119 protein-coding genes and 1 pseudogene (2 of these 120 only partly in view) are annotated in these 113,882 nt (G+C 32.7%); 47 read left to right on the forward strand and 73 right to left on the reverse strand.

The annotated features are described in order from the left end of the window. The 3 genes in view from SAR11G3_RS06080 to SAR11G3_RS06090 are tightly spaced (at most 6 nt apart) and all read right to left on the reverse strand, a layout consistent with a single transcriptional unit that may run on beyond the window. A protein-coding gene (locus SAR11G3_RS06080) for a class I SAM-dependent methyltransferase (RefSeq protein ID WP_013695923.1) crosses the window boundary here: on the reverse strand, positions 1–221 show its 5' portion. 421 nt of this gene lie to the left of the window's left edge; 221 of the gene's 642 nt are visible here — the first part of the coding sequence; the start codon lies at positions 219–221; its stop codon lies beyond the left edge, outside the window. A gap of 6 nt (positions 222–227) precedes the next feature. After that, positions 228–1,265 carry a ribonucleotide-diphosphate reductase subunit beta gene (locus SAR11G3_RS06085; protein ID WP_013695924.1) on the reverse strand — a complete coding sequence of 346 codons (1,038 nt, stop codon included), beginning with the start codon at positions 1,263–1,265 and terminating at the stop codon, positions 228–230. Further along, the gene (locus SAR11G3_RS06090; RefSeq protein WP_013695925.1) at positions 1,256–3,202 is read right to left on the reverse strand and encodes a ribonucleoside-diphosphate reductase subunit alpha; all 1,947 of its coding nucleotides are present in this window, start codon (positions 3,200–3,202) and stop codon (positions 1,256–1,258) included. Before SAR11G3_RS06090 ends, SAR11G3_RS06085 begins: the two co-directional genes overlap by 10 nt. A 171-nt stretch (positions 3,203–3,373) precedes the next feature. Between SAR11G3_RS06090 and SAR11G3_RS07940 the strand changes: the two are divergent. Next, positions 3,374–4,824 (forward strand): annotated as a pseudogene (locus SAR11G3_RS07940) (phosphomannomutase/phosphoglucomutase). Here SAR11G3_RS07940 and SAR11G3_RS06100 read toward each other — a convergent pair. The 3 genes from SAR11G3_RS06100 to SAR11G3_RS06110 are packed head-to-tail and all read right to left on the reverse strand — an operon-like array spanning position 4,821 to position 6,528. Then, entirely contained in the window at positions 4,821–5,306 is a 486-nt protein-coding gene (locus SAR11G3_RS06100; RefSeq protein WP_013695928.1) for a hypothetical protein, read from the reverse strand. The pseudogene SAR11G3_RS07940 and the gene SAR11G3_RS06100 sit on opposite strands and share 4 nt — an antisense overlap. Next, on the reverse strand, positions 5,296–6,132 hold the full coding sequence (locus SAR11G3_RS06105; RefSeq protein ID WP_013695929.1) for a 23S rRNA (adenine(2030)-N(6))-methyltransferase RlmJ: 837 nt from the start codon (positions 6,130–6,132) through the stop codon (positions 5,296–5,298). Before SAR11G3_RS06105 ends, SAR11G3_RS06100 begins: the two co-directional genes overlap by 11 nt. Further along, entirely contained in the window at positions 6,133–6,528 is a 396-nt protein-coding gene (locus SAR11G3_RS06110) for an HIT family protein (RefSeq protein WP_041862402.1), read from the reverse strand. Positions 6,529–6,805: 277 nt separating this feature from the next. On the opposite strand from SAR11G3_RS06110, the gene SAR11G3_RS06115 reads away from it, so the two are divergent. Beyond that, complete coding sequence (locus SAR11G3_RS06115) at positions 6,806–7,324, forward strand: glycosyltransferase (protein ID WP_013695931.1); 519 nt, start codon at positions 6,806–6,808, stop codon at positions 7,322–7,324. Here the strand turns inward: SAR11G3_RS06115 and SAR11G3_RS06120 are convergent. After that, positions 7,321–8,436 (reverse strand): hypothetical protein, encoded by a 1,116-nt coding sequence (locus SAR11G3_RS06120; protein ID WP_013695932.1) that lies wholly within the window; start codon positions 8,434–8,436, stop codon positions 7,321–7,323. The genes SAR11G3_RS06115 and SAR11G3_RS06120 overlap by 4 nt on opposite strands. A 178-nt stretch (positions 8,437–8,614) precedes the next feature. Between SAR11G3_RS06120 and SAR11G3_RS06125 the strand changes: the two genes are divergently transcribed. Further along, on the forward strand, positions 8,615–8,944 hold the full coding sequence (locus tag SAR11G3_RS06125) for a nucleotide pyrophosphohydrolase (protein WP_013695933.1): 330 nt from the start codon (positions 8,615–8,617) through the stop codon (positions 8,942–8,944). On the opposite strand, the gene SAR11G3_RS06130 is transcribed toward SAR11G3_RS06125, so the two are convergent. From SAR11G3_RS06130 to SAR11G3_RS06155, 6 genes are all read right to left on the reverse strand, one after another. Next, positions 8,941–10,134 (reverse strand): CaiB/BaiF CoA transferase family protein, encoded by a 1,194-nt coding sequence (locus tag SAR11G3_RS06130; RefSeq protein WP_013695934.1) that lies wholly within the window; start codon positions 10,132–10,134, stop codon positions 8,941–8,943. The two genes, SAR11G3_RS06125 and SAR11G3_RS06130, sit on opposite strands and share 4 nt — an antisense overlap. Before the next feature lies 1 nt (position 10,135). Further along, positions 10,136–10,924, reverse strand: coding sequence for an enoyl-CoA hydratase/isomerase family protein (locus SAR11G3_RS06135; RefSeq protein ID WP_013695935.1), 789 nt, complete (start codon positions 10,922–10,924; stop codon positions 10,136–10,138). Positions 10,925–10,926: 2 nt separating this feature from the next. Further along, positions 10,927–12,207 (reverse strand): TRAP transporter large permease, encoded by a 1,281-nt coding sequence (locus tag SAR11G3_RS06140; protein ID WP_013695936.1) that lies wholly within the window; start codon positions 12,205–12,207, stop codon positions 10,927–10,929. Between the two features lies 1 nt (position 12,208). Then, entirely contained in the window at positions 12,209–12,730 is a 522-nt protein-coding gene (locus tag SAR11G3_RS06145) for a TRAP transporter small permease (protein WP_013695937.1), read from the reverse strand. A 113-nt stretch (positions 12,731–12,843) separates the two neighbouring features. Further along, a complete protein-coding gene (locus tag SAR11G3_RS06150; protein ID WP_013695938.1) occupies positions 12,844–13,818 on the reverse strand; it encodes a TRAP transporter substrate-binding protein in 975 nt (324 codons plus the stop codon). Between the two features lie 107 nt (positions 13,819–13,925). Next, a complete protein-coding gene (locus SAR11G3_RS06155; protein WP_013695939.1) occupies positions 13,926–15,101 on the reverse strand; it encodes a pyridoxal-phosphate-dependent aminotransferase family protein in 1,176 nt (391 codons plus the stop codon). A 58-nt stretch (positions 15,102–15,159) separates the two neighbouring features. Here SAR11G3_RS06155 and SAR11G3_RS06160 point away from each other — a divergent pair, with 58 nt between their 5' ends. The 4 genes from SAR11G3_RS06160 to SAR11G3_RS06175 all read left to right on the forward strand — a co-directional run bounded on the left by SAR11G3_RS06160 (position 15,160) and on the right by SAR11G3_RS06175 (position 21,298). After that, complete coding sequence (locus SAR11G3_RS06160; protein WP_013695940.1) at positions 15,160–16,308, forward strand: mandelate racemase/muconate lactonizing enzyme family protein; 1,149 nt, start codon at positions 15,160–15,162, stop codon at positions 16,306–16,308. Between the two features lie 24 nt (positions 16,309–16,332). Further along, a complete protein-coding gene (locus SAR11G3_RS06165; protein WP_013695941.1) occupies positions 16,333–19,227 on the forward strand; it encodes an FAD-binding and (Fe-S)-binding domain-containing protein in 2,895 nt (964 codons plus the stop codon). A gap of 150 nt (positions 19,228–19,377) precedes the next feature. Further along, a complete protein-coding gene (locus SAR11G3_RS06170) occupies positions 19,378–20,160 on the forward strand; it encodes a histone deacetylase family protein (protein ID WP_013695943.1) in 783 nt (260 codons plus the stop codon). Beyond that, positions 20,150–21,298 carry an FAD-binding domain-containing protein gene (locus SAR11G3_RS06175; RefSeq protein ID WP_013695944.1) on the forward strand — a complete coding sequence of 383 codons (1,149 nt, stop codon included), beginning with the start codon at positions 20,150–20,152 and terminating at the stop codon, positions 21,296–21,298. The genes SAR11G3_RS06170 and SAR11G3_RS06175 overlap by 11 nt, the downstream gene beginning before the upstream one ends. Before the next feature lie 48 nt (positions 21,299–21,346). Here the strand turns inward: SAR11G3_RS06175 and SAR11G3_RS06180 are convergent, their stop codons facing one another. The 6 genes from SAR11G3_RS06180 to SAR11G3_RS06200 all read right to left on the reverse strand — a co-directional run bounded on the left by SAR11G3_RS06180 (position 21,347) and on the right by SAR11G3_RS06200 (position 25,049). Next, the gene (locus SAR11G3_RS06180) at positions 21,347–21,886 is read right to left on the reverse strand and encodes an RICIN domain-containing protein (protein WP_013695945.1); all 540 of its coding nucleotides are present in this window, start codon (positions 21,884–21,886) and stop codon (positions 21,347–21,349) included. 10 nt (positions 21,887–21,896) lie between these two features. Next, positions 21,897–22,466 carry an SOUL family heme-binding protein gene (locus SAR11G3_RS06185; protein WP_013695946.1) on the reverse strand — a complete coding sequence of 190 codons (570 nt, stop codon included), beginning with the start codon at positions 22,464–22,466 and terminating at the stop codon, positions 21,897–21,899. A 52-nt stretch (positions 22,467–22,518) separates the two neighbouring features. Further along, entirely contained in the window at positions 22,519–24,132 is a 1,614-nt protein-coding gene (locus SAR11G3_RS06190; RefSeq protein ID WP_013695947.1) for a SulP family inorganic anion transporter, read from the reverse strand. Between the two features lie 110 nt (positions 24,133–24,242). Continuing rightward, positions 24,243–24,368: a hypothetical protein gene (locus tag SAR11G3_RS07755; RefSeq protein ID WP_255346860.1), complete on the reverse strand. Its 126-nt coding sequence runs from the start codon at positions 24,366–24,368 to the stop codon at positions 24,243–24,245. A gap of 4 nt (positions 24,369–24,372) precedes the next feature. Then, positions 24,373–24,750: a cupredoxin domain-containing protein gene (locus tag SAR11G3_RS06195; RefSeq protein ID WP_013695949.1), complete on the reverse strand. Its 378-nt coding sequence runs from the start codon at positions 24,748–24,750 to the stop codon at positions 24,373–24,375. A 5-nt stretch (positions 24,751–24,755) separates the two neighbouring features. Continuing rightward, complete coding sequence (locus SAR11G3_RS06200) at positions 24,756–25,049, reverse strand: hypothetical protein (RefSeq protein WP_013695950.1); 294 nt, start codon at positions 25,047–25,049, stop codon at positions 24,756–24,758. 93 nt (positions 25,050–25,142) lie between these two features. Between SAR11G3_RS06200 and SAR11G3_RS06205 the strand changes: the two genes are divergently transcribed. Continuing rightward, positions 25,143–26,111: a nucleoside recognition domain-containing protein gene (locus SAR11G3_RS06205; RefSeq protein ID WP_013695951.1), complete on the forward strand. Its 969-nt coding sequence runs from the start codon at positions 25,143–25,145 to the stop codon at positions 26,109–26,111. Between the two features lie 29 nt (positions 26,112–26,140). Continuing rightward, positions 26,141–27,115 (forward strand): quinone oxidoreductase family protein, encoded by a 975-nt coding sequence (locus SAR11G3_RS06210; RefSeq protein WP_013695952.1) that lies wholly within the window; start codon positions 26,141–26,143, stop codon positions 27,113–27,115. A 30-nt stretch (positions 27,116–27,145) separates the two neighbouring features. Here SAR11G3_RS06210 and SAR11G3_RS06215 read toward each other — a convergent pair whose 3' ends face one another. Then, on the reverse strand, positions 27,146–28,465 hold the full coding sequence (locus tag SAR11G3_RS06215; protein ID WP_013695953.1) for a dihydroorotase: 1,320 nt from the start codon (positions 28,463–28,465) through the stop codon (positions 27,146–27,148). A 35-nt stretch (positions 28,466–28,500) separates the two neighbouring features. Here SAR11G3_RS06215 and ygfZ point away from each other — a divergent pair, with 35 nt between their 5' ends. Next, on the forward strand, positions 28,501–29,397 hold the full coding sequence (gene ygfZ / locus SAR11G3_RS06220) for a CAF17-like 4Fe-4S cluster assembly/insertion protein YgfZ (RefSeq protein WP_013695954.1): 897 nt from the start codon (positions 28,501–28,503) through the stop codon (positions 29,395–29,397). Between the two features lie 10 nt (positions 29,398–29,407). Here ygfZ and SAR11G3_RS06225 read toward each other — a convergent pair whose 3' ends face one another. Continuing rightward, entirely contained in the window at positions 29,408–29,785 is a 378-nt protein-coding gene (locus SAR11G3_RS06225; RefSeq protein ID WP_013695955.1) for a carboxymuconolactone decarboxylase family protein, read from the reverse strand. An 18-nt stretch (positions 29,786–29,803) separates the two neighbouring features. Further along, complete coding sequence (locus SAR11G3_RS06230) at positions 29,804–31,246, reverse strand: aldehyde dehydrogenase family protein (protein ID WP_049775436.1); 1,443 nt, start codon at positions 31,244–31,246, stop codon at positions 29,804–29,806. A 70-nt stretch (positions 31,247–31,316) separates the two neighbouring features. Here SAR11G3_RS06230 and SAR11G3_RS06235 point away from each other — a divergent pair, with 70 nt between their 5' ends. Both SAR11G3_RS06235 and SAR11G3_RS06240 read left to right on the forward strand, forming a co-directional pair. Beyond that, positions 31,317–31,718, forward strand: coding sequence for a DUF2721 domain-containing protein (locus tag SAR11G3_RS06235; RefSeq protein WP_041862406.1), 402 nt, complete (start codon positions 31,317–31,319; stop codon positions 31,716–31,718). A gap of 68 nt (positions 31,719–31,786) precedes the next feature. Beyond that, on the forward strand, positions 31,787–33,556 hold the full coding sequence (locus tag SAR11G3_RS06240) for an ABCB family ABC transporter ATP-binding protein/permease (protein ID WP_013695958.1): 1,770 nt from the start codon (positions 31,787–31,789) through the stop codon (positions 33,554–33,556). Between the two features lie 36 nt (positions 33,557–33,592). Here the strand turns inward: SAR11G3_RS06240 and zapE (SAR11G3_RS07760) are convergent, their stop codons facing one another. Both zapE (SAR11G3_RS07760) and zapE (SAR11G3_RS07765) read right to left on the reverse strand, forming a co-directional pair. Beyond that, positions 33,593–34,321 carry a cell division protein ZapE gene (zapE, locus tag SAR11G3_RS07760; protein WP_315861718.1) on the reverse strand — a complete coding sequence of 243 codons (729 nt, stop codon included), beginning with the start codon at positions 34,319–34,321 and terminating at the stop codon, positions 33,593–33,595. Beyond that, positions 34,285–34,662 carry an AFG1/ZapE family ATPase gene (gene zapE / locus SAR11G3_RS07765; RefSeq protein ID WP_013695960.1) on the reverse strand — a complete coding sequence of 126 codons (378 nt, stop codon included), beginning with the start codon at positions 34,660–34,662 and terminating at the stop codon, positions 34,285–34,287. The genes zapE (SAR11G3_RS07760) and zapE (SAR11G3_RS07765) overlap by 37 nt, the downstream gene beginning before the upstream one ends. Positions 34,663–34,699: 37 nt before the next feature. Here zapE (SAR11G3_RS07765) and SAR11G3_RS06250 point away from each other — a divergent pair, with 37 nt between their 5' ends. Further along, positions 34,700–35,467, forward strand: a complete 768-nt coding sequence (locus SAR11G3_RS06250; RefSeq protein ID WP_013695961.1) for an NAD kinase — start codon at positions 34,700–34,702, stop codon at positions 35,465–35,467. Here the strand turns inward: SAR11G3_RS06250 and SAR11G3_RS06255 are convergent. From SAR11G3_RS06255 to sufB, 7 genes are read right to left on the reverse strand one after another with little or no spacing between them, the layout of a single operon-like run. Further along, entirely contained in the window at positions 35,457–35,795 is a 339-nt protein-coding gene (locus tag SAR11G3_RS06255) for a HesB/IscA family protein (RefSeq protein WP_013695962.1), read from the reverse strand. The two genes, SAR11G3_RS06250 and SAR11G3_RS06255, sit on opposite strands and share 11 nt — an antisense overlap. 2 nt (positions 35,796–35,797) lie before the next feature. Then, on the reverse strand, positions 35,798–36,109 hold the full coding sequence (locus SAR11G3_RS06260) for an iron-sulfur cluster assembly protein (protein WP_013695963.1): 312 nt from the start codon (positions 36,107–36,109) through the stop codon (positions 35,798–35,800). 10 nt (positions 36,110–36,119) lie between these two features. Continuing rightward, complete coding sequence (sufU, locus tag SAR11G3_RS06265; RefSeq protein ID WP_013695964.1) at positions 36,120–36,578, reverse strand: Fe-S cluster assembly sulfur transfer protein SufU; 459 nt, start codon at positions 36,576–36,578, stop codon at positions 36,120–36,122. Positions 36,579–36,581: 3 nt separating this feature from the next. Then, a complete protein-coding gene (locus SAR11G3_RS06270; RefSeq protein WP_013695965.1) occupies positions 36,582–37,799 on the reverse strand; it encodes an aminotransferase class V-fold PLP-dependent enzyme in 1,218 nt (405 codons plus the stop codon). Next, entirely contained in the window at positions 37,792–39,042 is a 1,251-nt protein-coding gene (gene sufD / locus SAR11G3_RS06275; protein WP_013695966.1) for a Fe-S cluster assembly protein SufD, read from the reverse strand. The genes SAR11G3_RS06270 and sufD overlap by 8 nt, the downstream gene beginning before the upstream one ends. Beyond that, on the reverse strand, positions 39,043–39,780 hold the full coding sequence (sufC, locus tag SAR11G3_RS06280) for a Fe-S cluster assembly ATPase SufC (RefSeq protein ID WP_013695967.1): 738 nt from the start codon (positions 39,778–39,780) through the stop codon (positions 39,043–39,045). Then, positions 39,780–41,231 carry a Fe-S cluster assembly protein SufB gene (sufB, locus tag SAR11G3_RS06285; protein ID WP_013695968.1) on the reverse strand — a complete coding sequence of 484 codons (1,452 nt, stop codon included), beginning with the start codon at positions 41,229–41,231 and terminating at the stop codon, positions 39,780–39,782. The genes sufC and sufB overlap by 1 nt, the downstream gene beginning before the upstream one ends. Positions 41,232–41,349: 118 nt before the next feature. Here sufB and SAR11G3_RS06290 point away from each other — a divergent pair, with 118 nt between their 5' ends. Continuing rightward, positions 41,350–42,006 carry an alpha/beta hydrolase gene (locus SAR11G3_RS06290; RefSeq protein WP_013695969.1) on the forward strand — a complete coding sequence of 219 codons (657 nt, stop codon included), beginning with the start codon at positions 41,350–41,352 and terminating at the stop codon, positions 42,004–42,006. Here SAR11G3_RS06290 and SAR11G3_RS06295 read toward each other — a convergent pair. Continuing rightward, positions 41,992–43,098, reverse strand: a complete 1,107-nt coding sequence (locus tag SAR11G3_RS06295) for an anhydro-N-acetylmuramic acid kinase (RefSeq protein ID WP_013695970.1) — start codon at positions 43,096–43,098, stop codon at positions 41,992–41,994. The two genes, SAR11G3_RS06290 and SAR11G3_RS06295, sit on opposite strands and share 15 nt — an antisense overlap. Before the next feature lie 61 nt (positions 43,099–43,159). Between SAR11G3_RS06295 and tyrS the strand changes: the two genes are divergently transcribed. Further along, positions 43,160–44,398 carry a tyrosine--tRNA ligase gene (gene tyrS, locus SAR11G3_RS06300; RefSeq protein ID WP_013695971.1) on the forward strand — a complete coding sequence of 413 codons (1,239 nt, stop codon included), beginning with the start codon at positions 43,160–43,162 and terminating at the stop codon, positions 44,396–44,398. Here tyrS and SAR11G3_RS06305 read toward each other — a convergent pair. The 3 genes from SAR11G3_RS06305 to SAR11G3_RS06315 are packed head-to-tail and all read right to left on the reverse strand — an operon-like array spanning position 44,395 to position 50,115. Beyond that, positions 44,395–46,668 carry a hypothetical protein gene (locus tag SAR11G3_RS06305; protein WP_013695972.1) on the reverse strand — a complete coding sequence of 758 codons (2,274 nt, stop codon included), beginning with the start codon at positions 46,666–46,668 and terminating at the stop codon, positions 44,395–44,397. The genes tyrS and SAR11G3_RS06305 overlap by 4 nt on opposite strands. 3 nt (positions 46,669–46,671) lie before the next feature. Then, entirely contained in the window at positions 46,672–47,727 is a 1,056-nt protein-coding gene (gene prfB, locus SAR11G3_RS06310; protein WP_081456298.1) for a peptide chain release factor 2, read from the reverse strand. Positions 47,728–47,766: 39 nt separating this feature from the next. Continuing rightward, the gene (locus SAR11G3_RS06315) at positions 47,767–50,115 is read right to left on the reverse strand and encodes a penicillin-binding protein 1A (protein WP_237697287.1); all 2,349 of its coding nucleotides are present in this window, start codon (positions 50,113–50,115) and stop codon (positions 47,767–47,769) included. 171 nt (positions 50,116–50,286) lie between these two features. Between SAR11G3_RS06315 and SAR11G3_RS06320 the strand changes: the two genes are divergently transcribed. Further along, a complete protein-coding gene (locus tag SAR11G3_RS06320; RefSeq protein ID WP_013695975.1) occupies positions 50,287–52,212 on the forward strand; it encodes an Rne/Rng family ribonuclease in 1,926 nt (641 codons plus the stop codon). Between the two features lie 4 nt (positions 52,213–52,216). Here SAR11G3_RS06320 and SAR11G3_RS06325 read toward each other — a convergent pair whose 3' ends face one another. Both SAR11G3_RS06325 and SAR11G3_RS06330 read right to left on the reverse strand, forming a co-directional pair. Then, the gene (locus SAR11G3_RS06325) at positions 52,217–53,395 is read right to left on the reverse strand and encodes an NAD(P)/FAD-dependent oxidoreductase (protein ID WP_013695976.1); all 1,179 of its coding nucleotides are present in this window, start codon (positions 53,393–53,395) and stop codon (positions 52,217–52,219) included. Positions 53,396–53,397: 2 nt separating this feature from the next. Next, positions 53,398–54,105, reverse strand: a complete 708-nt coding sequence (locus tag SAR11G3_RS06330) for a class I SAM-dependent methyltransferase (protein WP_013695977.1) — start codon at positions 54,103–54,105, stop codon at positions 53,398–53,400. Positions 54,106–54,185: 80 nt separating this feature from the next. Between SAR11G3_RS06330 and SAR11G3_RS06335 the strand changes: the two genes are divergently transcribed. The 4 genes from SAR11G3_RS06335 (at position 54,186) to SAR11G3_RS06350 (ending at position 57,657) form a co-directional block, all read left to right on the forward strand. Then, positions 54,186–55,130, forward strand: a complete 945-nt coding sequence (locus SAR11G3_RS06335; protein ID WP_013695978.1) for an ADP-ribosylglycohydrolase family protein — start codon at positions 54,186–54,188, stop codon at positions 55,128–55,130. Positions 55,131–55,135: 5 nt separating this feature from the next. Continuing rightward, a complete protein-coding gene (locus SAR11G3_RS06340) occupies positions 55,136–56,158 on the forward strand; it encodes a YeiH family protein (RefSeq protein WP_013695979.1) in 1,023 nt (340 codons plus the stop codon). A 55-nt stretch (positions 56,159–56,213) separates the two neighbouring features. Then, entirely contained in the window at positions 56,214–56,585 is a 372-nt protein-coding gene (locus SAR11G3_RS06345; protein ID WP_013695980.1) for a hypothetical protein, read from the forward strand. A gap of 142 nt (positions 56,586–56,727) precedes the next feature. After that, on the forward strand, positions 56,728–57,657 hold the full coding sequence (locus SAR11G3_RS06350) for a calcium/sodium antiporter (protein WP_013695981.1): 930 nt from the start codon (positions 56,728–56,730) through the stop codon (positions 57,655–57,657). A 42-nt stretch (positions 57,658–57,699) separates the two neighbouring features. Here the strand turns inward: SAR11G3_RS06350 and SAR11G3_RS06355 are convergent, their stop codons facing one another. Both SAR11G3_RS06355 and SAR11G3_RS06360 read right to left on the reverse strand, forming a co-directional pair. Further along, complete coding sequence (locus SAR11G3_RS06355) at positions 57,700–58,620, reverse strand: UBX domain (RefSeq protein WP_013695983.1); 921 nt, start codon at positions 58,618–58,620, stop codon at positions 57,700–57,702. Between the two features lie 37 nt (positions 58,621–58,657). Further along, positions 58,658–59,278: an arylesterase gene (locus tag SAR11G3_RS06360; RefSeq protein ID WP_041862409.1), complete on the reverse strand. Its 621-nt coding sequence runs from the start codon at positions 59,276–59,278 to the stop codon at positions 58,658–58,660. Between SAR11G3_RS06360 and SAR11G3_RS06365 the strand changes: the two genes are divergently transcribed. Together SAR11G3_RS06365 and SAR11G3_RS06370 are read left to right on the forward strand one after the other, a co-directional pair. Further along, on the forward strand, positions 59,277–59,942 hold the full coding sequence (locus tag SAR11G3_RS06365) for an ABC transporter ATP-binding protein (RefSeq protein WP_013695985.1): 666 nt from the start codon (positions 59,277–59,279) through the stop codon (positions 59,940–59,942). The genes SAR11G3_RS06360 and SAR11G3_RS06365 overlap by 2 nt on opposite strands. Then, positions 59,878–62,463 carry an ABC transporter permease gene (locus SAR11G3_RS06370; protein ID WP_081456299.1) on the forward strand — a complete coding sequence of 862 codons (2,586 nt, stop codon included), beginning with the start codon at positions 59,878–59,880 and terminating at the stop codon, positions 62,461–62,463. Before SAR11G3_RS06365 ends, SAR11G3_RS06370 begins: the two co-directional genes overlap by 65 nt. Before the next feature lie 8 nt (positions 62,464–62,471). Here the strand turns inward: SAR11G3_RS06370 and SAR11G3_RS06375 are convergent, their stop codons facing one another. After that, on the reverse strand, positions 62,472–62,897 hold the full coding sequence (locus SAR11G3_RS06375; protein ID WP_013695987.1) for a hypothetical protein: 426 nt from the start codon (positions 62,895–62,897) through the stop codon (positions 62,472–62,474). A gap of 133 nt (positions 62,898–63,030) precedes the next feature. Here SAR11G3_RS06375 and tcuA point away from each other — a divergent pair, with 133 nt between their 5' ends. Then, on the forward strand, positions 63,031–64,512 hold the full coding sequence (gene tcuA / locus SAR11G3_RS06380; RefSeq protein ID WP_013695988.1) for an FAD-dependent tricarballylate dehydrogenase TcuA: 1,482 nt from the start codon (positions 63,031–63,033) through the stop codon (positions 64,510–64,512). A gap of 25 nt (positions 64,513–64,537) precedes the next feature. Here tcuA and SAR11G3_RS06385 read toward each other — a convergent pair whose 3' ends face one another. Then, the gene (locus SAR11G3_RS06385) at positions 64,538–65,062 is read right to left on the reverse strand and encodes a gamma carbonic anhydrase family protein (RefSeq protein ID WP_013695989.1); all 525 of its coding nucleotides are present in this window, start codon (positions 65,060–65,062) and stop codon (positions 64,538–64,540) included. A gap of 54 nt (positions 65,063–65,116) precedes the next feature. Between SAR11G3_RS06385 and SAR11G3_RS06390 the strand changes: the two genes are divergently transcribed. From SAR11G3_RS06390 to SAR11G3_RS06400, 3 genes are read left to right on the forward strand one after another with little or no spacing between them, the layout of a single operon-like run. Beyond that, on the forward strand, positions 65,117–65,668 hold the full coding sequence (locus tag SAR11G3_RS06390) for a thioredoxin family protein (protein WP_013695990.1): 552 nt from the start codon (positions 65,117–65,119) through the stop codon (positions 65,666–65,668). A gap of 1 nt (position 65,669) precedes the next feature. Beyond that, entirely contained in the window at positions 65,670–66,764 is a 1,095-nt protein-coding gene (locus SAR11G3_RS06395; RefSeq protein ID WP_013695991.1) for a glycosyltransferase family 4 protein, read from the forward strand. Positions 66,765–66,780: 16 nt separating this feature from the next. Beyond that, entirely contained in the window at positions 66,781–67,005 is a 225-nt protein-coding gene (locus SAR11G3_RS06400; protein ID WP_013695992.1) for a DUF6552 family protein, read from the forward strand. On the opposite strand, the gene SAR11G3_RS06405 is transcribed toward SAR11G3_RS06400, so the two are convergent. Beyond that, positions 66,994–67,917 (reverse strand): glycosyltransferase family 9 protein, encoded by a 924-nt coding sequence (locus SAR11G3_RS06405; protein ID WP_013695993.1) that lies wholly within the window; start codon positions 67,915–67,917, stop codon positions 66,994–66,996. The two genes, SAR11G3_RS06400 and SAR11G3_RS06405, sit on opposite strands and share 12 nt — an antisense overlap. A 29-nt stretch (positions 67,918–67,946) precedes the next feature. Here SAR11G3_RS06405 and SAR11G3_RS06410 point away from each other — a divergent pair, with 29 nt between their 5' ends. Beyond that, entirely contained in the window at positions 67,947–68,345 is a 399-nt protein-coding gene (locus SAR11G3_RS06410; protein WP_041862411.1) for a DUF6165 family protein, read from the forward strand. Here SAR11G3_RS06410 and SAR11G3_RS06415 read toward each other — a convergent pair. The 3 genes from SAR11G3_RS06415 to SAR11G3_RS06425 are packed head-to-tail and all read right to left on the reverse strand — an operon-like array spanning position 68,342 to position 70,780. Beyond that, entirely contained in the window at positions 68,342–69,142 is an 801-nt protein-coding gene (locus tag SAR11G3_RS06415; RefSeq protein WP_013695995.1) for a carbon-nitrogen hydrolase family protein, read from the reverse strand. The genes SAR11G3_RS06410 and SAR11G3_RS06415 overlap by 4 nt on opposite strands. Before the next feature lie 6 nt (positions 69,143–69,148). Continuing rightward, positions 69,149–70,189 (reverse strand): adenosylmethionine decarboxylase, encoded by a 1,041-nt coding sequence (gene speD / locus SAR11G3_RS06420; protein WP_013695996.1) that lies wholly within the window; start codon positions 70,187–70,189, stop codon positions 69,149–69,151. A 54-nt stretch (positions 70,190–70,243) separates the two neighbouring features. Beyond that, positions 70,244–70,780 (reverse strand): phosphorylase family protein, encoded by a 537-nt coding sequence (locus SAR11G3_RS06425; RefSeq protein WP_013695997.1) that lies wholly within the window; start codon positions 70,778–70,780, stop codon positions 70,244–70,246. A 32-nt stretch (positions 70,781–70,812) separates the two neighbouring features. Here SAR11G3_RS06425 and SAR11G3_RS06430 point away from each other — a divergent pair, with 32 nt between their 5' ends. Then, on the forward strand, positions 70,813–71,340 hold the full coding sequence (locus SAR11G3_RS06430) for an adenine phosphoribosyltransferase (protein WP_013695998.1): 528 nt from the start codon (positions 70,813–70,815) through the stop codon (positions 71,338–71,340). Here SAR11G3_RS06430 and SAR11G3_RS06435 read toward each other — a convergent pair. After that, positions 71,337–72,236, reverse strand: coding sequence for a DMT family transporter (locus SAR11G3_RS06435; protein WP_013695999.1), 900 nt, complete (start codon positions 72,234–72,236; stop codon positions 71,337–71,339). The genes SAR11G3_RS06430 and SAR11G3_RS06435 overlap by 4 nt on opposite strands. Before the next feature lie 67 nt (positions 72,237–72,303). On the opposite strand from SAR11G3_RS06435, the gene SAR11G3_RS06440 reads away from it, so the two are divergent. The 3 genes from SAR11G3_RS06440 to SAR11G3_RS06450 all read left to right on the forward strand — a co-directional run bounded on the left by SAR11G3_RS06440 (position 72,304) and on the right by SAR11G3_RS06450 (position 73,731). Continuing rightward, entirely contained in the window at positions 72,304–72,762 is a 459-nt protein-coding gene (locus tag SAR11G3_RS06440; RefSeq protein ID WP_237697288.1) for a c-type cytochrome, read from the forward strand. Between the two features lie 74 nt (positions 72,763–72,836). Beyond that, entirely contained in the window at positions 72,837–73,211 is a 375-nt protein-coding gene (locus SAR11G3_RS06445; protein ID WP_041862546.1) for a DUF4396 domain-containing protein, read from the forward strand. Between the two features lie 52 nt (positions 73,212–73,263). Beyond that, the gene (locus tag SAR11G3_RS06450) at positions 73,264–73,731 is read left to right on the forward strand and encodes a thermonuclease family protein (protein ID WP_013696002.1); all 468 of its coding nucleotides are present in this window, start codon (positions 73,264–73,266) and stop codon (positions 73,729–73,731) included. Here the strand turns inward: SAR11G3_RS06450 and SAR11G3_RS06455 are convergent. From SAR11G3_RS06455 to SAR11G3_RS06530, 16 genes are all read right to left on the reverse strand, one after another. After that, positions 73,724–74,560: an ABC transporter permease gene (locus SAR11G3_RS06455; protein ID WP_013696003.1), complete on the reverse strand. Its 837-nt coding sequence runs from the start codon at positions 74,558–74,560 to the stop codon at positions 73,724–73,726. The genes SAR11G3_RS06450 and SAR11G3_RS06455 overlap by 8 nt on opposite strands. A gap of 4 nt (positions 74,561–74,564) precedes the next feature. Next, on the reverse strand, positions 74,565–75,518 hold the full coding sequence (gene proX, locus SAR11G3_RS06460; protein ID WP_013696004.1) for a glycine betaine/L-proline ABC transporter substrate-binding protein ProX: 954 nt from the start codon (positions 75,516–75,518) through the stop codon (positions 74,565–74,567). Positions 75,519–75,762: 244 nt separating this feature from the next. Continuing rightward, the gene (locus SAR11G3_RS07200) at positions 75,763–75,921 is read right to left on the reverse strand and encodes a DUF2798 domain-containing protein (protein WP_158304713.1); all 159 of its coding nucleotides are present in this window, start codon (positions 75,919–75,921) and stop codon (positions 75,763–75,765) included. 158 nt (positions 75,922–76,079) lie between these two features. Beyond that, positions 76,080–76,865: a metal ABC transporter permease gene (locus tag SAR11G3_RS06470; RefSeq protein ID WP_013696006.1), complete on the reverse strand. Its 786-nt coding sequence runs from the start codon at positions 76,863–76,865 to the stop codon at positions 76,080–76,082. A 6-nt stretch (positions 76,866–76,871) separates the two neighbouring features. Then, positions 76,872–77,630: an ATP-binding cassette domain-containing protein gene (locus SAR11G3_RS06475; RefSeq protein WP_013696007.1), complete on the reverse strand. Its 759-nt coding sequence runs from the start codon at positions 77,628–77,630 to the stop codon at positions 76,872–76,874. A 47-nt stretch (positions 77,631–77,677) separates the two neighbouring features. Next, entirely contained in the window at positions 77,678–78,838 is a 1,161-nt protein-coding gene (locus SAR11G3_RS06480; RefSeq protein WP_013696008.1) for a metal ABC transporter solute-binding protein, Zn/Mn family, read from the reverse strand. Between the two features lie 18 nt (positions 78,839–78,856). Further along, positions 78,857–79,222, reverse strand: a complete 366-nt coding sequence (locus SAR11G3_RS06485; RefSeq protein ID WP_013696009.1) for a Fur family transcriptional regulator — start codon at positions 79,220–79,222, stop codon at positions 78,857–78,859. Positions 79,223–79,295: 73 nt separating this feature from the next. Beyond that, entirely contained in the window at positions 79,296–80,360 is a 1,065-nt protein-coding gene (locus SAR11G3_RS06490; RefSeq protein WP_013696010.1) for a PQQ-dependent sugar dehydrogenase, read from the reverse strand. Positions 80,361–80,421: 61 nt separating this feature from the next. Then, entirely contained in the window at positions 80,422–82,587 is a 2,166-nt protein-coding gene (gene katG, locus SAR11G3_RS06495) for a catalase/peroxidase HPI (RefSeq protein ID WP_013696011.1), read from the reverse strand. Between the two features lie 85 nt (positions 82,588–82,672). Next, a complete protein-coding gene (locus SAR11G3_RS06500; protein ID WP_013696012.1) occupies positions 82,673–83,746 on the reverse strand; it encodes an ABC transporter ATP-binding protein in 1,074 nt (357 codons plus the stop codon). Positions 83,747–83,804: 58 nt separating this feature from the next. Beyond that, positions 83,805–85,439: an ABC transporter permease gene (locus SAR11G3_RS06505; RefSeq protein ID WP_013696013.1), complete on the reverse strand. Its 1,635-nt coding sequence runs from the start codon at positions 85,437–85,439 to the stop codon at positions 83,805–83,807. Continuing rightward, on the reverse strand, positions 85,390–85,740 hold the full coding sequence (locus SAR11G3_RS07295) for a hypothetical protein (RefSeq protein ID WP_041862415.1): 351 nt from the start codon (positions 85,738–85,740) through the stop codon (positions 85,390–85,392). The genes SAR11G3_RS06505 and SAR11G3_RS07295 overlap by 50 nt, the downstream gene beginning before the upstream one ends. 136 nt (positions 85,741–85,876) lie before the next feature. Beyond that, positions 85,877–86,893 carry a Fe(3+) ABC transporter substrate-binding protein gene (locus tag SAR11G3_RS06515; RefSeq protein WP_013696016.1) on the reverse strand — a complete coding sequence of 339 codons (1,017 nt, stop codon included), beginning with the start codon at positions 86,891–86,893 and terminating at the stop codon, positions 85,877–85,879. A gap of 116 nt (positions 86,894–87,009) precedes the next feature. Continuing rightward, positions 87,010–88,506 carry a cryptochrome/photolyase family protein gene (locus tag SAR11G3_RS06520; protein ID WP_041862416.1) on the reverse strand — a complete coding sequence of 499 codons (1,497 nt, stop codon included), beginning with the start codon at positions 88,504–88,506 and terminating at the stop codon, positions 87,010–87,012. Positions 88,507–88,528: 22 nt separating this feature from the next. Next, positions 88,529–88,912 carry a phosphate-starvation-inducible PsiE family protein gene (locus SAR11G3_RS06525; RefSeq protein ID WP_013696018.1) on the reverse strand — a complete coding sequence of 128 codons (384 nt, stop codon included), beginning with the start codon at positions 88,910–88,912 and terminating at the stop codon, positions 88,529–88,531. A gap of 43 nt (positions 88,913–88,955) precedes the next feature. Further along, on the reverse strand, positions 88,956–89,801 hold the full coding sequence (locus tag SAR11G3_RS06530; protein WP_013696019.1) for a DMT family transporter: 846 nt from the start codon (positions 89,799–89,801) through the stop codon (positions 88,956–88,958). A 29-nt stretch (positions 89,802–89,830) separates the two neighbouring features. Here SAR11G3_RS06530 and SAR11G3_RS07205 point away from each other — a divergent pair, with 29 nt between their 5' ends. The 8 genes from SAR11G3_RS07205 (at position 89,831) to SAR11G3_RS06565 (ending at position 95,851) form a co-directional block, all read left to right on the forward strand. Beyond that, positions 89,831–89,977, forward strand: a complete 147-nt coding sequence (locus SAR11G3_RS07205) for an NAD(P)-binding domain-containing protein (protein ID WP_013696020.1) — start codon at positions 89,831–89,833, stop codon at positions 89,975–89,977. A gap of 143 nt (positions 89,978–90,120) precedes the next feature. Then, positions 90,121–90,603: a pyrroline-5-carboxylate reductase dimerization domain-containing protein gene (locus SAR11G3_RS07045; protein ID WP_013696021.1), complete on the forward strand. Its 483-nt coding sequence runs from the start codon at positions 90,121–90,123 to the stop codon at positions 90,601–90,603. Next, positions 90,596–91,105 carry a lactoylglutathione lyase gene (gene gloA, locus SAR11G3_RS06540; protein WP_013696022.1) on the forward strand — a complete coding sequence of 170 codons (510 nt, stop codon included), beginning with the start codon at positions 90,596–90,598 and terminating at the stop codon, positions 91,103–91,105. Before SAR11G3_RS07045 ends, gloA (SAR11G3_RS06540) begins: the two co-directional genes overlap by 8 nt. A 48-nt stretch (positions 91,106–91,153) precedes the next feature. Continuing rightward, positions 91,154–91,474: a c-type cytochrome gene (locus SAR11G3_RS06545; protein ID WP_013696023.1), complete on the forward strand. Its 321-nt coding sequence runs from the start codon at positions 91,154–91,156 to the stop codon at positions 91,472–91,474. A 99-nt stretch (positions 91,475–91,573) separates the two neighbouring features. Continuing rightward, positions 91,574–92,128, forward strand: coding sequence for a lactoylglutathione lyase (gene gloA / locus SAR11G3_RS06550; protein WP_013696024.1), 555 nt, complete (start codon positions 91,574–91,576; stop codon positions 92,126–92,128). A gap of 174 nt (positions 92,129–92,302) precedes the next feature. Further along, positions 92,303–92,848: a twin-arginine translocation signal domain-containing protein gene (locus tag SAR11G3_RS06555; protein WP_013696025.1), complete on the forward strand. Its 546-nt coding sequence runs from the start codon at positions 92,303–92,305 to the stop codon at positions 92,846–92,848. Positions 92,849–92,857: 9 nt separating this feature from the next. Further along, positions 92,858–94,423, forward strand: a complete 1,566-nt coding sequence (locus SAR11G3_RS06560) for a GMC family oxidoreductase (protein WP_013696026.1) — start codon at positions 92,858–92,860, stop codon at positions 94,421–94,423. A gap of 225 nt (positions 94,424–94,648) precedes the next feature. Continuing rightward, entirely contained in the window at positions 94,649–95,851 is a 1,203-nt protein-coding gene (locus SAR11G3_RS06565) for a rhodanese-like domain-containing protein (protein WP_148225703.1), read from the forward strand. On the opposite strand, the gene pdxH is transcribed toward SAR11G3_RS06565, so the two are convergent. Beyond that, entirely contained in the window at positions 95,848–96,465 is a 618-nt protein-coding gene (pdxH, locus tag SAR11G3_RS06570; protein WP_013696028.1) for a pyridoxamine 5'-phosphate oxidase, read from the reverse strand. The two genes, SAR11G3_RS06565 and pdxH, sit on opposite strands and share 4 nt — an antisense overlap. 32 nt (positions 96,466–96,497) lie before the next feature. Between pdxH and aroC the strand changes: the two genes are divergently transcribed. From aroC to SAR11G3_RS06585, 3 genes are read left to right on the forward strand one after another with little or no spacing between them, the layout of a single operon-like run. Beyond that, the gene (gene aroC, locus SAR11G3_RS06575; RefSeq protein WP_013696029.1) at positions 96,498–97,580 is read left to right on the forward strand and encodes a chorismate synthase; all 1,083 of its coding nucleotides are present in this window, start codon (positions 96,498–96,500) and stop codon (positions 97,578–97,580) included. Positions 97,581–97,591: 11 nt separating this feature from the next. Beyond that, positions 97,592–98,317: a rhomboid family intramembrane serine protease gene (locus SAR11G3_RS06580; protein ID WP_041862417.1), complete on the forward strand. Its 726-nt coding sequence runs from the start codon at positions 97,592–97,594 to the stop codon at positions 98,315–98,317. Next, on the forward strand, positions 98,317–99,063 hold the full coding sequence (locus tag SAR11G3_RS06585; protein ID WP_013696031.1) for a sulfite exporter TauE/SafE family protein: 747 nt from the start codon (positions 98,317–98,319) through the stop codon (positions 99,061–99,063). The genes SAR11G3_RS06580 and SAR11G3_RS06585 overlap by 1 nt, the downstream gene beginning before the upstream one ends. Positions 99,064–99,170: 107 nt before the next feature. Here SAR11G3_RS06585 and SAR11G3_RS06590 read toward each other — a convergent pair whose 3' ends face one another. After that, positions 99,171–100,862: a GMC family oxidoreductase gene (locus SAR11G3_RS06590; RefSeq protein WP_013696032.1), complete on the reverse strand. Its 1,692-nt coding sequence runs from the start codon at positions 100,860–100,862 to the stop codon at positions 99,171–99,173. Positions 100,863–100,977: 115 nt separating this feature from the next. On the opposite strand from SAR11G3_RS06590, the gene SAR11G3_RS06595 reads away from it, so the two are divergent. Both SAR11G3_RS06595 and SAR11G3_RS06600 read left to right on the forward strand, forming a co-directional pair. Continuing rightward, complete coding sequence (locus SAR11G3_RS06595; protein WP_013696033.1) at positions 100,978–101,511, forward strand: hypothetical protein; 534 nt, start codon at positions 100,978–100,980, stop codon at positions 101,509–101,511. A gap of 74 nt (positions 101,512–101,585) precedes the next feature. After that, the gene (locus tag SAR11G3_RS06600) at positions 101,586–102,026 is read left to right on the forward strand and encodes a hypothetical protein (RefSeq protein WP_013696034.1); all 441 of its coding nucleotides are present in this window, start codon (positions 101,586–101,588) and stop codon (positions 102,024–102,026) included. A 134-nt stretch (positions 102,027–102,160) separates the two neighbouring features. Here the strand turns inward: SAR11G3_RS06600 and SAR11G3_RS06605 are convergent, their stop codons facing one another. The 5 genes from SAR11G3_RS06605 to SAR11G3_RS07050 form a co-directional block, all read right to left on the reverse strand. After that, the gene (locus tag SAR11G3_RS06605) at positions 102,161–103,396 is read right to left on the reverse strand and encodes an MFS transporter (RefSeq protein WP_081456300.1); all 1,236 of its coding nucleotides are present in this window, start codon (positions 103,394–103,396) and stop codon (positions 102,161–102,163) included. Beyond that, complete coding sequence (locus tag SAR11G3_RS06610; protein ID WP_013696036.1) at positions 103,393–103,740, reverse strand: hypothetical protein; 348 nt, start codon at positions 103,738–103,740, stop codon at positions 103,393–103,395. Before SAR11G3_RS06610 ends, SAR11G3_RS06605 begins: the two co-directional genes overlap by 4 nt. 7 nt (positions 103,741–103,747) lie before the next feature. After that, on the reverse strand, positions 103,748–103,969 hold the full coding sequence (locus SAR11G3_RS06615) for a hypothetical protein (protein ID WP_013696037.1): 222 nt from the start codon (positions 103,967–103,969) through the stop codon (positions 103,748–103,750). 147 nt (positions 103,970–104,116) lie between these two features. Next, on the reverse strand, positions 104,117–104,848 hold the full coding sequence (locus SAR11G3_RS06620; protein ID WP_013696038.1) for a hypothetical protein: 732 nt from the start codon (positions 104,846–104,848) through the stop codon (positions 104,117–104,119). 184 nt (positions 104,849–105,032) lie between these two features. Further along, positions 105,033–108,170, reverse strand: a complete 3,138-nt coding sequence (locus SAR11G3_RS07050) for a BspA family leucine-rich repeat surface protein (protein ID WP_013696039.1) — start codon at positions 108,168–108,170, stop codon at positions 105,033–105,035. 195 nt (positions 108,171–108,365) lie between these two features. On the opposite strand from SAR11G3_RS07050, the gene SAR11G3_RS06630 reads away from it, so the two are divergent. Then, positions 108,366–108,995, forward strand: a complete 630-nt coding sequence (locus SAR11G3_RS06630; protein ID WP_013696040.1) for a TetR/AcrR family transcriptional regulator — start codon at positions 108,366–108,368, stop codon at positions 108,993–108,995. Here the strand turns inward: SAR11G3_RS06630 and SAR11G3_RS06635 are convergent. The 4 genes from SAR11G3_RS06635 to SAR11G3_RS06650 form a co-directional block, all read right to left on the reverse strand. Further along, positions 108,976–109,440: a DUF2127 domain-containing protein gene (locus SAR11G3_RS06635; protein WP_013696041.1), complete on the reverse strand. Its 465-nt coding sequence runs from the start codon at positions 109,438–109,440 to the stop codon at positions 108,976–108,978. The two genes, SAR11G3_RS06630 and SAR11G3_RS06635, sit on opposite strands and share 20 nt — an antisense overlap. Positions 109,441–109,506: 66 nt before the next feature. Continuing rightward, a complete protein-coding gene (gene dxs / locus SAR11G3_RS06640) occupies positions 109,507–111,417 on the reverse strand; it encodes a 1-deoxy-D-xylulose-5-phosphate synthase (RefSeq protein WP_013696042.1) in 1,911 nt (636 codons plus the stop codon). Beyond that, positions 111,417–112,298 (reverse strand): polyprenyl synthetase family protein, encoded by an 882-nt coding sequence (locus SAR11G3_RS06645; RefSeq protein WP_013696043.1) that lies wholly within the window; start codon positions 112,296–112,298, stop codon positions 111,417–111,419. The genes dxs and SAR11G3_RS06645 overlap by 1 nt, the downstream gene beginning before the upstream one ends. A gap of 5 nt (positions 112,299–112,303) precedes the next feature. Further along, on the reverse strand, positions 112,304–112,555 hold the full coding sequence (locus SAR11G3_RS06650) for an exodeoxyribonuclease VII small subunit (protein WP_013696044.1): 252 nt from the start codon (positions 112,553–112,555) through the stop codon (positions 112,304–112,306). Positions 112,556–112,579: 24 nt separating this feature from the next. Here SAR11G3_RS06650 and SAR11G3_RS06655 point away from each other — a divergent pair, with 24 nt between their 5' ends. Both SAR11G3_RS06655 and SAR11G3_RS06660 read left to right on the forward strand, forming a co-directional pair. Next, a complete protein-coding gene (locus tag SAR11G3_RS06655) occupies positions 112,580–113,527 on the forward strand; it encodes an L-threonylcarbamoyladenylate synthase (RefSeq protein WP_013696045.1) in 948 nt (315 codons plus the stop codon). After that, positions 113,524–113,882, forward strand: partial view of an ABC transporter ATP-binding protein gene (locus tag SAR11G3_RS06660; RefSeq protein ID WP_013696046.1) — the 5' end (the start) only. 367 nt of this gene lie beyond the right edge of the window; the window shows 359 of its 726 coding nt (coding positions 1–359); it begins with the start codon at positions 113,524–113,526; the stop codon falls past the right edge of the window. Before SAR11G3_RS06655 ends, SAR11G3_RS06660 begins: the two co-directional genes overlap by 4 nt.

The raw sequence follows: 113,882 nt of genomic DNA on the forward strand, positions 1-113,882 counted from the left end.
TGGCTTTTTTTTTCAGAGCCAAACAAATCAATTCCAAAATATTTAAAATTTCCACTATTTTTTCTATTTAAAAACTCACAAACATTTCTAGCGGTCACTCCGCAAAAAACTCCTACTTCTAGAAAATTCTGGACTTCAAATTGACCGATGTGGTTTAAAACAAAATCTCCAAATGGTTTTTTAAGTCCAGTTTTTCTCCAATAATTCTTATATGTGATCAAAAAAAATTACTTGGTAAAGTCGAATGCCTCAACCCAAGAACCTTTAGTAGAAGCTTTAGAGTATTCTGTAGCTCTACCTTCAAAGAAGTTCATGTGTTCTACTCCATTCAACATATCATCTAACCAAGTTAGTGGATTTTCCTTCACTTCATAAAGATCATTCAATCTAAGCTGTGCTAATCTTCGGTTTGCAATCCATCTGATATATTTTTTAACTTCTTCAGCTTTAAGACCTTCAATGTCTCCCATTTCAAAAGCTAAATCAATGAAAGCATCTTCGTGCTCGATGATCGTGGAGCATGCTTCATAGATTTCTTTTTTCAAGCTGTCATCCAACAATCCAGGATTTTCATCACAGAATGTATTGAAAATTTTGATCATGGAATTACAATGAAGTGTTTCATCTCTAACTGACCAAGTAACAATTTGGCCCATTCCCTTCATTTTGTTAAATCTTGGGAAGTTAAGTAGGATTGCAAAACTAGCAAACAACTGAAGTCCTTCAGTAAATGCACTGAATACAGCAACTGTTTTAGCGATTTCTCTTTTATCACCCATGTTAAAGTTTTGCATGTAATCATACTTATCTTTCATTTCTTTGTACTTTAAGAATGCAGAATATTCTGTCTCTGGCATTCCGATCGTATCAAGTAAGTGAGAGTACGCAGCAACGTGAACTGTTTCCATAGAAGCAAATGCCGTCATCATCATTAGAACTTCTGTTGGTTTAAATACAGTTGTGTAGTGTCTTAAGTAACAGTTATTTACTTCCACATCGGCTTGGGTAAAAAATCTGAAAATTTGAGTAAGAAGATTTTTTTCATGTGGTAATAATTTTTTTTGCCAATCCCTAACATCTTCTGCTAAAGGAACTTCTTCTGGCAACCAGTGAATTCTTTGTTGAGTTAACCATGCATCGTAACACCAAGGATATCTAAATGGTTTGTAAACAATCTTTTCTTTTAACAATCCTTCTTCTTCGCAATAATTTGCTCCGATGATTGTTTTTGCTTGAACTTCTGGTACTTTTGGGGCTACTGACATGATAAACACTCCTCATAATTTGCTGCTTCGCCATTAGAGGCTTCTGCTGGTTGATTTTTAGCGGCATTTGCCACGGTTTGGTTGATTACTTCTGCACGTTGAATAGATTTAGATCTACAATAATACATGCTTTTCAAACCCTTTTTCCAAGCTTGAAAATGGATTTGGTGAAGATCTTTCTTATGAACATCTGCTGGCAAAAACACATTTAATGATTGTGCTTGAGATACATAAGGAGTTCTGTCTGCTGAGTGATCGATCAACCAACGTTGATCAATTTCAAAAGCAGTTTTAAACACATCTTTTTCTAAATCAGATAAGAAATTTAGATGTGAAATAGAACCTTGGTTAGTTGTAATAGAAGACCACACTTCATCTGTATCTTTCTCATACTTTGCAAGAATTTGTTTTAAATACTTGTTTCGTACGTTGAATGATCCAGAAAGAGTTTTGTGGGTATAACTGTTTGCAGCTACTGGCTCAATTCCAGGTGATGCTCCACCACAGATAATAGAAATGGAAGCGGTTGGTGCTATGGCCGTTTTATTAGAAAAACGCTCCATAATTCCATAGTCCGCCGCGTCAGGACAGGGGCCTCTTTCTTCTGCAAGTTTTACAGAAGCGGCATTCACTTCCTTATCAATTTGTTTGAACATTTTATTATTCCAAACTTTTGCCATCACCGATTCAATCGGAATAGAATTTTTTTGTAAGAAGGAATGAAAACCCATCACACCAAGACCCACACTTCGTTCTCTCATTGCTGCATACGTTGCATCAGAGAACGATTCTGGAGCTCTTGTAATAAAATCAGTCAACACATTGTCTAAAAATTTCATGATATCTTCGAGCATGATTTTTTCATCTTTCCACTCGTCATAAGTTTCTAGATTCAAAGAAGATAAACAACAAACCGCTGTTCTATCTCTACCCGATTTATCAATTCCTGTAGGAAGAGTAATTTCACTACATAAGTTTGAAGTTTTTACAGTAAGACCTGCAAGCTTATGATGTTGTGGGATCATTCTATTCACCGTGTCGATAAACACAATGTAAGGCTCTCCCGTTTCTACTCTTGCAGTAAGAAGTCTAATCCATAAATTTCTTGCAGACATAGAAGACTGAACTGTTCCGTCGTGGGGGCTTTTTAAAGGCCACTGCTCATCAAGCTCCACTGCTCTCATGAAAGCATCAGTCACTAAAACTCCATGATGTAAATTTAAAGCTCTACGGTTTGGATCTCCACCGGTTGGTCTTCTCATTTCAATAAATTCTTCGATCTCAGGATGATCAATAGGTAAATAACAAGCAGCAGATCCTCTTCTTAATGAACCTTGACTAATTGCAAGAGTTAAAGAGTCCATCACTTTAATGAAAGGCATAATCCCAGAAGTTTTTCCTACTCTTCCAACTTGTTCGCCAATCGAACGTAGGTTTCCCCAGTAACTTCCAATTCCACCACCTTTAGCAGCAAGCCATACATTCTCGCTCCAAAGATCTACGATTCCATTTAATGAATCAGATGCTTCGTTTAAGAAACAAGAAATAGGAAGACCTCTTTCTGTTCCAGCATTAGAAAGAACAGGAGTAGATGGCATAAACCATAAGTTACTCATGTAATTATAAATTCTTTGTCCATGAAGATTATCGTCCGCATAGGTACTTGCCACTCTTGCAAATAAATCTTGGTACGATTCTCCTTCGTTTAAATATCTATCTACTAAGGTAGCTTTACCGAAATCTGTTAATTTCGAATCTCTACTTCTATCGATTCGAATGGTGATTCCTTTTTCATTTTGAAAAAGTTCTGTATCATTGGATAACGAGAATAAATCAGGTCTTTTTAGATCTTGAAGGTTCTCATTTGACTTCTTAATGATGTTTGAAGTATCGTTTTCAACAGCATTTTGTATTGCCAGAGCTAAATTTTCTTGCATAATCTCCCAATTATTACGTTTATTAATTAAAACAACTACATGTTGTGGTTATAAAACATTGATATACCATTAATTATAGCTGATCAAGAGAACATATAATGAACAAAGTAAAAAATCTACAAGAAAATTACCCTACTTAAATAAATTACTATAAACATTGAAAATTATCTTATGAACAATTTCAACCTTATTGTGAATCAAAATGGCTTTCGAGAATACGATGCTAGATGGCTTTATCCAGATGACATCAATTTGGAGGGAATCAAACACCTGGGTATGGGTCTTGGAACTCAAATTGTAAGTCGAACCAAAAAAAATCCAAGAGTGGTCGTTGGACATGACTACCGATCGTACAGTGAGGACATTAAAAAATCTCTTATTGAAGGATTGATTCAAGCAGGATGCGCTGTGGAAGATGTGGGTCTCTCACTCTCCCCAATGGTTTATTTTGCACAGTTTGAATTAGATGCAGACGCAGTTGCGATGGTTACTGCAAGTCATAATGAAAATGGTTGGACTGGTGTTAAAATGGGAATTGAAAAAGCATTAACTCACGCGCCAGAAGAGATGGCAGAATTAAAAGATATTGTTCTAAATCAAAAATTTAAATTAGATCAAGGAAGCTACAAAGAAATAAAAGGGTTTAAAGAAATTTATACCAACGATTTAGTTTCTAAAAATAAAATTAAAAAAAAATTAAAGCAGTAGTTGCCTGTGGAAATGGGACTGCAGGAATATTTGCACCGGATATTTTAAGAGGTATTGGTTGTGAAGTAGTAGAGCTGGATTGTAACTTAGATTTTACTTTTCCAAAATACAATCCTAACCCAGAAGATTTAGAAATGCTGCATGCGATAGCAAAAGCGGTGAAAGAAAATAATGCAGACGTAGGATTTGGTTTTGATGGGGATGGAGACCGTGTAGGTGTTATTGATAATTTAGGTGAAGAAATATTCTCAGATAAAATTGGACTTCTGATTGCAAGAAACCTCGCTCCCAAACATAAAGGATCAAAATTTATAGTCGATGTTAAGTCAACAGGACTATTTGCCCATGATAAAGTGTTACAAGAACATAATTGTGAAACTGTTTATTGGAAAACTGGGCACTCTCATATTAAAAGAAAAGTGAATAAAGAAAAAGCATTAGCGGGATTTGAAAAAAGTGGTCACTTCTTTTTTAATCAGCCGTTAGGTTTTGGTTATGATGATGGAATTAATTCTGCTATTCAAGTTTGTCACTTACTGGATCATCAAGATAAAAAGATGAATGATCTTATAAATGAATTGCCAAAAACCTATCAAACTCCAACCATGGCACCTTTTTGCAAAGATGAAGAAAAATATAAAGTAGTTGAAGACTTGGTAAAACAAGTAGAAGATTTAAAAAAAACTACTAAGATAGATGGTCAAGCTATCACGGATGTATTAACAGTTAATGGTGTTAGATTTTCACTAGAAGATGGTTCTTGGGGGCTTATTAGAGCATCATCAAACAAGCCTTCTTTAGTGGTGGTAACGGAGAGCCCAACTTCGGATGAGAGAAAGAAAAAGATTTTTGATTTTATCGATGATCTATTACAAAAGACCGGCAAAATTGGTGAATACGACCAAAAAATTTAATACCCTTTCGTCCAGTATCCATAAACACAACGAGTTCCATTTCTAGAGCAGTCATAAGTGTCATGAAGCACTCCATCTTTCACAACAGTAATATGCTTTGAGCAAGAAACAATCAAAGTTCCCATGGGTAACTCTTCTTTTTTTAAATGAACTTTACAACCCTGGCCTATAAACATGGTGGGGGTCCAGTTCCAACCCAATTTTTGTAAATATTTTTTTAATACTACTCTATGTGTTCCCGATCTAGGGCTATCATTCTTTTGTTTTAAGCTTTTGGCAAGTTTAGTTCTGGAAGTATTTCGAAACTCTTCATTTTCTTTATACAAATCCTCATACACTTCGGAGTAAGCAATGCCGGTTGCAATCGCAATGGATCTAACCACACAATCCCCTGCTTTTCCTTTGTATCCTGCCGCAGCTCTACCGCCATCATTCACTTGAAGTTCTAAATTGCTGCTAGAAAACAATCGTTTAAAAAACATTATAATTTATTTTGGCTGCTTGAATGGGATCTTTAAGAATTTCTAACAAAATATCAAGTCCATTTGAAACATCTCTTTTCATGTTGATTGGAGCATTAATAATAAAAAAACCTGTGCCCTGCATACGTAAGAAAGAATTATTCAATTCAATATGAATATGAGTGGTGTTGTTAATCTTTGCATTCAAAAGTTGATTAACAAAACGATCTGTCTTCTCCGATTCTAACACTGGATACCAAACCATATAACAGACATTCGGAAACTGTTTAGAATTATGTCTAATTAATTTGGCTACTTTTTCATATTCATTTTTAACTTCATAAGAAGGATCAATTAGAACTAATCTAGTTCCTTGATAAGAAGTAATCATTTGATCTAGAGAAGCGTAGGCATCTTTCTTTTCAATGGTTACTCTTTTATCTTGACTAAAATTGTTCTTTAAAATCTCAAATTCATTATTGTGTAGTTCTGATAGATAAATTTTATCTTCACTATCCAAGGCCAAAAGGGACAAAAAACACGATCCTGGATAAATGGATAGCTTATTTCCATGCTTATTTGGGTTCGTTTGACTCACGAGGTCTAAATAATCCTGAATAAAAGGGTCGTTAATTTTAGAAGACAGCACTTTATAAATTCCATTTAAATATTCTTTATTTTTTTCCATAAACGGATCTTTTAATGAATATTTTCCTGCTGCTGCAAAAGGATCAATAAAAGAAAAGGGCTTATTCTGTTTTAGTTGTTTTAAAAGATAGGTCAGAAGAAAATGCTTAAACACATCTGCAAAGTTTCCAGCATGAAAGCCGTGCCTATAACTAAGCATTTAGATAATTTTTTTTAACTTATCTAGCATGCTAGCTAGGGCTAGTTTGGTATAAGGTTTCCCTTTAATAACCCAAATCGACAAAGGCCAGGTAGGATCTTTTTTATGTCTTGGCACAATGTGAATGTGCAATTGAGGTACGATGTTACCAACTTTTTCTACATTTAGATTGGCACATTTGAAATTCTTTTTCATAATCTTGCTACAATATTGAATTTCATCCATTAATTGAATTTGATCTTTTCTATTTAAATCTAAAATCTGCCCTACACCTTTTCTTTTGGGTATCAGCATAATCCAGGGAAACTTTCTATTATCTTGAAGTCTTACTTGGCACAATTTTAGATCAGTAATGTAATGAGTGGTCTTCTCAAATTTTTTATGTATTTTAAACATTAGTATAAATTTATTATATAATTTTAAATTAACTTAAAGAAAATAAATATATTGCAACATTACAATACACCAGGCCTTAGTATTATCATTCCTGTTTACAATGAGAACAAGAACATTCTTACTCTTGCTAAAAAATTAAATAATATAAAAAAAAAATAAAAACTGAAATTATTTTCATTGATGACAATTCTAACGATGGATCTATTCATTCATTAAAATTTGTTAAAAAAAATACAATACGCAATTTTTAATAAGAAGAAAAAAAAATAGAGATTTAATGAATTCTTGCTTTATGGGAATTGAAAAATCTAAATACAACACATGTTTAATAATGGATGGAGATTTGCAGCATAACCCAAAATATATACCAGGCTTATATAAAAAGCTTAACTCATATAATTATGATATTGGCATATGCTGTAGAAAATTTAATAAGTTAAAAAATAAAGATTTTAATTTTTTAAGAAAATACTCTTCATTAATAATTATTTTTTTGATTAATATCTTTCTCGAAAAAAAAACAGCTGATCCTTTGAGTGGTTTTTTTATATTCAGAAAAACAATATTTAATAATTTTAAGTTTTTTTATTATCCCAGTGGGTACAAAATACTTTTAAACATATTGTACTGCACTAATATAAAATTAAAATCATTTGATAAAATCATCAAATTTGACAGAAGAATAAGTAATAAAAGCAAAATGAACAAGAAAGTTTTGCTTAACTTGGTTGTCCAATTTTTTTACTTGTTGTATATAAAATTATTTAAGAAAATTATTATCGACAAAAACAATTAAAAATATTTTGTGAAAAAATGATTTGGTTGTTTAAAATCAGGTAAAAACTTATAAGCTTTAGCAATCATTCTGTATGCAGGAAAAGTTCCAAAACTTTCGTGATATACAGCTTTTGGACTCCAGCCAAAGCATAAAAAAAATATTACAAGATATAATAATTTATTTTTAAATTTATCAAAAATAAAATATTTGGATTTAAAATTTTGGCTGATTTCTATCTCTTTTAGTTTAATCAATCCGAAATATGTTATCGCAATCATGTGATAAAGCATGCTTGTCCACCGACCACTATCAACGGCTATCAAAAAAAGAAGCATAGGTGGTAATGAGCAAAAAATTATAGGAATGAATGTATTTTTTTTTACAAATAGATTGTTTGTTACTAGTTTGCTTTTATATATTAATAAAAATATTGCTGTGAATCCAAAAATAAAAATGAAAAAATAGTTTTTAAAATCTACCAATTTCCAGTGAACTTCACCAATATGACGAGAAATACTAGCTGTGGTAAAGTTTGCACCAAGACCACAATGTTCATTTGAAATATTTAGCAGTCTCTTGCACATTTCTGCGTTGTCGAAGCTTGAGTGGGGATTTAAATAAATAGCCAATGATAGAAAAATAACTATGGATATTAATATGCCGCTTAGTAAGTAAAATCTCCAATTTTTTTTTTTATCCAAGACAGCAAAGAAAAAAAGATAAAATAAAAAATAAAATACAACAGATTCGTGCGTTAACATTAAGATGAATAGTGACAAGTAAGTATAAATATAATTCAAATTGATATTCTTATATTTGTAAAAAAGATAAAAATTATAAGAAAAAAAAACGTACATTAGTATTTCTTTTCGACCCAAGGCTTCTAATTCATAAAGACCGAATGAAAAAAAAACAGGAGAGAATACAGCTAAGATAATTAGAAAATTTTTCTTTAAATCTTTAAACAACCAGTAAATTAAAGTGTAATAAAAAAAATATGATAAAATTTGAAATATTAGAAAACAATCTCTCAGATTTAGATTGGAAACAGAAGAAAGTTGAAAAATAAACTCTCCAATTAAACCTCTTCTTACAAAACCACCTCCATAGTTAATAACCCACTCTGACATTGCGTTATTCACGCTAGATAAATAAACGGCTGATAAATAGTATGAACTTAATAAGAAAAGAAATATTATATAAATTTTGAATATATTAATATTTTTTTGCTGGAACATAGAAAATAACATATAACAAAATAGATTGTATTATCAATTATACTGCATTTTATTCTACTAACTACTTTCAATGGATTTAAAGAAAATTAACCAAAAGATCAAAAGCTTCGTGAAAGCTAGAGATTGGGAACAATTTCACTCTCCCAAAAACTTATCTATGGCTTTATCCGTTGAAGCTTCTGAGTTAGTCGAAATTTTTCAGTGGCTAAAAGAAAGTGATTTGAAAAAAGTAGATAAAGAAAAAGTAGCAGATGAAATTGCTGATATCTTTTTCTATCTAATAAGAATTTCTCAAAAAATGAACATTGATATTGAAAAAAGTTTTCATAAAAAAATGATCAAAAATATTAAAAAATACCCCGTCAAACTCTCTAAAGGAAAATCAGATAAAAGATATTAACTGACGACCCCTTGCTTCATCAGAGAATCTATTTCTTCACTTTTAAAACCGTGGTCTAGCAATATTTGTTTGGTGTGCTGACCAAACGTTGGAGACTCTTTAGTGTCTTCTACTTTCGTCTCTGAAAATTTAATAGGCATTCCTATCGCTTTAAAGGATCCTGCCTTTTTATTTTTAACATCTACAATCATTTTTCTCTCTTTAGTTTGAGGATCTTCAAACATTTCTGTGACAGTATTAATCGGTCCACAAGGTAAGCCCTTTTCATCAAACAACTTTAGCCATTCTGCGGATGTTTTTTTTTCTAGTTCTTTTTTTAATAATTCCGTTAACTCTGTAACATTTTGCATTCTATTGGCATTGCTATTAAACTTTTCATTCTCTTGAAGTTCTTTTACTTCTAATGCATCAATCAGTTTTAACCATGTGTTTTGATTGGATGCTCCTACCGTAATCCATTTGTCTTTGGTTTGAAAAGCTTGGTACGGTGCGGTCAAAGGATGTGCAGATCCTAATGGTCCTGGCGCTACTCCTGTAGCTGAAGCAATAGCAGATTGCCAATAGGTATGAACAATTCCTGCTTCATACAAAGAGGTATCTACTCGTTGCCCTACTCCTGTAGTCGCTCTTGAAACCAATGCGGCCAACACTCCTGTGGCTGCTAAAATTCCTGCTGTAATATCTGTAACCGGAGCACCCACTTTCATGGGAGGCTTTCCTTTGCTTTCCCCGGTAATACTCATTAAACCACTCATACCTTGAGCGATTAAATCAAAGCCACCTTTATCTGCGTAAGGTCCTGTTCTTCCATAGCCTGATATTTCACAAAGTATAATTTTTGGATTTATTTTTTTTAATTCCTCGTACCCCACTCCCAATTTTTCTAGCGTTCCTTTTCTAAAATTTTCAACGACTACATCTGCTTGTTTGACCAGTCGTTTAAAAACTTCAACTCCTTCTTTTGTTTTTAAATCTAAAGCCATGCCTCTTTTGTTACGATTCATCATCATAAACGCTGCAGCTTCTCCATTTACATCGGGAGGTAAAAATCTTCTCGTATCATCTCCTCCTGGAATTTTTTCTATTTTAATAACCTCCGCACCAAGATCAGCTAGCATCAATCCGCAAGTTGGACCTGCCATAATTTGTGCAAGTTCCAATACTTTCACTCCATGTATTGGGCCTGGCATTTTATTTATTTTTAAATTTGGGTTTAGTTTTGGTTAAGAAGGACTTGTAACCAATTTGAAAATCTTTGGTGTCATAACATTTATAACCAAGATCATTTAGCTTATTAGATATTTTTCCTTTGTATAACAATTCCTCAGCGAAAGCCTTGTGCCATCTAGCAACCATAGGTGCACCATCACAAATTCTTTCTGCTGTTGCGTAAGCTTCTTTTTCTACATCTTGATCTGGCATGACTCTGTTGACCATTCCTTTTTCGTAAGCTTCATTAGAATTAAAGATTTTACCTTCTAACAATATCTCCATAGTAACAGATCTTCCTACCAGTTGGAGAAGTGCCTGAATTTCTCTTGGAGCCATCGTAAGTCCTAATCGTTTAATAGGAACACCAAAACGAGAAGAGGTTCCACAAATTCTCAGGTCACAGCAGGCTGCAATTTCAAAACCACCACCAACACAAATTCCTTCGATCAAAGCAACTGTCGGGATGGGACACTCTTGTATAGCGGCCAAAGTTCCATGTAAGTGCTTACCATACTCTTTTGCAAGTTTGCTGTTCGATCTAGTTTTTGCAAACTCGCCAATATCATTTCCTGGAGAAAAAGACTTTCCACCCTTTCCTCTAATCACCACACATCGAATATCTTTATTTTTTTTCTTTGCTAGGTCTCTAAAGATAGAGCCAAGCTTTTTCCACATAGGCTTGGTTAATGCGTTTAGCTTTTCAGGTCTATTTAATGAAACTTCAAGAATGTATTCGTTTATTTGTTTCGTCTGAACTAAGTCAGTCATGACTACCTATAAAAATGTTCTACTAATCCCATCGGGACAAATGGAACGTAGGTCACTAAAAGCAATACAGCAAATAATACAGCAACAAACATAACGTTAATTTTAGAAACTTCCCAAATGTCTGCTTTTGCTACTGAGCAGGCGGTAACTAACACGCTGGCTACAGGTGGAGTTTGCTGACCTATGGCTAAGTTTAATGTTACAATAATTCCAAAATGAACTGGATCAATTCCAGCTGTAGCGACTAAAGGCATAACAATGGGAACAACTACAATAATAGCTGCTGCTGAGTGAAGAAAAAGTCCAATAATTAATAAGAAAACATTTAAAATTGCCAAAATAACAAATTTATTGTCTGTAAATCCTGTAATGGAAGTTGCTACTGTTTGAGGCACTTGTTCAATAGTTAAAAATTCTCCAATTAAAACAGATGCTGCAACCAATAACATCACAATTGCTGTTGATGAGGCACCCTCAATTGTTGCATCAAAAAATTGTTTGAAATTGAGCTCTCTATAAACTGCTCCAATTATACAAGCAGCAACAACCGCTAAACCGGCTCCTTCTGTTGCAGTCACAAAGCCTCCAAAAATACCTCCCAATATAATTACAGGAAGCACAAATGCCAAAGATGCTTCTTTTCCAGTTCTCCTTAAATTTGATAAATTAAAAGTCTCCTCAATTGGAAGTTTTTTTCTTATTGCATAAATATAGGAAACAAACATTAATCCAAAACCACCAATGATACCTGGAATTATACCAGCGACAAATAATTGAACTACGGATGTTTGTGCCATTACAGCATACAAAATCATTGGAATCGAAGGCGGTATAATAACCGCTAATGAAGCGGATGAAGATGTAACAGCAGCCGCAAATGCTCCTGTGTAACCCTTTTTCTTCATAGCAGGAATTAAAATAGATCCAAGTGCAGCAACGTCAGCAACTGCAGAACCAGAAATTTCAGCAAAAAACATTGAAGTTGCAATATTAACCATGCTCAATCCACCTCTGACAAACCCAACTAAAGCAGAAGCAAAATTAATTAAACGTCTAGAAATTCCTGAGGTATTCATAATTGCACCTGCCAAAATAAATAAAGGAATAGCAATTAATGGGAAATTCATAGACCCATCAAACATAACAATGGCTGCATCAATTAAAAAATTAGTTCCATTGGCCGAGACCATGGCAATGATAGTAGTAACCGCAAGGGCTATGGCAATAGGAACGTTAATTGCTAATAACGTTAAGAGAACTAGAAACATAACCAAAACAACCATATTAGTTTTGCTCCTCTACAATAATTGCTTCCGGGTCTCTTTTTTTGCCAGACATTACATCTTCGTAATCTTCTCTTAATCTCAAAGTTTCCGAGAGCATAAAAAGCAAAGAACCGATTGGAATTACCGATTGCACAAGTATTTGCGGAACCCACTCTAAAGTTACCAGTGTTTCTCCTCGAATGAGCGTTAATACTTTAAAGCCGTAATAAGCTAATAAGATGAAAAACCCGTAAATAATAATCTTGGAAACAACCCATAAAATTTTTCTAAGACCTAAAGGAAATGATTTAATTATATTAGGAACTCCAATATGAGCGCCTTTTAAAGCTGCATAAGCAGATCCATAATAGGTAAGCCAAGCAAGTTGTACCGATGCCACTTCATCATACCAAACTAAAGCGTGGCCAGACCAGCGAAAAATGACGCCAACAACGACCGTAACAGCCATAGCTATCATCATGACAAACATTACATATTGAAGAAATGTATCATATGAATTTTTAAAATTAGAGGAGAACATTTTTTTTAAATAAATTTTTTTAAGATTTGTAGAGTAGTTTTGTATTTTTTAAAAGTTTTAAATTTGAAAAAAATTGGCCCTTAATCACTTAAGGGCCAAAATTTATAATTAATTTATTTTGCTAAAGATGAAACTGCTTTAATTAAAGCTCCACCAGAAGGAACGTCTTTTGTAAACTCTTCATAGATACCTTTACTACCTTTAATAAATGCATCTTTGTTTGCAGTGTTTACTTTTACGCCAGCTTTTTTGATAATGCCTAACATAGACTTTTCATATGAAGCAGCCGTTTTATAAACGAACTTTTGGTTTTCTTTTGCAGCAGATTCTAAAATCTTTCTTACATCCGCAGGTAGCTTGTTGTAGCTGTTTTTGTGAACTGCTACGTACGCTGGTGTGTATACGTGACCTGTGATTGAAAGATATTTTTGAACTTCCTGAAATTTAGCACTAGTAATTTGTGCATAAGGATTTTCTTGTCCATCCATAGTTCCAGTTTGTAATGCTGTAAACACTTCAGAAAAAGACATTGGAGTAGGGTTTGCTCCGTACGATTGGAACATTTTTACTCTCCACTTAGACTTAGGAGTTCTCAACTTAATTCCTTTTAGATCGCTAGGAACGTTGATTGCTCTTACATTGTTAGTAATGTGTCTAAAACCATTTTCCCAAACACCGATAATTTTATAACCAGTCTTTGCTTCTAGGTTTTTAAAGATACCAGGCAAAACATTTTTCTCTACTTTTGCCATATGCTTTCTATCTTTAATGATGAAAGGCATATCAAATACACCGAACTCATCATGAATAGAAGCCATTACTGAAGAAGGCAACCACATGTCAACTGTTCCCAGTTTAAGTTTTTGCATTCCTTGTTTATCTTTTCCAAGTTGTGAAGATCCAAAGACAGTTATCTTGCCTTTGCTACCTAATTTCTTGTTAGCTATTTTTGCAAAATTCTCAACTGATGCAGTAAATAAAGAACCTGGTTTTCCTACGTGACCAAACTTTAACTCTACTGAATGCGCAGCTGAAGAAATAAAAATAACTGAAGTGATTAAAGCGAATAGTTTGCTTAAGTTTTTCATTATATTCTCCCCTTATTAGTTATTAAAGAAAACAACTTAATAAAAAACTTGAAAAGAAGCGAGTCTTTAAACTTTTATTTTAAAGGGAAAATGTGAGTAAATTTATTTTATTTAGCTAAAAAATCTAATGCAGCCATGATTCCACCTGCTTTATATGGAATTCCAGCTTTCTTTAAACCCATCTCTACACCAGAAAGAGTTCCTGCTAACATTAGGTCGTTAAAGTCACCTAAGTGACCAATTCTGAAAACTTTTCCTTTAACTTTATTTAATCCCATTCCAAGAGACATATCAAATTCTTCTAGAACAATTTTTCTAAAGTTATCTGCATCATGTCCATCTGGTAAAAGTACAGCTGTTAACGAGTTAGAATATTCATCTTCATTCTTACATAAGATTTCTAAACCCCATGCCCTCACAGCAATTCTTGTAGCTTCAGCGTGTCTTGTATGTCTTGCAAAAACATTCTCCAAACCCTCTTCAAGTAACATGTTAATTGCTTCATCTAATCCGTAAACCAAATTAGTTGCAGGAGTAAAAGGAAAGAATCCGTTTTTATTATTTTCTATCATCGGTAACCAATCCCAATAATGTTTTGGCATGGTTGCTTGCTTATGCGCCTCAAGAGCTTTTGGACTTAATGCATTAAAAGAAAGTCCGGGTGGTAATAACAGCCCTTTTTGAGATCCACCTACTGTTACATCCACTTTCCATTCATCGTGCTTATAATCAATAGAGGCAAGGGAAGAAATAGTATCCACCATATATAAAGCTGGATGATTAACACTATCAATAGCTTTTCTAATTTCACCAATTTTACTTGCTACACCAGTTGATGTTTCATTGTGCACTACAAATACTGCTTTAATTTTATGATCTTTATCGTCCCCTAATTTTTGAGCAACAACTTTTGGATCAACACCTGTTCTCCAGTCACCTGGAACAAAATCTACATCTAATTTAAATTTTTCTGCAATTTCCCACCATAAAGATGAAAATTGCCCTGTTTCAAACATTAACACTCTATCGCCAGGATTTAGCGTGTTTACAATCGCTGCTTCCCAAGCGCCTGTTCCAGATCCTGGATACATAATTACCGGGTTTTTTGTTTTGAAAACTTGCTTAACTCTATCTAAAACTCTTTTTGCTATTTCTGAGAATTCAGGTCCTCTATGATCGATGATAGCTCTATCCATCGCTCGTAAAACACGATCTGGTAAATTGGTTGGTCCTGGAATTTGTAAAAAATGTCTGCCCGCTTTGAAAGAATTTGATTTTGCCATACGCGTATATATGATGTTTTGAATAATTAATCAAATCGAAATATAATAAATAAAAATTATGGATTTAATTGATCATATTGAAATCTACAAGCTGCAAGGCCCTGAGCAAAAGAAACCTTTTTGGGTCAGTCACTTCATTGTTCCTAATGCTAATGAACTTTTAATTAAAATAAAAACAAAAGATGGAGTTGAAGGATTCGGTATGGCTACTAGCTACACAGATATTACTCCTATTATAAGACCATTTACTAATGGTCTTGCGGATCAAATCATGGGCATGAATCCATATCAGCCTGAAGAAATTTATAATAAACTTTTTAATTTAACTGACACAAGAATTTCTAATGAAAAAAAGTGGAGTAGAGAAGCTTTAATTAGAATCTCTTCTGCAGTGGATATTGCGTGTTGGGATATTATTGGAAAAAAAGCAGGTCTTCCCCTGTATCAAATTTTTGGTGGCTTTAGAGATAAAGTACCTTGTTATGTTACTTGTGCCTACTACCAAGATGGAAAAGACAATGTCCGATTAAAAGATGAGATTCAAAAATTAGTTGCAGAGGGTCATCAAGGATTTAAGGGTAAGGTAGGAGGATTGTCTTTGGAGGAGGATATAAAGAGAATGCAAATTATTAGAGATGTGATTGGCCCAGATAAAGATCTTATGATTGATGTCAATCGTGCATGGGATTTAAAAACAGCTATTCAAGCTTGCAAACTGTTAGAGCCGTTAAAGCCTACTTGGTTAGAGGAGCCTGTAAGATGGGCAGATGATAGAAGGCAAACTACTTTACTAGCTAAACAAACATCCATACCTATCTCAGGAGGAGAAAGTGAAATCACTAGCTTTGGTTGCCGTTCTTTTATTGAAGAAGGTGCTATCCAAATTTTACAATTTGATGTGACAATGTTTGGTGGTTTTACCCATGGAAAAAAATTAACAGCGCTTTGTGAATTAAACCATATAGATGTAGCTCCTCATCATGACTGTTATATTCATGCACAATTAGTTGCCTCCTCTCCTGCTGGAAGAATTGTCGAATCTTTTCCAGATCCTGAAAGAGACCCTTTGCAGGCAGAACTGTTTTCTAACCCACCTGAAATTAAAAATGGATGGCTAACATTGAATAAAGAGCCTGGATTAGGATTAACCTTATCTTCAAGTGCGATGAAAAAGTTCGGGACTTTAATTTATCAAAGCAAAAAATAATGCTACTAGTCTAAGATATTAACTATGAATCAAAATCAAATAGCAAAAATCGCAAAAGAAATTCAAGGTCAGGTCAAAGGCAAAGTGTTGTTTGATGACTTTTCTAGAGGACGGTACAGCACCGATGCTTCTCTTTATCAAATCAAGCCCTTGGGTGCTGTTTTACCCAAAGACAAGAATGATGTTCTTAGAATCATGGAGTATTCCCAAAAACAAGGGATATCTTTGCTTGCAAGAGGTGGTGGAAGCTCTCAGTCAGGTCAAACGGTAGGTGAATCCATTGTCTTAGATTACTCGAGACATCAAAATAAAATTTTAGATTTTAACAAGGAAGAAAAAACTGTTTGGGTTGAACCTGGGATAGTTCTTGATCAGCTTAATGCATATTTAAAACCTTATGGTCTTTGGTATCCCATCGATGTCTCAACTAGCAGCAGAGCTACTATTGGAGGAATGACTGCAAATAACAGTTGTGGGTCGAGGTCTCTTCATTACGGTAACATGGTGAATAATGTTTTGGCTGTTGAAGCAATCTTGGACGACGGAACTGTACACACTTTTGATGACATTGATAAAAATTATTTAGAAGTGACTAATGAAAGAAATAGAAAATACGAAATTATTAAAAAATTCTTAGATGTTAAGAATAATACAAAAGAAGAAATAGATTTGCACTTTCCCATAACTCAGAGAAGAGTTGGTGGATATAATATTGACCTTATCAATCCTAATGGTTTTAACACATCCAATATACTAGTTGGATCTGAAGGAACCTTATCTTTATTTAATAAAATCAAATTAAAATTATGGGAGATCCCTACCAGAAAAGTATTGGGAGTTTGTTACTTTGCTAATTTCAGAGAAGCGATGAACTTAGCTCAAGAAATCGTTAAATTAAAACCTACCACTGTAGAGCTATTGGATCACAACTTAATTAGCCTAGCCAAAGACATCCCTCTTTATGCAGGAGAAATTAAAAAATACATTAAAGGAAATCCTGAGGCCGTTTTAATGGTTGAGTTTATTGATGATGATTTAGATGTTGCAAGAAAAAAATTAAAAGATTTAGAGTCGTTAATAAAATTAGATAATCAAAACAATGATTTTACCGCTTATGAAAATCTAAATGATCAAAAGGCAGTATTTGAAATAAGAAAAGCTGGATTAAACATTTTAATGTCCATGAAAGGTGACAAAAAAGGAGTAGCCTTCATTGAAGATTGTGCTGTCACATTAGAAAATTTAGCAGACTATACGGAACGATTGAGAGATGTGTTTAGAAAATATAATACCGAAGGATTATTTTATGCCCATGCTTCGGTCGGAACCCTTCATGTAAGACCTATCCTCAATGCAAAATCTGAACAAGATATCAAAAATATGAAAGCTATTGCTCAAGAAGCTTTTGCCATGGTGAAAGAATATAAAGGGTCTCACTCAGGTGAGCATGGAGATGGGATTGTAAGATCTGAGTTTCATGAGATGATGTTTGGTAAGAAAATTGTTGGTGCTTTTGAGGAAATTAAAGACACCTTTGATCCAAAAGGGCTTTTAAATCCAGGAAAAATTGTACGAGCATTCAAATCAGATGACCGAACATTAATGCGCTACAAACCTGGCTACAAAGCAGAAAATATTTCTACTCATTATGATTGGTCTGCTTGGGGTCAGCTTTCAGATGCAGTGGAGATGTGTAATAATAATGGAGCTTGTAGAAAGCTAGATTCAGGAGTGATGTGCCCTTCTTACCGTGTAACGATGGAAGAAAAAGATTTGGTTAGAGGAAGAGCTAACACTTTACGATTAGCTCTATCCAATCAATTACCAAAAGGATCTTTTGCATCAAAAGAAATGTTTGAAACTATGGAACTTTGTGTAAGTTGCAAAGCTTGTCAGCGAGAATGTCCGATGAGTGTAGATATGGCAAAGATGAAAAGTGAATTTTTATCTCATTACTATAAAAAATTTACCATGGGTATCAAAGACAGAATTATATCTGATATGCCAAGACTTATCTGGTTAATTAAAATAACCGCTCCTATTTTTAACAAAGTAAAAAACATTCCTATCTTAGATAAAGTTATTGAGGCATTTGGTTTTTCTACCAAAAGAGAAATGCCAGAAGTGCAAAGCATTACCCCCTTAAAAGAAATTTACAAAACTCAGCCAACATTTGAGAAGAAGGTCATTTTACTTGCGGACACATTTAATATTAATTTTGAAGTTAAGAATATTATGTACGCTATCAAAGTATTAAACAAATTTGGCTTTCAAGCAATTATTCCAAGTTTTGATGATAATAATTTATCCAGACCTCTTTGTTGTGGAAGAACATACATCTCATATGGTCAGATGGATAAAGCAAAATTTGAAATGAATAGAGTTACTAATTATCTATATAATAATGGGTATGCAGAAATGCCTGTGGTTGGAATTGAGCCATCATGTCTTCTTACTTTTAATGATGAATTTACGGCCCTTAAAGGAATTGAAAATAGAGATAAGTTAAAGAATAAATTTTATTTGATTGAAGAATTTATTTTAGAACAAATTAAAGAAGGAAATAAAGTAAGCGCACATGCTTATAATAAGAATGTTTTAGTTCATGGTCATTGTCATCAGAAATCTCAAGATCGTTTTAAAGGTTTGTTAGAATTGTTAAAAACTCTAGAGATCAAGCATAAGCCCATTGATAGTAGCTGTTGTGGTATGGCAGGATCATTTGGATATAGCTCTAAAAATTATGAAATTTCTAAAAAAATGGCTAACCTATCTTTGATACCAGCTATTAATGACAGTCCTGATGATGTGGTGATTGCCAATGGAACTAGCTGTAGGCAACAAATATTTGATTTTTCCAAAAGAGATGCCAAGCACGTTTCGGAATTATTGTTTAATATTTTTGAAAGAGTTAATTGATATTTTTATTTATTAAAAACATTGAATGCTTCCAATAGTTAATCATCCTGATTATGTAGCCCAAATTGGTGATGATCATCGCTTTCCCATAAAAAAGTTTGGTGCATTATTTGATCTTTTAAAAAAAGATAACATTTTAAATAAAAAAATTTGCATATTCCAGAGCCAGTTCAATATCTCGACCTAGCCAAAGCGCACCAGCCAGAATATATTCAAAAAATCGATAACCTCTCTTTGTCTAAAGAAGAAGAAAGAAAACTTGGTTTTCCAATGGTTCCGAGTGTCAAAAGAAGATCTTATATGGCAACTGGGGGGACTGTTTTGTCTGCAAAATTAGCTTTGAGTTACAAGTTAGCTTGCAATACTGCAGGAGGGTCTCATCATGCATTTTCCGATTCAGGCAATGGTTACTGTGTCTTTAATGATGTAGCTGTTGCTGCCTACAATTTGCTAAACAAACATTCAGTAAAAAAAATTCTAATCTATGATCTGGATGTACATCAAGGTGATGGTACTGCTAAAATTTTTGAAAACAATGATCAAGTCTATACTTTCAGTGCTCATTCCAAAAAAAACTATCCCCTTGTAAAGCAACAAAGCAACCAAGATTTAGAACTGGCAGATGACATCACTGATGAGGAGTATTTAAATACTGTATCAAAAAGTTTAGAGCTTGTTAATAAAATGAATTTTGATTTTGTGTTTTATGTAGCAGGCGTGGATATCCATAAAGATGATAAGCTTGGTAAATTAAATATTACGACAGAAGGAATTGAAAAAAGAGAAAAAATGGTAATTAACAATTTTTATAAAAACAAAATTCCTTTGTGTGGAGTTTTGGGAGGAGGATACAATAAAGATTTTAATCATCTAGTGTATTTGCATTCAATTCTTCATCGAACTTGCCATGAAATATTAAGCAATGAACATTAGAGATGAGGCATTAAGCCGGTTAGAAAATTTTTCTAATAACAACTTAGGAAAATATGCTGCAGAAAGAAATTTTGATCCTGGCCCAGTAAACAGAAACAATACAAGCTTATTATCACAATATATAAGTCACCGGATTATAGATGAGCAGGAAACTATTCGGTCTGCTTACAGTAAACTTCCCTTTAAAAAAATTGAAAAATTTGTTCAGGAAGTTTTTTGGAGAACTTACTGGAAAGGCTGGCTAGAAATGAGACCACAGGTCTGGGATGATTATAACCACGACCTAAAGAATTTACATAATGAATTGACCAGCTCTAATTATAAAGAGGCCATAGAAGGAAATACTAAAATATCATGCCTTAACGATTGGGTTTTAGAATTAAAGGAATTTGGCTACTTACATAATCACGCACGTATGTGGTTTGCTAGTATTTGGATTTTTACACTAGGATTGCCCTGGCAGCTTGGCGCGAATTTTTTTCTTAAACATTTACTAGATGGAGATCCAGCATCAAACACACTAGGCTGGAGATGGGTTGCGGGGCTTCATACTAAGGGTAAGCATTATCTAGCTGCAGAATGGAATATTAATAAATTCTCCTCTAAAACGTATGAGCATTTAAATTTAAATGAACAAGCGCAAGCTAAGCATGAGGATAGAAGTTACGACATTCAGCCCATCTTATTTGATGAGATCAATAGTGAAGATTCTTTATTTGTTTTTCACAATCTAGACTGCTCTCTTCATCTTGCGGAAAAAGAAATAAATTTTAATCACTACGCGGTTATAGACTTCACTTCCATTTTAAAAAAAGAAAGGTATTCACAAAAAGTGTTGGATTTTAAGATTAGATCTAATCAGTATCTAACAACAGTTCTTAAAGAACGGTTTAACTCCCAAACGGTCATCCAAAACAAAGATGATTTTCAAACTATAACAAAAGAAAAAAGCATTAAAAATATCATATTTCCTTATCTTGCTGTTGGATATGAAAATGATTTTATAAAAGAGATTAAGAAAGAGTTTAATATTTATTATCTAGCAAGAGACTATGACAAACATTGCTGGCAATATTCGACCAAAGGTTTTTTTAAGTTTAAGGAACAGATACCTAAAATTTTAACAAAAATTTTATAAGAAAAAATACTCAAATTACTAAAAGATAGCTCAACAATAAATGCCTCTTCATGCTCTTCGCATACCCCAAATTTGAAAAGGTTTGAGTGAGTTAGTACAAAGTTCAAGCGATATATTTCTCATTAGGTGAACTGGCGTTCCACCCCCACCTTGCTTGGATTGTCCTTGATTAACAGTAAGACATAATTTTTTATTACTGATCGGATGAATCTTGCCTTTATTGCTCCATTCAAATTTCTGAAGTTTACTATAATCACACTTTCCAAGTTGCAGATTAGATGACGGAATAACGGATGAAGCTGTCATGCAAACATTAAATGAAGGCATGAAGAATTGATTTTTAGTCAATTTAGTAGAATCAAAGCCTTGGTCTACAGATATTTCTCCTTGGTAAGAATAACAAGTGTGAGCCTGAAGTGCTTTGTTAATTTTTGCTTTTAATTTATGGCCCCTTATATCGATACAATAACCTCTAGGCTCATCCAATTGATTTACTAAATAAATTTCAACACTATCATTAGTAATTTTACTCAACGTAATATTTGGTAGAAATAAGAATAGATAAATTAAAAAAATTAGTTGTTTCATATCGCTGTACTTATTTTTTCCAATCAATTCTAAACATAACCTCATTGCGACGAAAAGGTGGAGGTGTAAAAGGAGCATTGTAAGTTGCTTTAATAGCAAATCCTTTCACTGAAACTTTATCTTCGATAAGTTTTTGACGAAGAATGTCGCTATGTTTTGTAAAATTTTTTTTAGAAGCCCATCCAGAGTATTCAATTACTGCAAAGTAGCCCTCCTTAATCGTTTCGATTGTTACCTCTGAATTGGTCGGGTTAGGAACTGTTTTTTTACTAAATTTGGAAGGAAGATAAAATTGCATAACACTGGTATTATTTTTATTCATTTGAGTAACTGGAATGGTCATTTTTATCTTTTCAGAAGTGTTATTGGCTCCATTAATATATTTAAAAAGTTTTCTAAAAGCTCCGCTCTCTTCTTCCATAACAGCCTGAACTATTAACCTATCCTGATACAACCTTATTTCGTAACCATTTTGTTTTTTAACAACGTTATATTTCGCCTCTTCATTTGCCATGCTTACAGAGTATGAAAAAAATACTGAAAAAAAAAGAGCAAAAAAAAATATTAGATTATTTTTCATAAATAGATTAGCAATTTATATAAAATTTCTAATATAGAACAATAAATAGAGTTTACTCTTTTCCAAAAATTCCGAGTTTAACGTCATAATCAACAGCTAAATCGTAATCTGGATCATCATCACTATCGACCATTAACTGCCCCGTTCTACTCAATAAGCGGTGACAATCTTTAGTTAAGTGTCTGAGTTTAACTTTTTTACCTATGTTGGAATATCGATCTGCAATATCTTCAATAGCTTTTAATGCAGATTGATCAATTACTTTAGATTTAGCAAAGTCTATAATTACAACATCAGGATCTTGTTCTGGTTTAAAAATTTCTAAAAAACTATTCGTAGAACTAAAAAATAAAGGTCCTTCAATTTCGTAAACTTTTGCACCACTTTCGTGAACAGAAGGTCGTTCCGTTGCCCTAATTCTTGATGCAGATTTCCATGCAAACACTAAAGCGGATACAATTACACCTACTACTACAGCTAATGCCAAATCTTTGTAAACGGTGACTATTGTGACTAACACAATCACTAAAGCATCTGACCTTGGTACTACTGATAACAATTTTATAGAATTCCAAGCAAATGTTCCAATCACCACCATAAACATAACACCCACTAATGCAGCAATTGGTATCAGCTCAATTAAAGAGGAGGTATATAAAATAAATATAAGAAGAAAAAGAGCGGCAGCCACTGCTGCAATACGAGTTCTTCCTCCCGACTTTACATTAATCATAGATTGCCCGATCATCGCACAACCACCCATACCTCCAAAAAATCCTGTAACGGTATTAGCCAATCCTTGAGCTAAACATTCTTTACTTGCTCCACCTCTTTTATTAGTAATTTCACTCACCAAGTTTAAAGTTAACAAACTCTCTATTAAGCCAATGGCAGCTAAAATAATTGAATAAGGTAAAATAATTTTTAATGTTTCAAAATTAAAAGGAACATTGGGAATAGAAAAATCAGGAAGTCCTCCTTTAACGCTAGCTAAATCACCTACTCTAGGAATGGGGATGTCAAAACCTATAACTATTCCCGTAACTACAAGAATAGAAACTAAAGTTGCTGGTATTGCTTTAGTAATTTTTGGCAATAACCAAATAACAAGCATCGTTACTAAAACAAATCCAAGAGAATACAAAAGAGGTTCACCAGACATCCAAACGGATTCTCCATTAGCATTAGTTACTTTAAACTGACTAAGTTGAGATAATCCAATCACAATAGCTAACCCATTAACAAAACCTAACATTACAGGTTGAGGCACCATTCTTATAAATTTTCCTAACTTAAATATCCCAGCAATTAATTGAATAATTCCCATCAGTACAACAGTCGCAAACAAATATTGGGCACCATGAATCATTACCAAAGAAACCATCACTACTGCCAAAGCTCCGGTAGCACCCGAAATCATTCCAGGACGACCTCCCAACAAAGCGGTAATTAGGCCAACAATAAAAGCTGCATACAATCCAGACAATGGAGTAACCCCCGCAACAAAAGCAAAAGCAATTGCCTCTGGAACTAAAGCCAACGCCACTGTCAGACCTGATAAAATTTCAGTTTTAAATAGAAAAAAAGAAGCTCCTTCTTTGGGGATATAATCATTATCTCCATATCCAATTGACTGGGCAAATGACTTCAGCGTTGTTTTGATCATTGAAATATAATTATTTTAAAAATTAACTTTACTCTACATTTCAAAGGAATCTTTAAAAAGCAACTAATTAGTTGCATTTTTTGATGTACCTCTACTTCGTTTTATTAAAATTAATTTATAGAAACTGCAGAAACCATGCCTGCCTGATAATGACCGGGTACATTACATGCAATTTCCAATTCTTTATTAGTAGAAAATTTCCAAATAATTTCACCTCTTTTATTCGGTTCAAGCAATAGGCTATTTGAGTGAGAATGAGACATGGAATGGTTTGTCTTTGAAGCTTCTTTCATTTTTTTCATATCCAGCTTGGTAGGAAGTAATATTCCCATCTGCATCATCATCATCATTTCTGGTTGATGCTTTAAATGCATTTTTTTTAGTAGCAATATTGTATTCATGGACTAACTTACCTTTATTTTCGACTACAAATTTAATTGTTTCTCCACTTTTTACTTTGATTGATTTTGGTTCAAAATAATTATCATACATCTTTACATTAATAGTTCTCGAAACCTCACTAGACTTTCCTTTCATTCCAATCATTTTCATAGATTCTGCGAATACAAAATTAGAAAATAATATGAAATAAACTGTTAGTAATATTTTTTTAATCATTTTTTTTACTTTTCTAAAACTATAGGGCCAGATGTTGGTTCGGTAACTCCCAAACCTGATGATAACTCTTCCAATGTGTACCTTAGTGTATCCAAAAATTCAATCATTTGAGGTCTTGCTTTTACAATGGCATCCTCCGAATGCCATATGGCGATCATATGAAATCGATAGGAACCTGTTTCAGCAAGATAGCTTGAGACTTGGCCATCAAATGCTGGTCTAGCATTCATTAATTTTAAATACTCTTCTTTTAAAGATGGTTTAACCTTAATTCTTACAATATTTATAAATTTTGTCATTTGTTTTATTTTCTTTCAGTGTTAAATAAAAAATTAATTTATAAAAAAAATAAAAAATAAGTAAATAAATTATTAGTTGTATTTAAAAATTTGATGTTTTTTAGAAATCTATTCTTTGAGATAAAAGAAGTTGCCGTCCCTCTTTTTAAAATACTTATACCATTTGTTTTTATTATTAAGATTTTAGAAATAATTGGTGCGATTGAGCTTATCTCAAAAGTATTTGCACCTCTTATGGGGCTTATTGGACTTCCCCCGGAACTTGGTATTGTGTGGGTTACGGCTTTTGCAGTAAATATTTATGCTTCCCTAGTTTTATTTGTAAATTTAATTCCTGGGTTAGAAGTAACAGTTTCTCAAATCACTGTATTAGCAACTGGTATTTTAATTTGTCACAACCTTCCTGTTGAATCTGCAATATCCAAAGCTGCGGGTGTGTCTTTTATTTATACAGTTCTATTTAGATTGGTTTCTGCTTTCATTATTTGTTTTATACTAGGTTTAATTTACGATTTTTTTAATTTTTTAAATGAACCATATTCTACTTACTTTAAAATAGAACCTCCTCGACCAGAATGGCAGTTTTGGATGCAAGACCAGTTACTAAATTTACTATATGTGTTTTGTATAGTCGTTGTGATGGTTACCATCCTTCAGTTATTAAAAGTATTAGGCATTGAAAGTTTTTTGAAAAAAATTTTAGTCTATCCCTTGAAGCTTTTTGGAATTAGCAAAGAAGCTACTAATATTATTATTGTCGGTATCACGATTGGTCTTCAGTTTGGAGGAGGTATTTTAATAAAAGAAGTTAAGACTGGAAAGATAGACAAGCAAAGTGTTTTTCTCGCTGTATCGATGCTGAATCTAGTTCATGCTGCAATTGAAGATACTCTTTTAATGATTGCTATAGGAGGTCATTATTCAGGAGTTTTTTTTGCGAGAATAATTTTTGGTTTGGTTATATCGCTTCTAATGTTTAAAATTTATTTAAAATTTTCTTCTTTTTATGAAAAGTATGTTTTTGATGATAGTATAAAAAATCTTCCTACATTTAAACATTGAGTTTTAAAAAAAAGTAACTAAAAAGTAATATGGTTAAAGTAATTAAAATTCAAAAATTTGGTGGTCCTGAAGAACTTCAGTCAGTAGATGTAGAGCTACCTAAGCTAAATGCGAATGAAGTTTTAATAAAAAATTTATCTATCGGTCTTAACTATATTGATGTCTATCACCGTACAGGTCTGTACCCTATTCCATTACCTAGTGGTATTGGCTTGGAAGCGTGTGGAATGGTGGAAGAAATTGGATCAGATGTTACATTATTTAAAGTAGGAGATCGTGTTGCTCACTCTTCTATGCCCATCGGTTCTTATTCAGAAAAACAAATATTTCCTCAAGAAAAATTAGTTTTAGTTCCAGAGGGGATTTCCAATGAGGTTGCTTCTGTCATTATGTTAAAGGGAATTACTGCCGAATATTTATTGCATCGGGCTTATCCTGCTAAAAAAGGTGATAAGGTTTTATTTCATGCAGCAGCTGGTGGTGTGGGGCAAATACTTTGCCAATGGGCAAATGCAATTGGTTGCACGGTAATTGGAACTGTTGGCTCCAAAGAAAAAGAGGCGATAGCAAAGCAAAATGGGTGTCATCATGTAATCAACTACACAGATCACAATTTCGTTGAAGAAGTTGAAAAAATAGTAGGAAAAAATGGAATTGATGTCGTTTATGATGGTGTAGGTGCTTCTACTTTTGAAGGATCGATTGAATGTTTAAAAGTCAGAGGAATGATGGTTGCTTTTGGAAATGCCTCTGGATACGTCAAAACATTAGATATTAAGAAACATATTAATACAAAAGGTTTGTTTTTTACCCGACCTTCTATTGCTCACTATACAGTTACTAGAAAAGAATTGGAGGATGCGGCAGCAACAGTGTTTGATGCTATCTTAACTAAAAAATTTAAAGTTGATATTTTTAAAACTTACCCTTTATCTGAAGCAAAAAAAGCACACGAAGACCTAGAGGCAAGAAAGCTTAAAGGACCAGCTGTTATACTTCCGTAAGCGCACACTCTCAAAATATAAAAATAAATATTAACTAAACTTTAATGGTTTACCGTATTTAGTTTCGGCTAGTTTTCCATCCCACACAGAAACATTTCCATTCACAATAGTACCTGATGGCGTGGCAGGTAATTTCCAACCATCGTATGGGGTCCATTTACAATTACTTGCAATCCAATCATTGGTAATTACAAATTCTTTTTTCATATCAACTACTGTAAGATCCGCGTAGAAACCCTCTTGAATAAAACCTCTTTTTTCTATTCCAAATAATTTACAAGGATTTTCAGATAATAAACTAATTACTTTTGATAACTTAATTTTTCCCTCGAAGAAATGCTTTAACATTAAAAGAAAAATAGTTTGCACACCTGGCATTCCCGATGGACTTGCTGGATAAGTTTGTAATTTTTCTTCTATCGTATGAGGTGCATGATCCGAACCAATAACATCCACCGTTCCATCTAAAACACCTTTCCATATTCCGTCCATATGCTCTTTTTCACGAACAGGAGGATTCATTTGTACAAAAGTTCCTTTTTTATCGTAACAATCTGGGGCAAATAAACTTAAATGATTAGGAATAACTTCAACGCTAACAATATCTTTATAATCTCGTAAAAATTCCATTTCGTCCTTAGTCGATATGTGAAGGATATGAACTCTTTTGTTATGATTTTTTGCGTAGTTAGCTAATTTTTTTGTAGAAGACATCGCGGTCTCCACACTTCTCCAAACATAATGTGTTTTAACATCTCCTTCGATAATTTTATCTTTATTAGCTTCAAGCATGTTTTCATCTTCTGAATGAACAGAAACGATTCTTGGAGAATTTTTAATCACTTGCTCGATATATTTATCTTCTTTAACTAATAAATTTCCAGTAGAAGAACCAACAAACATTTTAACTCCGCAACATCCCTCTAAGTTTTTAGTTACATCTAAGGCAACTGAGTTATTCTCTGTCGCTCCATAATAAAAGGCATAATTACAGTGCATTCTATTTTTTGCTAAATCTAATTTTTGCTGAAAACGTTCAGGGCTATCCGTCGGGGGTGAAGTATTAGGCATTTCAAACACAGAAGTCACTCCTCCCAGCACAGCAGATTTACTACCACTTTCTAAATTTTCTTTTTTTGTATTGCCTGGTTCCCTAAAATGTACTTGCGTATCTACAATGCCAGGAAAGACAGATAAGCCTTTTGCATCAAGAACAAGGTCTGCAGAATCATCTATTTTTTCTGAGATTTTGGAAATAATGTTATCTTTTATTGCGATGTCGGTAAGAATAAGCTTCTTATCTATATAGCACTCTGCATTTTTTATAATTAAAGTATATTTATTAGACATTATTAAACACAAACTAATATACAAAAAAGATATATATGAATAGTAATTTTGCAATCCATTTAGAACAAAAGACAGTTATTTCCATTAACGGGTCTGATGTAGTTCCTTTTTTGCAAAGTATAATCTCTAACGATATACAATTAGTGGATGAAAAAACTTCCATATATTCATGCTTATTAACTCCACAAGGAAAATTTTTATACGATTTTATTATAACTAAGAAATCTAGTGATCATTATTTACTTCAATGTAATAAATTAATTGTAGATGACTTTATTGCCAAGCTTACTGTCTACAAGCTTAGATCTCAAATTCAAATAAGCAAAGTAGATCAGGAGTATGTCTCGCTTTTTTTTAATATGGCAAATGAGATCATAGCTAGCAAATTTAATACTATCCAAGGATTTACCATTCAAAATCAATATGGTTTTTTTTTTAATGATCCAAGATTAGCTGACCTGGGTGTTCACGGAATTATTCTCAAAGATAAATTTGATGATCTAGTAAAGGAGTTGAATGTAAATTTATTACCCCTAGATACCTATGTTAAAATTTGTCACCAAGTCGGATTGGTAGACTTGGTTCCAGAATTGGCATTATCCAATTATTTTTCTCTAGAGTTAAACCTAAAGGAACTGAATGGGGTAAGTTTTAAGAAAGGATGTTTTGTAGGTCAGGAAAATACCGCAAGAATGAATTTGAAAAATAAAATAAGAAAAAGAGTTTTTCCTATTCAAATCATTCAAGGTTCGGTTGAAATTGGACAGCCTATAAAAGATAATGAAAAGACAATTGGAAAAATAATTTCTTTAGATCCTGCCTGCTTTGGTATTTTAGATGCAGAAGAGAGCAAGCATTTACTTGACCAAACTATTTCTTTGGAGCAATCTAGTATTAAAATTTTAAAACCGTATTGGCTAAACTTAAATTAAAACTATCTTATTAAGACTTTTGCTCATCTAAAACTTTTTTAGCTACTCTAAAACATTCCATTGCCTGAGGTACACCACAATAAATACCGATCACATGCAAAATAGCTCTTAACTGCTCTTCAGTAACTCCGTTTTTTATTGCACCCTTGCAATGAATTTCCCATTCATGCATTTTTCCTAAAGCTGCAATCATAGTTAAATTCATCATAGATCTCGTTTTCATATCAATAGACTCATCACCCCAACCAAAGCCCCAACACCATTCTGTCATAGCCTTTTGAAATGTATCGTTTAAGTCAGTGGTATTAGCCATGACCGTTTCGACATACTCTTTTCCAAGAACTTTTTTTCTTTTTTCCAATCCTACTTTAAATAGTTTTTCGTCCATGCCATTCCTTTCATTTGGTTAAAGCCATTTCATATTAATATTCTTTACTCTGCTATAACTTTTTAATTCATCGTAACATTCTTCAACACCAATTCCACTTAACTTCCACCCCCCATAAGGAGCACCTGCATATCTACCTGCCGCATTAATCCATACATACCCACATTCAATTTCTTCTGCAGTTTTCATCGCATTGCTTAATGAATTCGTTACAATTCCTGCAGTTAATCCGTAATCTGTTGAATTGGCTATGTTCATCATCTCTTCATAATTACCCCAACTCATGACCGATATTACAGGACCAAAAATTTCCTGGTTTGCAATGGTCATAGTAGGGGTGACTTTTGAAAAAATAGTGGGATTGATGAAAAAACCATCTTTCAAATCTTCTGTTTTGGGTGAATCTCCACCCAATTCTAATTTTGCACCCTCTTTAATTCCTGATTGAATAAAACGATGAACACTATCAAATTGCTTTTTGGAAACTACCGGCCCTACCACATTAGTATCAATCCATGGCAAGCCTACTGGTATTTTTTTTACTTCAGTAATTAATGTTTCTAAGTATTTATCGTGTAATTTTTTATGGACTAAAATTCTAGAAGGAGAGCTGCAAGACTCGCCCTTAGTGTCAAAACGCATTCCTTTAATAGTTAGATCGACTGCAAAATCAATATCCACATCATCAAAAACAATAAGAGGATTTTTTCCACCCAATTCTAATGATATATTCTTTAATAAAGGAGCTGCATCTTTGGCTATAGCAATTCCTGTTTGAACTGATGAAATTACTGCTATTCGTTTGACTAAAGGATGTTTAACTAAAAAAGATCCTACATCCGCACCTCCGGTTACTACATTAATAAGTCCATTTGGAAACAAGCCATCCAACAATTCACAAAATTTTAAAGATGAAATAGGTGCTTGTTCTGAGTTTTTAATGATGACGGCATTTCCCATTAAGATAGGAGCAGCCAATTTTTCAGCACACCATCTAAAAGGGCGATTAAAAGAATTGATTTTCAAAACTACCCCATACGGTTGTTGTCTCGAAAAATTTAAATGTTTTGGCTCCATGGAGAAGGTCTCCCCTTTTACTTCACGGACTAGTCCTGCAAAGTATTTCATATTAGCGACTGCCTGTAAGACATCTTTTCTAGCAAAAGTAATTGCGTTACCTGCATTGTAGGTATCCATCAAGGCGAATTCTTCTACTCGATCTTCAATTCTTGAGCATAATTTTAAAATTAAATCTGCTCTTTTAGAAATGCTTACTTTGGCCCATTCTTTTTGTGCTTTTGTTGCAGATTGGACTGCAAGTTCTAACTCCTCATTAGAAGAGACGGGTATCTTTGCTAATACAGAATTGTTGGATGGGTTAATGACTTCATATGTTTTGGGTTCATTAAACCACATTCCATTCACATATGTTCCTTTAACTTTAAATAAATTCTGATTCATGGAAAAATTACACTCAATATTAAAAAAATCTAATCTATGAAATAAGTTTATGATACAATAAAATTCATATATGAATATAAATTATACAGTTACTGCCCTCATGTTTCCAGCAATACCTCTATTAATGACAGTCTATAACAATAGATTTCACAGCTTAAGTGTCTTAATTAGAAAAATTCATGATGATTATATTTTTGATAAACATGTGCCCGCTCATTGGGAGAAGCAACTAGAAAATTTAGAAGGTAGAATAAAGATTGCCAAATACACGATGCTTTTTGCTGCGTTAGGATTTTTTTTTAATATGCTGACAGTCTTTGCGCTTTATCTAAATAAGATATTTATTGCTAAAATTATTTTTGTATCTTGCTGCACTTCTATGTTGATATCTATAGTCTTTTTTATTGTAGAAGTTCAAATTTCAACAAGGGCTCTTAAACTTCATATGTCAGACATGAAAGACAAAAGATAAAACTATTACTAAACCACCCCTGCTTTTTTGCCCATAATAAATTATGAATAATCAGGTATATTAAGATTATGAAACAAGGAAAATATATCAAGACTTTCAAACTGTTGCTTCCTTATTTATGGCCAAAAAAAAGAAGGGACCTAAAGACAAGAGTTAGCTTTGCAGTTATTGCTTTAGTATTGGCAAAAATAGCCAACGTTACGACTCCTTTAATATTGGGAGCGTCAGTTAACTCCCTCACAGAACTGAGTTCAGGTATTAATTTATTTATGCTTGTGCCTGTTGCTTTAATTGTCGGCTACGGCATTGCGAGAATAATTACTTTTGCATTTGTTGAAATTAGGGATGCTTTGTTTTCAAAGGTTTCTCAACACTCTATCAGACAAATATCCTTAACCATGTTTCAGCACGTACATAATTTGTCATTGCAATTTCATTTAAATAGACAAACGGGAGCACTTGCAAAATTTATAGATAGGGGAACCAAAGGAATAGATTTTCTTTTAAGATATGTATTGTTTAATATTGTTCCTACTTTTTTTGAAATTTTTTTAGTTTCAGGAATTTTATTTTATCTTTATGGACCATGGTATGCAGTTATAACTCTTATAACTGTGGGTTTTTATTCTTACTTAACATTTCAGATCACGGAATGGAGAAATGAATTTAGAAGAAAAATGAATCAAGCTGACAACGATGTCAGTACAAAAATGATTGATAGCTTGTTAAATTTTGAAACAGTTAAATATTTTAATAATGAAAAATTTGAATTTAATAGGCTTGATAAATCCTTAGAGGAATACGAATTAGCTGCTAATCAAACTCGTCATGCTCTATCGTTATTAAATGTAGCCCAAACATTAATCATAACGACTGGAATTACTATCATGCTAGTAATGTCTGCTTACGGCATTAAAAGTGGGGACATCGATGTCGGAGGCTTTGTAGTAATTAATGCTTATATGCTTCAATTATACCAACCTTTAAGTTGGCTAGGTTCAGTCTATAGAGAAATTAGGCAAGCTTTAACTGACATGGAAAACATGTTTAGCTTATTAGAAATATCACCCACAACACAAAATGTTTTTGATACTATGCCACAAAGTGATGTTGCTGAAATTAAATTTTCTAATGTTAGTTTTGATTATGACATTCGAAGAACTATCATCAAAAATATCTCATTTGTAGTTCCCAATGGAAAAAAAGTTGCGATTGTAGGACCTACCGGAGCTGGTAAATCAACAATTAGCAGGTTACTTTTTAAATTTTACGATCCTAAAGTAGGGGGGATTTATATCAATAATATTAACATAAACAAAATCTCTCAAGAATCTTTACGAGAAATAATTGGCGTGGTTCCACAGGATACTGTCTTATTTAACGATACAATCTATTACAACATTGCTTATGGAAGAACTGGAGCTACTAAAGAAGAGGTGGTTAGTGCTGCTAAAAATGCAGATATACATGATTTCATATCAATTTTACCGGATGGCTATGAAACAATTGTAGGAGAGAGAGGCTTAAAGCTATCTGGTGGAGAAAAACAAAGAGTAGCTATTGCAAGAACTATTCTAAAAAATCCTAAAATATTCTTCTTTGACGAGGCAACCTCTGCCCTAGACACAAGCACTGAAAAAGAAATTCAAAAAAACTTAGAAAATGTCTCTAAAAACAAGACAACTCTAATAATTGCGCATCGACTTTCTACTGCTGCAAATGCTGATAATATAATTGTTCTTGATGAGGGCGTTATTATTGAGCATGGAACACATGAAAGTCTATTAGCGCAAAAAGGGAAATACTTTGAAATGTGGGGAAAGCAAAAACCTAGCTAAAGGTTTTGCAAAAAGAGATTTTTTATTTTTAATAAGTTAAATTGCAAAATCAGGAGAAGTTAGTTCGTGCAATCTGCTAACTGTTCTCTTGAAGGGTGCAGCTAGTTTAAGAGATGAAGTCATATCGTCAATGGAAACTTCGCATGAGACTAGAATGGGGATTTTTTTTTCATATAAAATATCTATTAAAGTAATAAATCTTTGTTGCTCATTCATATTGTCATTATTGAAATTAGGAATGTTTTCTAGGATAATAAATTTAGATTTTTCAGCAATAGCAATATAATCCTCTGCCCCCAAATTTTTAGAACACAGATCATTAAAATGAAACATTGCTGTTCCTTCGTAATATTGCTCAATACAAAAAGATCTACCTTTGACCAAAATCTCTGGGGTGGTTAAGGCTTTTCCTTTGGTGATTTCTCTAGTTAGTTGATTGATGTTAAATTTAGTTTTTTCATTAATAGGATGAAAAAAACGTTCTAAAGTTTTAAAACCAGATGTTCTATAGTCACTTTTAATGACCAGCCCTCGCTCTATGCAAAATTTTTTAATAGTTTTGATAAATGGCACGAACTGCTCTCTTTGCAATCCATCTTGATAGAGATTGTCAATTTGAATGTTGGAAGTAAATATAGCTTTGATGTTGTGGTTAAAGATGGTTTGAAATAGTTTTCCTAAAATCATAGCATCTACAATGTTGGTTACTTGGAATTCATCAAAATAAATTAATTCAGTTTTTTTTTTAAATTTTTGACAAACAATTCTAACAAATTCTCACTTTTGGATTTTTCTTTGTTTTGATGAATAAAATCATGAACATTGATCATAAACTCATTGAAGTGCAATCTTTGTTTCGGAATAGTTAGGGAATCGTAAAAAAAATTTAATACCATCGTCTTTCCCACCCCCACGTCACCGTACAAATAGAAGCCAAGTTTGTTTTCTCTGGGAGAGAATAGTCTAGAAAAAAAATTATTTTCTTTCTCGCTGTCTTTGTAAAATTTTATTAAAAGTTCAATAATTTCTATCTGTTCGTGATTTTTTTTTAATTTTAAATCAGAGCAATGTATTAAAAAAGATTTTTTTAAGGATGTAATATTCATTTTTTTTAACTATTTTTATGATATCAGTTTATTAGCTATGGATGATCTAAAAATTTGCCTAATCACTGACAATACAAATAAAGCTCTTTCGGCAAAAAAACAAATACTAAAAAGTTATAAGAATTATACACCTAGTAAATGCGATACGATTATTGTGGTTGGTGGCGACGGCTTTATGCTGCAATCCTTAAAAAAATATTATCAATTCAAAAAACCTTTTTATGGAATGAATCAAGGAAATCATGGATTCTTACTGAACCCATTTTCTATCGGTAAATTAAAAGCCAATATAAAAAAAAGCAATCAGATTATTCTTAACCCTTTGCAAATGACTGTAACTACCCGAACCAAAACTATTAAAAAAATAATAGCTATTAATGAAGTTTCTATATTTAGACAAAGTAGACAAACAACAAAGTTGGAAGTTTACATAGATGGCAAATTGCAGATTAAACAATTAACTGGTGATGGTTTACTAATTGCTACGCCTGCAGGTAGCACTGCTTACAATCTTTCAGCGGGAGGACAAATACTCCATTTAGATAGTAAAAAAATTGCAATGACTCCAATAAGTCCATTTAGACCTAGGGGGTTAAAAGGAAAAGCCATATCGAACAAATCAAAAATTTTAATCAAAAATTTGGATTCTAAGAAAAGACCAGTCAGTGCAGTAGCAGACAATAATGAAATCAGGGATGCAAGAATAGTTAAAATAAGTATCAATAATAAAATTAAATTTAAATTACTATATAATAAAAAATTTGGTCTTAAAGAAAGAAATTTAGTAGAACAGTCTAAATCTTAAAAGACTCTCCACAGCCGCAACGTTCCGTCTCGTTAGGATTGTTAAAAACAAAAGAAGATGAGAATTTATCTTTTTTATAATCCATGACTGTTCCCAAAAGATACATAATTGCCTTAGGGTCAATATAAACTTTGACACCCTTGTCTTCGATAACTTCATCCCCTGGACTTTTTTCATTTATATAATTCATTTCATAAGACATGCCAGCGCAACCACCTGTAACCACATTCACTCGAACTCCTTCGATAGTATTATCTTTAGCGTTGGACATTATTTCGTTTATACGTTCTGCTGCAGCATCGGTAATGCTAATAACTTGTGAGCTCATCGTTATAAATTCAACTCCAGTTTAGCCGATTCTGACATTTTAGTTTTGTCCCAAGGTGGCTCCCAAACAATTTTTACTTCCACCTCTTCTACTTCAGCAATATCTTCTACTGCTCTTCGGACTTCCATAGGTAACGATTCTGCAACAGGGCAATGAGGGCTAGTAAGCGTCATGTCCATAGATACCTTCTTATCTTCAATACGGACATCATAAATTAGTCCCAGCTCATAAATATCCACTGGTATTTCTGGATCATAAACCGATTTAAGTTTTTCAACTATTTTGTCCATCAGTGCTGAATGATTTGCGTCCATTGTATATTTCTTATGCGTTAATTTTTTTAGTTTTATTGTGTAATGCCGACTCTGCAGCAATCCATGCTAGTGTAGCACATTTCACTCTCATTGGAAATTTAGCTACAGAAATAAAAGAGCTTAATTTTGCTGCTTCAGATTCATTTATGCCAGATAAGGCCGTCTCATCTGCCTTCTCAATAAATTTCATAAAAGAATGAATTAGTAAAAAAGCGCTTTTTTCTGATTTATATTTCAAAATTTCAGTCATAATTGAGCTTGAGGCAATGCATATAGCGCACCCCTCTCCCATAAAGCTTATTTCTTCAATGGTTGAGTTGTCATTTAATTTCATAAATATGTGTGTTCTGTCTCCACACATAGGGTTAAAAATCTCTTTATTTCTATTAAAATAATCTAACTTTTTATTATTTCTAGGGTTGTTACCATGATCAAGAACAAGGTCTTGATAGAGGTTTTTTACAGACATTATTTATTTTTTTTCAAAAATTTTTTGACACTTTTTTATTCCTTCACACAAAGCATCAATATCATTTTCATCATTATAAACTCCAAAAGAAACTCTAACTGAAGAATTAACATTAAGAACATCATGTAAAATTTGACAACAATGATGTCCTCCTCTTACTGCAATACCTTCCTGATCAAGTATGGTAGATACGTCATGAGAATGAATTTTATCTATATTAAAAGAAAAAACGCCACCTTGATTTTTAGGAGAGGTTAAAACTTTTACCGAATTATTTGTTTTTAATTTTTCTAAAGCTAATTGAGTTAGATCCAATTCATGTTTAATGATATTTTTCTTTTCAAGCTTATTAATAAAATTAATAGATTCATTTAAAGCAACAACTTCTGCAGTTGGCATGGTGCCTGCTTCCATTTTCCAAACACCTCTTGCATAAGCAATATCTTTTTTAGATACATAATCAATCATACCGCCGCCTCCGATAAATGGATCAAAATCATTTAGCCATTTATATTTAATCGCCAACAAACCAACGCCAGTAGGGCCATACATTTTATGTCCTGAAAAACTATAAAAATCACAATCTATTTTTTTAATATCAAGATCTAAATGAGCAGCTCCTTGTGTTCCATCCACTGAAACGGGAATATTATGTTTTTTGGCTATAGCTACTATCTCCTCCAAAGGAGTAATCGAGCCAGTAACATTAGACATGTGCGTAACACTAATAATCTTTGTTTTAGGTGTAATTAATTTCTCTAATTCTTCTACTTTTAAATCACCCTGTTCATTAATCGGCAAAAACTTAATAACAACATTTTTTCTTTTTCTAAGAAAGTGCCAAGGAACATAATTGGCATGATGCTCGAGTTCAGTTAAAATAATTTCATCTCCATCTTTGATGAATTTTTCTGCAAAACAGGTAGCAACTAAATTCAAGGACTCTGTAGCATTTTTGGTAAATACTATTTCATAGTCATCACTAGCACCCACAAAAGATTTTAAATTGGTTCTTGTTAATTCATATTTTTCAGATGCATTAACTGCAAGCGAATAAATTCCCCTACCGACATTTGCAAATTCATTGCTATAAAAATTACTAACTGCATCAATTACAGATTGTGGTTTTTGAGAGGAATTGGCACTATCTAAATAAACCAGGTCTTTACCATTAGTTTTGTTTTTAAAAATGGGAAATTGATTTTTAATATCTTTAAACATTTTCTGCATCGTGTCCTAATTTTGTAAAAAAGATTTTTTTAAAACGATCGTCTTTAAGTTTGTCAATTACTTCGGCCAAAAAACCTTTAATCATCATTTCTTTTGCATCTGTTTCATCAATACCTCTTGATCTTAAATAAAAAATAGATTCACTATCAATACTTCCAGAAGATGAGCCATGAGAACATTTTACATCATCTGCATAAATTTCTAATTCTGGCTTAGAAAAAAATCTTGCTTTATCGGACAATAAAAGAGCTCTAGATAGTTGATATCCATCTGTTTTTTGAGCTTGAGAATCTACAAATATCTTTCCTTGAAATGCTGCTGTGGAAGAATCGTGCAAAGCAGACTTTATGAACTGCGAGCTTTCTGTGAATTCTTCATTGTGGTTAATGATTAATTTAATTTCATGGTTGTTGTTATCTAACAATGACTGAATTCCACTTACAGAAGCAAAGGAGTTTTTTCCATTTAAATTTACAATAGTTTCATCTCGACATGAATTGATATTTTTGGAAAAAGTGAAATGCTCTAACTCAGAACCTTCGTCTAGATTTGCTTTAGTGAAATTAAAAATCGTAGAATGTTTATTCTCTTCATTAACATTGTATTTTTTTAATTTAGAGTTTTTTGCTAAAAACACTTCTGTATTTGATGTGATCAAGTATTCTTGATCAGAATTATAAATATTTTTTTCAAAAATTGTAATTTCACTACTCTCATTAATAAGAATAAAATTTTTTGCACTAACAAAGCTGGAGGAAAAATTGTTAGAATAAAAATTATAGACAACAATCGGCTTTGATATTGCAGTATTTGGCTCAACTTCTATTAAGTATCCCTCGTCTGCGAAGGCATTGGTAAAATTTAAAACAGGATTTGTACCTTCTTTTTTTACTGATTTTAAAAATTTTTCATTTTTTACAATTTTAAGTCCGTTTTCTTGAACGTTATCTAGCTGCAAATTTCCATCTATAAAAATAATGGGATAGTGATCGTAATTTTCTTTTAATTCTTCAGGGAAATTTTGTTCTGCAGATTTACCAAATTCCACACTAAGAAATTTATTTAAATCTTTTGTTAAAGGAGAGTACTTCCATTGTTCATCTTTAGCTTTTGGAAAGCCATTGGTTAAAAAATGATTAAATGATTTTTTTCTAAACTCAATATCATCTGGATTGCTTTCTAGGGACTGGATGAAAGAATCGAAATTTACTTTAATGTTTTCGTAGTTTTCCATTTAATTGATAAACTGCCCATAACCCTCTTTTTCAAGATCCAATGCTAGCTTCCAATCTCCAGTTTTAACTATTTTTCCATCAGACAAAACATGAACAAAGTCAGGTTTAATATAATTTAAAAGTCTTTGGTAATGAGTAATAATTAAAAAAGATCTATCAGGATCTCTTAATGTATTTACTCCGTTTGATACAATTTTTAATGCATCGATATCTAGCCCTGAATCTGTCTCGTCCATAATAATAAAGCTTGGTTCTAACAACGACATTTGTAATATTTCGTTTCTTTTTTTCTCTCCTCCAGAGAAACCGACATTCAAAGGTCGAGCGAGCATTTCATCGTCTATCTTTAGCTCTGTAGATTTTTCTTTAAGAATCTTCAAAAATTCTATTGCATTAAGCTCTGATTTTCCGTTAGCTTTTCTAATGGAGTTTAGGGAGGTTCTTAAAAAATTTTTAGTAAACACCCCAGGTATTTCTGTTGGATATTGCAAGGCTAAAAAGACACCTTCTTGGGCTCTTTCCTCTGTATTCAGCTCTAATAAATTTTTTTTATTAAACTTGATTTCTCCTGAAACATTGTAGCCTTCCTTGCCAGAAAGAGCATAAGATAGGGTGCTTTTGCCAGAACCATTAGGTCCCATGATTGCATGCACTTCTCCTTTTCCAATACTAAGATTTAGGCCTTTAAGTATCTCTTTTTCATCTACACCAGCTTTTAAATTTGTTATTTCAATCATTAACCAACACTTCCCTCCAAACTTATGCCAACCAATTTCTGAGCTTCCACTGCAAATTCCATAGGTAATTGTTGCAAAACTTCTTTGCAGAAACCATTAACAATCAAACTAACAGCTTCCTCTTGGTTTAGTCCTCTTTGTCTGCAATAAAATAATTGGTCCTCACTAATTTTTGAGGTAGTTGCCTCATGTTCAATTTCTGAAGAAGCATTTTTATTTTCAATGTAGGGAATAGTATGAGCTCCACATTTGTTACCAACTAATAATGAATCACACTGTGTAAAGTTTTTTGCGCCGGTAGCCTTTGGATGAATACTAACCATTCCTCGGTACGTATTGTCAGCATGACCTGCGGATATACCTTTAGAAATTATTTTACTTCTAGTATTTTTTCCTAAATGAATCATTTTGGTTCCAGTATCTGCTTTTTGATAATTATTAGTAATGGCAACTGAATAAAATTCTCCTTGGGAGTTATCCCCTTGCAAAATACAACTTGGGTATTTCCATGTGATTGCAGAACCAGTTTCTACTTGAGTCCAAGAAATTTTAGAGTTCTTTCCTCGGCAAGCACCTCTTTTAGTTACAAAATTATAGATTCCACCTTTTCCATCTTTGTCACCTGGATACCAATTTTGTACTGTTGAATATTTTATTTCTGCATCATCTAAGGCAACCAACTCTACGTTAGCAGCATGAAGTTGATTTTCATCTCTCATGGGGGCGGTACAGCCTTCTAAATAACTTACATAACTACCCTTATCAGCAATAATTAAAGTTCTTTCAAACTGTCCTGTATTGGAAGCATTAATTCTAAAATAAGTAGATAGTTCCATGGGACAACGAACTCCTGGTGGTATGTAAACAAACGATCCATCTGTAAATACAGCCGAATTTAAAGTTGCAAAGAAATGATCTGACATAGGGATAACTGAACCTAGATATTTTTTTACAAGCTCTGGATGCTCCCTAGTAGCTTCTGAAATGGAACAGAAAATAACTCCGATTTCTCCTAGCTTTTCTTTAAAAGTAGTTGCTACAGAAACTGAATCAAATACAGCATCAACGGCAATACCTGATAATTTTTTTTGTTCTAACAAAGGTATTCCCAACTTGTCATACGTTTTTCTAATTTCTGGATCAATCTCATCTAGGGATTTGGGTTGATCTTGCAGACTTTTAGGGGCTGAATAATAATAAAGATCTTGATAATCAATTTTTGGGTATTTTGGTTTTTGCCAATCTGGCTCTTTCATGGATTGAAGTCTTTCGAATGCTTTCAGTCTCCAATCAAGCATCCACTTTGGTTCTTTTTTTTGTTTAGAAATAAATTTAACTACTTCTTCAGATAGTCCCTTAGGAACATCTATCGTTTCAACATCAGTTACAAAACCTTGGGCATACTCAGTGCCCTGATTGTAATTATTTATAAACTCTTGACCGTTACTCATTAATTTAACATTTCCTGTTAGCTAAGGCTTAATTGCCTATGAATTATAAGATATTTTTTACCTTATTAATACTATAGTTATGATATAAGCATTTTTCTAATTTATTCAATTACATCTAATGAAGTATAATAACGCAGAGATATTTATAAATGGCCCTGATGGCAAATTAGAGGCAAAATATATTCAAAGTAAAAAAGATAGTGCTCCTATAGCTTTAATTTTGCACCCACATCCTGAGTATGGAGGTACAATGAACAATCGAGTGACTTACAACGCTTACCATGCCTTTTTACAAAACAATTTTTCAGTGTGTCGATTTAACTCTAGAGGAGTTGGAAAAAGTGAGGGAAAATTTGATAATGGCCTGGGAGAACTATCGGATGCAGCTGCAGCTTTAGATTTTTTACAAAGAAATAATCAAAGTTCTAATGAAAGTTGGGTGGTAGGTTTTTCTTTTGGTGCTTTGATTTGTATGCAACTATTAATGAGAAGACCTGAAATTTTTAGATTTGTATCCATCTCTCCTCAACCAAATATATTTGATTTTAATTTCTTGGCTCCCTGCCCAACTTCTGGTTTAGTTATTCACGGAGACCAAGATCAACTGGTTACTGATGAATCAATGAAAGGCTTGAAAGAAAAACTAACAAGTCAAAAAAAAATTGCTGTAGATTTTGCTGAAATTAAAAATGCAGATCATTTTTTCTTAAATAAAGATAAAGAATTTATTAAAATTCTCGACACTTACATTAAAAAAGAATCAAGATTTTTTTAATAAACGATAAACAACTCCACCCGAAACTGATTTCTTAGATCCTGTAGTATCCTTAAAAGTAATTGGAAGTTTTAAAAGAGATCTAATTGCAAGATAGGCAAAGGCTTGCGATTCAATAAAATCACCATCTATGCCTATTTTATCCAAGTCCACAATATTTGTTTTGGTAAGCTTTTTAATTACTTTCATGAGACATAAATTTTTTCTACCCCCTCCTCCAAAATAAACATTTTTAACTTTTGGGTAGCTGTTAATCAAATCTGCAATTAGCTGAGCAGTCAAATAAGATAAAGTTGCAGCGCCGTCCTCCACACTTAACCCTCGCAATTCTGAAATACTAAAATCTGAAGTATCGTAGGAGACGTTCTTTTTTTTCGAGTGCTCAAGTCTATCTGTAAAATTACTTATAAAATGAAAATCTACAATTCCACTTGAAGACATTTTTCCATTTTTGTCATACGGCATACCAGTATGTGAGGAAATCCATTCATCTAAAAGACAATTTCCTGGTCCGATATCACTTGCAAACATTTTATTTTTATTGATATAGGTAAAATTAGAAATGCCTCCTACGTTTATAAATAGAGTTGGTTTTTTTTCTTTGATTTTTTTTGCAAGAGCTCGGTGATATACTGGTATCAAAGGAGCACCTTCACCTCCATTTTTAAGGTCATTCTGTCGAAAGTTAAAAACAATAGGCAAGTTAATTATTTGTTTTAATAAAAGAGGATCGCCAAGCTGAATTGTTATCTTTTTACTAGGATTGTGATCAATGGTAATTCCATGAAATCCTACTAAGTGAACTTTTTTTTTATATACTCGTAAAATACTATGTGCAGCTTTGGCATGCAGCATAGTTATAACCCGAGAACTTTCTTTAAATAAGCTTGATTTCAATATGGTCTTAGAATCTTTATTGCTAAGTTTTTTTTTACAATTGTATAAAAGCTTTTTTATCTTGGAGTCATAAGGATAATAAAAATTTTTCTTTAATCTTAAATAATCTTTGCCGTCAGTTTCAATAATAGAAAGATCAATACCATCAAAAGAAGTCCCACTCATCATGCCTAATGCGGTATAAATTGTATTCATAATAAATATTTCAAATTAGTAGAATATTGTATAATAAACTTATTAGAGATCATCATATTAAATGAATAAAAAACTTTTAACAGAATTTAAAAATCGTGGGTATTTTTTTCAATGTACCAATGAAAACTATTTGGAAAAACTACTTGAGAGTAAAAAAATCTCTTTCTACATAGGCTTCGACTGCACAGCATCTAGTCTTCATGTTGGTAGCTTGATACAAATCATGTGCCTTCGCCTCTTTCAAAAATTTGGACATAAACCCATCGTTTTATTGGGTGGTGGAACTACTATGGTGGGTGATCCCTCTGGAAAAGAAGAAAGCAGAAAGATTTTAACAGAAGAGCAAATAGAAAAAAATATCCAACAAATCAAAGGAATTTTTTCCAAATTTCTTGATCGAGAAAATATGGAAAAAGTTGTTTATGTAAATAATAAAAAATGGCTCACTAAGCTTAACTATATTGATTTTTTAAGAACGTATGGAAAGCATTTTACACTCAATAGAATGTTAACTTTTGACAGCGTTAAAACTAGACTGGAACGTGAACAATCTTTAAGTTTTTTAGAATTTAATTACATGATTTTACAGGCTTATGATTATCTAGAATTATTTAAAAATAATGATTGCCTCTTACAAATTGGTGGATCAGACCAATGGGGTAACATTGTAAATGGTGTGGATCTTATAAGAAAAGAAATTCAAGGTGAGGCGATGGGTTTAACCACTCCACTGATTACAACAGCTCAAGGTAAAAAAATGGGTAAGACAGAAGATGGTGCTGTTTGGCTTAACGAAGATTTGGTCAGTACTTATGACTATTGGCAGTTCTGGAGAAATACTGATGACAGGGATGTTATTAGATACCTATATCTTTTTACAGAACTTGAGGTGGAGACTATTAAATCTTACGAACAATACACTGGCAACCAATTAAATGGACTAAAAATATTATTGGCAAATGAAGCCACCACTTTACTTCATGGAAAAAAAGCTGCTCAAGAGGCTGAGGAAACATCACGTTCTACTTTTGAGGAACGCTCTACTGGAAAAGATCTTCCCAGTAAAAAAATAAAAAAAAGTGAAATTGAAAAAGGCATTGCTTTAAAAGATGTGTTGTTAGAAATTCAATTTTCTAGTTCTGGGGGAGACTTCAAAAGAAATATGGTGAATGGTGCGTACAGAATTAATAATATTATTGAAACTAATGAAGAGAAAAAAATAACCTTAACAGATGTGGTTAATAAACAAATTAAGATATCTTTTGGCAAAAAAAAACATTTCGTAATAAATGTTATTTAATTTTTATTTTTAAAAAGACCAATAAATCTTTGAATAAACCTAGGTGTTAATGTTTTAATAGGATTGACTGTTGTTTTCAAAGATCCGGGCTGACCTTTAATTTTAAAACTAGCACCAAACACGCCGTCGCCTTGCTTACCTGTGATTATTTTTCCAATAATAGGAATGCCTCTTACTAGTCTATTCAGCACGTAAGCTGGAGCCAAACTTCCTGCAAAACTTACAAATCCATCGGCATTAATTTTACCTTCTAAGATATATCCTAAAGAATCTCCGGTTCCATAAGCATCTACAATTGTCAAAACTCCATTTTTCTTTTCAAACTCCAAGTAAGACTTGTCAAAAAAAACGCCCTTTCCTTGTAAAGTATCCACCAAACCAGTGAAGGAAGTTAAGGACAAAAGATTTGCAAGAACAGGCATTTTTTTTACATAAAATTTATTTAAAATAACTTTAGAAGTGGAATGATCTTTGCTCAGTCGTTCTGAAGAGAAATTAAGTGCTCCGTTAGAAAAACTATTGGCAAAACTTAATCCTGACAAAAAAGGTCTAGAGCGATCTGAAATTAATACAGTTTCTAAATTATTTCTCTTATTTCTAGAGATTTGAATTGATGCTGTTTCTGCATTAGAAAATGAACCAAATGCATTTAAGGATTGATAACTACCATTTTTAATAATGCCAGAAAAAACTGCGTTATTTAATTTGTCATCTCCTATCAATATATTTTTAATTTTAGCATTAACACTTGCATTAAATTTAGGAGATAAAGCTTTTCTTTTCTTTTTTGTTTTGACAAGAGATTTTATAAATTTCCTGAGATCCAAGGAACTTCCTTTAGTAGTAATATTTTTTTTATTCTTAGTTGCAGTAAATGAGTTATTTTCAGTACTCACTTTCATTGATTTAAAATTATAAATTTTATAATCCTTATCGAGGATTAGGTTAAGAATTTTCACATCCGTATCTTTGCTCGAGTATGTCAAATTAGGAATGCTAATGTTATTTTTTGATTTGTGAACTATTTGAAAATTAAGATTGCCTTTAATATCTGGTTTTTTTGTATAATTAATTATATCCAATTGAACCAATGATTTTTCCAAATCCAATGCAATATCAGTATTTTTTTTATTTAAAGCTTGGCGCACATCTATTTTAAATCCTACCACTCCTTGTATGGCTTTGATTTGTATATAGTTCTTAAAATCATTAGTATCAATCTCACCTGAAAAACTAGCTTTAAAATCTTTTGAATTTAACTGGTTGGCTAAAGAAAAAGAGATAGGTTTATTGTTTGCTAAAAATTTTCCTTTTGTATTCAGATTTTTATTTTTTAATTCAGTGATAAAATTAATTTGCGAAACGATTATTCTATTAGCATCGTTCTTTTTTTTTACATAAAAATCAAAACCAGCATCACTTACCTTAATTGTGCTTTGGCTTTTAATATCACGAATTACAAAGCTACTATCGGTCTTTAGATCTATCGACAAAGATATATCAAGATCTCCTTTTAGCTTTTCTATTCCTGCTGGAAACACTTCGCTGCTAATTTTTTTGAATTCTTTCAAGTTAGCTAAATAATCAACATTTCCTGTGATGGAAATATTTGTATTAATTAAAATATTATTTAAATCTTTGTGATTTAAGGAAATCTTTGATTTTACAATATTTAAATCAGATAATTTTCCTTTTTCGACCTTAATATTCAAATCTGAATTATTATATTCAAATTCAGCATTTATATTGGTTGCATAAAGAACGTTTTCATACACCTGAACTGCAAGATCGCTGATAGTTCCCTGAAACAGATTGTTAGATTTTGTTTCAAAATCTATACTTGCACTTCCCTCTAAAGTACCAGAAAGAATTCTTTCTGAAAGTGTTTGATAAACATTAGGGTTAAAGCCTCTTAGCAAAGGAAGTAAAGTTAACATATCTGTTTTTCCTATTTCTAAAAAAGAAGATTTAAATCTCTTTTCATCTTGAAAAATAGACACCAAGCCTAATTGAGTGCTTACATTTATTACTTCAATTTTTTTGTTTTTAAAAGAAAACTCTGGGTCATTCAGTTTTGCATTAATTGCAAAAGTACTGGGGTCTAAAGAAATTTTTATATTATAAAAATTTATGACACTACCAGGAAGTCTCTCTTCTATTTTTCCTTTAACAGTTGTATTGAGTGACGATGTGCTAAATCCATTAATTGAAATTAAAAATAAAATAAAAATAAAGACTAATAGAAAAGATAAAAATTTTATTAATTTCATAATTTAGTTTAATTTATACAAAGACTCTTCTAAAAAAGGGTTTAAATGTCCATCTAAAACTTTGTCGGGGTCGGTTCTTTCCAATCCTGTGCGGCTATCTTTTACCATTTGATAAGGTTGTAGTACATAAGATCTTATTTGGTGGCCCCATCCAATATCAGTTTTGCTTGATTCTACGGACTTGCTTTCTTCTTTTTTCTTTTGAAGTTCTAGCTCATACAATCTAGCTTTTAACATATTCATAGCAGTGTCTTTATTTTTGTGTTGCGATCTTTCGTTTTGACATTGCACAACAATATTAGTTGGTTGATGAGTTATTCTCACAGCACTATCAGTCGTATTTACGTGCTGGCCTCCCGCACCACTAGACCTGTAGGTATCTATTCTCAAATCTTTGTCGTTTATATCCACCACTACACTTTCATTAACAACAGGATACACCCAGACACTTGCAAAGCTAGTGTGACGTCTTTTGTCAGAATCGAAAGGAGAAATTCTAACTAATCGGTGAACTCCCGATTCATGTCTAAGAAATCCATAGGCATATTTTCCTTCGATTTTAATGGTGGAAGATTTAAATCCTACTTCCTCACCTTTTGTTTCACTGATTAAACTAAAAGAAAAAGATTTTTTTTCAGCCCATTTTATATACATGGTCCTCAGCATTTCAGCCCAATCTTGACTTTCTGTTCCACCAGCTCCTGCGTGAATTTCCACATATACATCCAGCTCGTCATTTTTTTTAGAGAGAAAGCAAAAGAGCTCTATCTCTCTTATTTTTAATTCAAGTTTTTTTAGACTCATCTCTAGTTCTTTGGTTAAATTTTCATCATTGTCTTTTGTATTTAATTCTACCAACTCCTTAATATTAGTGAGCTCTTCTTTGTAAGACTTGTAATCATTTAAGATTCTTTCAAGGTGGTTTTTCTCTTTAATAACCAATTGAGCGTTCTGATTATCATTCCAAAAATCAGGCTTACTTATTTCAATTTCAATTTCTTCTATTTTCTTAATACAGTGAATTTTGTCAAAGATAACTCCATATCTTAGATAAAGAATCTTCTAAACTCAAAATAATTTTTTTTTGCTCGAACATAATTAATAAACTGTACTTAGTTTTTTATTTAAATCTATATGTTTGTCTTTAGGAAATTCATTTAATTTAAACGCCTCTAAAAAAGTATTGTTTTTTTGTTTTTTATCGCTCAATCCAGACTTTATATTAATAGGAGCTAAGTTCACAGATGGTGGAATTTTAAAAAAAGAGGAAATATTTTTTTTGGGTAAATTTTGCACAATATCTTGAAATATAGGCAAGGCGGCCTTAGCACCCGTTTCAAACTTTCCTAATGTTTTGGGATTATCAAAACCAACGTACGTACCAATCACCAAATCTGGTGTAAACCCAATAAACCAGGCATCCATATTTTCATTAGTTGTACCTGTCTTCCCAGCGAGTGGAATTTGCAAAGCTCTCATTCTTTTTCCGGTACCTCTGTCCACAACCCCTTCTAAGATTGAAACTGACTGATAAGAAGATGCTTCGCTTAAAATTCTACTTTCTGTATTTTCTACTCTTGGATATTCTTCCTTATTAATAGAAATTTGGTCACATCCATTGCATTGATAGCTTTCTTTTTTATAGATCGTTTTTCCATTTTGATCTTGTATTAAATCAACCAAAGATGGACGTGGCATAGTTCCACCATTCACAAATGCTCCGTAGGCATTAGTGAGATTTAACAAAGTAGTTTCACCAGCTCCTAATGAAAAAGAAAGTAAATTATCTGGATTTTCATAAATTTTTAATTTTTTAGTTAGGTCCAAAATTTTTTTATTTCCAACCGATTGCGCTAAACGAATAGTCATAAGATTTCGTGACTTTTCTACTCCAGATCTAAGAGTGCCCATCCCATAAAATCTGTTTCCATAGTTAGATGGTTTCCATTTTGCTTGGCTTTTGGTTTGTTGCGAAATGTAAGGAGCATCTAAAAGAAAACTATTGGGTTGATATCCATTTTCAAGGGCTGCTGCATAAACAAAAGGTTTAAGAGCTGATCCAGGCTGTCTTTTTGCCTGTGTTGCTCTATTAAATTGACTTAAATCAAAACTATACCCTCCAACCATTGCATAAATTCGTCCGTTCCAAGGATTTAAAATAATTACCGATCCATTTACTTCTGGAATTTGTCTCAAGTACCAATCGTTATTTTTCTTATTTTTCTCAACCCATATCAAATCATTAATTTTCAAAACTTGATTTACATTTGCAATAGCTGGTCCAAGAGCTGTAGTATTAATATGTTGTCGTGCCCATTTGAGATTCTGTAGATTAATTTTTGCTAGAGTCTTGTCTGAAGTTTCTATTTCGGCAAAGGATTCCTGGACATCGGTAACTATAGCTACCCTCCAATCGCTTAATTTATCATATTTTTTTAAATTAATACTTTTCTTCCAGTTATCGGCTGTCTTTACATTTCTTATAGGTCCTCTCCAACCGTGTCTTCTGTCGTAAAGCCGGACATGCTTTCTCAATGCTGCAGTTGCTATCGATTGAAGGTTATTATCCAATGAAGTTTTGACGTATAGTCCTTGTTTATAAAGAACATCTTCACCATATTTTTCAAACAAAAAACGCCTCACTTCTTCTGTAAAAAAAAGGGACTCATTGTAAAAATTCAACTTTCTTTTTTTTAAAACAATTTTCTTTTTAATTTCTTTTTCATAACCGTTTTTGCTTAAAAAATTATTTTCTAGCATTCTTGCTAATACCCAGTCTTTTCTTTTTAAAGTGGTGTTTAGATTTCGATAGGGATTGTAGGTACTTGGAGCCTTTGGAAGGGTGGCTAACAATGCTGCTTCAGATACGCTCAGTTCTTTTAATGACTTGTCAAAATAAACCATACTTGCAGAAGCTATTCCATAAGCTCTTTCGCCAAGATAAATTTCATTAAGATAAAGCTCTAAAATTCTTTTTTTACTTAAATATTTTTCAATTCTAAATGCTAAAATTGCTTCTTTTACTTTTCGTGAGAGCGAGACATCTGAAGTGAGTAAAAAATTTTTTGCTACTTGTTGGGTAATGGTAGAAGCACCCTCCAATCTTTTTCCACTAATAATATTTTGAAGATTATTAAAGACAGCTCTAGTTATGCCTCTAGCGTCGATTCCAGGGTGATTAAAAAAGTTTTTATCTTCTGCGGATAAGAAAGCATTAATTACAAAATTTGGAATTTCATCAATACTAACAAAGGTTCTTTTTTGAACTGCAAAGTCAGCAGCTATGTCGCCATTATTATTATAAATTTTACTAGATACTGCAGGTTTGTAAGTTTCTAAAAAACGATAATTCGGTAAATCGTTGGAAAAATACCACAAGATCAAAAAGGCTGTTAAAAAACCTAAAAAAGCAATTGATAAAATACTTAATATTAAAGTTTTAATCATTTGACCCATGGTTTTCTTAAATCATTAAAAATTGTCATTTTTTTGATCTATTTATATCTTTTAACTATTACTTCTTTCAAAAGTGAGCAAATACAATATTATCTAAAGATTGAATATTAAAAAGTTTTTTATGAAAATTATTTTAAACAACACAAACTGGAAATTAATAACATGGAAAAAGAGATTCTTATTGATGCTTCTCAAGAGAAACAAACGAGAGTTGCTATCAAATCTGATAACGGAGTTGAAGAGTATGAGTATGAAAATGAGCAAAAGAAACAGCTTAAGGGAAATATATTCCTAGGCCGAATAAGTAGAATAGAGCCTTCTTTACAGGCAGCTTTTGTTGATTTTGGAAATGAGCGTCATGGCTTTTTAGCATTTAATGACATTCAAACTCAGTATTATCAAATACCTCTAGCTGACAAAGAGCTAATTCTTAAAGAAGAAGAAGAATTAAGGAAAGAACTAGAAGAAGAAACTAATGAACTTAGTCCCGAAGATTCTAATTCGTCCAACGAATCTGAAAGTGATGATTCTGAAGACAATTCTATTGAAAGTACACCAGATGAGGATTTAAAAAATTCTGAAGACAGGGAAGACAGCTCTGAAATAGAGAGTCCTGAGTTAGAAAAGAATTCTTACGAAAAAAAAATCAGCGATATTAGAGCTAAGAAGAAATTTAAAAGATATAGAATCCAAGAAGTAATCAAACCTGGGCAAATAATACTTCTTCAAATTGTAAAAGAAGAGCGTGGAAAAAAAGGAGCTGCTCTTACTACTTTCTTATCTCTGGCTGGAAAATATATAGTACTTATGCCAAACACTGCCAAAGGCGGGGGTATTTCTAGAAAAATTTTTAATTCTCAAGATAGAAAAAATATCAGAGGCATTATTAAAGAATTAACCATACCGGAAACAATGGGTTTGATTGTGCGAACTGCTGGTGCCAAAAAAACTCAAAATGAAATTAAAAATGATTTAGATGTACTGGTTCAGATATGGGAGGAGATAAAAGAAAAAACTTTAACGTCCAATGCTCCAACTATGATTCATGAAGAAGGAGATGTTATTTACAGAACAATCAGAGATTTTTTTAGCAATGACATAAAGGAAGTGACCGTTGATGGAGCAAAAGGTTTTGATAAAGCAAAAAAATATGCTGAGATTATTGCCAAAGATCAGGTAAAAAAAATAAAAAAATACAAAGGTAAAATTCCCTTATTCCACTCCAAGGAAATAGAAAAATATCTTAATCAAATTTTTGAACCAAGAATTAATTTAAAATCAGGCGGTTATTTAATCATCAATCCTACCGAAGCTTTGGTTGCGATCGATATTAACTCTGGAAGATCTACTAAGGAACGAAATATTGAAAAAACAGCCTTGAATACCAATATCGAAGCTGCTGTTGAAATTGCAAGACAGGCAAAACTTAGAGACTTGGCTGGTTTAATTGTAATCGATTTTATTGATATGGAAAACTATTCTAATCGAAGGTTAGTTGAAAAAAAATTAAAAGAAGCATTACGAAACGATAAAGCTAGAGTTCAGGTGGGAAAAATAAGTAATTTTGGCCTTCTTGAGATGACCAGACAAAGATTGCGGGAAAGCTCTATTCAATGGAAAACAATACTAAGTGTTGAATCCTTTTCTCAAAAGATACTAAAGCTTATAGAAGAAAAAATATTTTCTATCCCAAAAGTAAAAACAGTAGATGTGGATCTTCCTAAGAAAATTATCGATTTTATTCAAGCCAATATGAAGGATGAAATAGACTTTTTTGAGAAAAAATTTAAATTTAAAATAAAATTTAATGCTAATCCTGATTTTTTATCTGAAGACTTTAAAATATCTTTTAAAGACAGTAAGAAAAAAGAACTGGAAGAGTTAAAGAATGAAGAAGAAGTGGCTATTGAAGAGCCATTCAATAAAGAAAAAGCCTTCCATAAGGACACTTCTGATTCTGATGATAAGCCTGGTAAAAAAACTTTTCATAAAAAAAAGTTTCGTAAAAAGAAGTTTTTTAAAAAGAGAACAGGAAGTAGTTCGACCAATACAAAAGAAAAAGTGGTGGTTAAAAAAGATTCAGATTAATCAATTAAGCGTACTGTCCTGCTACATAGCCTGAAGACCAGGCCCACTGAAAATTGTATCCGCCTAAGTGGCCAGTTACATCCATAACCTCACCTATAAAAAATAACCCAGGGTACTTTAACGACATCATGGTCTTAGAAGAGATTTCATTCGTATCTACTCCTCCCAAGGTAACTTCGGCTGTTCGGTAACCTTCTGAACCTGTGGGGTTCACTGTCCAAGCGTTAATGGAATCGCTTAACTGTTGTAACACCTTGTTGGATAGTTCACATATATGTCCACTCACACCCTGCTCTTTACAAATCATCTGAGCTAATCGTTTAGGAAGTATCTCTGATATACTGCTTTGAATGTCCTGAGTGGGATAGTTTGTTTTAGCATTCTGTAATAAAGAAAATATATTGGCTTTTGGAGCAAGATTGATCCTTATCTTTTCTCCCAATGTCCAATAAGAAGAAATTTGTAATATCGAAGGTCCACTTAGTCCTCGGTGAGTAAATAACATTCCCTCTTCAAACAATGTTTTTTTAAAAGAAACTGCAGCCTCTACGGATAGACCACTTAATTCTTTACACATATTTAATAATTTTTCTGTGAATGTTAAAGGAACCAGTGCTGGTAAAGGTTCGATGATATTCATACCAAACTGCTCTGCTAGATCGTAACCAAATTTACTAGCGCCGATTTTAGGAATAGATAAACCTCCCGTTGCAACTATTAGAGAATGGCAAAAATGTTTCTTCAAATTGTATTCCACAAAGTATTGCTCCTCTTGCTTGCCTGCGTTTGTAATCTTAGTATCTTTTAGTATAGTAACCTTGGCTTTTTCACATTCTAGCAATAGCATATCGATAATTTGTTGGGCACTGTCATCACAAAATAATTGTCCTAATTTTTTTTCATGAAAGGCAATTTTATGTTTCTTAATCAAATCAATAAAGTCGTCTGCCGTGTATTGGCTTAAAGCCGATTTTACAAAATTAGGATTCTTTGAAATAAATTTATTAGCGTGGGTGTGAATATTGGTAAAATTACATCGTCCCCCACCCGAGATACGAATTTTTTCTCCAATCTTTTTGGCATGATCTATGACCAAAACACTTCTTCCTCTTTTGCCTGCTTCGATCGCACTCATTAAACCTGCAGCGCCTGCGCCAAGGATAATTACATCATATTGAGTCATGCCTAAATATACTTCATGCAAGTTAAGGTGTCTTTAAATGCTATGGTAGCTTTGTGCTGATGCTTAAACTCTTGTACCCCTTGATCAATTTCGTCTTGGCTAAGGTCTAAAAGGCAGGAGATATATCGCTTCTTAATCATGTCAATATATTTGCCTCTTCTAATTTTAACAGGAAAGTGAAATTTATTTTTGGTTAACCCAGATAGAGACTTTGTTATTATTTTTTGAAGTTTAACATCTCTTTTTAAACCTTGTTGTAACCTTGATTTCATCAATGGAAAACAGGGTATTTGATTGCGATGAGTTTCTAAACTAAAAATAAGTATTACCCCATTAGAAGACAGGTTGTTTTTACAAAGTCTTAATAATTTTTTAATTTGGGTGGGGTTAAAAAAATGAATAGTTTGCTTGATAAGAATAAGATCAAAAGAATTCTTATTTTTTTCCAAATAACTAAAAATATCTATTTTTTTAAATTTGATATTTTTGTCTTTGTCTGAATGTTTGATAATATCAATTCCTATTGGCTTGTTGAAAACTTTAAAGTTTCTCTTAAAGGCTCCTGCGATTTTACCACGGCCACAGCCAATATCTAAAATTCTCATATCTTTATGGAATCGAACTTGCTTGGAGACAAAAACACAGAAAGCATCAATGTATTTTTTGGATGATAACCAGTTATTGTGATCCCAATGTTTTAATAATTTCATAATAATACTTTAATCATGAATAGAATAACATTTCGAATACTTCTATTCAAAAATAGAAACAAACCATGTAAGGTTAATTCATGTTTGATAAATTTCATATTTTTTTAGGAGCAACTGTTGCAGATGCTGCCGCTAGGCCTTTGCATTGGATCTATGACCAAAAAACCCTACAAAAACATATTAAAGGAAAAAAAGACTTTGCTTTTTTAAAGGAGAATAAGAGCCCATTTTATTCTATCAAAACAGGCAAAGTGTCAGGATATAATGATGTAGGACAAGTAATGTTCCGCTCTTTGAAAGAAGATCAAAATGAAAAAGACATACTGTCTGTTTTTAAAAAAAATATAGTAAAAAACTTTGGTCCAGGTTCTTTGTATTGGAAGAACCTAACTTTGCGAAAAAAATATAAAAAAATTAAATGGAGAAGCAAGATTAAAGGCCCATGGATCCATCAAAATATTATGGAAACTATTAAAAATGTTAAAAAGAAGAAAAAAATTACAGGTGGAATTAAAGTAAATGAGTCCGATGGTTACTGTGCAGTACTTCCCTATTTCTTATATTATCAATCATTTAAAAATATAAAGCGCGTAGTGAGTGCGGTTGCAAATACCAAACTTAGTATGGAGTATGCTTTGGCTAAACTGATGATCATTGATTTGGCAGATAAAGGCTTAAAAAACCCGGTAGATGCTTTTCTTAAGCAAAATAAAAACAAATCTTATTTCAAAGGAGTAATTGTCAAAATTAAAGAAGTGAAAGCTCTTAAAAAAAAACCGCACAATATGGTGGTCAAAAAAATGGGAATGGCCTGCAGCTATCCAGGAACTTTCTGTGGTGCACTTCATGCTATTATTACTTCAAAAAATTACAAAAGCGCAGTGCTGAAGACAATTAAAGCGGGTGGATGCAATTGTTCTAGAGCTAATTTTGTGGGTGCGTACTTTGCTGCTTTTAAAGGAATTAAATCCATTCCTAAAGAATGGATCACAAAGACAGAAAATTCTAAATCCTTTTTACTTTAATAATTATGAAATACGCCAAAGGCACATCTTTATTTGTAATTACCTTGTTCACATCAGTTATTCTAAGCAATGCTTTCCTATTAAAAAACTACATAATCTCACCCGCATTTTTCTGCATAGTGATTGGTCTATTGGTGGGTAATGTTATTTCTGTTTCGAAATATACCAATCAATTAATAAATTTTGTTTTAACTAACATATTAAAGGTTGGAATTGCTTTGCTAGGAATTGGATTGAGTATTCACGAGCTCTTTAGGTATGGATTAAGCTCTCTGTTGTTAATTGTTATAAATATTCTTTTAGTTTTTTTTATTCTTCTGTTACTAGGAAAAGTTTTTAAAATTTCAAAAAATTTAATTATTTTAATAACGATGGGAACTAGTATTTGTGGGGTGACGGCTATTGCTGCAACTTCCACTATTATTAGATCAAACCAAACTGATACTGGTTATGCAATTGGTGTTGTAACTATTTTTGGTTTAATTGCAGTTTTAGTTTACCCTCATATGGCTCAATACATTTTTGGTGGAAATGATATAAATGCAGGAATTTTTTTAGGAGCAGCCATTCACGATACAGCACAAGTAAGTGCTGCTGGTCTTATTTATCAAGAAACGTTTTCTAGTCCTGTTGCTTTAGAAGCTTCTATGACTACAAAATTATTGAGAAACTCTTTTTTAATTATTTTAATACCATTGCTTACCTATTTCTATGAAAACAAAAAAAACAAAAATGGCTCGAATTCTGTTTTAAAGTTTTTTCCTTTTTTTGTTTTAGGCTTTATTTTGATTTCTTTATTTAGAACAGCAGGCGATATCTTTATCGCAAATACTCATTATCAAGAAGAATGGAAAAATTTCATAATAATAATTAAGTATATTTCAAAATACATGATTTTAATTTCCATGATCGCTTTGGGGCTAAAAATAAAAATAAATAAATTTAAACAGGTAGGATTTAAGCCGATAATTGCAGGGTTTGTTGCTGCAGCTGCTGTGGGCGTATCTAGTATAATTTTTTTAAGCTAACTTTTTTCCAAAATTTTTTTAACAATTACAGAAAATTCATATATACAATTGATTCATGATAAAAAAAATATCTCAAATGTTAACAGATGCAGCGAACATTTTATTTGATGATACTCAAAATGATTTGAGAGCTCTTCCAAAAACAGTACGATTACAGCTATTAATTGTGTTGAGTGGTGTGTGGTCTACAGCCTTTAGTTTGTGGGTTTTTACTAATGTGTTTTTTGTAACAGGCTGGGTGATTACTCTTATATCGCATTTATTAGTTATTTTTGCTGCTTACTACACCTTTAAACAATTTCACAATGCGAAGGAATTTAGAATACATTCGCAATATCATACTCCGACTAGATCTAGGCAAAACTTATGGATTGCAGGTAAAAAAGTAGAACTACCCAAAGGCGATCCCGGCGGTGAGCACGAGTAAGTATTTAAAAATTAATTTTTTTTACAAATATACGTTCACGTTATTATTTGCGCATAAAATCATTGAAGTTATTAGGTCAGTAAAGGTATAAAAAAATAGATGCTTATAAGCTATTTTTGCTTTAAAGCTTTTTTTTAACACTATGATAAATGCAGTTATATTTTTTTTACTTGGGTTTGGTCTTTTATATGTAGGGGGAGAAAGTACCTTACGAGGGACCTTGGCTTTAGCTCATAAATTAAAGTTATCCAAACTATTAGTCAGTGCTTTAGTGATTGGCTTTGGAACTAGCTTACCAGAATTAACTGTATCTTTAGAGGCGGTTCTAACTGGTTACCCTGATATTGCGTTGGGAAATATCATAGGAAGTAACACTGCCAATATTTTATTAGTTATAGCTATTGCTGCTATCTTAAGTCCCATCTTTACTAGTGAAAAAAGTGCCACTAAAGATGTGATGGTAATGTTGCTGTGCACCTTAGCTCTCATTGTAGTTAAAACTTTAGATTTGTTAAATGGCATGGTCGGTATTGCCTTTTTGATTGCCTTGTCTTTGTATGTTTTTTTTTCTTACCGATCAGATGTGGCTGATAAAAATCAACAACATGAACAAGCAAAGAAAGAAAAGTCTGGAATTAAGATTGCGTGTTACTGCTTAGTGGGAATAGCTTTGTTAATTGCGGGCGGGCATTTATTAATTAACTCTGCAGTGACGATAGCCAGATCTTTTAATATTTCAGAGGCAGTCATTGGTTTAACAGTGGTGGCTATAGGAACTTCTCTTCCAGAATTAACTACTGCTATACTTGCTTCTATTAAAAAACAAAACGACATCATTATTGGAAACATATTAGGAAGTAATATTTTTAATATTTTGGGAATTTTGGGAATTACTATTTTAGTTCAACCTATTCCCATCACAGAAGCTATGGCGAATAAAGGAATTATTGAAATGACAGTTGCATCTATACTGTTTGCTGGATTAGTATTCTTTCGCGTTCCTATTGGTCGTGTGACGGGAACGCTAATGCTATCTAGCTACTTTGCTTACCTATTTTTTATTTTGATGTAGTTGGCACAATCTAAAGTATCGCTTACTTTTGAGCTATTTGAATTAATTTTTGTACTTGTTAAAAAAAATAAACGCATAATTAATTGCTTCATTTAATTTTTTTCTATTTCTACCCGAACCAGATTCTTTCGTCATACATTTTTTAATAACTTCTTTTCTACTAGTTTGGGCACCGCTAAACCATCTAACCTTTCTATCTATTCCAAAGATTGCAATATCTTTAGAGCACCCATTAAATGCAACACCTTTTCCAATTTTCCCCTTAGTACTAAAAAAATGATTTACCTTAGGCATAAGAATATATTCAACCTTACTTCCTGTCTGCTTAATCATGTTGGTGTATGTTTCGCATGCTTGATAGTAGTAATGACTTTCTTCACCTTTTAAAATTAAAGTAGCAAAATTTACTTTTGTTGGTTCTATGACAGCATTACAACCTGGTTCAGCTGCAACAATTGCTTTAAAAGGGTATGGATCATTTTTGTAACTCTTGGGATGAAAGTAACCTAAGGTTTTTTCAGCGCCCCAACTAAATCCTGTGTAAAAAAAATTATTAGCATCTAATCTGCTATCTTTAGCTAAAATTTTTTTTAATGCTATAGCGTAGTCAGTGCCCTGGGGGAATTTTTTTTTGTCAGTTGGTTTTATATTTTTTTTGTAAAACGCATCTATAGCTACGACTGCATAACCTTCCTTTAATCCTCTTTTTATTATTCTTTTAGAATACTCATCTGATTTACCTTTGCTTCTTTTAAACTTATGTGTGTCTCTTGAGCTGCCGTGCTGAGTTATGATAACTGGTAATTTCTCAGTTGTATTTTTTGGTAAATATAATTCTGCCACGACATCATCTTTTCCAGGATATTTTTTGTCAGGGCTTTTAAAGTGAATAGACTCTATAGTTTTCGGAAAGGCCTCAAAGCTAAAAAATAAACAAAAAATAAAGCAAAAATAAATTTTCATATACAAAAAATATATAAAATATTTAATAGAATGTGTACTAGTATTTTTTCTTAATAAATCTAATAATACTTTTTTCTAAGGTTACGCTCATAACGACGGTACCTTCCCTGTTTGGATGAATACCATCGCTTTGATTAAGCTCAGGTTTCATTGCAACTCCTTCTAATAAGAAAGGAATAAGAGGCAATTTATATTGAGTGGCTAAAGAAGGATAAATTCGATCAAAGTTTTTTTTATAGCCTATTCCATGAGTGGTAGGAGCCAGCATTCCGGCCAAGATTATTTTAATATTTTTGCCTTGTGCAATTTGAATAATATTATCTAAATTTTTTTTTGTTTCTTGAGGGTCAATACCTCGTAACATATCATTGGCACCCAATCCTAAAATCAATAAATCAATATTAGGTTCTTCTAAAGTCCATTTAACTCTATTCAGTCCACCCGAAGAGGTGCTTCCAGAAACACTGCCATTAATAATTTTGATATTATAACCTTTTTTTTGAAGATTCTTTTCAAGGACCATTGATAATTGCTGTTCTTTTGGCAAACCGTATCCCGCCATCAAACTATCTCCTACAAGCACTACTTTATCTTGTGCTGAGGCGGTTATGCTCACTAGACACAGTACAATAATTTTAATAATTAAACTTTTATTCATGTCTACTCTTCTTAAATTAAAAAAGATCAATCTTAAATACCAAACAGGCAAAGAAGTCATAAAAGTTTTACAAAACATTAACTTTGAAACTAAAACCAAAGAAACCATCTCTATTGTAGGCGAAAGCGGCTCTGGAAAAACTAGTCTCATCATGCTGATTGCAGGATTGGAGAAAGTCACCTCAGGTAAGATCTTTTTTCAAGATCAGGAAATTACGAAATTAAATGAAGATGAGGTCTCAGAAATTAGAAGAAAACATATAGGAATCATTTTTCAGTCTTTTTATTTAATTCCAAATTATACTGCTGTAGAAAATGTTGCTCTCACTTTAGAATTAAATAAATTCACCAACCCCAATGAACGAGCGAAAGAATTGTTAGATCGTTTTGGTCTAAAGCATCGTTTGAACAATCTACCCAGTCAATTATCAGGAGGAGAGCAACAACGAGTTGCTATTGCACGTGCCATTGCCATGAAACCAGAATTGATTTTAGCAGATGAGCCTACCGGAAACTTAGATAGTGACAACTCAGCGATGATTGCAGATATTTTATTTAAATATGTCAAAGAAGAAGGCTCTTCTTTAATCATGGTGACCCATGATCCCAAACTGGCCAACCGAGCAAAAAGAAAAATCAAAATCAAAGATGGGAACATTGCTTAAATCCACCGAGCTAGGCTTAATTGTTACATATGCTCTAAGAGATTTGGGCAGAAATTATAAAAAAATTTCTAGCATTGTTATTACCCTTTTTATTAGCTTGTTCGTCTTGAGCTCTATCTTGACTATTGAACAGAGTTTAAAAAAAGAACTGAATGATAATTCTAGAGCTCTACTCGGAGGGGATCTTGAAATTGATTATAATAGAATTCCAGGCAATCTAACTTTAGTAAACAAAGTAAAGGAATTTGCCACCATCTCGCAGATGGTCGAATTCACCACAATGCTTTCAACTAACAATAAAGAAAATAATCAATCTCTATTTACTATAATTAAAACTGTAGATGAGCTTTATCCTTTATATGGAGAGGTTATGTATGAGCCTCAAGGAGCTTTACAAAGAATTCACCAAGAACAAAATACCATTTTAGTAAATGAAAATATTTACAAAACATTACAGTTAAAAGTGAATGACAAGATCAAAGTTCAAGATCAGCTTTTTAGCGTAGTAGGTGTGATTAAATCGGTTCCTGATGTTAGTGGATTTGTTACCTTTGGTGATTTTGCCTTAGCAGGCAAACAAACTCTAGAACTCCTACAATTAAATAATTTAGGAAGCTTTTTAAATCATGAATATAAAGTGCGGTTTCCAGAAGGGGCAAACACTCAAGCATTAAGAACTAGAATTCAAAAACTATTTGAAGAGGACAAAAAAGTAAGCTTACGCTATCCAGAAAATTCAGCGAGCGGATTAAAAAGAGTGATTAACAATTTTTCTCAGTTCCTGTCTTTAGTTTCTATTAGTGCGATGCTAATTGCTGGAATTGGAATTGCTAATACCCTGCTCTCTTTTATTAATCAAAACAACATGTCCATTGCTGTAAGAAAAGCCCTTGGCTTTAATTCTTTCAGCATTAAGGCAATTTATTATTTACAATTATTTATTTTATTAAGTGTCATTAGTATTTTTGCTTATGGATTAAGCTTCTTATTGGTTCCTCTTGCAGATGGTTATCTATCTTCCAATCTAGGGCTTAACATTAAACCTATTTTTTCTTTTATTAATTTTTTTAAAATATTTTTAGTGGGTCTTTTGGTGTTAGTTATTTTTTCGATCCCTACTATTAATGCTATCGACCAAGTTAAAGCTTCTAACTTATTTAGAAACGTATTTCAAAATTTGCAGTTTTTTTATACCAAAACATCTATTGCGGTTAGTTTATGTTTATTAGGACTGCTCATTCTTTTATTCACCTTAGGTTCGGCAAGACCTATTTACAGTTTGGGTTACTTTGCAGCTTTCTTTGTTTGTTTAATAGTTTTTTTCTTATTATCAAAACTTATTGTTTATTTATTAAAAACATTAAAAAATACTTCTAATATCTCTTTAAAGGTATCCATTAAGAATATTACCCAAACCAAAAGCATTACGCCCATCACTATTATGTCTTTGGGGTTAGGGGTAACTTTGCTTTTAACTTTGGCTTTGGTGGGTACTAATTTTAAAAGAGAAATTGGTAAATCTATTCCTGATATTGCACCTGATTATTTTTTTCTAGGAATTCAGAATGGTGAAGAAAATAAATTTACAAAAGCTATTGTTGCCATGGATCCCAATGTTCATTTGGAAGTAGTTCCTATTATTTCTTCTGGAATTTCTAAAATTAATGGAGTAGATCCTGCATCTTATATTACCGCTGATAACGATAGTTCTTGGGTGATCGGCAGAGAGCGCCGTTCCTCTTGGGTTGATGAACCTCCTATAGATAATCCAATTGTGGAAGGAAACTGGTGGGACCTTAATAAGCCGGATCAATTACAAATTTCTTTAGACGCAAAAGTTGGGAAAGATTTTGAAATAAAACTAGGGGATATCTTCACTCTTAATATTTATGGAAGAGAAATCGAAGGCACCATTGTTAACTTTAGAGATGTAGAATATCGAGACCTCAGTATTAATTTTGCTATGCTATTTAACCCTCAATTTGCAAAAAACATACCCCATGAATACCTGGCAACTGCAAAATTTAAAGACCCTAAGCAATTTAATGAGGCAAAAATGCTAGAAGTGCTGCCTAGTCTTTCTATGATTAAAATTGCTGACTACTTAACCAAAGTTACCGATATATTAAATAAAATATTTATTGCTGTTATTCTTATCTCAGCCATTACTATTATTATTGGTCTTATCGTAATCTCTAGCGCCATTATGGTTCAGGGGAAAGTAAAAGAGTTTCAAAATTTAGTCTTTAAAATTTTAGGTTTTTCTAAAAGAGAGGTCGTGATGTCTTCTATTATTGAGTTTGTAATTATCTTTTCATCAGTGATATTAATTGCTGTATTCTTCGCAACGGTTGGATCTAAGTTTGTCATTCAAACTATTTTTAATTTAGTTTGGTTGTTTGATTTGAAAGTGCTGTTTTATCTTGGTGGTTCAATTGGACTAGTTACCTTAATTCTTATTATGCTAACCAATTTAAAATATTTAAACCCTAAGGTTTATCCCCTGATTAGAAATCAATAAATTTTTTTTTACTTAGTGGATGAAGTTCCTTTTTTATCCAAGGTAACTGTCTTGCCCATAATAACCACTAACTGATCTGGATAGGCATACCCAGTTCCCTTATTGTGATCTATGATAGCTCCAATCCCACCTCCAAAAATAACATTGCCCCACATATCTCCGCCCGCTCTAGAAATTGCCTTCAACAATCCGCTTGGGTGACCATCTTTTTTACATTCAACTGACAAATCTTTAGATGATCTTGAAATATTTACAAACTGTGGAGTTTTAGCTTCCCATGCTCCTTTATCATTCAATAATGTACACTTCGCTCCTTCTAAGGAGTTTCCCTTTATATCTTTGGCTGTAACTGATACAGGCTGAACACTTGATCCAGTTATGCTTGCGCAATTAGCAATAAATAAAAATAAAATAATTGTTGAAATTTTTTTCATAAAGTAATTATATTTTTTTCAACATACTGCATAAAATGATTGAATCCTAAAGGTTTGTTCTCTAATTAAAAATCAACAGTTCAACTAAAAGTTGTTGAAACTTTAAGAAAAATTTAGATATAAATTAATTAATATGTCTAAATACGATGTAATAATTGTTGGAGCAGGTAATGCAGCGCAAGCTGCTGCTTTATCAGCAAAAGAAAGTGGTGCTGATAAAGTTGTAATTTTAGAAAAAGCACACGAAGAGATGAGAGGTGGAAACACTCATTGGTCTGGTGGAATTTTAAGAATTGCTTTTGATGATTCTAGAATGCTTAAGCCATTTTTACCTGGTGTGGAAAATAAATTTCTTAATTTTTATGACGGCATTCAACCTTATACCAAAAAAAGATATAAAGAGGATTTGTTAAGAGTAACGCAAGGCAGGTCTGATCCAGAACTAGCAAATATATTAATAGATAATTCTTACGACACAGTTAAATGGGCTGTAGAAAAAGCTAAAATTGAATGTGAACCTGCCTGCTCTGTTTGCGGAGTGTTAGTTAATGGTCAATGGACTTTTCCTGGAGGCGTAGTAATACGAGCAAAACATGAAGGTAAAGGTTTGTCAGCTTCCTGGTTTGAAGCATCTAAAAATGCTGGAATAGAAATAAGATATGGCTCAGGAGCTTTGGAATTATTACAAAACGATAAAGGGAAAGTGATTGGAGTTTTATCCAAAGAAAAAGATGGATTAAAAAAATTATATGCAAAGGCAGTAGTATTAGGATGCGGTGGATTTGAAGCGAATTCACAAATGAGAGCTCAGTACTTAGGTGAGCCTTGGGACCAAGCGAAAGTTAGAGGAACTTCATTTAATCAAGGAGATGGTTTGCGAATGGCCCTATCTATAGGGGCTATGCCTTGCGGTCAGTGGACTGGCAGACATTCAACACCAATTGATGCTGATTGGCCAGACTTTGCAGATCGTGAAAGAGGAGATCAGTCCAATAGATTGTCCTATTCCTTTGGAATTATGATCAATAGAAAAGGATTGAGATTTGTTGATGAGGGAGAAGATACAAAACTTTACACATATGCAAAGTTTGGAGCTGAAATATTAAAACAACCAGGTGGCAAAGCGTATCAAATTTTTGATCAAAAAACTGTTCAACATCTAGAACCAAGATATAAAACTGGAGAGCCTATTGTTGCTGACACTATTGATGAGCTTGTTGAAGGAATGGATATTGATGATAAAGCTCAAGCTCTAAAAACTATCAAAGAATATAACTTGTGCGCACAATCTGCTAATAATTTTGATCCTACATGCAAAGACGGCTTGTCGACTGTTGATTTAAGCCTACCAAAAAGTAACTGGGCAACAAAAATTGATGAGCCTCCTTATGAAGCCTACCCTACAACTGGCGGTATTACTTTTACTTTTGGAGGTTTAAAAATAAATTCTGATGCTCAAGTAATTGGGACGGATTGGAGACCTATTCCAGGATTGTTTACATGTGGTGAAATGGTGGGTGGGCTATTTCATTACAACTATCCAGGAGGAGCTGGTTTAGTTTCTGGACAAGTTTTTGGAAGAATTGCAGGAAAAAGCGCTGCAAATGAAATATAATAAAATTTATAAGAAAATTTTTTAATTAATCTTTTTGTTCAGTCGCTTCCGATTCGTATCTTTTGGAATTCTGAATATATCTTTGTGCATTCTCATGAATAGCTTTGATCTCTTCATCTGTTACTTCACGAATTACTTTTCCAGGAGAGCCCATTACTAAAGATCGTTCAGGTATTTTTTTTCCTTCAGTAATTAAAGAGTTCGCACCAATGATAGAATTTTTACCAATATGAGCTCCATTTAAAATAGTAGCACCCATTCCAATTAAAGAATCATCTTCAATACTACATCCATGTAAAATGACAGAGTGGCCTACGGTAATTCTTTTGCCGATTATTAATTTGCAATCTTTGTCTGTATGTAAAACACTGTTGTCTTGAATGTTAGTTCCTTCATCAATGGAAATCGTTTCAATATCTCCTCGCAATACTGCTCCGTACCAAATATTAACATCATTTTTTAAAACAACATCTCCAGTTACAATTGCTGTGGGGGCAATCCAAACCCTACCCTCTCTTTTAACCTTTACGCTTCCTAAGGAATAAATCATGGTTCATTCATAGCAAAGTTTGTAGTATTAAGTAAATAAAATGTTCTTAGTATTATGTCCTTAATCGAAACTCCTATTTGTAATTTTAACGAGCCTATCCAAGAATTTTCCTTGCTATCTACGAAAGAAATCACTGTAAGCTTAAAGGATATTCAAGGTCCGGGAGGAACATTGATTATGTTTATTTGTAATCACTGTCCTTATGTCCAAGCAATCATGAAAGAAGCTGTAACCATTAGCAATACGATTAAGGGTCTTGGTATTCATACCGTTGCCATCATGCCAAATGATACTGAGTATGAATCTGAGGATAGCTTTGATAATATGAAATTGTTTTCAAAAAAAAATCATTTTTCTTTTCCTTACCTGCTAGATGAAACTCAAGAGATAGCAAAAAAATTTGGTGCAGTCTGTACCCCTGATTTTTTTGGCTATAATAACAAAGGGCAACTTCAATATCGAGGTAGAATAAGAAGACTCAATCATTTAACCCCTGTTATGGAAGGTGAAAGTGAATTATTGTCAGCAATGAAATTAATTGCTAGCAATGGACAAGGGCCTAAAAAACAGTTTGCTAGTATGGGCTGTAGTATAAAATGGAAATAATATGTTTGTCATAACCACTAGAAGTTTTCCTCCAGAAGTCGGTGGAATGCAGACGCTACTAGGTGATCTGGCTCACAATCTTACTAGGCATGGAAAGGTTCAAGTGTTTGCTGACTCTGCTGATGGAGATTCTGATTTTGATAATCAGCAAATCTATAGAATAGAACGTATTAAAGGTTTTAAATTTCTTCAAAAATATAGAAAAAAAAATCAAGTAGAAATATTTTGCAGTGAACAAAAAGATATACGAGCATTAATTGCAGACCACTGGAAAAGTATTGAAAAAGTATCTGAAAATCTATGTAAAAAAATACCCACCCTATGCTTAATTCACGGAAAAGATATCAACCAACCGCTACGAAGCTTACGCCATACAAGAATGCTTAATAGTTTAAAAAAAACAAAATACATTATTGCCAATTCTCAATTCACAAAAAATCTTGCTATAGAAAAAGGAGTTCCTTCTAATAAAATTAAAGTAATTAATCCTGGAATTACCGCTCCTCTAAAAACAGATTCAGATGCAAAAGCACAGGCCTTGGAATTGTTTGGTAACACGAGTCCTAAGTTGATTAGCGTGACTAGACTGGAGCGAAGAAAAGGACTTCATTCAGTTATTTTGTCTTTAAAAAATTTACAAGCGATCCATCCTAATTTTTTATACTTAATTGTAGGAGAAGGTGAACAGGAAGAAGATCTACGTTCCATCACTAGTCATATGGATTTAGAGACTAATGTAATTTTCTTAGGAGATGTAAGAGAAGAATTAAAGAATGCTTTATTGGAAGCTGCGGATATATTTTTAATGCCCTCTATTGAAGATAAAGCTTCTGTAGAAGGATTTGGTATTTCTTTTTTAGAAGCTTCTTGCTTTAAAACTCCCAGCATAGGTGGGTTAGTTGGTGGGGCTGCTGATATTATTAAGAACAATCAAACAGGTTTACTTTGCGACGGAACAGATCATGATGCTATTTACAATTGCTTACAGAAAATGCTTAAAAACGATAAACATTTAGAAATGGGACAGGCCGCAAAAGAATATTCCAAGGAATTTTACTGGAACAATCAAATTAAAAAATATTTACAATTAATCTAAACCTAAAGGAGACCCTATGACGTTTTTAAAACAGTATTTAAAATGGATTAGTACCGCACTGGTATTAACAGGAATTTTACTCACAAATCTTAACATCTATCCTCTCAATATTTTTTTTCATGGGTTGGGGGTCGTAGGCTGGACTATTTCTGGGATCTTAAACAAAGACAAAGCGATCATAACTAACTTCGGTTTGCAAATACCTCTTTTTTTATTGGGCTTTTACAAGTTAGCTTTTTAATAAAGGCTGCACATTGTCCCATACGGATGAGGCAGTGAGGTCTTCTAGATTCTCTGACATAATTGCTTTAAAATTTTTCGTTTCAATACTTACTTTTTGCGGAGAAGTGTGGGCTCCGAATAAAACTACCCCTTTGCATCCTAGATGAGCAGCTATATGAGCAGGTCCTGTGTCATTAGCAATGACAACGTCCGCATGCTGAATAATACTTGCTAGTTGAGAAAAGTTAGTAGGACGATCTCCATCTAGCAATACAGTTGTACTCAACTCTTTGCATAATTCTATTTCTCCAGGACCGGGTGCTACTACCATACTTATATCTGGTCTTTTATTTTTTATAATCTGAATAAGCTCCTGGTAATGTGGCCATCTTTTATGAGGTAATTTAGAAGAAGAAAAAGGAGATAAAAATATATACGGTTTAGAAGGTAAGTTGGAAAAATTTTTATCTACTGCCCATGAAAAATCTGGTGTTAGAGTATGTTCTGTAGAAATCGAACTACGTTGCAACTGAACTTGAAACCGTTTCAATACTCCATCTTGATCAAATGCTTCTTTGGTCTCCCCTGGTTGTAAAATAGTATATGAGGAAGACCATTGTTGAACATTAAACAAATACTTTCGGTAAAATTCTGTACGTGAAGAATTTTGCAAATCAATCACTTGAGAAAATTGTTGTTTAACAATTTTAGACATAAGCTCGTAAAGATAAAAAAAATTCCATCTAGCCTTTCTCTCATCTAACAATACATGATCCACATATGGACATTGCTCAAACAAAGATTGGTATGGTTTAGAGGTAAGAATAGAAATGGAACTAGCAGAAAAATGATTTCTAATATCTTTTAAAATACCTGAGATTTGAACTATATCTCCCAGAGAACCGTGTTTGATGATTAAAATATTTGACATAAACTAGTAATAAAATAACTAATAAACTTATGAATACCACAAATAAAATACTTTCGGAAATTTCTGCAGGCGAATTAATGGACAAAATAACTATTTTAGAAATTAAAAAAGTTAAGATTCCCGACCCTGAAAAGCAGGTTATTATTAATAAAGAATTAAATAGTTTGCATAGCACCTACCAAACCTCTCTAACGCCTAGTCCAGAATTACAAGAACAAATCACTAAGCTCAAAACCATTAATCTTAAACTATGGGATATAGAAGAGAGAAAAAGAGAATGTGAGCGACAAAAAAATTTCGGTGACAGTTTTGTTCAATTGGCCAGAAGCGTTTATATTGAAAATGATAATCGAGCTAAGATCAAAGCAGAAATTAACCGCCTCACCAACTCTACTATTTCAGAAGTTAAAAGCTATAAAGCTTATTAATCTAAATTTAAACTTGGGATGCGTGCTCTTAGTTTTGTAGGAAGCTCACTATCAATTTCAGCTATTACAAAACCAGTTCCTGTTTTTTTTTCTGCCAAAATAGCTCCATCTGGAGAAATGATAAGAGAATGTCCGTACGTTTCTCTTTGGTTTGGATGAGTTCCCACTTGTGCTGGAGCAAATACATAGGAAAAGTTTTCAATGGATCTTGCTTTTAACAAGCTATGCCAATGCTTCTCTCCTGTCGTTTTGGTAAAGGCTGCTGGAACACTTAAATAATCGCAACCAAGTTTGGCCAATTTTCTATACATTTTTGGAAAGCGAACGTCATAACAAATACTTAAACCTAACTTGCCCCAAGGAAGTTCTGCATGGACCAAATCTTTTCCGGCTAGAAACTTTTTAGACTCTTCGTATTTTTCTACTTTAGATAAGACTACATCAAACATATGTATTTTATCATAAAACGTAACAATTTCTCCTTTTGAATTAATTAGTAATGATCGATTAGCTAACTTGGTCGAAGAAATTTTAATAGGCATTCCTCCAATCAAGAACCACTTTTTCTTTTCTTTGCAAAAAACTTGGATCGTTTTTATGAAAGAATTATTTTCATATCCTTCTGACTTGGATAAAAGTTCTTTTGAATTGGAGGAAAAAATAGATGAATTTTCAGGAGTGACAATAAAGTCTGCTTTCGCTTGAATTGCTTGATTGGAAAAATTTAAGATACTTTGGGTATTTTGATCAACATCACTGCCACAGGTTAACTGCAAGCAAGCAACATTAAATTTCATATAAGATTATCTGTTAATAGAACTTACAAAATTCCAATTACAATCAAAACTTGGAATATACACTTCTGAAATTTTTGAGTTTCCAAAGTTTTTTTCTAAAGTGCTAATCCACTCATCTACTTGTTTTGGTTTTTTATTTTTAGAACCCACTTGCACTGTAATTACACCATCTTTTTTAACAATTCTTTTGACGTTATCTATATTTTTTTCCGCTAGGTTAATGCAGTAAGGATCGTCATTTAGATCTATGAACAAATGGTCATATTTTTGATCTTCACAATTAATAATATTTTTAAAGGCATCTCCCCAGATACAATTAACGTTGTTACTTTTGTTTATATTCTTAAAGACTTCTGGAAGATACTTTTGGCAAGCCTCTACCACTTCTCGGTCTAATTCAAACCAATCAACAAAGTTAAAACCATTTTTAATACATTCTCTCGCCACTCCTCCATCACCACCACCTATAATAGCTGCAGAACCATTGTTTGCAGATAAGGCTAGTGAAGAATTTACAAAGGTAGAAGAATATAAAATCTCATCACTTTCAGCCACTTGGATTTCATTGTCGATAAATAGTGCGTTCCCAAATTCTTTTAGCTTTAAAATTTCAATAAATTGACCCTGTTCTGATTTGAAGCTTTTAATAAACTCTTCCACCATGTAACTTTTTTGATGACCTTCTGAACTATAAATATCATGATAGGGATGAATAGTGTCTCGCGGAAATTCCTTTTTAACTACACTTGTGTGCTCAATTTCTTGCTTTAGAATATCATGAGCAACCATGGGACTAACTTTACCGCAGGTAAAAAAATCAAAACTAACAATCCCATTTTCAGGAAAGGTATGAAAGCTCATATGACTCTCTTTTAATAGGGCAATCATAGTAAGACCTTGGGGGCTAAATTCGTATTTAGAAATATTTACAATGCCAACTTTCGCAGCTTTGGCAATTTTATTAATAACATTCTCGTAAAACTCAGGGCTATATTCCTTCTTAACTCCTAGAAAATCTAGAGTAACGTGATCTCCTACTTTAACCATATCTTGCCCCTTTTAATTGAAAATTTTTTATATAGAAGTGAGAAAAAAAATCAACTACTTAACCCAAGAAAAATTTTTAGCCTTTTCTAGAAAAAGTTGAGAACCTTTTTTGCAATTTTCTAACCAATCATTGCTGGCATTTTCATCTGCATTGTCTGATATAAATTTAAAACACTTAAAACGAACATTGTGAAGCTTGCAAATTTTAGCTAGAGCATACGCTTCCATGTCTACCACATCTACATTCATTTCAATTTTACCTTGGACAAAGCTATCTCCTGTTCCACATGAGCATCCAGCGTCATTGGTGATGATCTCATGAATAGAATCAAAAGGAGTTTCTCCTAACTTTAAATTCATTAATCCTCTCACATCCATATCTCTTTGATAAAATTTAGTAACTTCAATCAAGCCTTTTATTTCCTTGTTGAGAGAGCCGACACTGCCAAAATTAACAATTTCTTCAGGCTTATGTTTTAAAATTAGCTGTGTAATGGCATGGGTTGCATTAATTTTTCCCACTCCGGTAAAATGAAAAAAATCTAAATTTGGAACCTCTTCTTTTAGTGCCGCTACAAATAATCTTTTCATAATACTTGAATAATATAGTAATAATTTAAAATATGAATTTAAAAAAATATATCAGATCTATTCCTAACTATCCTAAAAAAGGAATTTTATTTAGAGACATAACTACCTTGCTCGAAGACCCCAAGGCATTTAGCTATGTTATTAAAAAAATGCACGCCATTTCAAAAAAAATACCTCATACTAAAATTGCCGCTATTGAAGCAAGAGGGTTTGTGTTTGCCGCAACTCTTGCTTATCTAAACAAAAAACCTTTAGTTTTATTAAGAAAAAAAAACAAATTACCAGGAGCTACTATCTCTCAAAAATTCAAACTTGAATATGGAACAGGTATTATCGAAGTTCATAAAAATTCTCTCAACAAAAATGATAAAGTGATTATTGTAGATGACTTAATTGCAACTGGGGGTACCGCACTTGCTTCCGCAAAAATAGTAGAAAAATGCAAAGCTAAAGTATCTGCTTTTTTATTTTTAATTGATTTATTTGATTTGCCAGGAAATAACAAATTGCTTGCTCGGGGCTATAAGACGTTTAAATTAATTGATTTTCCAGGTCACTAATTAATAATTCCAATTTTTTTCTGTCGGTAAATAATAAACAGACCACTTGCTATCACAATAGAAGCTCCTGCTATCATATGGTACGAGGGAATTTCTTGAAAAAATAAATATCCAAATAACAAACCCCAGATAATCACGGTATATCTAAAAGTGGAGGTGGAAGAGATGGACGCAATCTTAACCGTAGCAACAGAACAAATATAAGCACAGGAAAGTAGAATAGCTGAAATTAAAATCAAGATTAATTCATTTAAAAGAATAGGCTTTAAATGAAACAGCATATAAATTCCGTAGCAAATACACACTACAAAACAAGTGACAAAAGCAATTTGAATACTATCAAACTTATCTTGGAAGGTTCTGGTGTACGTGTCTCTATAAGTAATTAAAATCGCTGCTATGAGTGGAAAAGCAAAGGCATAGCCAAATTCTAATTCTCCTGGGTTCACTACAACCAGTACTCCCACAAATCCTAAAATGACAGCACTCCATCTTCTCCAGCCTACTACTTCTTTTAATAAAATAGCACCTGATGCTGTGATTAAAATTGGTGCTAGATTCAACAATACATACAAATCTGCAAAAGGTAGGGATGCTAGACCAAGAAAAAAAAATATTCCACAAACAGCTTCTATCAGCCCTCTAGTAAGAAGATGTTTTGATGTAAGCATTCTTTTTAACTCTAATTGTTTTTTTACAAACAAAATCAAGCCAATAAACAACGTTGCAAATACTCCACGAATAAAAACTATCTGACCTAAAAAAGAGATATCATTATTATGAATTAAAAGAACATATTTAACAAAACCATCGTTGGCAGCAAAAAAAAATTGGGACAAGATCATAAATATAATCCCTTGTGTTTCTAAAGATTGTTTTTTGAATTGCTTCAGCATATTTCTGCTTATATGCTCAAATTAAATAAAAGCTATATTCATAATTCATATTCAATTTCCTCTTAAAATGAGTATAGTCAATCTTTCTATGAAGAAAGTTCTGCTCACTATATTACTTGTAATGCTTTTCCAAAATAACTCTCCAGCTAATCATCATTTTCCTATTTCCAGAGATTCTAAGGCAGCAGTAGAACAAGGAAAATTTCTATACAATCAGAATTGTGCTTCTTGCCATCAAGTTAACTTGTCAGGTGCTAAAGGTTGGAATATGAAATTAGATGAAGATGGTCAGCGACTAGCTCCTCCTTTAAATGGAACTGCACACACTTGGCATCACCCAGATTCTATGCTGCACAATGTAATTAAATATGGGTATACTAAAACAATTAAAGATTACAAAGGTAAGATGCTAGGCTTTGGAGATAAGCTAACAGATCAAAATATTGATCATATTCTTGCTTATATAAAATCTACTTGGAATGACGAAATATACCAACGTCAAATGCAAATAAGCTCTCCAAACTAATAAATATGGATACCACCAACACTTCCTTTCATTGGGGCTGCAAACATACTTGGAAAAGAAGCGCTAACAATACCATGTGGTGCGTGATTGGTTGTTCGATTGGAGATTTTGGAACTATTTTATTTTTTCAACTAAGCCAAATTTCTTTTCCTACTTTAGGTATTATGATTTTAGCTATTATAAACGGTTTGCTGACTAGCATCATGCTAGAGACTTATATTTTAATAAGGCAGAAATTTTCTTTTTCTAGAGCTTTAAAAACTGCTTGTGGGATGAGTTTTATTTCTATGGTTAGTATGGAAATTGCCATGAATATAACCGACTATGCTTTCACCGGAGGCGCAATGCTCGTTTGGTGGGTTGTGCCGATTATGTTATTGGTTGGGTTTGTAACTCCTTGGCCTTATAATTATTGGAGACTAAAAAAATTCAATCAAGCTTGTCACTAACCTGTTATTTTAGTGTTGAACTTTACTTTTAATTAAATTGTTTTGACAAATTATGACTTTTTGTAAATTTCTTTTTTTAAGTATCTTGCTATTTACTAGTAGCGCCTTTTCTCAAGAAAAAGTTTATGTAGTTGATGGGGATACTATTCATATTGGTTTTAACAAGTATCGCTTCTCAGGAATAGATACGCCTGAAATGAAACAAATCTGCAGTAAAGATAATAAAACTATTATGTGTGGTGTGTTAGCCAAAAATGCCTTAATCAAAAAAATTAATAACCGTCATGTTGTTTGCAAAAAAGAAACGATTGATCGATATAAAAGAATTGTTGCTGAATGTTTTGTAAATAACGAAAGCTTATCTAAATATTTGGTTCGAAATGGATATGCATTTGCCTACCGTAAGTATTCTAAAAAATTTATCGAAGACGAGCGCTATGCACAAGAAAACAAGCTAGGCTTGTGGTCCATGACTTTTGAATATCCTTGGGAATACCGAAGAAAATTAAGATCTAAATAAATTTTTGAGAAATACGGTCAAAAATAATAGCAATCAAAACAATTCCTATTCCACCAACGAGAGCCTGACCAATATCCAATCTTCCTAAACCTACATAAACTGTAAGTCCTAAACCACCTGCTCCAATCAAAGCTGCAATCACTGCCATAGATAAAGATAACATAAGGGTTTGATTTACCCCTGCCATAATAGTTTTTAGCGCTAACGGTAGTTCAATTTTGTAAAGTACTTGCCACTTATTACAGCCTAAGGCTCTTGCTGCATCTTTAAATCTTTTTTCTACCTGTCTTAATCCTAAATTAGTCAGACGGATCACAGGTGCAATCGAGAAAATAATAATAGCAATTACTCCTGGAGTAATTCCAATTCCAAATAACATCACCACAGGAATTAAATAAACAAAACTAGGTATAGTCTGCATCACATCCAAGATCGGCCTTAATATTTTTTCAAATAAATTACTTCTAGATGCGGCAATACCAATAGGAATTCCAATCACAGAACAAAATAAAACAGCTGTAATAATCATGGCCATGGTTGTCATGGTTTCTTCCCAGACATCAACTAGATCAATAAAAATTAAACTGCAAAAAGTAAAAATGGAAAATTTAATTCCATTGGTTCTAAAAGCAAAATAAGCAAAGAAAAAAATAACGATAGGTAAAGGAACTAAATTAAAAAAATAATCCAAACTATTTAAAACACTATCGATGGGAACAGATAACTTCTTAAAGAGTGGTCGTTGATCAAACAACCACTCTTTGAAGTATTTTTCTACCCATTCCGATAATGGAATGTAAGCGTACGTCGATGGATTAAAAATGTTCAATTAACTATTTTGCAGCTGCAATCCAGCTATCAAATGTTTTTTGATTTATTTTAACCCATGCTTTGGCATGATCTTTTACTTGTCTCTCACTTTTTTCACCTTTATTCATCTGCATATTTTGTGCTGCGATATCAGTTAAAGGAATAGACGCTACTTTTAATAGCTTTTCCACTTTTGGATTTTTTTTCAAAAATGCCACGTTTGCAGCTGGACGAATATCATCCGCACCAAAACCTAAATTAATAGAAGGTTTTGTTGCATTAGCCACTTCTGTAACTTTTGTTTTTGAGTAAGGAACTTCAATCCAAACTACATCCGTACCAAGTTTAAATGCACCAACAGTCCAGTTAGGAGTCCAAGTATAAAATAGAACTGATTTTCCATTTTTATATCTCGCTAAAGCATCAGCCATCGAAGCAGAGTATTCTGCTTGAATAGGATTGATGAATTCTCCCAATTTAAGTTCTGCAAAATGCTTCGTAATTTGCTTTTCACATCCCCATCCTGGAGGACACGCAACCATATCTGCTTTGCCATCATTGTTGGCATCAAATTGTTTTGCATGTTTCTTAATATCTAGAACGCTTTTGATGTTAAGACGGTCAGCCGTTTTTTTGTCTACCAAATATCCTTGAAGACCACCCTTTTTCATAACATAGCCAACTTTTTTAACTTTTCCCTTAGTTTCAGCTAGATACGTATCGTGGGTTCCAAACCATCCATTGACCCACAAGTCTAAATCCCCTTGGGCAGCTGCCACATAAAAGATAGAGGGCTTGATAGCCTTTGGTTCTGTAACTTTATAACCTAGCTCTTCTAAGGCCATTTTATAAACTTCAGCCTGGAAATATCCTGTATCCCAGTTAGCCTTAGCCATCTTAACTTCCTTATTGTCTTGGCCAGAACATGCTGCCAAAACAAACAAAGACAGATAAATTATTGATTTTAGTGTTTTCACTGTATTCCTTCCATTGAATATTGATTGATTTTGTTAGGTTTTAACATGCATGTCATGTCAATGTAACCGTGATTCAACTAAAAGGTGTAATATAATTATTTTTTTACTTAGTTTTTAAATTATTTATTGCTCACAAGTTATAATATTGTTCAATTAAACGCTTAAATAGATTTTTTAAACTTATTTTATTTTAATTTTTTTGAGTTTATCTAGAGATAATATGAGAAAAACAACGATTCAGTAGTTATTTAAAAATAATCTTATCTACTATTTTTTTGGCCAATGGTGCCACTATAGAACCTGCTACGATCGCTACCGGAAAACTAAATTTCCAAGCAGAGAGAAATCTACCAATATAACCATTGTTAATTCCCGTATTGATCGCAGTAATTACTAAGGTCATAACCATACTTAATCCAAAAGCTAAGACTAAGGTATACCAAATTTGATAGTATTTTTTAGGAAGCCTTATTTTATAAATGTAAATCTGGGTTTAATAATTGTTTCGCTGCATGTTTTTAATCTTTCTAATAACAATATTTAAAACTACTTTAAAAGTCATCATTTTTTTAATCTAAATAAGGAAAGTATAAAAAATAACAACGATGTAGTGATTATTGAAGGACCGGAGGGAGTATTTATCTCAAGTGATGCATAGAGACCTATTAAGACTGACAACAATCCAAATATTATTGATATTATAACCATTTGCTTAGGACTGTTTGAAAGATTTCTTGCAGCTGCAGCAGGAATAATCATCATGCCAGTTATCAATAACAAACCTACCATTTTAATTGAAATTGCAATTATGGCTGCCATTAATATTGTAAATAAAATATTATATTTTTCAGGGCTTAATCCTTCAGCTTCTGCTATTTCATAATTAACAGTAGATGCAAATAAAGGTTTCCAAATTAATGATAAAATTAGAATTATTACTGCACCACCTATCCATATAATAAGTAAATCACTCAATGTTACTGAAAGTATATCACCAAACAATAACCCCATAATATCAAATCTTATAAAAGATAGAAAACCTAGAACAACCAATCCAATCGCTAAAGACGAATGAGCCAAAAGTCCCAACAAAGCATCTCCGGCTAAATTGGTATTTTTTTGCAACCTTATTAGGATTATTGCAACTATAGATGAAACAATAAACACAGATAAGGAAATATTTATGTCGAAAGAAATTGAAAAAGTAACACCCAATAAAGCTGCATGGGAAAGGGTATCTCCAAAAAAAGACAATCGCCTCCAAATAACAAAGCAACCCAAGGGCCCTGTAACAAGCGCTATCCCAACACCTGCAATTAAAGCCCTTATAAAAAAATCATCAATCATTAAGGGTTATAGTTTTTTTTTTAACAATACCCCATCCGAAGAATGGGCATGGTCATGTCGGTGTTCGTAAACAGATAATATTTTTGAAGCCTGTTCACCAAATAATTCTTGATAATTTTTATTTTGGGCAACGTCATTGGGTGTTCCAGAACAGCAAATATGGCCATTAAGACAAACTACGTAATCCGTAGCAGACATAACCACATGTAAGTCATGAGAAATTAAAAGTATTCCACATTGCAACCTATCAGATATCTTTTTGATAACTTCATACAAAGCAACTTCACCTGCAAAGTCTACTCCCTGAACTGGCTCATCTAAAATTAATAAGTCAGGTTTTTTACCAATTGCTCGAGCTAACAATACTCGTTGAAATTCTCCACCAGAAAGACTTCTTAAATTTCTATTCTTAAGATGTGTTACTTCGGTTAATTTTAAAGCTTGATCAATATCTTCATCAGTCAATTCTTGTGTAAGGATCATAAAATCTTTTACCCGAATGGGCAAAGTCCAATCGATATTAATCTTTTGGGGTACATAGCCAATATTCTTTGCAAATGACGTGACCTCACCTTCTATGTTTTTGTGAATTCCTAATACGATTTTAGCTGTTGTAGTTTTTCCTGATCCATTTGGACCTATCAAAGTTAATATCTTGCCTCTGTGAATTTCAAAACTAACATCCCTTACTAGCCACTTGTTATCTTTACAAATTCCAGCTTTAACTAATTTTATAAGAATTTTTTTATTATTAAAATCCGTCATATAAGAATCTTTTTTATTTATTAGTTAACAATCTTTTTATTTACTAGTTAACAATTTTTAAAAGAAAGAGCGATATTTTTAATAAGCTGAAAATACAAATCTTTAGAGGCATTAAGTTTAGCTCCCAATGGATCTAAAACTGCAATTTTCACACCTGTATCTTTCGCAATAGCTTTAGCAATGCTAGGATTAAACTGAGGTTCTGAAAATAAACATTTTACTTTTTCATGCTTAATTTCTTTTCTTATTTCAGTTAGCTGTTTAGCTCCTGGCAAAACCTCAGGATTTACAGTTAAAGCGCCCACAGCATCAATATTAAATCTTTTTTCAAAATATTGGTAAGCATCATGAAATACTACAAAAGCCGCATCTTTGTTTATTTCTTTTTTAATTTCTTTCATTATTTTATTAATTTTAAAAGATACTTTTTTTGCATTACTTTCATAAATTAATTTATTTTTTGGATCAATTTTTGATAACTCTTTCGCAATTTCCATAGACATAGTCTTTGCATTTTCAGGGTCTAACCAAATATGAATGTCAAATTCTCCATGAGCATGTTCTTTATGACCTTTGTGATCGTCATGTTCTTTATGACCTTTGTGATCGTCATGTTCTTTATGACCTTTGTGATCGTCATGTTCTTTATGACCTTTGTGATCGTCATGTTCTTTATGACCTTTGTGATCGTCATGTTCTTTATGACCTTTGTGATCGTCATGTTCTTTATGACCTTTGTGATCGTCATGTTCTTTATGACCTTTGTGATCGTCATGTTCTTTATGACCTTTGTGATCGTCATGTTCTTTATGACCTTTGTGATCGTCATGTTTTTCAACGAAAATATTTTTTTCTCTAAATTTCAATTTTTTGATACTATTTATTTCCATTAAAGATATTTTTTTCGATTTTTTAGCAATTGAACTTAGTGGTTTTACTAAAAAATTTTCCAAATCTTTATCTATCCAAAAAATTATATCTGCATTTTGTAATAATTTTGCATGTGAGGGTTTAAGCTGAAAAGTGTGTGGGGAAGCATTACCATCAACTATTAAGCTGGGCTCTCCCACTCCATCCATTACTGAAGCTACAAGTGAATGAATTGGTTTAATTGAAGCTACTACGTTTATCTTTGCTTGTATTGATGAAGAAAACGTAAGTATTGAAAAGACTATCGCTGCAAATTTTAATTTATTATTATTTTTCATTTTTCCTTTTTCCTTTTTTTAGTTACAGTTTGAACAGATTGTTGAGACTTCGACTTGAAATTTTTTAAAATCAAATTTTTTAATATTATATTTTTTAAGAAAATTATTGAATAAACTAGATTCTAGCTCTTCAGTATCACCACATTTTTTACAAATAGCTATAGATGGATTATGTTCTATTGCGTGAGAATGATTGCATAATAAAAAAGTTTTATTTTGATTAGATTTGTGTATCTCACCTTTATCCATCAATTCATTCAAAGCCCTATACACAGTCATTGGCTGAACTATTTTCTTTTTTTTAAACAATTCCAAGATTGCATAAGCTGTTAGAGGTTGATTTGATTTTTTTATAATATTAAAGACTATTTCAGTATTATTCATTAGTTATGTTATAACATAACATATTTAAAAGTAAAGAGTTTATTTTAAATTAATTCAAATTATAAATTTTTTTTTATTTTTTACTTAAAGACCATAAGAAACCCTGGTCTGTTAACATTAAGACTTTTCCACTTAAGTCTATTTTTATATCTCTAATTCTTCCAATTTTTTTCTTTAAAATTATAGTTTGGTTAAGAAGCTCATTTTTATTAAATTCTAGTTTGCGCAGAGATTGTTCCTTTAAGGATGCAACTAAAGCATGACCATTCCATTCTGGAAATTCTTTACCTTTGTAAATTAAACAAGCAGATGTAGCAATTGAAGGAACGTAGTATGTGATTGGTTTATCAAAGCCTGGTAACCATTTGGGTCCTCCTGCAAGTCCAGAGTATTTAGTGCCTCCCCAATATAAAGTGTCCCAACCATAATTACCTGCAAAATTCACTTTGCCAAACCAATCCCCTCCTCTAGCTCCATGATTGGTCATGTAAACCTCATTATCTATAGGAGATAAAGCCATTCCTTGAACATTTCTAATTCCAATTTGATAAATCTCAGGTAACCAATTTGGCTTTCCTTTAAATTTGGGATTATCTTTTGGAATGGTTCCATCTAAATAAACACGAATAATACTACCAGGATGCTTACTGGAATCTTGAGCAATACTATCTCCTCCACGCTCTCCTGCGGATATATAAAGATGCTCACCTTTAATCACTAATCTAGAACCAAAATGATAGCCGCTATTAATGGGAGGATTAGCTTGAAAAATATTTATAAAGTTTAATTTTTCTTTATTAAATTTTGCTTTAGCAGCTGAAGTGCTTGATGCTCCAGATCCTCTATCCTCTGAATAAGAAACATAAACATACCCCTGATAATACAAAACATCGAGGAGACCTCCTTGACCATCTTCTAAAATATTTAAATTATGTTTAATGTTTTTTCTAGTATTGTTGGCTTTGTCAAACAAAACTAAATTTCCAGACTTTTCTGTAATAAGATAAGTCTGCTCTTCAACTATAGTTAGGGACCATGGTGAATTTAGTTGGTCTAATAATTTAGTAAGTTTAACTTCTGAAAATGATGAACTTGAAAAGAAAAGAAAAAAAACAAAGGATAATAAGCACTTTTTCATAAGTGTCTTAAGCTAGAAGTGCCAAATTCAATAACGAACATGGCACTTACTATAAAAATAATTAGTTAAGTTTTGGTAGGTCTGCATTCATGACCTTTGTCCAAACTGCAACAAAGTCTTTTACAAATTTTTCTTTATTATCATCTTGAGCATATACTTCTGCATAGGATCTAAGTATTGAATTAGAACCAAGTACCAAATCAGCTCTTGATGCAGTGTATTTAATTTTTTTTGTTTTACGATCAATGATGTCGTAAGAGTTTTTGCCAGTTGGATTCCATGAATATTTCATATCAACTAAGTTAACAAAAAAATCATTTGTCAAAGTGCCTATTTTATTTGTTAGCACACCTTTATTTTTTGCTGAGGCATGATTTGTTCCTAAAACTCGCATACCTCCTACAAGACAAGTCATTTCTTTTGCTGTTAATCCCATTAAAGATGCTCGCTCTAATAACAATTCCTCTGGCATTACAGAATAGTCTGCTTTTACGAAATTCCTAAAACCATCATGGTAGGGTTCAAGCCATTTAAAACTTTTTTCTTCGGTTTGTTCTTGAGTAGAATCGCCTCTTCCAGGTCTGAATGGAACTTTAGTTTTGGACCCCGCTTTTTTAATAGCTTTTTCCAGACCAACATTACCACCAAGAATAATTGTATCAGCAACACTTGATCCTGTTTTTTTAGCAATTTTTTCAAGAACTTTTAAAACTTTGGAAAGTTTTTTTGGTTCGTTACCTTTCCAATTTTTCATTGGTGTTAGACGAATTCTTGCGCCATTAGCTCCACCTCTTTTATCTGTTCTTCGGTAAGTTCTTGCACTATCCCAAGCCGTAGTAATTAGGTCACTTGCACTTAGACTGCTACCTGCTATCATTTTCTTAACTTTTTCTACACTGTATTTCTTTTTCGTAGTAGAAACATTTCCTTGCCAAAGCAAATCTTCTTTTGGAGCCCATGGACCAATATAGTTTTGCTTATTTCCCATTGTTCTATGGGTTAATTTAAACCAAGCTCGTGCAAAAGAATCCTCAAAAAACTTTGGATCTTTATAAAATTTTTCAGAAATTTTTCTATATTCAGGATCCATTGCCATTGCCATGTCGGCGTCTGTAAACATTAGCCTAGCCTTTTTTGTAGGGTCAGCTAGATCAACAGGTTTTTTTTCATCTTCAAGATCGATTGGCTCCCATTGCCATGCTCCTGCAGGACTTTTTTTACTTTCCCACTGATAATTTAATAAAAGATCTAAATACTGATGATCCCATTTGTCAGGGTTGGTTGTCCAAGCACCTTCGAGTCCTGACGTTACTTGGTTCGCACCAGTACCATTTTTTTGGTTCCACCCAAATCCTTGCTCATGAATTTCTGCAGCTGCTGGTTCTGGACCTAAATTAGAAGGGTCCCCATTACCATGGGCTCTTCCGATTGAATGACCTCCTACCGTAAGCGCGGCTGTCTCTACATCATTCATTCCCATACGACCAAAAGTTTCACGGACATCCATTGCAGTTCTTACTGGATCTGGCTTACCTTCAACTCCTTGAGGATTAACATAAACTAATTGAAAGTGAGATGCTGCCAGTGGAGCTTCTAATGAAGAACGATCTTCTGGATCACTATATCTATTCACAGCCAACGGTTCAGTTTCTGAACCCCAGTATACATCTTTTTCTGGTTCCCAAATATCTTCTCTACCGAATGAAAAACCAAAAGTTTTAAACCCAGCCTGCTCATAAGCCATCGTGCCAGCTAAGCACATTAAATCTGACCAGCTTAATTTATTTCCATATTTTTTTTTAATAGGCCAAAGAAGACGTCTTGCTTTATCTAAATTGGTATTATCAGGCCAAGAGTCTTGTGGAGAAAATCTATGCGATCCTACATTGGGCCTTCCATCAAATTCTCTATAAGTTCCAACTTGGTGCCAAGTTAGCCTAACCATTAAGCCGTTGTAATTTCCTAAATCTGCCGGCCACCACTCCTGACTGTCAGTCATTAATTTAAGTAAATCTTTTTTTAAAGTTTTAAAATTTAATTTCTTAACTTCTTTTCTGTAATTTAATTCTGGAAGAGGATTAGTTTTTGTATCGTGCTGATGTAAAATATCTAGATTGATACTATTCGGCCAAAGTCTAGAAGTATTTGATTCACCTGCTTTAGTAATTCCTCCGTGCATGATTGGACATTTTCCTGCGGAATTAGACTTTACGATTTCATTACTCATATTATTTTGACTCCTTTAAAAAAATTTATTAAATTTTAAAACTTCTATACAAATATTACAATTTGTTTTTTTTTAATAGCGATAATTAGAAGCAGACCAGATGATCAATAAAAATTGGTTTTTTGATACCAAACTTTTCATTTTCTTGATGTAGATGTTCGTGATGGGAATGTACGAAAACTGGTAATAAATTATTTGAACCTGTTTTTAAGGTATAAACAAAATTTGTACCCCTAAATTTTTTATCCACAACCTCAAGTTTTAAATCACTTTCGTCATCATGGATTAGGTCTTCTGGCTGTATTAGAAGCTCAACCTGCTCGTTAAGAGGATAATCTTTTGAAAACTCTCCCTGAATCTCTCCAAGCTCTTCATTGAAAAGCTTATTTTTTCCTATAACTTTTGCAGAAATTAAAACACCCCTATTAAAAAAATCAACTACTTCTTTGGAATTTGGCTTATGATGTATGTTATATGGTTTATCAAACTGGACCATTTTTTTATCAAGTAAGATTCCACAATAATCAGCAAGATAAAAAGCTTCATACTTATCGTGTGTAACTATTATAGAAGTCATCCCTGCTTCTTTTAGAATTTCCTTTAAATTGATTTGCACTTTTTCTGTTAAATTTTGGTCCAAATTTGCAAAAGGTTCATCCAGAAGTAAAAGATCTGGATTGTGAATAATTGATCTTACAACACACACTCTTTGGGCTTGGCCGGCACTAATCTCATGTGGATATTTTTTCTTTAAATTGCTTATAAAAAATAAATCCAATAATTCTTCCATACTAAATTTCAATGGTCCGTTCTTATTTTTTGAGCAAAACAAGGATCTTTGAATTCCAAATTTTATATTCTCCTCTACTGTGAAGTGAGGAAAAAGTGCATTTTCTTGAAAACTTAAAGAAACATTTCTTTCTTCGGGCTCAACAAAAATATTGTTATTATTTAAAATCTTCTCTTTTAAAATGATGGAGCCGCTTGGTATTTTAATCAATCCAGCAATAGCTCTAAGAACAGTTGTTTTTCCAATGCCAGAAGGACCCAATAAACAAATACAGTCGCCCTTTTTAGGAATTGAGAGGGAAATATTCTCCAAAACCAGACTGTCGCCAGCAAAAAAATCTACATTATTAATATCTAAATAATTTTTCATTACAGTGCTTTAAGTATTGAGAGTGATTATCAATGTCAATCAATAACACAAATTAAATTTAGAAACCCTTTAAAATGTGTTTTTTTGAAATCAAGATAAAAAAACTGGCAAAAAGTATTAAGAACAAGCTAGGTAAAGCTGTGTATTCCAACATGTCTTGAGAGGCAAAATTATAGGCTTGGGTAGCAAATGTTTCAAAATTATAGGGTCTTAAAATTAAGGTAATTGGCAATTCTTTAATAAGATCAATTGATAGCAACATACAAATTAAAATTAAGTTATTTTTTAGGAAAGGAATATGCACTTTTGCAAAAGTTCCAATTTTTGAATACCCCATTAAATAACTAGCATCGTCTAAAGAGTGATTTAATTTTTCATAACCACTTCTTATTCCATTAACTGCCAGTGAAAAAAATCTTATAAAGTAAGCAACAATCAAGCCGAAAATAGTTCCTATAATAAGTGTTTTAAAACCAAGAATAAAAAAATATTCTGATAAAAACTGATCTGCATAAGAAGAGAATGTTAAAATTGTAACTGAAAGAATAATACCGGGTATTGCATATCCTGATATTGAGAAGTTGGTTAGGGCTTTTAGATATTTGTTATCAGTTACGCGAATTCCATAATTTACAATAAAAGAAAGAAATATTAAAACCGAACAGGTAATTATAATAACGGTTATTGAATTATATGAGAGGCTAAAAAACATTCCTAGGTCAAAAGAATTGGGAAATTTAATTAACCAATAAATCATTTGCAAAAGAGGAAATATAAAAGAAAGAAAGAAAATTAGGAAACAAAAAATAAAAACAAAAAATGCTTTTTTTCCAACGAGTTTAGTTTTTTCAATCTTAGAAAAGCCTTTTGAGGGAATATTAAATCTAGATTTGCTTCTTGAAAGTCTTTCCAGAGAAAAAAATATTAGAATAAAAATAAGCAAATAAAAAGAAAGTATATTAGCTGTATTTAAATCTTCAAATGTAATCCAACTATCATAAATAGCAGTAGTAAGAGTTTCAACATTAAAAAACTCCACTGTTCCAAAATCAGAGATACATTCCATAGCAACAAGAGATAATCCAGCGACTATTCCTGGCTTGGCTGAAGGTAAAATAATTTTTTTAAAAATATTGTATGAGCTAAAGCCCATATTTCTTCCAGCATCAATCATATTTTGAGACTGGTATCCAAAAAGAGCTCTTGTTAATAAATATACATAGACAAATAGAGAAAAAGAAATTGAGAAAATGCTTCCTAACAGACTATCAATTCTTGGAATATAAATATTGTAATTTGCCTCTCCAAAAAAAAAAGTGAGCAAGGAAAAAAGAGTTCCATAATTCTCAAAAAAAGCTGTTAAGGAATATGCATAAATATACCCGGGCACTGCAAAAGATAAAATTACTGCCCAAGTAAAAAATTGTGAACCTGGAAAAGTGTAAAAGGAAACGAAATAGGCAATACCAACTCCAAAAACAAATGTTAAAAACAAAACGCCAACTAATAAAATAATGGTATTAAAAATATACTTGAATAAAAAAGTTTCACTCAAAAGAGCCAAATAACTAGACGTTTCACCAAAAAAACTTGAAAATATTACAAAAATTGGGATAGCTACTAATAACGAAATACAGATTGAACTAATTAACCATAAATTTATATTTTTCAAAGCTGAGAATATTTTTTGCATTTTTTTGTACTTTATCTTCTTTTTCCAAATAGTTTAGAATAAAATTAATCAATTCTTCTTTATTTTTATTTAAATATAAAAGATCCGTATATGTTAATGGTTTGATTTTAATATTTGTAGAGTTGTTACAGAAATATAAAAAAGAATGACCGTTGTAATTAAAACTTTTTTTCATACTCAGTAGAAATAATTGAATTTTTAACGTTTTTGATCTTATTAAATTCATTTTTTGAGCTACTGATTGAACACTGACATGTTCTTCTTTTGCTTTTGTATACTTTGAAATGAATCCAATTAGCAAAACTGTCGATACATAAATAAATTAGGTTTAGTATTTTTTTCATTTTTATCTTAATTTTTTGGAGACTTGTCAAATAACAGTTTCTCGGGGGAGAAAAAATATTTAGAACAAGCCTCCATATAAATTAACTTAATTATTACCAACCAGCTTTTTTCATTAACGTTAAGGCTTTCTTTTGGTTGCTATAATAAGTCGTCACTTTAGTTTTGTTATCTTGTTTAAAAGATGTACCAAACTGAGCGATTAATTTATTCGGTTCTACTCCTGCAATCATTGGATATTCAAAAGAATTATTAACAATGTGTTCTTGTGCCTCTTTTGTTAATAAAAATTCTAAAAATTTAATTGCATTTTCTTTGTTAGGTGCATACTTGGCAACTCCACCTCCACTAATATTCATATGAGTTCCCCTGTTAGATTGGTTAGGAAACACAGGACGAACTTTTTTGGCAGCAGCTTGTTGCTCAGGACCTTTTTTTCCTGATAGCATCAAAGCAATGTAGTATGAATTAGCTACAGCTAAATCAGCCTCACCTGCTGCGACAGCCAGAATTTGCGCTCTATCATTTCCTTTTGGTTTACGAGCCATATTAGATACCAAGCCCTTTGCCCATTTTGAAGTTTTTGAAACCCCGTTATTAGCAACTAAAGAAGAAACTAAAGATTGGTTATAAACATTGCTTGATTTTCTAATCACCACTCTTTTCTTGAACATTGGATTAGCCAAATCTTCATAATTTAAATTTTTGGCAACTTCAGGCGAAAAAGTTTCTGGATTAAAATAAATTAATCTTGCTCTTTTGGCGATTCCGTACCAATGAGCTGATCTAAAATTAGATGGAATTTTAGAATTTAAAGTCTCTGATTTGATTTTTTGAAAAATTCCTTTTTTTGTAGCAGAACCTAGCGCACCTGCATCAACCGTAATTACAACATCAGCTTTTGAGGATTTTCCTTCTGACAAAAGTCTTTTTTCTAAGACTTTGTACTTTGCTTTGATCACATTAACCTTGATACCTGTTTTGTTGGTAAATTTTTTATACAACTCCACATCTGAACTATAGTGCCTAGAGGTAAATAAATTAACCTCAGCAGCAAAAGAGGAGCAAATTGTTGAAAGAACAAAAAGTCCTGTAAATATTATTTTTTTCATTTTTTTTCCTGTTTTATTGATTTAATATTTTAATATTGATAATGATTATCATTGTCAAGTTAATTGATAACGATTCTTATCTAGGAAGTAAATGTAATTTTACGTTAAACTTTAGTTTAATTAGTATTTTGATGAATAAACTCATCTGCTTTAGAAAATATTCTTTTTTTTCTTACGCTATCCATTTTTTCTAAAAGTTTTGCCATCATGGCTAATCTGTAGTTTTTTAAAAAGAAATCCTTGTGGTCTTGAATAAACTTCCAATACAACCCATCCATCACCTCACACCACTCTCCTTTAGGATAGTCGCTCATTTTTAAAATATAGCTAGATCCGCAAATATAAGGCTTGGTTGCAAAGATACCTCCATCACTAAATAGCCCCATACCCATAACATTGGGTGCCATGACCCAGTCAGAAGAATCCACATACATTTCCATAAACCATTTGTATACTTGCACGGGTTGTATTCCTGATAAATTCATTAAATTACAAACAACCATCAATCGTTCTATGTGATGAGTATATCCAAACTGCAAACAGTTTTTAATAGCATGATCCAAAGGAACAATGCCCGTAGTTCCATCATACCAACTCTTGCTTAATTTTCTTTGATGATTAAAAAAATTAGTATTTAACAAACGCTTTTCGTAATTTTGATAAATTCCTCTCATAAATTCTCTCCAGCCAATTATTTGCCTGACATATCCCTCCAATGAGTTTAATGGAATTTTATTTGCTTTGGCAAAATCTAAAGTTTCCCTAATCAGGGTGGCAGGAGTAATTAGCCCTAAATTAATAATCGGACTTAACATGCTGTGAAATACAGTGTGTGACTTTACAGTCATCGAATCTTCATAATCGCCAAATAGTGCAAATTTCTCTTTTAAAAAATTAAGATATAATTTAATGGCATCTTTTCTGGTAGTGGGATGATTAAAAGAATCTAAGATACCAGGGTGTGAAGAAAAATTTTTCTCAATGAAAGGTTTTAATTTTTTTGTATGCTCAGACATCTTAAAAGATTGAACTTTAGGTATGGTTATAACTTTGGGTAATTTTTTTCTATTTTCTTCGTCAAATGACCACTTACCCCCTACTGGTTTATTTTTATCTTGGATGAGCACATTCATTTTTGTTCTTTGCAATTTATAAAAAGTTGCCATGAACGGCTTCTTATTGCTTTGTAAATAATCTGTGAAATCTTTTCTAGTTGTAACAAACATAGGTGATTTAATGGTTTGGTACGAAACTTTATTTTTTAAAAAAAAAGAATGTAATCTCTGTTCTAAAAACTTATCTTCTACTTCAAAGCTAACCATTTCTTTAATAGAATTTTTTTTAATAAATTCTAATAGTTTGGTTTCATAGCTTTTTTTAAATAAAGGGTGATTACAATCGTAATAAGTAACTTGGTACTTAGCGGCAGATAATTCCTCTGCATAAGAACGCATGGCAGATAAAAAAAGTAAAATTTTTTGTTTATGATGCTTTTCATAAGTGCAAAGGCCGTAATCCTCTGCCATAAAAAAATGGTGCTTTTTATAATCTTTAATATGTTCTTTGGGAAAAAGCTGGTTTCCTAATGACAAAAATCCTTTAGACGAGCTCATTATGTTAAAAATTCAAAAGAAATTAAAGATCGTTTTTATCTAGTTCAACCTTGATCATTTTACTTCTTCTAAGTCGTAAAATTAGAATAGCTATAGCCATAATCAAGATGGCACCGGATTCATAGATTAAAGAAACAGCCTCTAAGTCTTTTTTTTGCAAGATAATTAAACGAGCAATGGCTGTGATGGCAATAAAAAGAGGATATGTTAAACGAATTTTTTGAGCACCCCAGTAACTTGTCACCATTCCCAGAACTTCTAAATAGATAAATAAAAGCAATATATCAGCAAGATTAATCTCTTTAGTTACAACCATTTCTTTGATCTCAACCCCAAAAGCAACAACTGTTGCAATCATGATCAATACAGCACCTGTTAACTGAATATTTCTTAAAACTTTACCCATAAACATATCCTATACTGATTTGCCAAAATAAAAAAACTAAGTTTTATGATTTAAAACTTTTGAGAAGAATGGCTAAAAAAATCATACTTCCTCCTATTAAAACTCCCAATGGTGGAACTTCGTTAATAAATAAATAGGCCCAAACAGGACCGGCAATGGCTTCGGTGAATGCAAAAATACCCACTTTTGCTGCAGGAGTTTTTCTAGACCCAAGAGTTAAACAAATAAATCCTGGCGCATACTGCAAAGCTCCAAAAAAAAAGACTAATAGAAGATCGTGGGGAGTAATCGCAATGGTGTCGCTTAATAAAAATCCGGCTGTTAAAGCAAATACACCTGACAAGCCAACAGCAGGAACCATATCAATATGATTAAATTTTCTAATAAGAATAACTACCGCAGTAAAAGCAATTGGTATGATAAAGGCATACGTATTTCCAAGAGCTGTTCCCCCTGAAATATTAGTACCAATCATGACATACAAACCCGCTGCTGCCAAAATAATAGCAACTAAAGTAGAAAAATTAATTTTTTCTTTTAAAAAAAAATAGCCCATGATGGCAAGAAAAAAACTTTGAATACTGATAATAAAGACAACATTAGCAACAGTGGTATGCTTTAGAGCAAACATAAAAGCAGCACTTCCAGAAGCATAAAGAGCTGCGCAAACAATTCCAATTATTCCTAAGTTTCTAAATTTATTAACAAATTCAGATTTTTCTGTTGCAAAAATAAAAAGTAATACGGCTGGTGTAAAAAAAACAGATCTCCAAAAATAGATAGCCCACGGATCCGCCATTTCAAAAGATCGAAAAATAGTTCCTCCAGAGCTTAAAAACAATCCTCCCATTGCAATTAACAAAGGTCCTGGGATTTTATAAATAGACATTCTTTGGTTTTTGGTTAAAAATTACAATAATGAACATAGGATTTATAGGTACCGGTAAAATAACTACATCCGTTATACAGGGATTGTTTAGATCAAACATTAAACTTAAGCAAATTCTAATTTCTGAGCGTAATAAGAAGAATTCTTTGGCTTTATCTAAAAAATTTAAAAAGTAAAAGTCGTAAAAGACAATCAGGAAATTATTAAAAGATCATCTTGGGTCTTTATTGCAGTAGTTCCAGGTGTTGCTAAAAAAATATTAAAAGAACTCACCTTTAAAAAAAATCAGACAGTTGTTAGCTTTGTTTCTACTCTGAATATGACTTATTTAAAAAAAACACTTCGACCTGCAACAAGTATTATCAAAGCAGCTCCTTTGCCCACGATTGCAAGCAAGCTCGGTCCAATCGTATTATTTCCTAAGAATAAAAAAGTAACTAATTTTTTTAATCATCTAGGTATAGCGATTGTTGCTAATAACGAAAAAGAGAATAATCATTTATGGACCATGACCTCCACGATGGCGACTTATTTTGAATACTGCAATACTCTAGAAAATTGGTTAGTAAAAAGAAAGGTATCTTCTGCTAAAGCAAAAGATCTTGTTGCAAGCTTAATGTTTGGTCTTTCTCACTCTATGCTTTTATCTAAAAATAAAACTAAAGAGCTAGTTACCGACTATCAAACCAAAAAAGGAATTAACGAAGAACTTCTTAAACGATTAAAACAAGAAAAAATTTTTAGTTCAATTGATCTTAATTTGACTAAAATATTTGATCGTATTAAAAAAGCTAATGACTAATTTTAAAGATATTGAGGGTAATTGTCTAACACCAGACCAGGAAACGAGAGAGTTTGTACTTAACCATACTATGCTGCGAGTAAAGGATCCAAAAAAATCTTTAGATTTTTATACTAGAGTGATGGGAATGAGATTGGTACGTAAAAATGATTTTCCCGGAGGTAAATTTTCTTTATATTTTTTAGGAACCTTCAATAAAGAGGAGATAAAAACTATTCCGCAAAATAATGATGACATGAGAGGCTGGGCGCTATCGCAAAAATCTATTTTGGAATTAACTCATAATTGGGGGACTGAGAATGATTCTAACTTTACATACCATGATGGAAATCAGGAACCACGTGGCTTTGGGCATATTGCTTTTAAAGTTCCGGATGTGGCAAAAGCTTGTGAACGATTTGAACAACTGGGCGTTACCTTTCAAAAAAAACCAAGCGACGGCTCTATGAAAAGTATTGCTTTTATAAAAGATCCTGACGGCTACTGGATTGAAATTCTTTAAAGATATGAAATTGACTGTTAATTTAAATTTTGGTTAATTAGTTTAATAATGAAAAAAATAATATTTGTACTGATTTTAAATATCATCTTTGCATCATCGTCTTTTGCTGATGCTGCTAAAATGAATGCGGGTAAAGAAATTTTTACAGGTAAAGGAATGTGCGCAAGCTGCCATGTTTTAAAAGCAGCCGATTCTCTAGGACAGGTCGGACCAAACCTAGATGAGCTAAAACCAGATATAAAAAAAGTCCTCCTCTCTGTTACTAATGGAAAGGGAATAATGCCAGCATTTGGAAAATTAGGAATGTTGAATAAAACTGAAATTGATATTGTGTCATTTTACGTTGCAAGCAGTGCAGGTAAACAATAGTTTTTTTTTTACAAAGCTAACTCTTTTCTTTTTTAAAGAAGACAAGTTAAATAAAAACTTGACGAAAGTACTCTTTTTAAAATAGATTATGTACATTCTATGACTCACGCAGAAAAAGCAGAAGGGCTAGCAAATTCTATCGACAAAGAGACGGATGGTTATGTTTTTAACCACCTGATGCTTAGAATTAAAGATCCTAAAAGATCTTTAGATTTTTATTCAAAAATTATGGGCATGAGACTTGTAAAAAAACTTGATTTTCCTTCTATGAAATTTTCTCTTTATTTTTTAGGAAAATATAATGACAAAGAAATTAAAGAAATTCCAACAGATAGCTTCGAAAGAACCGTGTGGACCTTTAGAGAAAAAGGTTTACTTGAACTAACTCACAATTGGGGGGCCGAAAATGATGATTCTGTTAAATTTCATGATGGGAATACAGACCCAAAAGGCTTTGGTCACATAGCTTTTTCAGTTCCTGATGTACATGCTGCATGTAATCGTTTTGAAAAACATGGAGTTGAATTTGTAAAAAAAGCAGATGATGGATCTATGAAGCCACTTGCTTTTATTAAAGATCCGGATGGTTACTGGATCGAAATTATGGGTGCAGAGGATACCGCTAAAATTGCCAAAGAATTAGGTACTATTTAAGAATCATTCTTAAGTTCTACTAATGGGCGAATTATAAATCTTTTTTTTATATTAATTTTTTTAAATGAATTTTTAATTTTTTTAATTTTTTTTAATTTATTTTTTTTTCTTTTATTTTTTTTAATTTCAAGTTATGTTTTGTTTGATCAAATAACATAATAAAGGGGGAGAGTTATGAGAATCTTGGATAAAAAATCTGTATCTAGACGTTCTTTTTTAAAAGGAGGAGCAGCCACAGCACTTGGGCTTAGCATTGTTGGAAATTTAGTGTTAGGAAAAAGTTCTGCATGGGCGGCAACATTTAACAACATAGGCGGAGATAATGGAGCAACTCTTGTTCAAATGGCAAGGGATATATTTCCACATGATCACCTGGCAGATAAATATTATGCAAAGGTCATTGAAGGCTACAATACTGCAGCCAAAAAAGATGCAGGATTAAAAAAAATGATTCAATCTGAATTGAAAAAAATTAATGCTGCTTCTAAATCAAAATATGGAAGAGATTATAAAAATATTAACCGAGAACTTGAGCGAGTAAATATTTTAAAAGCTAATACTTCTTCACCTTTGTTTTCAAAATTGCGAGGTGACCTAGTAACGGGTTTGTATAATAATCAAGAAGTCTGGCCTAAGTTTGGTTATGAAGGAGCTTCTGCTGATAAGGGTGGTTACCTCAATAGAGGTTACAATGATATCAACTGGTTAGAGAAAGCATAGGAGAAATCAATGGCAAAATTTAATAAAAATGACGATAGTTTAGTAGTAATCATTGGATCGGGTGCTGGTGGTGGAACACTAGGATACGAACTAGCAAAAAAAGGAGTTAAGTCTGTAATCTTAGAAGCTGGTGCAAGACACGAGATTAAAGACTTTAGTAATGATGAGTGGGGAATGTTTGGTCAAATTTCTTGGCTAGATAAACGAAGCACATCTGGTGACTGGAGAGTAGCAACTGACTTTGGTGGTCTACCATCGTGGATTGTTAAAGCTGTTGGTGGCTCTACCGTTCACTGGGCTGGGGCATCATTACGTTTCCAAGATCATGAATGGAAAGCAAAATCTAATTATGGAAACGTTAAAGGCGCATCCTTATTAGACTGGCCAATTAATGGAAAAGAAATGGCTCCTTACTATGCAAAAGCAGAAAATGAAATGGGAACCACAGGTACCAACGGTATTGAAAGATTACCTGGTAACAATAATTATAAAGTCTTTGAAGCAGGAGCTAAAAAAATTGGATATAAACAAGTACATACTGGTAATATGTCCATTAACACCAAGCCAAGAGATGGAAGAATAGCGTGCCAACAAATTGGTTTTTGTTTCCAGGGATGTAAATCTGGGGCGAAATGGTCTACTCTTTATTCATCAATTCCAAAAGGAGAAAAGACTGGTAACTTAGAAGTAAGACCGAATAGTCATGTGTTACGAATTGAACATGACAAATCGGGTAAAGTTACTGGAGTTGTTTACAAAGATAAGGATGGAAATACCCAAGTGCAAAAAGCAAGAGTAGTTGCTGTTGCTGGTAACTCCATTGAGTCTCCTAGGATTCTTTTAAACTCTGAATCAAGTATGTTTAAAAACGGTCTAGGAAACTCTTCTGGTGAAGTGGGAAAAAACTATATGCGTCACATGACGGGTAGTGTTTATTCTATCTTTGAAAAACCAGTCTATATGTATCGTGGAACTACCATGGCAGGAATTGTTCAAGATGAATCTATTCATAACCCTAAGCGAGGTTTCGTGGGTGGCTATGAGTTAGAAACACTATCTCTTGGACTTCCGTTTATGGCAGCGTTCTTGGATCCGGGACAATGGGGAAGAGAATTTTCAGGCGCAATGGAAAAATATGATCACATGGCAGGATTATGGATTGTAGGTGAAGACATGCCTCAATCTTCAAATCGTGTGACCTTATCAGATCAAAAAGATCAGTACGGAATGCGAGCTCCAAATGTTCATTACAGTGATCATCCGAATGACATTGCAATGAGAAACCATGCATTCAAACAAGCGAGAAAAATGTACAATGCTGTTGGTGCAACGAGAGTTATCGAAACACCTCCATATCCATCTACGCACAACTTAGGTACCAACCGAATGAGTGCTAAAGCAAAAGATGGTGTTGTAAATAAACATGGCCAATCGTGGGATGTTAAAAATTTATTTGTATCCGATGGTAGTCAGTTTACAACAGGAGCAGCAGAAAATCCTACATTGACCATTGTAGCATTAGCAATCCGACAGGCGGATTACATTGCTAAACAAATGTCTTCGAAGGCAATCTAGTTTTTTTAAATTGCATTAAAAAGGGCCCCTTCACCGGGGCCTTTTTTATTTTAAGGATATAAAATTTCTTCTTACTGGACGTTATTAATTACGATCCTTAAAAATCATTGCATTCATTTTAGATCTTGGTAGTTAGTAAAGTGATTTGTCCGATCTATCTTTTATAAATTGCCCAGATGCAATCGCCATTTTAAAAAATAAAAAAATAATGTTGCGTTTATTGATGTGCGTAAACGTAAAACGTATGTACAGCAATTTGCATTTGGCGCTATTAATTGCCCTGTGAACCGATTTCGTTTCATTATTCAAGATTTAGTGCCAGATCCATCTACTTATCTTCTAATTATTGGAGCTTCAAAAAATGAAAGAATCAAAACCAGTTCTGTCTTAAAAAAGAAGAGTTTTACCAATTTTCATTACATTAGAGATGGCTACAAGGCGTGGTCGAAGGCCAAATTACCCATGTGGGCTGGTGAACATACTTTCTGTAAGGCTTTTGGGGAGTGGATAGAAGTCTCTGGGAATATTAATAATATATATCCAAAACAGCTAAAAGAGTTACATCAAAAAGATATGAGCTCTGTGGCTCAGATAGATGCTCGTCCTAAAGCAGAGTATGAAAAATTTACCCTTCCTTTTTCAAAGCAGTGTTCTGGAGGTGAACTGCCTGTGTATTTAAATGATAAAAAATATAAATCCCAAACGTTCGTTGTCCACTGTGCGGGAAGGACTAGAAGTATTATAGCCTACCAAACGTTGACGGATTTCAATTTTTCTAATAAAAAATATGTTTTAAATGGTGGTACCCAAAACTGGGAATTGAATGGTTTTCAAAGAGATTACAAACAAAAATCAAAAATTCACCAAAAAAAAATTGACTTAACTAGAGATAAAAAATTAGCTTCTAAAATTCAGAAAAAATTTCAACTACCTTCTATAAATCAAGCCGGGAGCATTCAAAATTGCTATTCTTTTATTATAGAATCAGAAATTAAAAAAAATACCACTCCACCTGTTTGGAAAAAAGTAAATGCAACAACTCTTATACAAAGTGGAGACAAGTTTATTGCAGCAACCAACACACCTATTTATATATTTTCTGAAATTGCTACTTCGGCAATTTTTACTGTACTGTGGTTGCGCCGATTAGGCTACCCAGCTATTTGGCACAAGAACCCTCCTAGAAAAAATTTAACTAGAACGTTTAATAAAAAAGATTTTAACGATCCTACTTATTTTTTTCCAAAACGTCATAAGGGAAATAAACAAGATGCCAAAGGATATTTAAATTGGGAGCATCAACTTATTCCTACCTTTACAAAGTGGGGTTGTCCTAATCCTTGGCTCAGTATTCGTTCTAAACAATTAAAAAAAGTTACCCATCCTTTGTCAAAAGTGTACGCAAAAACTGTTTTGAAAAAAAATTAAGGATATAAAATTTCTTGGTGCCAAGCGTTACCAATGTTAGAGTAACATAATCTTTGGTGCAGACGATTTTTCACATCCATCCAGAATTCTATTTTGTAAGGGCTAAGCAACCAACCAGACCAATATGATGGTCTTGGTACATTGTTTGGGTCAGGATATTTCTTTTTAAATTCTTCCACTTTTTTTTCAAACTCATCTCTGGTTTGCATCACTTCTGATTGGGTGGAAGCCCACGCTCCTATTCTACTCTCATAGGCTCTAGAATTGTAATATTCATCTGCTGTTTGATTGTCCACTAATGCAACAGAGCCTTGAATTCTCACTTGCCTTTGAAGAGATTTCCAATGAAAACACATAGAGGCTTTAGGATTAGCTTTTAAATCCTTACCTTTTTTGCTCTCTAAATTTGTGTAAAAAACAAAACCCTTTTCTGTTAAACCTTTAAGTAACACCATTCTGTTATCTGGCTGACCAGCGCTATCAACTGTTGCAACAGACAATGCGTTAGGGTCATTGATTTCAGACTTCTCTGCTTCTTTCATCCAAATCTTGAAGAGATTATATGGATTCTCTTCATTTAAAAAAGCTGGGTCTAATCCTAATTTTTCGTTCATAATTTAGTCAAATTAACTTATATAATACCTATATGTCATTTAATACATTTGGAAAAGTTTTTAGATTTACTACTTGGGGGGAATCTCACGGTCCTGCTATAGGCTGTGTAGTGGATGGTTGTCCTCCTAACATTGCTCTGTCTGAAAAGGATATACAGGGCGACTTAAATCGAAGAAAGCCAGGACAATCTAAATTTACTACCCAAAGAAAAGAACGTGATTTAGTTCAAATTTTATCGGGTGTCTTTGAAGGAAAAACAACAGGGACTCCTATATCTATGATTATTTACAATGAGGATATGAAATCTAAAGATTATGGAAATATTAAAAATAAATTTCGGCCTGGTCACGCCGATTACACTTATTTTAAAAAATACGGTATCCGTGATTACCGAGGTGGTGGAAGATCTTCTGCAAGAGAAACAGCCTCTCGTGTAGCAGCAGGTGCTATTGCTAAAAAAGTATTATCTCAGTTGTTAGGTAAAAAATTTGGAGTTATAGGCGCAGTAACCCAAATAGGTCCTGTCATGAGCAACCCTGATAATTGGGATGAAAAACAAATTCGAAAAAATCCTTTTTTTTCAGCTGATAAAGATATTGTAGAAGTTTATGAAGATTATTTGTTAGATATTCGAAAACAAGGAAGCTCTTGTGGTGCATTAATTGAACTTAGAGCAAAAGGTATTCCTGTTGGATTGGGCGCTCCTATTTATTCTAAATTAGATTCAGATATTGCGTCAGCCTTGATGAGTATCAATGCGGTAAAGGCTGTCAATATTGGAGCTGGAATGGATGCTGCTGGCTTAACCGGAGAAACTAACTCTGATGAAATTAGAAATAAAAATGGAAAAGTAAATTTTAAAACCAATAATGCCGGTGGAATTTTAGGCGGTATCTCTTCTGGACAAGATATTATCTGTTCTTTTTCTGTGAAACCAACTTCTTCTATCTTAAATACTAGAGAGACGATTGACAAATCTGGAAAAAATACAAAAATTTCCGTTCATGGTAGACATGATCCTTGTGTTGGTATTCGGGCAGTACCTATTGGAGAAGCTATGTTAGCATGTGTTTTACTAGATCATTTTCTTCTCAATCGTGGACAGTGCGGTTAGTCTGAAAAAAATTGATACCATTAAAAGACGATAATCCCACACATAACAAGCCAATCATAACCTATGTGTTAATTGGAATTTGCGTTCTTGTATTTATTTTAGAAATTACTTCAGCGTCTTACAGTAATGGAAGAATTTTTTATTCTTACGGCATAATCCCGGCAGTATTCACTGGAAAAGCAGAACTTCCCATGGAGCTTTCGGCAGTTCCAACCGAACTTACACTTATTACCTCTATGTTTATGCATGGTGGATTTATGCACCTCGCAGGCAATATGCTGTATATGTGGATTTTTGCTGACAATATTGAGGATGAGTTAGGTCCTGTTAAGTTTATTGTTTTTTATATTTTAGCGGGAATAGCTGCAGCCTTAACGCAAGTGTATCTGAATACAGAATCTACCATTCCTATGGTGGGGGCTAGTGGTGCTATTGGTGGAGTATTGGGAGCCTATATTGTGAATCATCCTAAGGCTAAAGTTTTAGTATTAATACCTCTTGGTTTTTTTTCACAGATTGTAAGAATTCCTGCTATCTATGTTTTGGGTTTTTGGTTTGCTTTACAATTTATTAGCTCTTATTTTTCCTCTTCCACAGGTGGTGGAGTTGCTTATGGTGCTCACATAGGAGGATTTATATTTGGGGTTATTGCTATTTTGTTTTTTAACCGAAAAGCAAAAAAAAGATTCGTTAAAACAAGCAGCAAAAAAAAACCTAATAATCCATGGAGTTCTTAATGGAATTTTTTTATCTCCCAGAAGAAATTAGCAACCTAACGGCAGTGTTAATGATTACCGTTAGCTTACTATGTTCCTTTATCTCTGCCGCTGCTGGAATTGGCGGAGGATTAATGATGCTTGCATTTTTATCAGCCTTACTTCCACCTATGTATTTAGTTCCCATTCATGGAATCATACAATTTGGTTCTAACTTCTTTAGGGCTACTCTTTCTTTTAAAGAAATTAACAAACAGGCGGTTATTCCGTTTGTGATAGGTTGTCTTATTGGTTCTACCATGGGAGGTTTTATTTTTACCAATCTTCCTACCAATTATTTAAAATTTGGAATTGCTTTTTTTATTTTATGGTCTGTGTTTGGAAAGGTTCCAGCTATTAAAAGTAAATTATTACTTCCAATTGGTTTTTTAGTTTCTTTAATCTCCATGTTGTTTGGTGCCTCTGGTTTTATTATGGTAGCGGTAGTTAAGAGTATGAAGCTTCCACCTGTTAATCATGTGGCAACTCATGGAGCCATGATGACTTTTCAACACTTAATTAAATCCATTATATTTGGAATTTTTGGATTTTCTTTTGCCTCTTATGCGCCTTTAGTTGTAGCTATGATTATTGGTGGATTTTTTGGAACTTACATTGGAAAAAAATTCCTTATTAGCAAAGGACAATACTACTTTAAAACCGTTCTTAACCTCTTCTTAATATTTGCAGCTATCAGACTGGTGTGGAGTGCTATCCAATCCATGTAGAACATTTATCCACAATTTGTATGGATAAATTGCCCGATGTTCTCGCTTTGATTCCGTTTTGATTCTATTTTGAATCAAAAATACAACCTAAAAGAGTGTATTGATGGTTAGTTAGATCTTAGTATTTTCTTAGCAATAGTCTCTGCAATCAACATTACAGGTGCATTAGTATTTCCAGAAGGAATGCTCGGCATAGCAGAAGCATCAATTACTCGTAATTTAGATACCCCCCTCAACCTACATTCTGAATCAAGAACAGTCATAGGATCTTCCGCAACTCCTTGAACATCTACTTTGCCCATAGCGCAAGTTCCTATGGGATGAAAAATAGTAGTTCCTAAATTTTTTGCAGCATTTTCTAAATCTTTATCTGTTTTCACAATTGTTCCAGGTAACATTTCTTCTGGTTGAAAAGATTCTAAAGCCTTACTGCTCATAATATTACGAGTTATTTTCATTCCCGCTACTGCAATATCCAAATCTTCTTTGGTAGATAAATAATTGCATAAAATTTTTGGGTACTCCAATGGATCGGAACTAGCCGCACGTATCCAACCTCTAGATGTAGGTCTAAGATTAAGCACACTTGGAGTAATCGCATTAAAAGTATGGAGTGGCTCACCAAACTTATCAAGAGACAAAGGCTGGACATGCCATTCTAAATTTGGACTTTTCTGACTTGGATCACTTTTAGCAAAGGCTCCCAGTGTGGAAGGTGGCATAGTCATAGGTCCCTTTCTAAATAAAGCATACTGAATTCCCATCATCATTCTCGAAAACAAATTATGATATAAAGTATTTACTGTTTTGCAATTTGTAACTTTGTAAACAGTTCTAATTTGCAAATGATCTTGTAAATTCTCCCCTACTCCTGGCAAATCATGTGTAGAACTTACTCCAATGCTATTTAATAAAGAAGCTGGTCCTATTCCTGAGACTTGCAACAAGTGTGGAGAACTTACTGCACCTGCAGATAGAATAATTTGATCGGATGCAGTGACTGTTTGTTTTTCTCCTTTGTGTAAAATTTCTAGTCCATATGTTTCTAACCTAGAATTGGCCCAAGCTCGTTCTGAATACTTAGATTGATTTTTAGTTTCATTGGTAATGGGTTTGGTTAGCACTTTTAATACTTGAGTATTAATCATGATGGTTAAATTTTTTCTGTGCTTAATAGGTTTTAAAAAAGCATCTGCCATAGACCAGCGAATTCCTTTTTTTTGAGTTTGATGAAAATAAGCACAACCTTCGTTGTCTCCTCTATTAAATTCTTCAATACTAGGAATGCCTTGTTCGCTTGCGGCTTTTCTCCAAGAATCTAAAATGGGCCATTGCACTCTAGGCTCTTCCACTCGCATTTCCCCTTTGCTGCCGTGCCATTCATTCTCGCCTGCAAAATAGCTCTCAATCGATTTAAAAGTAGATAAGGAATTCTTCCAATCCCAAATAGCATCTCCTGTAAGTTTGCTCCATTGTTGATAGTCACTTTCTTGCCCACGCATATAGATCATAGCGTTGATAGAGGAAGATCCTCCTATCACTTTGCCTCTGGCATAGTGAATAGATCTTCCGTTCAAACCAGGATCTGCCTCTGTCTTAAAACACCAGTCGGTTCTAGGATTGTTAATAGTAAATAAGTATCCCACAGGGATTTTAATCCAAATCCAGTCATCTTGCCCGCCAGCTTCAATTAATAAAACTTTATGACTTGGATCTGCTGATAGTCTATTGGCGAGTAAACAACCAGCACTCCCAGCTCCTACAATGATAGTGTCGTAGTTAAATTCATTACTCTGCATATGTGAATTATATAAGCTTTATTGATCGTTTCCACTCAATATGGTGGAAGTATGCATAATATGCATTGCTACTCTAGAGAATTAATGTTCAAATGAAGCAATTTCTGGGGAGAGCATGAAAAAAAAGAAAAATAAGAAAATTAAAAAAAAGAGCATCAAAAAATCAAAGAAAAACCTCAAAAAAGTATCCAAAACTAAAAAGAAATCTAAGCCTGTAGTTAAGAAAAAGAAGGCTTTAGTTAAAAAAAAACCCAAGAAAAAAACACCTAAAGCTCTAGTGAAGCAAAAAAGAAAGTCCACTTCCAAGTCTAATAAAAAAATAACAAAGAAAAAAACTACCAAAAAAGTTAATAAAAAATCCACAACTACTCAGTTAATGACAGGTTATTCAATTTTTAATGATATGGAAAAAGAAAGACAAGATGCAGAAATTGCAGAAATAAAGAAAAATTTAGAAGAAAAAATAGATGAAATTAAAGAAGAAGACACTATCTCTGAGAGTGTTCCTATAGATATCGAAGAGACTGCTCCTTTGAGTACAGAATTTTTAGATGAAACTCCTGGATTAAAACAAGAGGAAGAAGATGAGTTAAAATTACAAGAAGAACAAGAGAAAGGTCAAGAACAAGAAGATGAAAATAAAATTTAGTAAACTATTTTACATCCCCAAATTGGGGCACGAGTTAGTTGTATAAAATTTTATTTTAAGATTTAACAAAATTAATGATATTTCCAATAATTAAAAAATGCCCATGCTGTAACAAAGTTTTATTTATTAAAACGAACGGTACAACCTACGAAAATAATTTTAAAAATATTCAAGATTACACAGTCAAAAAAAGATTTAATTGCAATAATTGCGGTCAGGATATTGCTTTATTTATTCACAATAAAACGGGAATACAAAAACTTCTCTGGATGGAATATTTAGAAAATATGGATCTCTTATTTTTTGAACTAGAAGATCTAAGAATAAAAAAAAAGGATTTACTCAATAAAAAAGCTGATGGTAGCGGCGCAATAAAAAATATTTCTAAAGAAATTGAAAAAATTAAAATACAAATTTCTCAGAAACAATCAAAACTAAGAATTAAAGTAAGACTTATAGCTGGTCATGGTAGCGAAAACTCAGACCAACTTTCTGACAATCACAGATTTTTTTAAAGCACCTTTAAAAAAATATTAAAACCAGGTGGTAGTCCCAATTACACCTGGTTTTAATTATTACAATTAATTCTCATCTTCTACTTTTCTTCACTTTTTATATTTAATTCTAAATTATCCTATGAATAAAAATCTTAATTTTTATCATTCAGTTCTAATTTCGATAACATAAATAAGCTTACTAAAAACAAGATAGATATCGAGGCAAATCCTGCCTGCTGCGATACAAAATAAGTAATAGTACCTGCCATGAACGGACCAACAAATGCAGTTGCTTTACTGGACAATGCATAAAGACCAAAGGATACACCTTGCGTATTTTGCGGGCTAATTTTAGACATTAATGTTCGGCTGGCACTTTGCAAAGGTCCAATAGTAGCTGCAACTAATAGTAGTGAGAAGAAAAAAAATTCCTTTGATGGTGAAAAAACAATAGCAAAAACAGATAATATTAGCGCAGCAATTGACCACATAATAATCATTTTGCTATTAAATTTGTCATTTAAATATCCTCCAATATAAGTAAAAACTCCAGCGACTAGATTTCCTACGATAAGAATGAAGATTAATTCTTTAGGAGTAAAGCCATGAACTCCAACTGCATAAACACCGCCGCCCGTCTGCATCACAATCACAGCATCTGCATAAAAAATTCTCGCAATCAAAAATTTTCCCGTAGTAGTTAATTTATTATTCCAAATAATTTTTTTAATATCTTTTATAGAAGTGTATTTTTTTTTCTTACTTTTTTTACCTTTCCAAAAAAATGTCATCATTGGTATTGCAAAGATAAAAAACCAAAAACTTACTAAAATTGCTATAAATCTAATATGTTCAAAATTTTCCTTTTGTAAGTTCAGTATTGGCTGATCAGTCTTGATTACAAAGAGTAAAATAAATAATAAGAAGGGAACTATTCCAATGTAGCCTAAGGCATATCCTAATCCTGAAGTTCTACCGATTTCATCTTTTTTATTAGAGCTATCTCTTAATAAAGAATTATAAGAAGCATTAGAAATTTCAAAAAAATAGCTACTTAAGAAGAAAATTAGTAAAGTATATACAATAAATGAATCTCTAGCTTGAGAAAACCAAAATAGAGCATTTATCAATACCGTAAGAACAGTGGAGACGATTAATACTTTAATTCTTCCGTTTGCTACATGGTCTGCATAGGAACCAATAAAAGGGGCTGTAAGTGCAACTAAAATTCCGACTGCTCCAGAGGTCCACTGCCAATATGCTGATCCTAATTGAACATCACCAACAATCTCCCTTGCAAAATAAGGGGCAAAAATAAAACTTAAAGTAACTATTAAATAAGCTGAGTTACCAACATCAAACAATCCATAACTGTATTTCTTATTCACAGCTTAGTTTTTGAACCAAAAACTTCGAAAGGTAGGGTCAAACCTTTGATGAGATTTTGTTTAGTAAAGATTCTCATTAGAAATTTAACATCTTTCAATGTTTGCAATCCAAACTCCTTGTGCTTTTTTACAAGATTTTGGTGCACAGTAATTCCTTGCTCAGTTGACCTTATAAGTAAATTCTTTTTAATTAATTGTTGAATTTTTCTTCTACATGTCTCTTCTGGTAACCCCAAAACATGCGCGATACTAGTAGATCCTAATCCTCGACCCTTTACTGATAAAGGTTCTTTTTGCATTAATGATGAATACATACCTTCCAAAAAACTATCAATATCTTCCACTGATTTTTTAGATTTTTTTTTTTGTTACGTAAGTAATATGACTTAAAACTACTAAGATAATCATAAACGAATCGAAATCTATTTTATAAAAATCTCTTGCGCGCGAGTAAAAGCTTATAATAGTAGCAACCCATCCATAAGAAGCCTCTGCAATTTGATTTTGTGATAAGTGACTTGTGGTTTGATCGTCCTTTAGATCATCGTTAACTTGCTTATAAATATCAGTCATTAAAAATAATACCCCCCAAAATTATTTTTATATTTTCTAAATTAAAATATTAAATTGTTCAATTTATGCATAATTAAAAATTGCTGCTTAGTCTACATTAATCTTGAAATATTTCTTAAATTGATGATTTAAATTAAGGATTTTTTTTTAAAACTTGTATCCTATGTCCATAACTAAATAGTTTCTATTTTGCGCAACATTATTTTTAAATAAACCTTTACCTTGATTGTCTACATGCTTGATTGACAAGTCTATTTTCTTAGTAATATCCATTGTTGCCTTAACTACGGTAGATCTTCTAAAGTTTTTCCCATCTGCCTGCCCCAACTTAAAATGAACAGGCATGCTATTAATAAAAAATACATTTTTTTTCACTAACCTCATGTCTGTTACAACATCTCCATAAACTGTACCTGCTAGTTTAGCGCCATTGGTATTTTCTTCTCGATAGTCATAAGAAAAAGTTAAATCTTTTGCTATCTCTATCTGACCTACAATACCGAAATGAGAATTGTCATTTTGCTTAGGTCCATTTTTATCATGATGTACAATTTTTCCATATGGAATTAGTGTAAAATTTTTTTCTTTTATTATAAGTCCTAATCTTTGATTAAATTCATAATTTTGGGTTGTTCCATCATTGTTGGTATCATCGTAAGGAACAATGTAATTCAGGCTGCGTAAAGCAAAATTCTTATTTAATAGATAAGTAAAATGTAAATCAAAAATCACTCCTGGTCTTGTATTGTCATAGTTTTTTCCCAAATCATCAACTAAAGTTGAGGCATATCTAATTTTTCCTTCAGGGTAAAATCTTTTTATTTCAGCAAAAGACATGGAGGAATATAAAAAAAATATAAAAAATATTAAATGTTTCATTGTATTTATTTGATTACTTTTATTGTCTCTTTATTAAAAAAAAAGTCTAGTATTTTTTTTGTAATTTGTTCAGCGTTGAGGCCTGCTACAGCGTACATTTTCTGGTGTGTCTTGATCGAGAACGACATCAGGCATCATCATAGATTTAAATTTTAATCCTTTGTCAAAGAAAATTTCAAAAAATTTAAAACACACTAGATAGAGAAACTTTAGCTTCCCGATCAAAAGTTTCATTAAATGACTGATTAGCATTAAAGCTCAAGTTTAATCCATTAATATTTTTAGTAATATCAAATCCTGTTTTAAGATCCTCATTGCCATCTAAGCTCATTGCGTATTCTGTCTCACGTCTTGATTTAAATTTAAAACTAAATTTAACCGTATCTATATGTTCATTTTCATTGCCCTGAATACGTTTATAACTTGTTTTAATATTTAGATTTTCTAACGCTTCGTAATTAAACCCGACTTCTGAAGTTAATAAGTGAGTTGAGTTTACACTCTGAGTATAAGTATAAGTAGTAGAGGTATCTGACACATAATTCATTTGAACATCGGAGGAATTACTAAAATCTAAACCATACTCCACTAAACCAAATGGTTTAAACGAACTATTAGAAAAATTAATGATGTCATTAAATTCTAAACCCAATGAGACCATACCACTTTCAACTGTTTGTTTGTCATAGGATAAAGCATCGGTTCCTATCTCTGAGTAAGCATCAAGTTCTGTATAGCCCAAGTCAACACGTGCAATTGGGGTTAAATTAAAATCTCCCTTATCAATTGTTTTACCATAATTAATGGAACCAAATATTTGAGCACCTTTTCTAGATCCGGTTAAAGTATTATCTCCACTTATTCTTGTCAGATCTTTTTCAATTATCCCAACCCCAATTAATCCTTCAATAAAATTATCATCATTGAGTGGTCGTGTTTGATAAAGTGATAGATTATAGTTTTTACTATCAATTCCAGTTCCACTGGTGCCTATATCTGTATCACTTTGTCCGTATTGAATAGCAAAACCTAATAAATTATTATTATTTAATTTTCTATCAAAACCAAAAGCTAAACTTTGACTTTCTATTTCTGAAGAATTCTTTCCTATTTTTGAAAGACTAATAGAGCCCTCTGACCAAGGCGACCAATTATCAGGAATAAGTTTAGTTAAATTAAGTTTAGAGGATGTGGTGTTAGAGTTTGAAATAGTTTTTACTAAAGATGTCAGCATAACATTGCCACCCTCTAGTTTAATATTATTCTTTGCAAAGTTATCCTTACTTCTATTTTGTCTTAAATAACCAAGTCTAGTAGAGACCGTACTTACAGATTTGATAAAAGTACTTTGTATTTGCGTACTTTGTGCATCAATTGATCCTGTGGTATCTTTATCAGTTGTTGGATCCACCATGCTTTCAACGCTAAAACTTAAAGCAGTTGTAGAACTTATTCCTGCATATGATCCGCTACCAGTATCATCAAATGCTGTTCCATCAATTAACACATAATATTCTGTTTCAGCTTCAAAATTTGATGATGGGTTAATGGTTATTTGAGAAGTACCCGTTCCGGTAACTTGGCTACCTGCTACATCAATGGTCTCAAAAATAGTGTTGTCAGTTGTTTTCTTAATTGTAATATTACCAGTTTGAACAGTAACATTTTCACTAAAGTTTAAAACAATGTTTGCGTCCCTTGCAACATTGGGCGCATCATCAGCTGGAGTAGATGAGCTTAGAGTTGGTAATACATTTGCAAAACTTGTAAAAGTTAAAGCAGTTGCCGAACCTATTCCTGCATATGATCCTCCACTAGAATCATCAAATGCAGTTCCATCAATTAATACATAATAGTCAGTATTTAGAACAAAATCAGAAGAAGGATTAATTGTTATTTGATTGGTTCCTGTTCCTGTAACTTTAGTAGTATCTGCTACACTAATGGTTTCGAAAATAGTGTTGTCTGCTTTCTTAATAGTAATATTACCACTTTGAGCAGTAACATTTTCACTAAAATTTAAAACAATGTTTGCATCAAGCGCAACACTAGTTGCATTGTTAGCTGGTACAGATGTACTTAAAATTGGTGTATCATTTGCTACTGTAAAGGTTAAAGCAGTTGTCGAACTTATTCCTTCATATGAGTTACCACTAGTATCGTCAAATGCTGTTGCATCAATTAGCACGTAATATTCAGTATTTTGTCCCCAATTAGTTTGTGGATCAATAGTTATTTGAGAGGTACCTGATCCGGTAACTTCTGGATTGTTAACTTCAATAGTTTCAATAGATACATCACTTGAAGCTATCTTAATGGTAATATTACCACTTCCAACAACAACATTTTCACTAAAGTTTAAAACAATGGTTCCATCTTTTACAACATTCGTTGCATTATCAGCTGGGGTTGAAGAAGATAAAGTTGGCGAAGTATCAAAAAGATTTTCATAAGATTCACCAGAAGAACCACTTATATTGCTATATGTGGAAGCCATTGCAGTAGCATTCCAAAACATTTTAACAAAAGTCGTCACACTACTTGTATCCCAACTAAAAATATCTTGGTTAAATGAGGAAGCAGATCTAAACATATATCGAAAAGTCGTCGCACTACTTGTGTCCCAGCCGCTAATATTTTGGTTAAATGCGGTAGCACCATTAAACATATAGCTCATATTCACCATACTACTTGTGTCCCAACTGCTAATATCCCCGTTAAATGCGGTAGCACCACTAAACATATAGCTAATATTGGTCACACTACTCGTGTCCCAACCGTTAATATCTTGGTTAAATGCGGTAGCATCATTAAACATATAGCTAATATTGGTCACACTACTCGTGTCCCAACCGCTAATATCTTGGTTAAATGAATCATTATTATAAAACATATTCGACATATTTATCGCACTACCTGTGTCCCAACTGCTAATGTCTTGGTTAAAAGAAGTTTTATTGTGAAAAGCACCTCTTAAATTAGTCATATGAGATACATCACAAGTTGAGACATCATCACCTATGGTATCCCAACCTGAGAATGCATCAAGATGAATAGGACGTGAATGATCAACGGCTGTAACACCGCTGCCAGCTCTACCTCCTATATCATATTGGACTCCATCAATTATACAATCTGCATTAGCTTGTTGATTTGAAAAAATTAGAAGAAATAGGAAAGTTAAAAAAATTACAGTTAAAGCTACTTTACTTAATACCAGAGTTTTAGCGCCCTTAATTTCTTTGTCTGCAATATAATGAATGGCTTCAGATTTAAATTTTGGTTTTACTTGATTTATTGCAAAAGGATTATTTTGTGACACTTTTTTAATAATTTTAAATTTATGTTTTAAAAAATTATTAAACTAAAAAAAAAATTAAAATGGTAAGTTTTTAACAGCACTTAAGCCCTTAAAACTATTGTAGTACAACACTTCTGGGGTCATTGAGGTACATTTTGCAAAGTGGTCTGTTTTTCATTTGTTAAATTTAAATAGAATATATAAACATTCATTCTTATGGAATTAAAGAAACCTTCAAAAATTAAGATACCTAAGCAAGCACGTTCTCAAAAGAAGGTGGATCAAATTTTACAATCAGATCTTAGAGAGTTATCAGAGCAATCAAAAGGTCAACTACCTAGTATGAGGAAAATTTTAAAGAAGCTGAGTATTAGTCATTCTAGATTCTATGACTACTTTCCATCAATCAATACTTTGTACAATAAATTTTTTTTACGAATGGCTAATGAAAGAATATTACATCAAAAAAAAATTATAGAAGATCATCCAAATGATGAAACAGTTCAGCAACTCATGAAAAAACTTACAAGCTATAGCTTTGAAAGATTTAATGAAAAACCTTTTCGCCTATCATTAGTTAAGAAACTATATAAAATATTTGATAAATCTAATGATAATCAAGAGCTTGAAAAACTCTTTGATGTTTTAACAGCCCCGCATCTAAAAGCAGCCGCTAGAGATAAAACAAATACTTTCAAAAAAATGGATGAATTAGAATTTAGAGATTCTATACGTGCTCATGCATACTATGTTAAACAATCTTTTTTTGAGGATAATAATTTTGCAGGCTCTAAAGAACATCAGCAAAAGTGCTATGAGATGGCTGTTAAACTTTTTGCCTCTTAAAGACTTTATTCATTTTTACAATTATAAGTAAGTAACAAGCAATTAGTAAATTTATTAATAAAAAAAATAAGACAATCCACAAAAATTCATTCATTAATTGAAGAAACAAAATAATAGAAGTAATTAATCCTGTAGTAATTGTAAGATAATTTCCCCAATTCTTTTCAAACCAAAGCCCAAATGCTTCTACAAATCTAGTAATAGACATAAGCAAAGCTATGATTGCAAAGGCAAAAAAGTGTTCTTGGGTTAATTGTGGGAACCAATGAATAATTTGTTCAAAAAATCTATTTTCACTAATTAGGCTAGTGTTAATTTCAAGACTTTCTTCCTTATAAAAAGAAGCATACAATAAAGTAGTAGCTAACAATAAAGCGCCCACTCCCCTAATGCTCCTAAGCACTGCAATAGTTTTTAATCCGTATTTTTTAGAAGATAAAATCACTCGCCTCCTACATTCACGATAATGGTATCAAAATAAGATTTGTCGGCAATGGTCATTATTTAAGTATTACTTAATAATCTTAATAGCTTCTTTACTAAAAAAGACATCGAGGATCTTTTCTTTAATTTGCTTAGCGTTTAAGCCTGCCACATCGTACATCTTTTCTGGCGTGTCTTGATCGATAAAGACATCTGGCAACATCAACGACCTAAACTTTAATCCTTTATCAAAAATTCCTTTTTCTGCTAATAGATTTGCTACATGCGATCCAAATCCACCGATCGATCCTTCTTCTATAGTAATCAACATTTCGTGCTCCCTAGCACATCGAATGATCAACTCTTCATCAAGGGGTTTTGCAAATCTAGCATCTACGATAGTAGTGCTAATTCCTTTATTTTTTAATTCTTTCGCTGCAATTTTGCATTCTTCCAATCTAGTTCCCAAACTCAAAATACAAACGTTAGTTCCTTCTTGAACAACTCTTCCTTTTCCAATTTTTAATTTTTCATCTATAGATGGAAGCTCTATTCCTATTCCATTTCCTCTTGGATATCTAAAAGCACAAGGTCTGTCGTTAATATCAACAGAGGTATTGATCATTCGAACCAGTTCCGCCTCATCACTAGCAGCCATGACAACAAAGTTAGGAAGAGTTGCAAGATACGTAATATCAAAAGATCCTGCGTGTGTAGGTCCATCCGCTCCGACTAAACCTGCTCTATCAATAGCAAATCGTACTGGTAAACTTTGAATGGCTACATCGTGTACTACCTGGTCGTAGGCACGTTGTAAAAAAGTAGAATAAATAGCAGCATAAGGCTTGTATCCTTCTGTTGCTAGTCCTGCAGCAAAAGTTACTGCATGCTGTTCTGCAATTCCCACATCAAAAGTTCTTTTAGGAAATTGTTTTTGAAAAATATTAATCCCAGTTCCAGAAGGCATAGCCCCTGTCACAGCTACAATTTTATTATCTTGCTGTGCATGGGCAGCTAAGGTTTCTCCAAATACATTGGTGTAAGAAGGTTTGTTCGAAGAGCTTTTGGACTGCTCTCCGGTTGCCACATTAAATTTAGTAACTCCATGGTACTTGTCTTTAGAATCTTCTGCAGGCTGATATCCTTTTCCTTTTTGAGTGATAGCATGAATTAAAAAAGGACCTTCATGCGTAGAATTTTTAACATTCTCGAGTACGGGTAATAACTGATCAAAACTGTGTCCATCAACTGATCCTACATAAAAGAAACCCATCTCTTCAAACAAAGTTCCTCCTACTGCCATTCCTCTTAGATACTCTTCAGCTTGTCCTATTCTTTGTTTTAATTTTCCAGGAAACTTATCTGATATTTTTTTAAAGAAATTTCTAAAACCTATATATTTTTTCCCCGATAATAATTTTGCAAGATAAGAACTCATAGCTCCAACCGGTGGCGCAATCGACATGTCATTATCATTTAAAATAACTATTAATCTAGAATCCATAGCTCCAGCATTATTCATTGCTTCATAAGCCATCCCAGCACTCATAGCCCCATCTCCAATGACACTAATGATACTATTGTTTTTACCTTCCAAATCTCTAGCAACTGCCATTCCCAATCCTGCAGAAATAGAAGTGGAACTATGTGCGGCACCGAAAGGGTCGTATTGACTCTCAGCTCTTTTCGTAAAACCAGACAATCCACCTCCTTGTCTTAAAGTTCTAATTTTATTTCTTCTCCCAGTTAAAATTTTGTGTGGATATGCTTGATGTCCCACATCCCAAATCAATCTGTCATCAGGTGTGTTAAATAAATAATGGATTGCTATAGTTAATTCGACCACTCCTAAACCTGCTCCCAAATGACCGCCGGTAAAAGAAACAGCGTCCACTAACTCCTCTCTTAATTCTAAAGCTAATTGAGTAAGTTGTTTTTTTTCTAACTTTCTTAAATCTGCCGGGTAATGAATGGTATCTAATAGAGGTGTATTTGGCATTAATGATCTCTTTTTAAAATAAACTCTGCTGATGATAACAGTCTATTTGCTTTTGTTCCATATTTTTCTAGAGATTGCTTTATCTTATCGTGCAATTCATTTGCTAGAACATTTGTTTTATCCAGTCCAAAAGTAGCTATTAAAGTAGCCTTGCCTTTTTTATCATCTTGTTTAGAGGGCTTACCTAATTTGTTCTGATCTCCATAGACATCCAATAGATCATCTGCAATTTGAAATAACAATCCAATATCTAATCCAATTTTTTTTAATTCTTCTCTATCATTATTTTTTTTTGCTACGATAGCCGCTGCCTCTGTGCAAAACCCCATTAGCTCCCCAGTTTTTTTATTTTGCATATGAATAATAGTTTTTTCATCCTGTGCTTTTCCTTCAAAAGATAAATCTAAAAACTGGCCTCCAGCAATACCTAAGTGTCCTGAACAAGATGCTAAGGCAAATACCAAATCACTTTTTACTTCCTTGTCTAAATTCAAATGATTACTAGTTAAAATTTCAAAAGCGATAGTAAGCAAAGAGTTTCCAGCTAAGATAGCTGTAGATTCCCCAAATTTTTTATGTGTACTTTCTTTACCTCTTCTAAAATCATCGTTATCCATAGATGGTAAATCGTCATGAATTAAAGAATAGCTATGAACGCATTCAATTGCTGCGGCAACCGCAATAGCGGTCTCTTCCTTTATGTCGAACAAATCAAAAGCAGCAACGGTTAGATAAGATCTAATTTTTTTTCCACCAGCAAACAGGCCATACCCCATAGCTTCGAATAATTCATTATTTTGCTTTTGTTGAGAAAAGTAAGATTTTAAATATTGATCAGTTTTGTCTGCAACTAATTTAATATCGGTATCAAAAGTAGACATAACGACTACTCTCTTACAAAATCTTTTTTGCTTATTTTGCCATCCTTGTCGATGGAAATTTGCTCGACTTTCATCGTAGCTTCTTTAAGTTTGGCTTCACATTGTTTTTTTAACTGAATGCCCCTAGTGTACTCATCAATCGATTCTTCTAATTTGGCACTTCCATCCTCTAATTTTGATACAATTTGCTCTAATTGCTCTAGTGCTTGTTCAAAGGATAGCTTTTCTATATCAGCTGGAATATTGTTTTTTTTCATTAAAAGCATAATAAATATTTAACTATGAAATTCTATTCAAATATCTACCAACCGAATAAAAAAAATTTAATCAAAGCCTCAAAGCTTATAAAATCGGGCAAAGTTATAGCAATACCCACAGAAACGGTTTATGGGCTTGCTGGAAACGCTTACCGTAACGACTCTGTAAAAAAAATATATTCTTTAAAGAAAAGACCAAAAAACAATCCTTTGATTGTTCATTTCTCAAGTGTCAAAACAATGAATCAGGAAGTCGTGATAAATGAACAATTAATCAAGCTAGCTAAGAAGTTTTCTCCTGGTCCATTAACTTACATTCTTCCCCTAAAAAAAGAATCTAAAATTTCAAAATTAGTATTAAATAAGAAACACCAAATTGCCTGCAGAATTCCTAATAACAAAACTTTTTTGGCTGTGCTTAAACAGTCTGGGGTTCCCATCGCAGCTCCTAGTGCAAACCTAAGTAACAAGCTAAGCACTACAAGATCTGCTGATGTAGAAAAAGAATTTGGAAAAAAATTGTCTTATATATTAGACTCTAAGAAAACTTCGATTGGATTAGAATCTACAGTTTTGCTGTTGGGTGCTTCGCTAAAAATTTTAAGACCTGGTGCTATCACTAAAGAAATGATTTTTAAAGTATTGCGAAAGAAGATCCATGAAGTAAAAAACCAAGGAGATATAATATCTCCTGGTCAGTTTAAAAAACATTATTCGCCAGGAATTCCTGTTTATTTAAATCAAAAAAAACCTAAACCGAATGGAGCATTATTGGTGTTTGGAAAACAAAAAATTAAAAAGGATATTTTTTTTCTTAGTAAACGATCCTCTTTAAAAGAAGCGGCTAGTAATTTGTATGTTCTTTTACGAAAAATTAAAGAACTAGGATATAAGAGCATATCAATCACTAACATTCCCAACACAGGAATTGGTAAAGCTATTAATGATCGTATACGCAGAGCATCCTCATGAACAAACTAAGCATAAATAATTTACAAAAAAAATTTGGGTCATTTGAGGCTGTAAAAAAAATTTCTTTTTCTATTGCCGAAAACCAAACTGTTGCTTTGTTGGGCCCGAATGGTTGTGGCAAGACAACTACTATTGCAATGATCTTGGGCTTAATTACTTCAACCTCTGGATCTATTTCAATTAATAATCAAATTCTCAAGAAAGATCATCACTATCTATCCAAGATGAATTTTGCATCTCCTTATGTAGAGCTTCCTAAAAAATTAACAGTCCTAGAGAACCTAAAAGTATATGCCATGATGTATGAAGTGCCTGATACTAAAAATAGAATAGAACAATTGGTGGAGGAACTAAA

Source organism: Candidatus Pelagibacter sp. IMCC9063, assembly GCF_000195085.1.
Lineage (GTDB): Bacteria > Pseudomonadota > Alphaproteobacteria > Pelagibacterales > Pelagibacteraceae > IMCC9063.

What these genes read in the sequence shown, in the direction of transcription:
- SAR11G3_RS06545 (WP_013696023.1), top strand. Translation starts at nt 91,154, where the DNA reads ATGAAAAAAATAATATTTGTACTGATTTTAAATATCATCTTTGCATCA.
- SAR11G3_RS06130 (WP_013695934.1), bottom strand. Translation starts at nt 10,134, where the DNA reads ATGCCAGGCCCAATACATGGAGTGAAAGTATTGGAACTTGCACAAATT.
- SAR11G3_RS06515 (WP_013696016.1), bottom strand. Translation starts at nt 86,893, where the DNA reads ATGAAAAAAATAATATTTACAGGACTTTTTGTTCTTTCAACAATTTGC.
- SAR11G3_RS06505 (WP_013696013.1), bottom strand. Translation starts at nt 85,439, where the DNA reads ATGCAAAAAATATTCTCAGCTTTGAAAAATATAAATTTATGGTTAATT.
- speD (WP_013695996.1), bottom strand. Translation starts at nt 70,189, where the DNA reads ATGGTTAAAGTAGGAGATCACGTTACTCTAGATTTTCTAGGAGTTAAG.
- SAR11G3_RS06105 (WP_013695929.1), bottom strand. Translation starts at nt 6,132, where the DNA reads ATGCTTAGTTATAGGCACGGCTTTCATGCTGGAAACTTTGCAGATGTG.
- SAR11G3_RS06410 (WP_041862411.1), top strand. Translation starts at nt 67,947, where the DNA reads ATGAATACCACAAATAAAATACTTTCGGAAATTTCTGCAGGCGAATTA.
- SAR11G3_RS06215 (WP_013695953.1), bottom strand. Translation starts at nt 28,465, where the DNA reads ATGTCTAATAAATATACTTTAATTATAAAAAATGCAGAGTGCTATATA.
- SAR11G3_RS06125 (WP_013695933.1), top strand. Translation starts at nt 8,615, where the DNA reads ATGGATTTAAAGAAAATTAACCAAAAGATCAAAAGCTTCGTGAAAGCT.
- SAR11G3_RS06530 (WP_013696019.1), bottom strand. Translation starts at nt 89,801, where the DNA reads ATGTCTATTTATAAAATCCCAGGACCTTTGTTAATTGCAATGGGAGGA.
- SAR11G3_RS06210 (WP_013695952.1), top strand. Translation starts at nt 26,141, where the DNA reads ATGGTTAAAGTAATTAAAATTCAAAAATTTGGTGGTCCTGAAGAACTT.
- SAR11G3_RS06560 (WP_013696026.1), top strand. Translation starts at nt 92,858, where the DNA reads ATGGCAAAATTTAATAAAAATGACGATAGTTTAGTAGTAATCATTGGA.
- SAR11G3_RS06430 (WP_013695998.1), top strand. Translation starts at nt 70,813, where the DNA reads ATGAATTTAAAAAAATATATCAGATCTATTCCTAACTATCCTAAAAAA.
- SAR11G3_RS06425 (WP_013695997.1), bottom strand. Translation starts at nt 70,780, where the DNA reads ATGAAAAGATTATTTGTAGCGGCACTAAAAGAAGAGGTTCCAAATTTA.
- SAR11G3_RS06235 (WP_041862406.1), top strand. Translation starts at nt 31,317, where the DNA reads ATGAATATAAATTATACAGTTACTGCCCTCATGTTTCCAGCAATACCT.
- SAR11G3_RS06340 (WP_013695979.1), top strand. Translation starts at nt 55,136, where the DNA reads ATGAAATACGCCAAAGGCACATCTTTATTTGTAATTACCTTGTTCACA.
- SAR11G3_RS06150 (WP_013695938.1), bottom strand. Translation starts at nt 13,818, where the DNA reads ATGAAAAACTTAAGCAAACTATTCGCTTTAATCACTTCAGTTATTTTT.
- SAR11G3_RS06175 (WP_013695944.1), top strand. Translation starts at nt 20,150, where the DNA reads ATGAACATTAGAGATGAGGCATTAAGCCGGTTAGAAAATTTTTCTAAT.
- SAR11G3_RS06555 (WP_013696025.1), top strand. Translation starts at nt 92,303, where the DNA reads ATGAGAATCTTGGATAAAAAATCTGTATCTAGACGTTCTTTTTTAAAA.
- SAR11G3_RS06140 (WP_013695936.1), bottom strand. Translation starts at nt 12,207, where the DNA reads ATGGTTGTTTTGGTTATGTTTCTAGTTCTCTTAACGTTATTAGCAATT.
- SAR11G3_RS06650 (WP_013696044.1), bottom strand. Translation starts at nt 112,555, where the DNA reads ATGAAAAAAAACAATATTCCAGCTGATATAGAAAAGCTATCCTTTGAA.
- SAR11G3_RS06400 (WP_013695992.1), top strand. Translation starts at nt 66,781, where the DNA reads ATGACGTTTTTAAAACAGTATTTAAAATGGATTAGTACCGCACTGGTA.
- ygfZ (WP_013695954.1), top strand. Translation starts at nt 28,501, where the DNA reads ATGAATAGTAATTTTGCAATCCATTTAGAACAAAAGACAGTTATTTCC.
- SAR11G3_RS06525 (WP_013696018.1), bottom strand. Translation starts at nt 88,912, where the DNA reads ATGGGTAAAGTTTTAAGAAATATTCAGTTAACAGGTGCTGTATTGATC.
- SAR11G3_RS06135 (WP_013695935.1), bottom strand. Translation starts at nt 10,924, where the DNA reads ATGACTGACTTAGTTCAGACGAAACAAATAAACGAATACATTCTTGAA.
- SAR11G3_RS06315 (WP_237697287.1), bottom strand. Translation starts at nt 50,115, where the DNA reads ATGATTAAAACTTTAATATTAAGTATTTTATCAATTGCTTTTTTAGGT.
- SAR11G3_RS06370 (WP_081456299.1), top strand. Translation starts at nt 59,878, where the DNA reads ATGATCCCAAACTGGCCAACCGAGCAAAAAGAAAAATCAAAATCAAAG.
- SAR11G3_RS06320 (WP_013695975.1), top strand. Translation starts at nt 50,287, where the DNA reads ATGGAAAAAGAGATTCTTATTGATGCTTCTCAAGAGAAACAAACGAGA.
- SAR11G3_RS06155 (WP_013695939.1), bottom strand. Translation starts at nt 15,101, where the DNA reads ATGGCAAAATCAAATTCTTTCAAAGCGGGCAGACATTTTTTACAAATT.
- sufC (WP_013695967.1), bottom strand. Translation starts at nt 39,780, where the DNA reads ATGATTGAAATAACAAATTTAAAAGCTGGTGTAGATGAAAAAGAGATA.
- SAR11G3_RS06440 (WP_237697288.1), top strand. Translation starts at nt 72,304, where the DNA reads ATGAGTATAGTCAATCTTTCTATGAAGAAAGTTCTGCTCACTATATTA.
- SAR11G3_RS06325 (WP_013695976.1), bottom strand. Translation starts at nt 53,395, where the DNA reads ATGACTCAATATGATGTAATTATCCTTGGCGCAGGCGCTGCAGGTTTA.
- SAR11G3_RS06160 (WP_013695940.1), top strand. Translation starts at nt 15,160, where the DNA reads ATGGATTTAATTGATCATATTGAAATCTACAAGCTGCAAGGCCCTGAG.
- SAR11G3_RS06195 (WP_013695949.1), bottom strand. Translation starts at nt 24,750, where the DNA reads ATGATTAAAAAAATATTACTAACAGTTTATTTCATATTATTTTCTAAT.
- SAR11G3_RS06295 (WP_013695970.1), bottom strand. Translation starts at nt 43,098, where the DNA reads ATGAATACAATTTATACCGCATTAGGCATGATGAGTGGGACTTCTTTT.
- SAR11G3_RS06230 (WP_049775436.1), bottom strand. Translation starts at nt 31,246, where the DNA reads ATGAATCAGAATTTATTTAAAGTTAAAGGAACATATGTGAATGGAATG.
- SAR11G3_RS06435 (WP_013695999.1), bottom strand. Translation starts at nt 72,236, where the DNA reads ATGCTGAAGCAATTCAAAAAACAATCTTTAGAAACACAAGGGATTATA.
- SAR11G3_RS06520 (WP_041862416.1), bottom strand. Translation starts at nt 88,506, where the DNA reads ATGAGCTCGTCTAAAGGATTTTTGTCATTAGGAAACCAGCTTTTTCCC.
- tyrS (WP_013695971.1), top strand. Translation starts at nt 43,160, where the DNA reads ATGAATAAAAAACTTTTAACAGAATTTAAAAATCGTGGGTATTTTTTT.
- SAR11G3_RS06375 (WP_013695987.1), bottom strand. Translation starts at nt 62,897, where the DNA reads ATGAAAAAAATTTCAACAATTATTTTATTTTTATTTATTGCTAATTGC.
- SAR11G3_RS06240 (WP_013695958.1), top strand. Translation starts at nt 31,787, where the DNA reads ATGAAACAAGGAAAATATATCAAGACTTTCAAACTGTTGCTTCCTTAT.
- SAR11G3_RS06335 (WP_013695978.1), top strand. Translation starts at nt 54,186, where the DNA reads ATGTTTGATAAATTTCATATTTTTTTAGGAGCAACTGTTGCAGATGCT.
- sufB (WP_013695968.1), bottom strand. Translation starts at nt 41,231, where the DNA reads ATGAGTAACGGTCAAGAGTTTATAAATAATTACAATCAGGGCACTGAG.
- SAR11G3_RS07205 (WP_013696020.1), top strand. Translation starts at nt 89,831, where the DNA reads ATGAACATAGGATTTATAGGTACCGGTAAAATAACTACATCCGTTATA.
- SAR11G3_RS06185 (WP_013695946.1), bottom strand. Translation starts at nt 22,466, where the DNA reads ATGAAAAATAATCTAATATTTTTTTTTGCTCTTTTTTTTTCAGTATTT.
- dxs (WP_013696042.1), bottom strand. Translation starts at nt 111,417, where the DNA reads ATGCCAAATACACCTCTATTAGATACCATTCATTACCCGGCAGATTTA.
- SAR11G3_RS06395 (WP_013695991.1), top strand. Translation starts at nt 65,670, where the DNA reads ATGTTTGTCATAACCACTAGAAGTTTTCCTCCAGAAGTCGGTGGAATG.
- SAR11G3_RS06270 (WP_013695965.1), bottom strand. Translation starts at nt 37,799, where the DNA reads ATGTTTAAAGATATTAAAAATCAATTTCCCATTTTTAAAAACAAAACT.
- SAR11G3_RS06480 (WP_013696008.1), bottom strand. Translation starts at nt 78,838, where the DNA reads ATGAAAAATAATAATAAATTAAAATTTGCAGCGATAGTCTTTTCAATA.
- SAR11G3_RS06255 (WP_013695962.1), bottom strand. Translation starts at nt 35,795, where the DNA reads ATGAGCTCACAAGTTATTAGCATTACCGATGCTGCAGCAGAACGTATA.
- SAR11G3_RS06655 (WP_013696045.1), top strand. Translation starts at nt 112,580, where the DNA reads ATGAAATTCTATTCAAATATCTACCAACCGAATAAAAAAAATTTAATC.
- SAR11G3_RS06115 (WP_013695931.1), top strand. Translation starts at nt 6,806, where the DNA reads ATGAATTCTTGCTTTATGGGAATTGAAAAATCTAAATACAACACATGT.
- SAR11G3_RS06180 (WP_013695945.1), bottom strand. Translation starts at nt 21,886, where the DNA reads ATGAAACAACTAATTTTTTTAATTTATCTATTCTTATTTCTACCAAAT.
- SAR11G3_RS06260 (WP_013695963.1), bottom strand. Translation starts at nt 36,109, where the DNA reads ATGGACGCAAATCATTCAGCACTGATGGACAAAATAGTTGAAAAACTT.
- pdxH (WP_013696028.1), bottom strand. Translation starts at nt 96,465, where the DNA reads ATGAACGAAAAATTAGGATTAGACCCAGCTTTTTTAAATGAAGAGAAT.
- SAR11G3_RS07045 (WP_013696021.1), top strand. Translation starts at nt 90,121, where the DNA reads ATGACTTATTTAAAAAAAACACTTCGACCTGCAACAAGTATTATCAAA.
- SAR11G3_RS06120 (WP_013695932.1), bottom strand. Translation starts at nt 8,436, where the DNA reads ATGTCAGAGTGGGTTATTAACTATGGAGGTGGTTTTGTAAGAAGAGGT.
- SAR11G3_RS06290 (WP_013695969.1), top strand. Translation starts at nt 41,350, where the DNA reads ATGAAGTATAATAACGCAGAGATATTTATAAATGGCCCTGATGGCAAA.
- SAR11G3_RS06165 (WP_013695941.1), top strand. Translation starts at nt 16,333, where the DNA reads ATGAATCAAAATCAAATAGCAAAAATCGCAAAAGAAATTCAAGGTCAG.
- sufU (WP_013695964.1), bottom strand. Translation starts at nt 36,578, where the DNA reads ATGTCTGTAAAAAACCTCTATCAAGACCTTGTTCTTGATCATGGTAAC.
- gloA (WP_013696022.1), top strand. Translation starts at nt 90,596, where the DNA reads ATGACTAATTTTAAAGATATTGAGGGTAATTGTCTAACACCAGACCAG.
- SAR11G3_RS06645 (WP_013696043.1), bottom strand. Translation starts at nt 112,298, where the DNA reads ATGTCTACTTTTGATACCGATATTAAATTAGTTGCAGACAAAACTGAT.
- SAR11G3_RS06355 (WP_013695983.1), bottom strand. Translation starts at nt 58,620, where the DNA reads ATGAAAATTTATTTTTGCTTTATTTTTTGTTTATTTTTTAGCTTTGAG.
- aroC (WP_013696029.1), top strand. Translation starts at nt 96,498, where the DNA reads ATGTCATTTAATACATTTGGAAAAGTTTTTAGATTTACTACTTGGGGG.
- SAR11G3_RS06250 (WP_013695961.1), top strand. Translation starts at nt 34,700, where the DNA reads ATGGATGATCTAAAAATTTGCCTAATCACTGACAATACAAATAAAGCT.
- SAR11G3_RS06350 (WP_013695981.1), top strand. Translation starts at nt 56,728, where the DNA reads ATGATAAATGCAGTTATATTTTTTTTACTTGGGTTTGGTCTTTTATAT.
- SAR11G3_RS06385 (WP_013695989.1), bottom strand. Translation starts at nt 65,062, where the DNA reads ATGATTTATTCCTTAGGAAGCGTAAAGGTTAAAAGAGAGGGTAGGGTT.
- SAR11G3_RS06330 (WP_013695977.1), bottom strand. Translation starts at nt 54,105, where the DNA reads ATGAAATTATTAAAACATTGGGATCACAATAACTGGTTATCATCCAAA.
- SAR11G3_RS06345 (WP_013695980.1), top strand. Translation starts at nt 56,214, where the DNA reads ATGATAAAAAAAATATCTCAAATGTTAACAGATGCAGCGAACATTTTA.
- SAR11G3_RS06100 (WP_013695928.1), bottom strand. Translation starts at nt 5,306, where the DNA reads ATGTTTTTTAAACGATTGTTTTCTAGCAGCAATTTAGAACTTCAAGTG.
- SAR11G3_RS06595 (WP_013696033.1), top strand. Translation starts at nt 100,978, where the DNA reads ATGAAAAAAAAGAAAAATAAGAAAATTAAAAAAAAGAGCATCAAAAAA.
- tcuA (WP_013695988.1), top strand. Translation starts at nt 63,031, where the DNA reads ATGTCTAAATACGATGTAATAATTGTTGGAGCAGGTAATGCAGCGCAA.
- SAR11G3_RS06415 (WP_013695995.1), bottom strand. Translation starts at nt 69,142, where the DNA reads ATGAAATTTAATGTTGCTTGCTTGCAGTTAACCTGTGGCAGTGATGTT.
- SAR11G3_RS06490 (WP_013696010.1), bottom strand. Translation starts at nt 80,360, where the DNA reads ATGAAAAAGTGCTTATTATCCTTTGTTTTTTTTCTTTTCTTTTCAAGT.
- SAR11G3_RS06615 (WP_013696037.1), bottom strand. Translation starts at nt 103,969, where the DNA reads ATGACTGATATTTATAAGCAAGTTAACGATGATCTAAAGGACGATCAA.
- SAR11G3_RS06485 (WP_013696009.1), bottom strand. Translation starts at nt 79,222, where the DNA reads ATGAATAATACTGAAATAGTCTTTAATATTATAAAAAAATCAAATCAA.
- SAR11G3_RS06190 (WP_013695947.1), bottom strand. Translation starts at nt 24,132, where the DNA reads ATGATCAAAACAACGCTGAAGTCATTTGCCCAGTCAATTGGATATGGA.
- SAR11G3_RS07200 (WP_158304713.1), bottom strand. Translation starts at nt 75,921, where the DNA reads ATGACCTTAGTAATTACTGCGATCAATACGGGAATTAACAATGGTTAT.
- zapE (WP_013695960.1), bottom strand. Translation starts at nt 34,662, where the DNA reads ATGAATATTACATCCTTAAAAAAATCTTTTTTAATACATTGCTCTGAT.
- SAR11G3_RS06090 (WP_013695925.1), bottom strand. Translation starts at nt 3,202, where the DNA reads ATGCAAGAAAATTTAGCTCTGGCAATACAAAATGCTGTTGAAAACGAT.
- SAR11G3_RS06445 (WP_041862546.1), top strand. Translation starts at nt 72,837, where the DNA reads ATGTGGTGCGTGATTGGTTGTTCGATTGGAGATTTTGGAACTATTTTA.
- sufD (WP_013695966.1), bottom strand. Translation starts at nt 39,042, where the DNA reads ATGGAAAACTACGAAAACATTAAAGTAAATTTCGATTCTTTCATCCAG.
- SAR11G3_RS06405 (WP_013695993.1), bottom strand. Translation starts at nt 67,917, where the DNA reads ATGTCAAATATTTTAATCATCAAACACGGTTCTCTGGGAGATATAGTT.
- SAR11G3_RS06360 (WP_041862409.1), bottom strand. Translation starts at nt 59,278, where the DNA reads ATGAATAAAAGTTTAATTATTAAAATTATTGTACTGTGTCTAGTGAGC.
- SAR11G3_RS06590 (WP_013696032.1), bottom strand. Translation starts at nt 100,862, where the DNA reads ATGCAGAGTAATGAATTTAACTACGACACTATCATTGTAGGAGCTGGG.
- SAR11G3_RS06470 (WP_013696006.1), bottom strand. Translation starts at nt 76,865, where the DNA reads ATGATTGATGATTTTTTTATAAGGGCTTTAATTGCAGGTGTTGGGATA.
- SAR11G3_RS06475 (WP_013696007.1), bottom strand. Translation starts at nt 77,630, where the DNA reads ATGACGGATTTTAATAATAAAAAAATTCTTATAAAATTAGTTAAAGCT.
- katG (WP_013696011.1), bottom strand. Translation starts at nt 82,587, where the DNA reads ATGAGTAATGAAATCGTAAAGTCTAATTCCGCAGGAAAATGTCCAATC.
- SAR11G3_RS06600 (WP_013696034.1), top strand. Translation starts at nt 101,586, where the DNA reads ATGATATTTCCAATAATTAAAAAATGCCCATGCTGTAACAAAGTTTTA.
- SAR11G3_RS06085 (WP_013695924.1), bottom strand. Translation starts at nt 1,265, where the DNA reads ATGTCAGTAGCCCCAAAAGTACCAGAAGTTCAAGCAAAAACAATCATC.
- SAR11G3_RS06365 (WP_013695985.1), top strand. Translation starts at nt 59,277, where the DNA reads ATGTCTACTCTTCTTAAATTAAAAAAGATCAATCTTAAATACCAAACA.
- SAR11G3_RS06200 (WP_013695950.1), bottom strand. Translation starts at nt 25,049, where the DNA reads ATGACAAAATTTATAAATATTGTAAGAATTAAGGTTAAACCATCTTTA.
- SAR11G3_RS06205 (WP_013695951.1), top strand. Translation starts at nt 25,143, where the DNA reads ATGTTTTTTAGAAATCTATTCTTTGAGATAAAAGAAGTTGCCGTCCCT.
- SAR11G3_RS06620 (WP_013696038.1), bottom strand. Translation starts at nt 104,848, where the DNA reads ATGAAACATTTAATATTTTTTATATTTTTTTTATATTCCTCCATGTCT.
- SAR11G3_RS06225 (WP_013695955.1), bottom strand. Translation starts at nt 29,785, where the DNA reads ATGGACGAAAAACTATTTAAAGTAGGATTGGAAAAAAGAAAAAAAGTT.
- SAR11G3_RS06630 (WP_013696040.1), top strand. Translation starts at nt 108,366, where the DNA reads ATGGAATTAAAGAAACCTTCAAAAATTAAGATACCTAAGCAAGCACGT.
- SAR11G3_RS06500 (WP_013696012.1), bottom strand. Translation starts at nt 83,746, where the DNA reads ATGAAAAATTATTTAGATATTAATAATGTAGATTTTTTTGCTGGCGAC.
- SAR11G3_RS06110 (WP_041862402.1), bottom strand. Translation starts at nt 6,528, where the DNA reads ATGTTTAAAATACATAAAAAATTTGAGAAGACCACTCATTACATTACT.
- SAR11G3_RS06585 (WP_013696031.1), top strand. Translation starts at nt 98,317, where the DNA reads ATGGAATTTTTTTATCTCCCAGAAGAAATTAGCAACCTAACGGCAGTG.
- gloA (WP_013696024.1), top strand. Translation starts at nt 91,574, where the DNA reads ATGACTCACGCAGAAAAAGCAGAAGGGCTAGCAAATTCTATCGACAAA.
- SAR11G3_RS06390 (WP_013695990.1), top strand. Translation starts at nt 65,117, where the DNA reads ATGTCCTTAATCGAAACTCCTATTTGTAATTTTAACGAGCCTATCCAA.
- SAR11G3_RS06450 (WP_013696002.1), top strand. Translation starts at nt 73,264, where the DNA reads ATGACTTTTTGTAAATTTCTTTTTTTAAGTATCTTGCTATTTACTAGT.
- SAR11G3_RS06305 (WP_013695972.1), bottom strand. Translation starts at nt 46,668, where the DNA reads ATGAAATTAATAAAATTTTTATCTTTTCTATTAGTCTTTATTTTTATT.
- SAR11G3_RS06145 (WP_013695937.1), bottom strand. Translation starts at nt 12,730, where the DNA reads ATGTTCTCCTCTAATTTTAAAAATTCATATGATACATTTCTTCAATAT.